Source organism: Priestia sp. 10L35 (genome assembly GCF_056395685.1).
In genome coordinates this window covers 1-115,343 of sequence record NZ_JBFTKA010000007.1, presented here as the reverse complement: position 1 = coordinate 115,343, position 115,343 = coordinate 1, and the positions used below count along the sequence as shown (strand labels likewise).

Below are 115,343 nucleotides of genomic sequence, written 5' to 3'. Positions count from 1 at the left end.
CCTCCAACAAATGGGGTTGTTAACCAAGTCTTCACAATTTCGCGGGCTAAACCTGGCCCAATTACTCGTTCCCCCATGGCTAAAATGTTCGTATCGTTGTGTTCACGCGTCATTTTAGCTGAAAAAACGTCATGAACAAGTGCGCAACGAATTCCTTTTACTTTGTTAGCGGCAATACTCATGCCAATTCCCGTACCGCAGATTAAAATTCCAAAATCCGCTTCTTCATTTGCTACTCGTTGGGCAACTGGAATCGCATAGTCCGGATAATCGACTGAACTGCTGCATTCACAGCCTAGATCTTCATATATTATGGACATTTCATCTAATAGATTTATAATCTCTTTACGAATATTTATCCCACCATGATCTGAAGCAATTATAACTTTCATAAGATTACTCTCCTTGTTCAGCTATAGTCTTAATTAAAATTCTAATGATTTTGGGAGTCTCTTTTTACCGATACGTTATTTCCTAGAACAATCTTCAGAACACTTCCCGTACCATGTTTTAACCCCTTCAGAGTTGTCTACATTCTCAATAACTTTCCCACATACTTGACAAACGATAGTTCCCTGTTTAAAACAAATCATTTTTGAAGGGAACAGATGAATTCATCTGTTGTTTTCTCTAAGATTTTTAGGCAAAAAATAAGTACTGCTCCTATTTTAGAAGCAGTACTTATTTTTTATTGATTGATTAGTAAATTGTGTATATAAACAAAAGCTTTATCAAAAAACAACTATGCTTTTGCACTAGAATTATTGCTGCTTATTACATCTTGGCTACTAGATTTAATGCTTCTAGCTACTAGTATACCTACTATCCCCGATATCCCTAAAATAATGAAGATGTAGTTATAACTTGTAACAAGAGCAATAAGCGTGGACGAAATAATACTTCCAAAATAACGAAACGTTGAATAAATGCCAGAGGCTGTACCAGACTGTTCTTTGCTTACGGAGTCCAACGAGGCAACCTGCATGCTTGTTAAACCTATTCCGGTCGAAAAACCTCCAATAATTAAAGCCACTATAAGAAAAAGAATAGATCCAATGTTCTCTAGAGATAGAAAAAGAATATTAGAGACAATAATCATAGCAAAAGAAAAACCAATCACTTTTTTAGAACTAAACTTATTGTTTAATAATCCACCTATCCAGCCGCTTAAAGACATTGAAATCGAAAAAACTGATAAAACAAGCCCTGTTTGCGCTGTAGATAAATGAAATTGAGACTTCATTAACAGAGGCATAATTAATAAAATCACATACATAACAAAGTTGCTAAGCATAATAGATAAATTAGCGCTTGTAAAGGTGGAATTTTTAAATAAAGAAAAATCGATAATCGGGTTTTCTGCCGTATTTTCTCTTTTGATAAACAAAATTGTAGATAAAATAAATAGTATTCCCATTATTAAAGCCTTGGTAAATTCCATACCGTGTGTCAACAAGATCAATAAAGAAATGCTAATTGCTAAATAAATGGAACCTTGAATATCTAAAGTACTTGTTTGCTTTTTAACATTAAATTTAGGAATCATAACTATTCCGCTGATTAAAGCTAAGAAAAGAAAAGGAACGTTGACCCAGAATATAGCTTCCAAATTGAAGTTTTCAAGCAGGACAGACCCTAATAAAGGTCCAATTGCAGCACCCAAACCCATCCCCATTCCAAATATACCTAGAACTTTAGGAAGCCGTTCTTTTGGCACCACATATCTAATGATTGCTATAGTGTTTGGAGTAAGTAAAGCTCCTCCTACTGCCTGCAGTGATCGAAAGATAATAAGGGAAATGAGATTAGTTGAAAATATACAGCCTAAAGATGCTATCAGAAAGAACACCACGCCCCATAAATAGATATTTCTGTTTCCATATAGATCTCCTAGCTTTCCAGCGATAGGCTGAGTGACAGCCATTACAATTAAATAAATAGTTACTACCCAAGAAATACTTGCAAGTGGTTCATTAAAATGAGCCGATATGGTTGTTAGAGCAACGGCAATCATTGTCGAATTTATTGGCACAAGAAATGTCCCAATTAGTAATGAAATAATCAAGATAAGCTCTTTATGTTTACCCAAACATTATTGCCTCCTTTTAATGGAGAGAAATTCCTTTTATAAACGTTTTTATACTGTTTTTTATCATATCTTGATAATCTGCGTGTAAGGCTTTGTCTCCAAAATTTAGTTTATACATAAAATATCCCCAATACGTACTTAGGAAAATCTCCGCTTGTGTACAGCAATCTAATTCTTTGATATATCCTTTCCTTTGCATTTCTTCAAAGTATTCTTTTAGTATTTCTTTCGTATCATTAATTTTTTTCAAAATTTCTTCGTGCGCCTGTGAGAAAATTAAAGGATCTTTTAAAGCAATTGAAATCATGTCTCGGTTATTATCAAAGTCTTTTAGTAACAGGTAACCGAAATTCGTCAAATCTTTTTCAAGCTCCCATTCAATTGATTTATCAAAAATTTCAAGCGAAAAGCTTGTTGTTTTGACAATAGCTTGAATAATGCCTTCTTTATTGCCAAAGTGGCGAAAAACAGTTAATTCATTAACGCCAGCTTGTTCTGCAATTTCTCTAGTGGTAGTACCTTTGTAGCCTTTTTCTTTAAGCAGTTCTATTGTAGCTTTTGTTATCTTCTTTTTTGTTTCATCTTTTTTCATGTTAATCATCCTTTATGCTTCCTGAATGTAAGTATTTACTTTCCATTAGGCAGTATATAAAGGAAAAAGAGCTGTTGTCAAATGGAAGCGAAGAGAACTATTTATTCATTTAGAAGCGTGACAATTCCATTCGTACCATCGACCATGACCATATCGCCATCTTTTAGCTTATCCGTACTTATTTTCGTACCAACCACTGCAGGAATTTCATATTCACGTGCAATTATTGCCGAATGAGAAAGAATACCTCCAGCGTCAGTAATAACAGCCCCCGCAGTTTGAAATAAAGTAGTCCAAAGTGGAGTAGTGGTCTTACATACCAAAACATCACCTTTTTCCAGCTTGGAAAATTCCTTCGTATTTAAAATGACCTTTACTTTTCCGGTATATGTTCCCGAGGAAGAGGCTAACCCTTTAATAGAATGTTCGCTGTTAGCGTCATTTTCCTCAATAGCTCCCATATATTTCTCAGCTTCTTTCAACTGAGCTGGCTCAGGGACTCCGAAGTATCTAGGCAAATTAGACATTTGCTCATGTTCTGCGTGTTCTTTTTTACGCTTCTCAATTAATTCTGTCACGTCTACCGGATTTTCTAAAAGAGACTCTAGCTCATCAAGATATAAAAAGAAAATATCTTCTTTCACTAGAAAAACATGATGATGTACTAGTAAATCACCTAGCTTGATTAGGAATAAACGAGCTTTTGCATCCAACATTGCATCGATATAAAAATGATGGTCATCTCTTATAACAGATGCATCTAATGCCCACTGATAATATTTTTTAAACTCTTCTTTGTGTGTGCTATCCGCTATCTGTTCCAGAAATTCATTATAGTTCTGTTCACGTTTTTTGACCGTCTGTTTGAAATTCTCATCAAAGTTGTAACCGTCATTAACATACCCTTGAATAATCAATAACGCGTGAAGAGGATTCTCTAGCCAAGTTTCCCCTACAAAATCGTGACTTACGACGCTTCGATATCCATACTGTTTTAGAAAAGTATCTACTTCAGCCATAAAGCTTTTTGCTGCTTTATTTTCCTCTAATTTCTTTAATAAAGTTTCTGTACATTCTTCTTCAAAGATCTTAGTAAGTTCCGCATCGTCTTTAACTGTTAAAGCAAGTCTAGAAAGCTGTTGATCCGTTTCCAACGATTTGTTCATTTTCCCGGTCAATAGCTCATAAACATCATGTCCGGATTTTTTATTTGTAAGGTTTTTATAGTATTCTTCAGCCTTAGTATTTAAAGACATTTGAGGCATAACAATGTCAAAATGCAAGTCATATGCCGTTTTATAAAAATCAGTCAAACTTTGAAGAATCTCTTTTCCTCTCTGAAGATTGAGATTTCCTCCGGTAAAGCTATCTAACTTGTTATAGTAAGGCAGGAATTGTTCTTTAATCATTTGATTCATTCGTTTTGTTAGGATTGGATAAATACTTTCCATCAATTCTTTATTTTCTTGGAATCTTTTCTTGGAATCTCCTTTAAAAGGCTCCATTTTTGTATAGATATGACCTTTATAAAGTTTTAAATTAAGTCTATTAAACATAAACTTTAACTTTTTAAAACTAGCAGCTGTTCCTTCAGAAAATGCCGGAATAATAAATGAAGCGTACAAAGGACTAACAGCATGAGAAAAACTTGTGTCATTTAAAATCCAAAACTCTTCCATATCCTCGAAACTTAAAGATATATCTTTTTGGAAGGAAGTTAATTCTTTAGTTTCTGTTAATGTGGTAATCGCTCTTGCCTGTAATAGATATACTTGATTGTCTTGAATACCAAACTCTATGTCTACGGGATGCTGGTAAAGAGCTTCTACTTCTTTTGATATTTCAGCCAGTTCAATAATTGTTTCGTTTGTTAAACAAAACCTTTGCTGCTCATCTTCCGTTGTTTCGATTTCTTCAACGCCTTCATCAAGTGGAATTATTTTTACTTCCTTTAGCCCTTTCTCTTTCTCTATCTCAAAGGTTTGTTTATTAACCAGATAAACATCAGGTGTTACTATGCCCGATACGATTGCTTCTCCTAGTCCATAGCTGGCATTAATCATCATTTCTTTTGTATTATGAGTAACGGGGTTTTGACTGAATATGACTCCCGATACTTCGGACTCAATTAATCCTTGAACAACAACTGCCATTGAAATTTCATCAAAATCAGCATACATATTTTGAGTATATTGTTCGACTCTTTCAGTAAAAAATGAAGCCCAGCACGCTTTTACTTTATTTAAAAAATCCTCAGGGCTTTTCACATTAAGATAGGTTTCATACTGGCCAGCAAACGATGCACCTTCTAAATCTTCAGCACTGGATGATGATCGAACAGCTACTGATGTATAAGAGCACTTTAGATTTCGAAATGCCTCTATGAGATCCGATTCAATTTCAATAGGAATTTCCCCTTGCAAAATTCTCTCGTGGATATTATCCGTTTGACGATTAATCCCATTCCATTCGATATATCGCTTTAAAGCTTCTGTTTGAATAACAAAGCCATCCGGAATCGGTAAATTTTCTTTTTTCATTTTTATAAGGTTTAAAGCTTTTGCTCCAACTTTTTCATTCGCCTCGTCCACCTTTTGAAAACTTAAACTATACATTAAAAATATTCATCCTCCTACAAATTAGTTTTAAAATGTAAGTAACTACTTACTTTATATTTATTTTAATTCTTTTAAATTTTTATGGTCAATAAAAAGTGGTAAAACATTTAAAAAATGCATATTTAGTTGTGCTTTATTTTAATTTCACTTAAATAATATTCCTCTTTTTTATTCCATTTTTTAACTTTTATTAGTCTTTTTTATTATAAAGTCTAAATAGTTAACCAATTAAAACGTTAATAAAAGAAATGCAAAAAACCCCACCTAAATTAAGGTGGAGGTTTCCTTTTTTATAGTTGGGTTAACCATTCATTATCTCTGAGTGCTTACAAGCTTCCACTGGCTGAGTGTCAATTTTATCTTATATCCTCTAATATATAACTGAGCGCTATCAGATTTACGAATCATATGCGAAGTCATAATCAAAAATCTCCTTTCTCATAGAATTATTTTTAATATAAAACTATTTTGGAAATCTTAACCTAAGCATAGCTCAGTATTGTAAACCATTTATTAATGACAAGAAAAGATTATGTAAACATTGGAGAGTTGTAGGGGAACCACTCATTAGTTATGTTTCAACTTCAATAGATTGAGATTTCTATATGTATGAATTCATTGACGAAGCAGAAACTGCAGTGAAGATTCAAAATCAAGTGGATGCCAATGCTGTAAGGTAAATCAAAAGGATAGGCCTTTAAAGACCTATCCTTTTACATAGCATATAAAAAATTTATTCTCTTAATAAAATTGAGACATTAACCATCTATAACGGTTACGTACAAAGATCAGTCTATTAGTCAGTCTATTAGATTGACAAGCTACTATTTATGTTAGATACAATCCTTTTTAACTCCTTCAAATCATCTATTACCACATCAGCCTGCACAAGCTCAGCTTCTTGAGCAAAATCAAAATTACACCCCACTGCCATTAAACCATTATCTCTTGCAGCATTTATATCAGATAGGCGGTCTCCTACTACTGCAGCATGTTTGATACCATATTTCTTTATAATTGTTTTGACTAACTCTCCTTTATCGAGGGTTTGGATTTGTTGAATACTAAATGTCTCTGTCACCCAATTATTCAAATCGTAATGGTCTACAATTGCTTCTAAATATTCTTTTAAACCGTTACTTGCTATGTAAATGGAAAAATTATTTTCTTTTAAATAGCTAAAGACCTCTTTTACATTGGGATATAAAGCACCTTTCCCTTTTTTTATATTCTCCACTAAGCTTTTTAAAAAATAGTCATCTGTATATTTTCTTATTTCATCTGATTGATTAGGTAATAAAGCTTCCCATACTTTTGGTAAAGGTACACCCATAATCTCACGATACTTATCAATAGGAGTGCCAGTATCCCATTGATTGAGTGCACGTAAATGGTTAAAGGTATCGTCAAGCGATAATTCTAAAATTTTATCTGTTTGAAACAGCGTTCCATCCATATCAAAAATCAGTGATTGCAACATTAAGTATCTCCCTCTTTCAACAGTACTGAATACGTATCTACATATAATACCATAAAAAGGAAAATTAGCAGTTATTAAAAACCATAATGAATATTTTTAACTTTACATACTTTGTTTGAAATACTAAATGAAAAAGTCGCTGCTATAATAGAACTTAAAAATGGATAATTAAAAGAAAAAATACTGAGCGTTGAGCTACTCAAATGCTGTGAAGTCTCAGGTACATATGTAAGTGTAAGAAATAGCCCAGAAACAATTTGAAAAGCAAACAGTAACACTATAAAACTACCAATAAACACTGCATAATTTTTCAAAATGAGTCCTCCAGTACTCTTAATTTATAAACCTCACATTATTTTAAAAATAGGGACACAACGATAAAGCCTATAATCAGTACAGTAATAAGTATACCTAGCCCCTTCCATCCTAAGCTGCCTGCTAAACCAGATAGGTTTCCAGCTTCATTTCTGTTAAATGCATCGTTCATATTCCCTGTGGGGTTTCTCTTTACCTCTTCGTGTTTTAATCTCTCTCTTCTTCTTTCAGGTGTTTCTTTATCTTCGCTCATCATCACACCACCATTTTCGAAATATTATAACATATTATGGTTAAAATATAAATTAATGGTTTCTGTTAGATCCCTTTTCTTACACTAAACTGTACACATTTCTTTTTTTAATAAGTATGGAACACTGCTTTGTAATGAAGAAGTATACAGAGCTAGTTAATATAATTACTATTACAAACACCTACACCAAAGAGATCCTCTTTATTTAAGGGGATCTCTTTAATAACCTTATACTAGATACACATTCTTCAAGTTTTTTTGTGTAAGCTTATTTATGTAAAACATCTTCTTTTGTGATTGCTTTTTCATAAATTAATGGTTTAGTTCCTGCTTCTGGCAAAAGATAAATAAAGACAGTAAACGTAAGTTGGAGGGTTGAAACTACAGCCAAAAATAGAAAAAGACGTTCCCTGTCCTTAAACCATATTACTAAACATAAAACTAGAGGTATTAACGACAAAAATAAAAAAAGAAAAAAGCTATATGAATAAGGAACACCATAATGATAAGAAATATCTAAAAAGAAAAATACTATATAGAGAAGTATAAAAGCTGACGGTACTACTTTAGTAAACGTACTCAATAGGAAAAAACCCTTTCTGATTATTTGTTTTAGATTTATAGCTCAAACATACTCAATTTACATAAATAAGTACATATTAAAAGCTGCAGCAAAAATGATTATTACTCATCTTAATTATTTATTTTTTGAACCAAAATGCCTCCAACTTTATCCTTGTCATCTAAAGAAAACTCAATATTGAGTTTATGATTTTTATCAAAATACCCTATTATTGTTGCTCCGGTACCTTCTCTTTCGTGATAATTTTCTCCATACGCCCTAATAACATCTTTTTTGCTGTCACCAGTATGTATTCCCTTTTCCGTACTATACTTGCTGCTAATAAAGTCATACCTGCTGACTTTATTATCTACTATTTCAAATTCAACATCATACTTTTCTGTACTTTTTCCATAAATGTAGGTAGTATACGGAGGCTGCTCAGTAACCTCTATAAATTTTGGTTTCTTCCTCAAACAACTTGCTACGTCATATTTAGAACTTCCTATTGATACTGACTTAACGTTTTCTAATTCAAGATTTGTGGTTTTGGTGCTTGAATAGTATTTTTCTTTAGGTGTAGAAGATGGATCGCAGCTTGCTAATAATAGTAAAATGAGTGGGAAAATAAACAAAAAATAGCTCTTAATGCGCACTGTTGGACTCCTTTATATCGTTTGTTTTTACTCTGACTCTCAGCATTTTCTAATCTATTAACTATTTTTCTTTTGCATATACAAGTCAATCGAATAGAAAATACTAGCTGCAAAGTAATACATGGCAAGTATAGCTAACGTCTCATAGACAGATTCCGCAGCGCTATTTTTCACAAAAGAAAAAACAGTACGCACTACAAAGAAAACGATAGGATAGACTATAAATAGAGAATTAAATTTACGATTCATAACAACATAATGTTCCTTTATTTGGATATTTATGATTATTATAACATATAATTTTCTTTTTTATTTCTTTACTACATATTCTTTAGGTTTTCATTTACATAATTATCAAAGGTACAACATCAAAAGAAATTCTTATTAGTAGGTCTTCTTTTGATTATCCTTTGTTTTCGATTTCTTATCTAAGATGAATTTTAAATGGCTACTAAAGATGAATAAACTGCAGATGACCATCAACCAGCGCGTAACCCCTTGATGTATAGGATCAAAAAGGTTTAATAAAACGATTCCTAATCCTGATAACATAGCTAGATAACGAAAAATCAAGCCCAATCCCCCATTCCAGAAATGAAGAGGATCTCCCCTTCATACTTAAGTTAAAGCTTCTTACCACACCATGGGCAAAATGAAATTCCAATGATGGATGAACCACCATCCTGGATAATTAAACCGTATTCCTTATTTGTTTTATCAAATAAGATAAGATTATCTGGACAATTAAACGGATCACTGTGAATATCACACGTAAAGTTCGCATGATAATTCATATAATCGCAGCAATGCTTTTTCATTCGTTTTCTCCTTAACTATATGGTCACTATTACTTTTCTCGGTAAACTGAACAGTGTTCATCGGAAATACGATAATTTTCCTTACCGGTTGGGGCCGCTACCTCAACTAATTTATGTCCTAGCCGGTCCCATACCGCTACTGTATGCAAAGATACCCATTTCAGATCTCCTCTAGCAAGACGAAAAGAATAGTACCAGTTTTCAGTCCTTACTAATAAACTTCTATAAGAAAGTTCCTTTTTCTTTAAATTTTTGATTTCTAGAATAAAATTTAACATATTTTCTTCCTTAGGCACTTGAATAATTCGCGCTATAAATGTTCCATTAGGATTTTTTTTCGTTTTATAAACTTTTTCCCTTTCTATTTCTAACTCTGGCCGCCCCCTCATATTCCTTCCCCCTGTGTATTAACAAATAATCTCAGTGCTAAGTAGAAATCTATAATTGGTTGAGTAATTCTTCTAACTTTTCTTCAATATCAGCTTCTAAATGATTTTTTGACAAATCATACAAAGTGCCTGTCCCTTTAAAATACCCACTAAAGGAATACCATAATTGGATGTAATGAACGTATGCATCTTCTTCATCTGTAAACCCTTCAAAGTTTATTGCCACTTGGGAACGATATTCTTTTTCTAAACACTGCTCCGAACTTAGATTTGGCAGTTGGTCGCCATCAATATCCCGACACACCCATATTTTTAAGTTCTGCTTATCCTCACGTTCAAATTTATTTCTATATTTGTGCTGAAGACTTTTGCAGTATGCCTCTCCTACTTCTTCCAACTTCACTATATCTCTTTTTAAATTCTCATTTATTTCACTCTCAGGGACTAAAATATATTTGTCATCTGTTTCCTGATCCTGTTTATCCATAAATAGCTTTTTTAATTTATCAAACAAGCTTTTCCCACCTATCTAAAAAAATAATACAAGCATGTTAAATTCGACTAAAGAAACCTCATTTCCTTCTCTGAGCTCTAGTTGTCATAACTAATAGGATATCAGCTACTTCCTTACAAGTAGATTCTTTTACTGGAGTGCTGATTTTCTGACATACTTGTAATTCAATATTTTTTACAGCGAACACATGTGTTAAAGTGTAAGGTAGTGAAGCGAAAGGAGTAAAAACAACATGGCTCAACGAATCGTCAATATGTTTTTATCTGTCTTAGCTGCTTATGGAACGTTGATTTTAACCAAAAACATGAGCATTGCAGATAATATCTTTGTGACACAGATTGTTCGTCTGATCATTTGTGTTGTGGCTGTTATCATTGTGACAGGAATTACTACATATATTTTCAGAAACAAACCTTCTAACAAATAAAAGGGCTGCTATTTAGATAGCTGCCCTTTTTATTTTCCTTAATTCCTATTTTATTTCACCCTAAAGAAAATAGGGATGTCTCAAACAATCATGAGACATCCCTATTAAGGTCATACATACTTTTACGCGTTTAAAGCACGCACAAATTCTTTTGCGAGACTGATTGTAGACTGTGGATTTTGCCCGGTTAAAAGTTTTCCGTCTACTTCAATATGATCGCTCCAATTATCTTTTGCAATAAACTCAGCGCCTAGCTCACGAAGCTTTGTTTCAAGAAGAAACGGCATGTATTTATCTAACGTTGTATCTTTCTCTTCTGAATCAGTAAACGCTGTAATACGTTTACCCTTTACAATCGGCTCACCGTTTTTAAGCTTTCCGCCTACAAGAGCTGCCGGTCCATGGCATACTGCTGCAATCAGCTTGTCGTCTTCAGCAAATTCTGTTAACAAACGGTGTAAGTGCGTATCATCTGGAAAGTCAAACATTGTTCCGTGCCCTCCAGGTACAAACATGCCTGCAAAGTCTTGTGAACTTACTTCAGCTAATGATTTTGTATTCTCTAAAAGTTTTCCTGCTTTTTTGTCTTCGTCCGTCACATCATCTGTTAAGCTGTTAGGATCCACAGGTGATTTTCCGCCTTTTGGACTTGCTACGACTACTTCGTATCCTTCTTTCTTAAATGCTAAATATGCTTCAGAGAATTCTGTAAGCCAAATGCCAGCAAGTTCTCCGTTTTCCATTGTATGTCCATTTGTAACAACCATTAAAATTTTTGAATTTCCTGTCATGATTTACTCATTCCTTTTTCATTTATTATTTATTATTTATTATTTACATACATGTATCTTTAATAATTCATTTATCTCTTTGAATATGTTCCCCGGTATTATTTGATGAAAACATGGTAACTTTTTCTTAATAATAAAAAGAACAGGTAAAAACAATGGTTAAATTATACGAAGAAATAGACGCTTTTTTTATAGTTTGAAGACTATACAGGGCAGATTTTTTTATACGCAGTGTGAAAAGTGATCACTTTAAATATTTTTACTTTTTTGACATATACATCTAATTCGATTATTATCTAATTAGATGTATATCGAATTAGGGAAAGAAGGTAGTACGCTATGCAATTAGATAAGTTGGTGAATTATCATAAAGCCATTGGTGACCCTACCAGGATTAGAATTATTTCACTATTAAAAAAAGGGCCTCTTCACGGGCAAGCCATTGCTTATAAGCTGGGGTTACAGCCTTCAACTATTACTCATCACATTTCAAAGCTAAGAGATGTAGGAATTATTTATCAAAGAAGACAAGGGAACATTATTTATTTTTATCTAGACCTTGAAAGACTCGAATATAACTCGAAGGCTATTTTGAATATTGGAGAGGATTCGATGGAAAATCAAGAAAACCATTTACAGGATAAAGACAAATTATCAATTGTTAAAAACTTTATAAACAGTGACGGAACTTTAAAAATTATTCCAAGTCAAAGAAAGAAAAAGAACGTGATATTAGCTTATTTAATACGTGATTTACAGCATGGAAAAATGTATCAAGAAAAAGAACTGAATGAACATATAAAAAAATATCATGAAGATTACGCAACGATTCGCAGAGAGTTAATTATGCAGCATTTTATGTATAGGCAAAATGGAGAATACGAGTTAAATCCGAAAGAGATGTGGCCCGTTATCTTTTAAAATGGACGTAAAAACGTTCATTTTTTAAGCTTTCTAATTCGATATATATCTAATTAGTCTATGTTATTTCAAATAGAATTAAAGTAAATTGGTAAGCATGTGACATTAATTTCATTCTCCTATATGCTGGCACAGCAGTCATATTAGTTTGCTTACTGCTTACCCTAAAAGCATCTGCTTTGAAAAAAAGCATAAAATCTCTGTATGCAATAAGGATTATCCTCTACCAGTTAAATTAGTGAATAATCCTTATCGTACTTTATTTATCTTTTAAAAAACTATAAAAGTGTTTTAACCATAATGAAGTCTATTTGTTCTTCGTCTCCCATATAAAACGAGTGAGATCCAGTTTGAACAAATCCCTGTTTCTTGTAAAAAGCAATCGCATTTTTATTTCTTCCCCATACACCTAACCAAATTTTCTTTTTATTAAGTGTCGTTGCTATCTCTACTGCTTTATTAAATAAATGTTTACCAAGCCCTTGTTTTTGAAAGCTGTTACCTATATAAATTCTTTCAATTTCAAGCGCTTCTTTCCCCATCTCTTCAGACTGAGCATCATCCGTATTAACCTTTAAATAACCTGCAATTTCATGATTAACATACATAAAAAAGAATTGCGAGGACGTATTTGATAGTTCTTTTTCTAGCTGTTCCACTGTAAATGCTTTTTCTAAATAAGCTTTCATGTTTTCAGGTGAATTTTGATCTTTAAATGTTTCATTAAATGTTTTGTAACTAATATCTTGAAGGTGATTTACATCTTCAAGAGTACACTTTTTTATATCCATCATCACTGACATACGCCTCTCCTTTATATCCTCAATAATTTCTCTTGTTTCCTTTTTTGACAAACTCCCAGTCTGCTTCTATATTTTTTCTTACTCTTTGAACCAGCTTAAGAATGGTATCTGTTTCTTCCTGGGTAAAACCTTCTAATGCCACTTTATCCGAATAATCATTTTCTCTTTTTATAAACGGATATACGTTCTTCCCTTTTTCAGTTGGAAAAAGATTTTTATTTTTTTTATTGTGGGGATCGTCTTTCTTCTCAATAAAACCATTCATTTCAAGCTTTTTTATAGCCCGAGCCGCTGTTGTTCGATCTACTTTTATCATCTCAGCTAACTTTTCTTGAATGATTCCCGGATTTTCACATATTCGCACTAAATACAAATACTGCCCCTTAGTCAGGTCATACTCTTTAAATTCTATATTACTAATCGAATCCAATGCTCTTGCTATCATCCCAATTTCACGCAGAATTTCACTCATAAATATCTCCTTTGCACATATTTTTGTTGCAAATACAATAAAAATAATATACGTTTAATGTATCTTAAAATAGTTGCATTTGCAACAAAAAATAATAAGTAAAGGAGCTGATTACAGTGAAATATGTTGTTTATGTAGGAGGAATTTTACTATTAACTCTGGGAATTTCTTTAACGATCCAATCCAACCTAGGAGCTTCACCTTTTGATGCACTTTTAGTTGGACTCTCCCTAAACGTAGGCCTTAGCGTTGGAAGCTGGGAAATGATACTTGCATGTGTATTAATTTGTGGTAATGCCCTTTTAAGCAAACAAAAGCCGGAAGTACTGGGACTGTTAACCGCGTTCATAACGGGTCTTGGTATTGATGTATGGCTTTTTTTATTACAGAAGTGGGCTCCCTTTGAAATGTGGTACAGTAAATTATGTTGTTTTGGAATTGGTTTAATCATTATAGGTGTAGGAACCTCAGCCTATTTACATACAAATTTTGCACCCATTCCAATTGACCGCTTAACATTAATCATACAAAAACTAGCTAAAACAAACTTATTACTTTCAAGAACATTGATTTACTTCACATTTTTACTATCTGCGATGCTTTTAAACGGACCAGTTGGTGTTGGAACGCTATTAACCGTGTTTTTAGGCGGCGTGCTGCTTAATTTTTTTATGCCCATTACAAAAAAAGCAGTAGACTGCATATTACAAAAATCTCATATCTCACAAAATCATATTCAAGACAACAAGCGTTCCATATAGATACATTTTTATTACTCAACTATCATAATAGATTTGCACCATAGTACTAGATATAATAAGAGCAATGAGGAGGAAACATTTAATGAAGGAAAGGAGTTATTATTAATCAATGATTGTATTGTATGAAGATAAGTATAAAGAAGCAGTTATTCAACTAATATTGCATGTACAAAATGTAGAAGCTGGTGTAGGTATTAGTGTTGAAGAACAGCCGGATATTTTAGACATTAAGTCAAACTATCTCCATACCGGCGGTAACTTTTGGATAGCTTTGAATGATAAGCAAGAAGTAGTAGGATGTATTGGGTTGCAAAAGAAAACCAGTGAAATAGGCATATTAAAGAAATTTTTTGTCTACAAGCACTATAGAGGAAAAGAGTTTGGAATAGGAAAAAATCTTTATGCTTCTTTACTTCTTTTTGTGCAGAAGCACGGGTTTTCTAAAATTATTTTAGATACTCCATCTCAAGCTACTCGATCACATAATTTCTATAAAAAAGCTGGGTTTAAACAAGTGACCAAAAAGGATCTGACCGTTCAATATGATTATCCAGATCGAAATTCTCTTCTTTTTGAGCTAGATTTATCTAGCAAACAATTACATAATTAAACCAGAGAAAGCAGGTCTCCAGTTAGAGATCGGCTTTCTCTGGTTGATTACCTATTTATTTGCCTCAGCTTTAATAATAAAACGATGTTGTTCTACGTCGAAAAAACCTTCAGACTCTATAATTTGATGTATGTTATACAATCCGCCGATATGTGTTTCGATATCAAAATTAGAAACTTGCCAAGGAATTGCCTTTAAATAAAAGACGAGCGCTCCGATATCATAAAATCTCTGTACAGGAAACTCTTCTTTGCAAGAAATGATGTTAAAAGAACTTTGGTTAAGCTCTTCTATTGCTTTCTTTAAGTTCCAATTACAAAACTCTTTATTTATTGGAACCCCTATACATTCATTGATTCGTGAACAGTCTAACCCCCCCACTTGCTGCGTAAAAAACGTGCCTTCCTTTGACAAAATCCTGCTTACTTCTGAAGCACAAAAAGATTCGTGCTGGTTCAAAATCAAATCAAATGTATCATCTTTAAACGGTAAATTTGCGTCTTCAGTTCGTTCAACAACTGTGATACCAAGCGGTTCTAAACGTTTTTTAGCGATTGGAACGTTAGGTTTGTATCCTTCTGTAGCGTACATAACATGAGGAAAAGGCTGTAACAAAGATAAAAATTCTCCTCCTCCTGTTCCCATATCTAAAGCGGCATTAGAGTTTTGAATAAGACGAAAAGCTTCACTTCCGTACGACCACGAAAGCATGTCGCTATCCATACGACCAGTACGAGTAATAATAGAAAAATCCCATCCAGTAAAATCAACATTTGTATTGTCTACAGCGTTTAAAAAATGTTTGTCCGTTATCATATTAAACTCCTCCTTTTTATAGCTAGCATTAATCATCTATCCTAAACTAGTAAAAGGCGGACCACGGACATATAGACAGCGTTGTTATGTTTCATGTGCTAACGTATTCATACTAACCGCTCCTTTATTAAAATTACGTATGCTTCATTTGTTTGTCCATTCATATGTAATATCGGGTAGTTTCTCTTCGTTTTCACATCCTCTTTTTATAATACTGAAGCCGTGTTTCTCGTAAAACCTCTGGGCATTTTTATTTCGTTCAAATGTACGTAATATTAATTTTCCATTTGATTCTGTCTTGGCTCTTTCAAGTAAAAGCTGTCCGATTCCTCCACCTTGATAATCTACATGAACGTACAGTTGGCTAATTTCGTCAGCATGATAAGCAATCATTCCTACTATTTGTTCATCCATTAACGCTAATTCAATTTTATAGTGTGCTGACAATATATGATTTAAAAAATAGACATGACGGTCAAAACTGTGCATTTCCTTTTGTTCAATCGCTTTTTCTTTACTATCTCTCCACATTTTTACCGTTTGCTCGGCAAATTGAGGAAGATAGTGAACAATATCAACATTAAAATGGTCCATACATTTTCCCCTTATCTGTCATTGTGCTATTCGTATTCTTAATAACGATGTCTAGATATTCCCTTCATGTGGTTGAAGCCTGTCAAAATCTTGTTTTAATAAAGAATACATATATAAATCATCAAATTTTCCACACGTAAATTCATAGCTTCTTAATAAGCCTTCTTTTATAAAGCCATGCTTTTTTATTAATTTTTGTGAAGCAGTATTAGCAGGCTCTATTAATGCTTCAATTCTCCGCAAATTAAAATGTGTAAAACCATATTTTATAACAGCGCCCAATGCCTCATTAGCAATCCCATTCCCCCAGTAATCTTTGCTTAGCTCATATCCAATTTCTGCACGGTAATGGTTATGAACTCTATTAAGAAACCCGCAGCTGCCAATAATGTCGTCTTGTTCTTTAAGAGTAATACCCCATCTTATTCCAGATTTTTCGTTTAAGATCGATTTATACCACGCAATCTCATTTGAAGCATCTTCAACCGTTGTAAAAGGCTCTAGACCGTAGTGTTTCATTACTTCTTTATCGGATAGGTATTTTAAAATACTGCCTGCGTCTTCTGCTGTAATCTCCCTTAGGGTAAGCCTTTTTGTTTTAATTATGGGAAAATAATTTGACACCTGTACCTTCCCTCCTCTTATCCATTCACTAAACGGAGCTTTTCTCACAGCTTTATCTAATTTAAATAAGCGTTAGTAAGAAATTTCTTTTATTATTACTGAATTCCTTTTTAATTCTAAATATTTGTCGAGAAATGAGCAAAAAAAGCACGCATAACTTCATTTTTAAATCAGCACTGTCATTTCTTTTATATTTGTTAGTTCTAAAAATTAAAGGAATGAAAGCTAGTAATGAAGAATTCTTTTCTAACTAGTCTAAATGAGAAAATAAGGAGAAAAAGATGAAGCTGTATGGCGATTTTGAAAAAGAAGATTGGCTAAACGTATTAAAGCTACCAGAAAAAGAGCTGCCTAATGCATTTATTATTCATGGTGAGTGGGAATTTCAAGATAATATAAATTTATGGAAGGAGATCTTATCCACTGATGTTCATATGCCTAAATGGAACACGGTAATAGGTAAGTTAAATAACAGAAACATAGGATTTGCGAATGTGTACGGCAGTCCGATGGCGTCAAACATCGTACATCAATTTGCCGGCAGCGGAACCGACTTATTTATTCAAACGGGATATTTTGGAGGCTTATCTTCTACTATACAATATGGAGATATCTTAATCGTATCTGCAGCAAAAATGCAAGATGGCGTATCACACTGGTATTTACCAGAAAAAACGCTTGTAGAAGCTGACCAAGAGTTAGTGGAAGCCGCCTGTAGATATTGTGAACAAAAAGGCTACAGCTATATAAAAGGACACGTGGTCAGTATGGGTGCCATGCTGATCGAGACACTTGACATGGTAAAGGAATGGTCGCTTGCAGGTTTTCTCGGTGTGGATATGGAGACAGCTACCACTTTGGCCATTGCTCATAAATTCAACAAGCGGGCTGTCGGCTTATTAAATTTATCAGACCACCTTCTTCACGGCGATACTCTTTATTCGTATACAAAGGACAGAGAGTTAATAGAAAGTGCAACTGATAAAGCAATTCGCGATGTAGCTCTTTATTTAAGCAGTACATACTAGAATAGAACAAACAAAACAAGATAACTGTGCAGTTATCTTGTTTTGTTTGTTTCGCAGTTTTTAACACCTGTATAGTTTGGGTATGAACAGGATTCTCTGTTATCAGCATTTAAATTTTTATTTGTTTATTGTTTAAACCAGCTTCCAACGTATCGTACAGCGCAAGTTTATAATTAATTCGTTCTAGATGTAGGTAGGTTTGCGACATGTCTGCTTCCACTTTCTTTTTATGCTGAAGCATCATCTTTCTACGTTCGCTGATGGTACTTTCTCCTTTTTTATATGACTCTACATACTGTTTAATCTCGACAAGCGGCATCCCTGTTGCACGTAAGGCTAAAATAAACTTGACCCACTCGATATTCTGGTCATTGTATAGACGGTGATCATGTTCATTTCGTTCCACAAATGGTAAAATGCCTTCCTTTTCGTAGTATCGCAGAGTGGGCGTAGACAGCCCCGTTTTTTCTTGCATGTCTCTCATTGTATAAGACATTAAGAAGCATTCAGCACCTTTTGCTCCTTTTTTCCTTTTTCTTTAATTAGTAAGACACCTAACAACCCCATCATTGAAAACAAAATGGGAATCATAAAAGCATAATGATAACCAACATGCAGCGAACGCTCGGGGAATAAATCCAGGACATTTCCGAAAATACTAGGTAATAATACTGCGCTTAAAAAGCCTCCCATATTGGCAAAACCTGATACAACTCCTACTTCTTTTACTGAGAAGGATTGACGTACTACGGCAAATGTCAAAGCGCTTGCGCCGTTTCCAAAGCCGATGATAAAAAGCAAAATAACGACTAGCATGAATGAAGGTTTCACGCCGGAAAGTAATAACCCAGTCCAGCTAAGCACCACAATAAGATGAATAAGTGAATAAATTTTTTTAATGGAATTTAACCTGCTTGATATCCAGCTGATTAAAGGTCCGCCAATCATAGCGCCAAACAGACCATACATAATAAGCTGACTTGCATCAGCGCGAGATAAATGGAACACATTCATTCCATAAGGAACTCCCCAAGAACCAATAAAACCGATATATGTACCAACTACACCAAAATGACAAAGAAATGTTGCCCAGGCTTGGCGAGTCGTCATCACTCTCCTTAGGATCGCCCATACACTTTCCGGAGTCTTAACAGAGGATTTATTTGCTTTAGCATCATCTTGAAATAATCGTTTAGGTTTTACCACCAAAACGACATAAAGCAGGTAGGATACCGCCATTAAAACTAGACCTATGCTAAGAAAGGGAACCCTCCAGCCTGAAAATGAAATCCACATAGACAAAGGCACGGTAGCTGATAATGAACCTACACTTCCTACCAGCCCAATTAAACCTAATAGCTTTACAAACTCATTTCCCTTAAACCACTGACTTAAAATTAACACTAAATTGACAAAAATCATGGAGTCTCCCGTACCGACTAGTAAACGAGAGAAAATTAACACATATTCGTTAGGAGACGTGCTGTAGATAAGACTTCCTATTCCTGTTAAAAGCGACCCTATAATCAAAAATCGATTGGGACCGTATCGGTCAGAAAGTAAACCAATAGGAATCTGAAGACCTGCATATGCTAAAAATTGTATACTAGTCATTAATCCTATAACAGACGCTGAAACGTGAAAATCTTTCATTAACTGTTCTGTAATAAGTCCAGGGGCTGTTCGTTGACTGACAATCAAATAATACGCTAATAAAGCGGTTCCAAAAACAACCCATCTGTAGCTACTTTCCTGTTTGTTCATTTTGACAGATCCTCTCATGTATAGTTTTTCTGCGTAGAAATGCTGGTGGAAAATGTTTAAGAGATGAAGATATTGATAGAATGAAGGTCTGTTTGATAAATAAGTCGCTATTGCGGACAGCTCTTCTTTTTATCCTTGTTTTTCCTTTCTATTATAATTTTAAGTTTTTAAAGGTGATTTTTCAATGAGGGATGTAATCTTGTAATATACCTTTTGCAATTTCTTTTCACTATTAGATATCCAAGTTAGAGTCGTTCTCGCCATTTTTCGGGTGTAAAAAACCTTAATAATGACCCATAAATAACCTATATTACACATAGAGCTTTTAAAAAAAGCCTTCTTTCACTATTTTGCCGGTGTTCAATAAGTTGGTATAAAACTTGCATGTTCATTTATGAACACTTATTAAAGGAGGAGAACTTTATGAAAAAAGCTGAACGTAAGAAAAGTATTAAAAAGCAGGTCATTACTTGTGCTGTTCTCGCGGCATCTCTTTTACTTCCAATCTCCACTTCCGCTGCTTCTGCACCTTATACGCTTTATCAAATCGGAAGTACTGCAGACAAAGCTACTAGTACAAGCTTCGGACAAGTCTATATGGGCGGAAGCATCGATGTAGATGAAGCATTCAAATGGATGATTCAAAAGGCAAATGGCGGAGATTTCTTGGTTATAAGAGCGACGGGTACTGACGCCTATAATTCATATATCTATGACCTCGCCAAAAGCATAGGTAAGCCCCTTAACTCTGTTAGCACAATTGTTGTTGATGATTTAATAAGAGCAGGTTCAGACTCTTCTTTAATTGACAAAATTAACAAAGCAGAAGGCATCTTTTTTGCTGGAGGCAATCAAGCTGATTACGTAGATTTCTTAGAAGGATCCCCAGCTCTTACAGCCTTAAATAATCGTATTAATCAAGGCATTCCTTTTGGAGGAACAAGTGCCGGCACCATGATTCAAGGTGATCACGTTTATGACTCTATCTCAGCAGGCTCTACAACTTTAGATTCGAAAACAGCGCTAAACAATCCCTATAGTTCTCTTATTTCTTTTACAGATTATTTGATTCAAACCCCGCATAATAATAACATTCAAACAGACACTCATTTTGAACAACGAGATAGAATGGGACGTTTTTTAACATTTCTTGCACGTAATATCCAAGACGGAGAAGAAACTGGAACAAGCGCCAAGGGAATTGCTGTTAATGAACAGTCAGCGCTTCTGGTAGAAAAAGATGGTTCAGCTAAAGTAGTAACACAGCCAGGCTCTACAAATGCAGCTGTTTATCTAGCTAAAACGAATAAGGCGCCTGCTACTTGTATAAGTGGTCAGCCGCTGACGTTTAATAATATTTCTATCTATAAACTATTTAATGGCAGCACTTTTAATCTTTCCACTTGGACGGGTTCTGGAGGGTTAGCTTATACTTTAAACGTAAACGGCGGTGTTATTACTTCCTCTACAGGAAAAGTATACGGAGGAAATCAGCCGTAAACGCCCAGTCTATGACGACACTATTTTATAGAAAAGGGAAACTTGATTAGTGAAGTTTCCCTTTCTTCCGTATATTAAGGATTGATTAAGTGCTGTTTTGTTTTTAAATGATATAGATAATGCAGTCCTTTTTCTGTTATTTTCGTTCCTGCTCTGCCTCTGCGTTTTATAATATACTCTCTTTCTTCTAGTACATCCAAACGATTTCTCACCTGCTGTTCTGTAAGAGTAAAGCCTTTTAAATGCTGTGTAATCCACTTTCTGCTTGCTGCTTTTCCTGTATCATTACACTGCTTTATCGTTTCTAACAGAGCGTGATTTTCTTGAAGTTCGATCAAGTCAACCGATTCATTTTCAATTTCATGTAAAGTATGCTCCTCCTTTTGACTACTAAGCCTATACTCTACGTCTTTTGCTTTCACTTCGTTTTCATCGCAGACAGTAAGCAAATACTCGATGACTCCTTTTAATTCTCTTATGTTTCCTAGCCATTCATATTCGATAAGCAGCTTCATCGCTTCTGGATGGATATGCGTCCACGTTTTTGATTTAGAAATAAAATGATGAATCAGTAAAGGAATATCGGTTCTTCTATATCTTAAAGGAGGAATCGTTAAAGATAATACGTGTAAACGATAGTACAAATCTTCTCGAAACAACCCTTCTTTCATTTTATGTAGTAAATTGTTGTGAGTAGCTGCTATTATTCTTACATTGATCGGAATAACTCTTGTCCCTCCTACCCGTCTAATTTCTTTTTCTTGAAGCACTCTTAAAAGCTGAGTTTGTAAACGCGGACTGATATCACCAATTTCATCCAGGAAGATCGTACCTTTATCAGCGCTCTCAAACAGCCCTTTTTTGCCGCCTTTTTGGGCTCCTGTAAAACTGGCTTCTTCATACCCAAACAGCTCACTTTCTAGCAATGTATCGGTCATGGCACTGCAATTCACGGCAAGAAACGGTCCGTTTTTACGTGTAGAATGATTATGGATAGCCTGAGCAAACAGCTCTTTTCCTGTACCGGTTTCTCCTTGAATTAAAATAGGGTACTCAGTAACCGCCATTTTCCGGGAAATTTCAATCGTTTTAAGCAAAGCTGGGTGTTCTCCGATAATATCTTGATAATTATACTTAGCAGAAAAGCCGTTTTTTCTAAGTTCTGACTGCGCTTTTCCTTCTATTTCAACAGCTTGATTCACACTTTTAAACGTTGCTACCGTAGTATTGCTTTCCTGAATCATAGACTTATAGATAACCATTTCGTATCCGTTTACGTTAAAGTACTGACTTTTCTCGTCGGACGATGTAATAAACTCCACAAGGCCTTCGTTAGAAATGACATGTTGAATTTCACGATTTACAACATCAGAAGAAGATAGCTGAAACAATGATTCTAACCTTTTATTAAATAACGTAATTCTTTTATTGAAATCCACGGCCAGGATCCCATCTTCTACTACATTTACAACACTCTTTACATGGAGGTGAAGTTCTTTCATTTGCCCTTCTGCTTCTATTAGCTTTTTTTGCAGCTCAATAATATTTCGTAAATAGCGATCCCAAATAATTGAATGATTAGACTGATTAAAACCAAATGATTTTATAAGTTCAAAAATGGTCGCCATATCAAAAAGCCTAACGCCTATATCAATTACATGTTTTACATATGGCGGACATAAGTGAATCTCACCTGGAGAAACAGCAACTTCCACACCTTCGTAATAGGTCTTTTGCTTTTTAAAAGGAATAAACTGAACATGATTAATACCTACTTGATAGAGAGATTCTATTAATTTAAGGGTTTCTTTATCGTCATCGTTTACAATTAATACTTTTGTATGGGCGGGGATTTGCAGCAATTCATTTATATGTTTATGGTGAATCGTTCTATTTCCTACAATTTCATGTGCATGCTGAACGTCTAATCTGTCCTTCAGTTCGTGCTTTATACTCTCTGATGAGTAGAGTACAACATCGCCATCAATTTCACCCGGTAATTCTTCGTCAATCGCAAAGCATTCAATAAAAATGTAATCGTCTAGCAGCTCTTTTAATTGATTGTGCAAAATGATTCTAGTTTGCTTGCTTCCTGTTATTAAAACTAATTTCTTTTTCATCGTATGAACACCTTTCTACAGGCCTTTAAATTTGCTTGCCTTCAGAGATTAGTCTTGGAATACTGTACCTATCATTTTATACGTTGCCCTGCATTTCATCTAGCGGACGTTTGTCCCTATTGCAAATAAAAATAAGTAGAAAAAAGTGCCTCCGCTTTAATAGGTGGAGGCACAATATGCTAAAGTGCTAGATGCATTGAATTACTGTCTGTTCTCTTTTTATTTAATAGCTACTTTTATTGGTTTGATATCTAACGCAACTTTCACAATGGAATAATCGTCTTTTTGACCGTCTGTATAAGCCCAATAACCATTGCTTTCAGCACTTTTTCGGAAGGTAAGCTCAAAACCTTTGTTTTGGTTAAATGCATAGCTCTTTATTTCTTTACTCTGAGCGTTATCAACAAGATCGTAAGCTAAGAACTTGCTTAGTACACCGTGCGGAGAGAAAAGACCTGTATTTGGTCCAACTTTTTCACTGTAGTATTCATTTTTTCTAGTAGATGTTTTAGCTGGGTTTATGACGATTTCTTTTGTTGTGAGATTTACTTTGTCGCCTGGAGTGATACAAGAGATAAGAATATTTTTGTAATCACTCGGAAATTTGTCATTTCCCTGTACCTTCGCTAAGTCAACTAGCGTAATACCGCCTCTTCCCACAACTTCTATTTGTTTTGCTTTATTATTTACCACCATAGCAGTATCTTCATCAATTCCGTATGAAAGCTGATTTTTATTTCCTTTTTCATATGCTGTTGCAATAAGACGTCCGAGTCTTGCTTTGTTGTCAAAATGCTGATCAACAAGACCGTATTGGAAAAAGCCAAGACCTTTTTCCAAATAAGCAGGCCCGCCTTCTTGCTGAGTCATATCATTATATGTGTTTGTAAATCCGTAAGAAAGAGCTCCGTAGCTATCTCCGCCTGCGAGCATAGTATTACTCATAATTGCAGCGCCGGCGCTCGTACCGCCAAGTACTGCCCCGTTTTTATACGTATGCCATATAGCTTGTAAAACTTTTGAGTCCGAACCATTTTCATTACGCAAGGAGCCCGTAATCAAGGTTTGATCTCCTCCTACAAACCAAATGCCCGTTAGCCCTTTGACTTTTTGCGCTAGTTTATCACTGTTCATATTTGTTTTCCAAGTCGACTCATTTTCAGAAGTCCCTTTAAAGTCATGGTTCGAAATAGGTAAAATCTCTATATTTTCCGCTTTCACTCCGTATTTAATTAAATCACTTTTAAACTGATTAGAAGAGTCGAACTTAGTACTCGCTGCAGGCACAATTCCTATTTTGGCTTGTTTTCCTCCTGCAAGATTAATAAACTTGTTATACACGCTTGAATTGCTGCTGCCAAGCGCTCCTCCTGCAATTAAGAGATTACCTTTAATCGAATCGTATGCAGAACTTTCAGATGAAGAAAAAGTAGGTTTTTTATACGTTAAACTAGTTTTTCTATCCGATTGGAATTTGAAGGTTTTAGGCGTAATATCCATTCTGACATTTACAATGGAATAGTCGTCTTTTTGTCCGTCAGTATATCTCCAGTAGCCGTTTGTATCATTGTCCTTTTGAAAAGCAATTTCATATCCCGACCCTTTACTGTCATAAACATAGCTTTTCGCAGATTTCATCGATTCATTGTCAACAAGAGAATAGGATAAATAAGCCTTTAATCTTCCATATGGCGTAAAAACACCCGTAGCAGGCAGTGCGTTAAACGAGTAATATTCAAATCTCTTCGTTTCTACTTTCTCTTTTGGAAATTCAAATGACTTTAAATGATAGTTAATTTTATCTCCAGAAGATAAGTAACTAACCTTCATATTCTCTAATCCCGAACGAGCTTTCTGCTTAGATACAAGCTTAGCTTTACTCATATCCAAGACGGCTACTCCGCTTCGTCCAACAACTTCAATCTTTTGATCTTTATTGTTAACGACCATAGCCGTATCTTCGTCCACACCGTATGCAAAGTTTTTTTCTTTGTCACGTTCAGAAATATATGCAGCTACTGCAAGTCGCCCAAGTCGTGCTCGTTCATCCATGTGCTGATCAATTATGCCGTGTTGGAAAAAACCCAGCCCTTTTTGAGTTGATAGAGGCTTGTACTCTTTTTGACTGCGTTTGTTTTTGCTTACATGTTTATTTTCCTTGTTTTCTAAACTGTCTTTTAACGCTCCTAGACTGTCTCCTCCTGTAATCATGACGTCACTCATAATTGCAGCTCCTGCACTTGTGCCTCCGATTACTGCTCCTTTACGATATATATCCCAAATAGCTTTTAACGCTTCAGAATCACTTCCATTATTTTGACGAAGAGAATCCACAATTTTGGTTTGATCTCCTCCAACAAACCAAACTGCCGTTAGTCCTTTAATCTTATGGGATAACTTCTTATCATTTACTTGATTCTTCCAGGTTGATTCGTCCTTTTGTGTATCAGAAAAATCGTGATTTGAAACGGGAAGAATTTTAATAGAATCTGAGTTTGCTCCGTATTTTACGAGGTCTTCCTTAAACTTTTTAGAAGACTGCAGCGTTGTGCTAGCAGCTGGAATAATCCCTACTTTTGCTTTTTCTTTTCCTCCAGCAAGCGAGAGAAACTTTTCATAGATTTCGTGATTAGATGTCCCTATACCTCCGCCTGCAATAACAAGGCTGCCTTTAATGTCTTCAGTATTTTCTTGTGCTTTTGCAAGCAGCGGTGTACTCAAAGAAGAAAGTAATGTAAAGCTGATAAGACATGAAACAAGTTTCTTTTTCATTTGAAAGATCCTTTCCACGCAAATTTTAATATCTTTCTCTGACTAGCTCGTATCCTTCCTCGATACTTTCGTTAAAGGATGTTTAAAACCTGTTATTCAAACGTTCCTTTCACAACAGGGACACCGTCTTTTACCATTACTTTACCTTGAGCAAAAACTGTTTTAATTGTTAGTGTCTCTTTGTCTAAAAGGACTAAATCTGCATCTTTTCCAGGTTGAATATGCCCTTTATTGGACAGTTTTAATACTTTGGCAGGATTAGAAGTAATGACTTGAAGAGCTGTTTCTAACGGCACTGATTCTTCTAATACTGCATCTCGTACTTCTTGAAATAAAGAAGACACTTTTCCAACTTGAAGCCCTTTATAGTCTCCGTTATCATCAAAAAACGGCAGGCTCGCTTGTCCATCGGATGAGAACGTAATGCTCGAGATTGGAACTTCTTCTTCAAGCATGATACGTAACCCTTTGCTGCACTTAACTTCGCCTTCTTCTAAAAAATATGGAATGGTGCTAGTTGTAAAATCTACATAGCCACCTCGTTTTGCAAATTGAATTCCTTCTTTAAACAGTTCTTCATTTCGATTAATATGTGTAGGATGAAACTGACGAATTGGCAGATCTGTTTCATCTGCGATTTGATTTAATAAAGATAATTTCCGTTTTCCATCCCCTACATGAACTTCTAATATTCCGGCTTTCCCTGATAAAATCCCTCCATTGCGGGCAGCAGAAGCCGCCTTTACCAGTTCTTCAAATGTCGGTTCAGAGGAACGGTGGTCAGAAATGGCAATTTCACCTACTCCGATAATTTTATCAATTAAAATAAGATCTTCTTCGATGCTGGTAGTTAACGTTTTTACTGGTATTTGATAAGAACCTGTGTGAATAAAGCAGCTAATTCCTTCTTCTTCTAATCCTCTTGCTTTAGCAAGAAGACTTTCCATTCTTCTTGTTGTACCGTCTGTTCCAAGTACACCTACAATAGTTGTAACACCGGCAGTCGTTGCATCGGTTAACATTAGTTCAGGCGTGCGTGTTTTATATCCGCCTTCTCCTCCTCCGCCAATAATATGAACATGTGAGTCAATAAAGCCTGGAGCTATAACATCATTAGCAGCGTCTACAACATGAATAGGAATGGACGTATTTACATAATCAATACAATCCTCTATAAGGATGATTTTGCTGTCTGCAAGCAATACGTCTTTTTTTCCTAAATACTCTGGTGCATATACTTCTGCGTTTTTGATTAAGGTTAACAACTTCTATTCCTCCTACTAGTAAGCTCAACTTACGAATAACATTTTTCTATATAATTTTAATGCTTAAAATGGTCCGTAATTGATAAAATAAGCAATCACAACGGCAATTAAACCAATCACATATTGAATAAGGACTAACGGCAACACCCATTTGGCCCACTTTGTCCATGAAATTCCCGCAATCGCTAAACCAGCCATTAATGTTCCAGCTGTCGGGAAGATAATATTTCCAATGCCATCTGCAAAAGAAAAAGATAATACTGCTGTTTGCCTTGTAATATCAAGTAAATCTGCAAGAGGCGTCATGATTGGCATCGTCAGCATCGCATGACCTGTTCCAGATGCTAAAATAAGATGAATCAGCGCTTGGAAGTTATAGATTCCGATGACGCTTAAATATCCCGGAATATGCTGAATAGCTCCAGATACTTGATGAAGCATAGGGTCTACAATATGTCCTTCATTTAAAACAACAAGAACAGCACGAGAAACTCCGATAACAAGCGCTCCTCCAACTAGTGCTGCTGCCCCGTTTGTAAATGACTTAACTGTATTTTCAACAGAGAGCCTTCCAATAATCCCAATCACAACAGTCAAAATGACAAATAAAGAGGCAATTTCAGTAATGTACCACTTATACTTAATAACGCCAAAAGCAAGAATTACGTAGTTAACAAGAAATGCTGCCATAATCCATTTATGCTTTCTAGTTAACTTGGCATCCGAGTTTAAAAGTTTATTTGCGCTGGTTATGCTGTATTTTCCGTACGTCCCAATAGAAGGACTTTTTTTCACTTTCATCGCATATCGGTAGACAAACCAAACTGAAACAGCGTAAACAACTACAAACAAGATGAGTCGAAAGCCCATTCCAGAAAACATAGGAAGCTCTGCTACTCCTTGCGCAACACCAACTGTAAATGGATTCATAACTGCCGTAGTAAAACCAGCCGATGCGCCAATTAACACAATAGCAGTCCCTGTTAATGCATCGAATCCAAGAGCAAGTGCCAAGGGAATTAAAAGAGGAATATAGGCTAGCGTTTCTTCCGCCATCCCCATTAAAGAACCGCCTACTGCAAAAAATAACATCATAACAGGAATTAATAATTTTTCTCGGGTAGCAAGTTTTTTAGCCATCGTTGTAATTAATACATCTACTGTCCCCGTAGCGCTTAGTACACCAAAGAAACCGCCGATAATTAATACAAAAAAGATAATGTCGGCTCCTTCTACCATTCCTGTATGTATTGCTTTGACCATTTCAAAGAATCCAACAGGTGTAGAATCAATCCATTTAAACGATTGAGGATCTACCGTTGTTCTCCCGTCTACTTCTACACGCGCATATTCTCCAGCTGGCAAGATATACGTTAAAATGGTAGCAATCACAAGAAAGCCTAACAATAAAGCAAAAACGTTTATTTTCCTCTCTTTTTTCCGTACCTGATTTAATGAACTCATTTCCTTTTGCGGTTCACTCATTCTTCTTCTCCCCTTCATTGTGAAATAATAGCTTTAGACAAACATCTCTTTCTTTAAAAGCAGCTTCCTTATCTGCGACTACATATTGCTCCTTTCTTTTGTATTCCTCATATACAGTACAAGCAATTTTCGTGCCAACGTAGAACCGTTTAATTTTCTGAATTATGATATAATTAAATCGTGTTTTAGGTGTTAATTGGGTGTTTTTAAAAAATTAACAGCGCCAATTAAGATGTTGGTTGATAGAAAATCTGGAGCACGAAGCATTAGCTAGTTCTTTTTTTAAAAAGCTGCAAAAAGAAAGATAAAAGAATTTAATCTATAAACATAAAAAATACTATTTTATTATTGTCTTTTCTTTAAGTAGATTAATACTATAAACCTTCAATCTATTTATAAAAGCATTGCGCATAATGAAAGGGTGTTCAAAACAATGACTGTTTATCGTATCGGGGTATTGGGGGGTGATGGCATCGGGCCGGAGATTGTCGATGCCGCAGTTAAGGTAGTTAAAAATGCTTCTTGCAAAGCAGGAGTAAAAATGGAATGGATTTATCTGCCTATGGGATGGGAAGGAATTAAACAATATAACAATCCTCTTCCAGAAGTAACGATAGATGCTTTAAAACATACGCATGGATGGATACTTGGCCCGCATGATTCTGCGGCTTACCCTCTTGAACACAAAGAAAAGCGTAACCCTAGCGGAGAGCTTCGTCACAGTTTAGATCTTTACGCAAATATTCGCCCTGCTAAAACAATGCCAGGTATTAAAAGCGTCGTGAAAGAAGCTGATTTAGTGATCGTCCGAGAAAATACAGAAGGATTTTATGCCGATCGTAATATGTATTCTGGACATGGGGAATGGCAGATTACAAAAGACGTTGTGGTAACATCGGGCGTATTTACGCGAAAAGCCGTAGAAAGAATTGCGCGTGAAGCTTTTGCATTGGCTATGCAGCGTCGTAAAAAAGTAACAATCGTACATAAAGCAAATGTTTTAAGATTAAGTACCGGACTATTTCTAAATGTTTGTCGAGAAATAGCTGAGCAATATCCTGAAGTAAAAGTGGACGACCACCATATCGATGCCATGGCTGCTCATCTCGTACGTCGTGCAGCCGATTTTGATGTCATTGTGACAGAAAACATGTACGGTGATATTCTTTCAGATTTAGCCGGCGAGCTTGTAGGAAGCTTAGGATTAGCCCCTTCTCTTAATGCAAATGAACATATCGCTATGGCACAAGCAGCTCATGGTTCTGCGCCAGATATCGCAGGTTTGAACATAGCAAACCCAACCGGTATTATTTCTTCAGCAGCCATGCTACTGAAATGGTTGGCTGAAAAACATGCGGATCACAAACTTACAGAAGTGGCTGCTACAGTAGAACACGCACTTTATCAAACGCTCCAAGCTGAAGTGAAAACGAAAGATTTAGGCGGACATGCCTCTACGTCGGAGTTTACAGAAGCTATTTTAGAAAAAATAAAATCCATGTAAAATTAACAGCAATTTATCCATTCTATAGAGGTGATCATAATGAAAAAAAGAAAGATTATTATGGACTGTGATCCAGGTCATGATGATGCTATTGCTATTATTTTGGCTGCCGCACGACCGGAATTAGATATTTTAGCGATTACAACTGTTTCAGGAAATGCAGAAATTGAAAAAACGACGATGAATGCTTTGAAAGTGTGTGATTTAGTATCGTTACATAACGTGATTGTTTCAAAAGGAGCAAGCGAACCAATGATGCGCAGACGTGAAAACGCGCCTAGTATACACGGGGATTCAGGATTAGACGGCCCTGAGTTCCCGGCTCTCTCTCGCAGCTGGAGCGAAGAACACGGAGTAGATACTATTATACGAATGGTCAAAGAGTCAGAAGATCCCGTTACGCTTTTGCCTACCGGTCCTTTAACGAACATTGCTTTAGCTTTAATAAAAGCTCCAGAAATTAAAGAAAACATTGAAGAGATTATCCTTATGGGCGGTGGAACCTTCGGGAACTGGACGCCAACGGCTGAGTTTAACATTTGGGCAGATCCAGAAGCGGCTAAAAAAGTGTTTGATAGCGGTATTCCACTAGTAGTAATGGGGTTAGATATTACGCATCAAGCCGTTGCAACAGATAACGTTATTAACCAAGTGATGAACATTGATAATAACGTAGCAAAAAAGGTGGGTGAATTATTAGCGTTTTTTAAATCTGCCTATAAAGAAACGTTTGGCTTTGATGGTCCGCCTGTTCACGATGTATTAACCGTTGCTTATTGCATAGCTCCAGAACTATTTACGCTCAAAGAAGTTAATATTGTAGTAGAAACACGCGGAGAATACACGGCTGGAACGACTTCAGTTGATTTGCTTGGAGTTACAGGAAGGAAAGCAAATGCGAAGTTTGGTTTAACCCTTGATGTAGATGGTTTTTGGGATTTAATGATTGAGGCTCTTAACACATATTCGGCTTCGTAATGTTCATCTAGAAGATAGGTTTTATAAGATCAGCACCAGAACGTCGAGTTCGCAACTTGCTGGTGCTGACTTACTTTTATTCATACTATCTAGCTGTTTTTTTCGCTTTTTGATTGAGCATTACAGTAATGATTGAAGCAACAATAACACCTGTAATTAAACAGTTTGATATATCTTTATAAATTACTCCCATTACTGTCCCGCCTATAACGCCTACACTAATAAGTGAAATTCGCTCTCTTTGATTCATGATTTATCCCTCCATCTTTTTTAATAAAACATTTAATTTATGAAGAGCGAAGTGCAGGTCTAATTGCTCTTCTTCATTTAACTTCGCAAGATTTGCATGAAAGTTACTATAAATTCCTCTCCATTTTTCCTCTTGAATACTTTTTCCTTTAGACGTTAATGAGACTAAAACCGCACGCTTATCTCGCGGATCAGGCATTTTGATTAAATATCCTTCATTTTCTAATTCACTGATAACATTCGTTAACTGTTGTTTGGCAATATTTAACCCTTGGCTAATTTCCTTAATATTCAAATCTTTTTTTTGCATATACATAAATTCAACTACGTGATTTTGTAAATGTGTTAATTTCACTTCATTTTTATTTAAGTTCTTGAAATTTTCAAATAAAATCGGTATTAAAGCGATATATTCCTTAGCCAGCTTTTCCTTCATGAGATATCCACCTTCTTTAGTAAATATATTATTACTAAATTTGAATAAAAACAATAAAAATAGTTTATTTTAGTAAAAATATATTTACTAAAATCCATACATACTTCTAAAGTTATTTTATCCCAATCTCAACAATCGTTTCTTAATCTTATAAAAAGAGCCATAAAAAAAGTAAGGAAGCACACTTCCTTACTTTCTGTTTGCAACGCCCGTTAAAAAATTCAAAAACACGTGTACGCCTGCTTTCACGGTAATTTCTCCTACATCACGCAGCGGATCTAGACATACAATGTCCATTGCTTGAACAAGCGGATGACTCCCGGCGGTGTATACTGCTTCAAACAACTCATCTGTCCTCATTCCGCCTGTCGTTCCTGCTGGAACTCCCGGTGCGTAAGCGATATCTAACACGTCCATATCAACTGTTAAATAGATCATGTCTACCTCTTTGCTCAGCTGTTTTAATGCTTCTTTCACCGTATGAGTTATTCCTGCTTTTCTTGCTTGCAGTAATGTTACATAATGGACGCCTTTGCTATCTGCATATTCCTTTAACGATTTTGAATTATAAAACCCGTGAAGTCCGATATTCCATACATGAGCTGCATCAATCGTGTTGCTTTCGATTAAATTACGTATAGGGGTTCCGTTAGAAGGACCGTTATCTTCTAAGCTGCGTAAGTCAAAGTGCGTATCAAACTGTAAAATCCCTATTTTCTGTTCGGGATATGACTCTTTCCACCCTTTTACTAACATAGCTGTAATAGAATGATCTCCTCCAAGCATAATAGGAAGCGCATGCGGATGGCATTTCCGCATAGACATCATCGCTTCTTTTATATACTGATGAGACTTCCCTATATCCGTGACGTGCTGCTTGGCGTCTCCTAAATCCAGCACTGACAAGGAAGTCAAATCCGTATCATACTCAATATGATACGGGTTAAAGGATTTCCAGAGCTTCCTCATGGCCATTGGCGTCTCACTGGCTCCAGAAGCGCTAATGGAAGATCTTGAAAGAGGCACGCCTAAGACCGTAATATCTATCGATGTAAAGTCGACGTTGCTCCCATCTTCAACTGTCTGAATCCAATCACTTACTTTTGGGTCAGAAGTACTTTGACGCTGCCAGCAAAAAGGCGGTCGATCAAGCTGTGGGTACGGATAGTTCATGTAAAACACCGCCTTCAACCACAACTTTTCCATCTTTTAATACCGTGTCTACAAGATTTACGGCATAGTTATACTGCAGCGTTTGGTAATTGGGAGCGTCAAATAGCACTAAATCGGCTTTTTTATCTACTTCGATACTTCCGATTTGATCCCCTTTGCAAATGGCATGAGCCGCGTTAATCGTACAGGCGGTTAAAACTTCTGCTGGCGTCATCTTCATCGTTAAACAAGCTAAATTCATAATAAACGGCAGCGATTCCGTAGGAGAAGACCCTGGGTTTCGATCTGTAGACAAAGCAACAGGCACTCCTGCTTCGATCATTTTTCTAGCACGCGCCGGCTCTTCCATTAAAAAGAATGCAGTACCCGGCAATAGGACGGCTATAACTCCGCTTTCAGCCATTTGCTTAATTCCTTGATCCGATGCCTTTAACAAATGATCCGCTGACACAGCTCCCACTTTAGCCGCTAATTCTGCCCCTCCAAAAGACACAATTTCATCGGCGTGGATTTTAGGTTTTAGTCCGTATGCTTTTCCAGCTTGTAAAATACGATCTGACTGTTCAACTGTAAACACGCCTTCTTCACAAAATACATCACAAAACTCCGCTAGCTCTTCTTTTGCAACGATTGGTATCATTTCTTCGATAACGAAACGAACAAACTCATCTTCATTTCCTTTGTACTCAACTGGCACCGCATGAGCTCCCATAAAGGTTGAAACAACATCTACCGGATGCTGTTCATTCAGTTTCTTCGCTACTTTTAATTGTTTGATTTCATCTTTAAGATTTAAACCGTACCCGCTTTTGGCTTCGACAGTTGTAACTCCGTACTGCAGAAATTTATTTAAACGTTTTGTAGATTGCTTGATTAGCTCCTCTTCTGTTGCTTGTCGTGTACTAACGGTTGTTTGTAAAATTCCTCCTCCCGCTTTTAAAATATCAATATACTTTGCCCCGTTTAAGCGCATTTCTAATTCTTTTTCACGACTGCCGCCAAACACAAGGTGAGTGTGTGGATCAATTAACCCAGGCGTTACGATTTTTCCTTCGGCATCAATTATATTAATAGGTTCATGAATATGCTCAAGGTATTCCTGCGCTTTGACGTCAGGCCCAACAAATACAATTCTTCCATTTTTCACGAGTACGCTGCCATTTTCAATGATTCCCAGATCTGACATTTCCTCCGATCGTCTAGGCTGACTTCCTCCCTTAACCGTAATGACTTGTGCAGCGCATTTGATATACGTAATAGTCATACGTATCCCTCCTTTTTTATTCATTTAACCCCGGAATTTGTATTCCTTTTTCTTTTGCAGTTTGAATGGCCTTATCATAGCCGGCATCTACATGACGAACTACACCCATGCCTGGGTCTGTTGTTAAAACACGTTCTAGACGTTTGGCGGCTTCTTCCGTCCCGTCTGCTACTACAACCATTCCAGCGTGAAGAGAATACCCCATGCCTACTCCTCCTCCGTGGTGAACAGATACCCAGCTTGCGCCTGCTGCCGTATTAACTAATGCATTTAAAATCGGCCAGTCTGCTACTGCATCACTGCCGTCTTTCATTGCTTCAGTTTCACGATTTGGCGACGCCACAGAACCGGCATCTAGATGATCTCTGCCAATAACGATAGGTGCTGACAGTTCTCCGTTTGCTACCATATCATTAATAATTTTTCCAAAGCGCGCTCTTTCTCCGTATCCTAGCCAGCAAATGCGAGCCGGCAATCCTTGAAACTCAATTTTTTCTCTCGCCATTTTAATCCAGTTGCAAAGATGCGTATTATCCGAAAACTCACGTAAAATGACTTCATCTGTTTTATAAATATCCTCTGGGTTTCCTGACAAAGCGACCCATCGAAACGGTCCTTTTCCTTCACAGAACTGCGGACGGATATACGCTGGGACAAATCCTGGGAAATCAAATGCATTCTTGATGCCTTCATCAAGCGCCACTTGGCGAATATTATTGCCATAGTCAAAAGCAACCGTGCCTTTTCTTTGCATCTCTAACATGGCTTGAACGTGGATAGCCATACTTGCTTTTGATTGTTTTATATATTCATTTGGATTTGTATTCCGCAATCTTTCTCCTTCTGCTAAGCTGACTCCAATCGGCAAATATCCGTTAAGTGGATCATGTGCCGATGTTTGATCCGTCACAATATCTGGGATAAATCCTCGCTCTATCATTTCAGGAAGAATCTCGGCTGCATTTCCAACTAATCCAATGGAAAGCGCTTTGCCCAATCTTTTTGCATCTTCAGCTAACGTGATTGCATCAGCTACACTTTCGACTACCGTATCGCAATATTTTGTTTCGATACGTTTTTCAATACGCGTGCGATCAACATCAATTCCAATTACAACGCCGCCTGCCATCGTAACGGCTAGCGGCTGTGCACCTCCCATTCCTCCTAATCCGGCTGTTACCGTAATCGTTCCTTTCAAAGTTCCGTTAAAATGCTGGTTGGCACACTCAGCAAATGTTTCATACGTTCCTTGAACAATGCCTTGGCTTCCGATATAAATCCAGCTTCCTGCAGTCATTTGTCCGTACATCATTAACCCTTTTTTATCAAGCTCATGGAACGTCTCCCAATTTGCAAAAGCAGGAACAAGATTCGAATTCGCTAATAAAACACGCGGTGCATCACTGTGGGTTTTAAAAACCGCAACAGGCTTACCGGACTGTATGAGAAGCGTTTCATCTTCTTCTAACTCTTTTAACGCTGCGACAATACGATCGAACGCCTCCCAGTTACGGGCTGCTTTTCCGATTCCTCCGTATACGACTAACTTTTCCGGATGCTCCGCTACTTCAGAATCTAAATTGTTTAGAAGCATGCGAAGAGCAGCTTCTTGTACCCAGCCTTTTGTCGTTAGTTCCGTCCCACGAGGCGCTTTCATTCCACTTTGTTTTGTCTCCATTTTGTTTTCCTCCTCTATAAAAATGAAAAACTGTTAAACGAACATTTTTATTACAGCGCTAGTTCATAATTAGTATCTTGCACAAAGGTTTTGAAATCAGCTGCTAACGCTTCAATATCACGTGAGAAAATTCGATCTTTAGTAATGGTTGGTACGGTTTTTCTAATTCTTGAATAAATTTTTCTTGTTTCCGAAGCAAGTTTATCGACTCCTTGAATATCGGCTGCTTGAGCCGCACAAATTGCTTCAATCGATAGAACTCTTCGTGTATTTTGGATAATTTGATAAGCATGACGTGCAGCAGTCGTTCCCATGCTGACATGATCTTCTTGATTCGCTGAAGATGGGATAGAATCGACACTTGATGGATGCGCCAATACTTTATTTTCGGAAACTAATGAAGCAGCAGCGTATTGAGTAATCATGAGCCCAGACTCTAAACCAGGATCTGCACTTAAAAATGCCGGAAGCCCGCTAAGCTGAGGGTTTACTATTCGTTCAATGCGCCGTTCAGAAATATTCCCAAGCTCCGCCAGTGCAATTCCTAGAAAATCCATAGCAAACGCAATGGGCTGCCCGTGAAAGTTCCCTCCAGAAATTACTTTGCCGCTGTCGGCAAAGATGAGCGGGTTATCGGTTGCTGAATTAATTTCAATTAATATCTTTTCTTTTACATAATTTAAAACTTGATAAATAGCACCATGAACTTGAGGAATGCAGCGCAGTGAATAAGCATCTTGCACTCTTATTTGACCTTGAGAAGTAGTTAATTGACTGCCTTCTAAATACGAAAGAATTCGGGCAGCTGCCTGCTGTTGTTCCGGATAAGGTCTTACTGCATGAGACTCGGGCATAAATGCATCTAAAATGCCTTGCAGACCTTCTAACGTCAGTGCTGCAATCCCGTCAGCAAGATCAGCTAGCTTTTGAGCTTCAAGGTACGAAACTACTCCTACAGCTGTCATTGCCTGAGTGCCGTTGATTAAAGCTAGCCCTTCTTTTGCTTGTAATTGGATAGGCTCAAGCCCCGCTAGCTTTAAAGCTTCTTCTCCCTGCATTCGCTGACCATTATATACAGCTTCTCCTTCTCCAACTAACAGCAGCGCTAGATGTGATAATGGAGCTAAGTCACCGCTAGCTCCAAGTGAACCTTGACTTGGGATAACCGGCACTACATTTTGGTTTAAGCAATCGATAAGCAGCTGCAAGGTTTCCAGTCGTATGCCTGAATACCCTTTAGCTAATGCATTCGCTCGTAACAGCAGCATCACTCTGCTTACCTCTAAAGAGAATGGTTCTCCTAGTCCACAGGCATGACTGCGAATCAAGTTAATCTGCAGATCAGCTAAGTCCGTTTTTGAAATAACCGTATCGCTAAACTTTCCGAATCCAGTATTTACTCCGTAAATTACGTTGTTGTTCGTAATACTTTCTTCAACTAACGTTCTGCTTTTTTGTATATGTTCAACTGCTTGATCGCTAATTTTCACGGAGTATCCTTGGTAAATAACTTTGTAGATTTGGTCAAACGTCAGTGAATTTCCGTCGATTTGAATAAACATCATACCCGCTCCCTTGTTAAACTGTAGACTACCTTTTTTGAACACAAAAAGGGGCTATATCAAAGAGGAAACAAGCTCCTTTTGATATAGCCCCCTATAAACTAACCTACTTACACTATGGGCTTTTATTAATAGTCGGCATTTCAACTTATACATACAAACAATCGCTAAATGACTAAATCACTATACACTTTAAGCTGTACAACTTAAAGCAACTAGAGTACCTACACTAAGTATTACGCTGAATTAATCATTTGTCAATTATTATTTAAGAAAATTTTAAATAATCTGAAATAAACTCATTATTTCTTATAGCAGCAATGGTTCACAGCTGCACATTCTTATTTCTTTAAACGTTATCGGACGTTCATGTCACTTGGGTGAGGACCTTTGCGGCGGTTGCTGTTTAACCCATTAATCTCTGCCATATCATCGGCAGTGAGTTCAAAATCAAACACGTTAAAGTTTTCTTCTATTCTAGACGGTGTAACTGATTTAGGGATGACAATTGTGTTGTTTTGTAAGTGCCAGCGCAATACAACTTGAGCCGGAGTTTTGCTATGTACTTCAGCAATTTTTTGAATGACCTCGTCTTGTAACACTTCTCCTCCTTGATCAAGAGGGCTCCATGCTTCCACAAAAATATTATGTTTGGCGCAAAACTCTTTTAATTCGTTTTGAGCAAGATACGGATGACACTCAATTTGGTTTAAAACCGGTGTTACATCACATTCGTTTAACAAGCGCTCTAAATGCTCAATCTCAAAGTTGCAGACGCCAATTGCTTTTACTTTTCCATCGTGATAAAGCTTTTCTAATGCTTTATACGTCTCCACATACTCATCATATTGAGGCGTAGGCCAGTGAATTAAATATAAATCGACATAATCAAGTCCTAATCGTTCTAAGCTTTCATCAAATGCACGTAATGCATTTTCATAGCCTTGGTCGCTGTTCCAAACTTTTGTTGTAATAAACAGCTGTTCTCGAGGAACAGAAGATTCTTTAATCGCCTGACCTACTCCTTCTTCATTTTTATAAATCATGGCTGTGTCAATAGAGGTATACCCAACCTCAATTGCTTTTGATACTGCAGCTGCTGCTTGGTTATCTTCTACTTGCCATACGCCAAATCCAAGCTGAGGCATTTTTAAACCGTTGTTTAATGTAACAAGATTCATTTTACACGTCTCCTTTTTTGTTAAAAAGTTCAAAGTTTTAATGATGGTGCCAGCCGATCAGCATAGCAACCTGTCCCATTATAATGCCGACTGGGATTCCTATAATCATGGCTCCAAATCGAAATTTAAAAGACCATGCACGCGGCACAAGGGAAAACAAATAAATCATACTCATCGTTGTCATACATGTACTGCTAAAAAAACTGACGACAGTGTGTAAATTTGGCATTACTTCTCCTCATTTCACTAGAACGTTTGCGCCTTTTCAATTTCATCATTTATCTTTCGTTCTAATGCCTATGTTTTCGCAGCCGACATAGTTACATTCGTCAAAGGGTTCCGTAATCCTGCTTTAATCAGTTAAAAATACTTTACCTACGTAACTTTTTTAATTAAAACGAATATGTGCTTTTAACTTCAAAGTTGTGTATAATTTCTGTATATTAAAATAATAAGATTTTTTCACTGTAAAGAACAACTGCACATTCTCTGTAAGGCAATCACACATATTTGCAAGAGTTAACGAAAGGAATGGATATAAAAAATGGCGATTGAAAAAGTAAAAGCATATTTTAAACAATACGGTATGGAGAATCGAATTATCGAAATGGATGAGTCCAGTGCTACTGTAGAACTAGCAGCGCAAGCTTTAAAATGCGAGCCGAAACGGATCGCAAAAAGTCTTTCTTTTAACGCCGAAGGAACTGTTCTATTGATTGTGGCAGCAGGAGATGCGAAAATTGATAACCGAAAATATAAAGAAGAGTTCGGAACCAAAGCAAAAATGCTTGGAGCAAGTGAAGTAGAAACGCTGATTGGTCATGCTGTAGGCGGAGTATGCCCGTTTGCCGTTAATGAAGGTGTTCACGTGTATCTAGATGAATCTCTGAAACGTTTTGTCACCGTTTTTCCTGCCTGTGGAAGTGGAAATAGTGCAATCGAATTAACAATACCCGAACTAGAAGAATTTTCGAAATGCTTAAAGTGGGTTGATGTATGCAAAGGGTGGAATGAATAATTTAGGTAAATTACGGTACAGCTATACATAAAATAAATCAATCAGCACGCCAACAAGCTGAAACAGTTTTTGTTTCAGCTTGTTGGTGTATTTAAACGAATTTATGAAACAGCTTAACCCAACCTAGGTAAGAAACCCCTAAGAGAAATACAAAAAGAAATAGTAAAGGAATGTTCCTAGGGATAAAAAGCCAGCCGTCTAACGTATTCCACAGAAATTCACTTTTATTTGCTTTTCTCATCATTTTCACCTCAAGCAGATTTACTATTTTGTCTTCAAAAATTCTTTTACATAGTTATATACAGTATCTTCAACTTATGACCTTTTTTCAAGAAAAACGTGCACAGAACATTGATTGAATGTGAATCTTTTGAATTCATACCCGCTATGTACTCATTCGTCATCTTAGTTTCATCTGTAAAAAAGAAGAAGCCTACATTTTTAGATGCAGGCTTCTTCTCGTTGATTCAGTCTTTCCTTTGTTTGCCTATTCAGGCCCTTTCGTTACGTATATCGGTTCATAACCAAAGTGCCTTGTGTCAGATACGAATATCTGCTTTCAATTTGCGGTAATACATTTGCTGAAGTCGCTGTTAAGCCTTTCAAAACTAATCAGTCCCTTCATACGCTAAGTATTTAACCTTTGACAACAACCATTTGCATGATAGCTGCTGTACTATATGTGTACCCCGTATTTATATAGTAAAACCTAAAAAAACAATTTTTTATTATATAATTTTCTAGATTTTAAAGCAAAGAAAATTTAGATAGTATAGATGAAAGACACCCGTCACCTATTAGCGCTTCTACTGCTCGTACTCAAGCGTTCAAAGAAAAGTATCCGCAGTGAAATTCATCAAATTTATTTAATGTATGATTTCATCAATTTTTTGAAATGCATCTTCAAGTGAAGCATGTCCATTTGTTTCTCCTTCGTTACCTTGAACAGTCCATTCTTGCTTTTCTACTGCTAGTTTCCCGTCTTTATCTTTTAGATAAGGTCTGTTTAGCATAAACACCTGATCATTCTTTTTTACTGTGTAGCCAAGATAATAGTGATTACCTTCTCCTTCTTCTTCATATACGGAGACGCCTTGAAGGTTATATTTGTTTAAAATGTCATCCATATGATGCGTCAGTTCACTTATAGCCGTTTCTCTTTTTACATATTCCACATTTTATACCCCTTTTCATTTTGATTTATGTTTAGCATTCCCTTGAGCATATTCAATTACACTATCTTTCAAACGTTATCTGAACAAAGCAAATCAATATGATCATCATTGATTGCATAATAAATCAAAAAAGCCACCTCACTATAACACAATAAAAAAACATTGCTAAGTGAAGTAGCTTTTTATTAATTAATGGAATCTATAAAAATAAGAAGACGTGCGAAACTTGATTATAGTTCAGTTAAAATAATCGGTTCACCGTTTGTTACCACAATCGTATGTTCACATTGTGCTACAAGACTATTATCAGGTGTAACAAACGTCCAGCCGTCGTCTCCGCGTTCAATGATATGATCAGCTTTCATAGAGATAAACGGCTCTACAGCAATAACAAGGCCTTTTTTCAAAAGTGCTTTATCCATTGGATCATAATAGTTTAAAATATGGTTAGGAGCGTCATGCAAGCTGCGGCCCACACCGTGACCCGTCAAGTTTTCAATAACAGCATATCCGTTTTGATGTGCAAAGTTAGAGACAGCACGACCAATTTGGTTTTGTTTTGAACCGGCTTTTACTTTTTTCATGGCTGCCCAAAATGCATCTACTGCAGCTTGGCACAGCTTTTCTTTTTCTTCGTCTTGCCCAATAACAAATGAAATACCGGTATCTGAATAATAGCCGTCAAGTACGGCAGATACATCCACATTTACTAAATCGCCATCTTTTAATACTCGATCTCCCGGAATACCGTGAGCCACTTCTTCGTTTACACTAATGCACGTTACACCTGGGAAATTATATTCTTTTTCAGGTGCAGAAATAGCACCGTGTTCATCCAATATTTTTTTACCGATCATATCAAGCTCTTTTGTTGTCATGCCTGCTTTTGCTTGGTTTTTCATCTCTTCGCGCGCAAGTGCAACGATGCGTCCAATTTTGCGTAAACTTTCTAAATCTTGTTCGTTACCAATAATCATAAAAAACACTTTCCTTCCTCGAAATATATATCCTATCCGATTTTATCATATTTTTATGAGGATTTTTCAAAAGACCTTTTAAGAACTAAAATGTACGATTAATTAGACTAGTAAGATATTTATCATATGTCAAAATCCTCTTCATTAACCTATGAAATTCAAAAAAGCATGCTACTTTACCGCAGCATGCTTTTTTATGTTATATAAAAGCTCCCTCAAACAAGCAGAAGCTTTCACAATTCCTTAATCCACTGTTTCAAACTTCACTTCATTAAACAAACTAGTAGAATTCCACACATTCAACCCCGCATAGCCTTCTGAAAAGGTATGGTCCACTGCATCAATCACAAGCTTATCATCGAGATAAACTTGAATGTGTTCTCCTTCAGCCGTTACTTTCAAGCGATAATCCGTATTTGTCTTTAAATCCAGCTTTCCCCCATCATCGTAAATAATGAGATCCTTGCCTATTCCGTCTCTAAACGCAATGAGTTTTACTTGATTATTAAGCACATCTACATTCGCAGCGTAAGCGTTATTTGCCTGTTCATCCGAACGGAATACTAGCGCTCCTGCTCCTGTAGAATTTAAAACAGAATCGTCTAACACCTTTATCTTTGCCTCATATATAAAATTCTTTGCTTTTTCTGATGATAAAGCAAAGGCATCTTCTTTGCTTCGTCCTTGTTTTCCATTAACCGTATCGGCCCATAGTCCGCTAATGCTTTTCCACCCTGATAAGTTTGTCTCAACAGGACTTTTATTCCAAATAGATTTTAATGGATACATCTTCAGGGAATTCAATTTCACAGCTCCTCCTTTGCTATAAAGCCTTATTTTATTGCTTGAAAGCGTTGGAAAGAGCTGATCTGTTATTACTTCCGTGCCGTCATTGCCAAATACTTCTACAGATGACTGGTCTACAAACATATGAAGCTTAACCTTTCCGTCTTTTGGAAGCATGGAAGCAGAGTGTTTGCCTTTCACATTTTCACCAAAATCAAAATTTCCAGAGTTTGTTCGGTCAACAAATAATCGCTGCTTGTTTACGTTATAGCTGACTTTTGTATTTTCACTGCCTTCTTTTTGAATTTGAAAACCAAATTCTTGTGCATCTGTATTAGAAACATCGAATTCTGCCATAATTTCATATTTGTTTTCCTGTATGCCCGAAAGAAGATTTTTATTTTCAACGACCATCAGATTCTTCAACACCTTTTTTTCTTGCTTATTGCGAATTGAATCAATTGAAACAGGTATTTGTTTTAAACGAAGTCCTTTTGCTGTGTTGGTGAGTTCTATTTTTCTTGGAATCGACATAGAGCTTCTCCAAGTAGTAGTTGGGGTATTGTTTGCATATTGCCAGTTGCTCATCCAGCCTAGCCAATACTTTTCTCCGTTATCTCCTTCAACTCCGCTCCAATCTACAGCAGCATAAAAGTCGGCACCATAATCTGTCCAAAGCACTTCCTCTGGCGGGTTTTCATTTTTAAATGTTTTTCCGTCAAAATCACCAACAAAGTACTGCATACCTGAACCTCCAGCTGCCGCTCCATCATTGATGCTTACCTGCAGCACCCATTTTTTCTTTGTGCTGTCTCCATCAACCGGCAGTTCGAGTAAAGTAGGACACTCCCAAATCCCTCCGTTGCTTCCATGAGTTGATTTCACCCATTCTCCTGACACAGTATTCCAATCTGAAAGCTCTCCACTTTCCCTTTGTTTAACTTCCTCCGGTTCTTTTGCTACACTGTCTACTTTATCCGGCATTTTTTCTGTATTAAATACATTAACATCATCTAGATTAATATGCCCCCATCCGCCTACAGCTTGATCAACGGCTTTAATATACAATACTTCTCCTATATACTTAGAAGCATCCCATACGTAGCGCTGATACTTTTCATCTGCAAACTTTGTATTCGCTTGACGAATCAATTCTTTATCGTCAGAGGCCCTGACTAAGGAGACATAGCGGTTTGTGGGATCGTTTCCGCCTCCCATTAACAAATTGATTTCACCTGAGCCGCTCAATTTAAAATAAGATGAATGTAATTCTCCAGTGGCATTATCGCCATCTTGCTTATCGGAAAACCCCCATAAATGATACTTTCCTTTTTGTTCAAAGAGACCGCTCCAATTTGCGGTTGCATCCGTTACATGATCGTTTGTGAATGCATTTCCTTTTATCGTTTTCCAGCCGGTGAGATCGCCTGTTTCAAAACTTTTATTTTTAATTTCCTTTTCATCTGTATCAATAAACTTGGTCATGTTAACATCTTGAAACTGGACTGAAGATTGATGAACATGTAATCCAAACAATCCTTTTGAAAAAGTTTCATCTTTTGCAGTAAGGGTGAAGTTATCGTCTATATACAAATCAAGTTTATTTCCCGATGCAGTTACTTTTACTTGATGTGATTTGCTCGTATCAATTTTTTCGTTTGTTTCGGCAAGGACAGTTGAAATGCCATTTTGAAGCTTTACTAGTTTGATTGTATCTTTAGAAGCGTCCACGCTAGCTATATATCCGTTTTTGGCTTCCGCGTCTGCCCGAAAGAGTAGTGCACCTGAACCAGGATTTTCATCTAAAAATGTCATATTTGACTTAAAAATGAACTGATCTCCCTGTTCTTCACTCATAATATATCCATCGCTGTCAGATTTACCGATTTTTCCATCAGCAGTATCATTCCACGTTCCCGTAACAGGTTTCCAGTTAGATAGATTGGTTATAAAATTAGATTGATTCGTAAATTTAACATGACGAAAGACAGCTGTGGAATTCCATGCTGTTAATCCAAACTGACCATTTTCAAAAGATGCATCACTGCCTTCTAGAACTTGTTTTCCATTTAACAGTACCTTAAAGTAGTGACTGTTTGTTTCTACTTTTACATGATATGCTTGTGATGTATCAAGCCTCATCGACTTTGAAACAACGGCCGTTACGTTTCCTTTCTCTACTTTGTTAAGTGTTAAGAGGTTCTTTTCTGCATCTAAATTGACGGTATATGCGTTTGTTGCGTCTTTATTAGAACGAAAAACAAGACCGCCTGCGCCTGCGCGTCCATTCTTTTCTACAAGCGTAATTTCTCCCTCCAGAGTAAAGGATTGACCTTTTTGTTCGGATAAAGTATATGTGTAGGCACCACTTTGACCGTTTGCTTGGATGCCTCCATCAGGTCCAAACTCACTTGCGTATTTCCAATTTTTTAAGTCAGGTGATGTATAAAACATAATTTTATCTTTAGCAGCTAAAGACATCACCCACTGCTTGGTTTGGTCATGCCAAAACACTTTTGGGTCGCGCCAGTCTGGAACTGGGGGATTGGGCATAACAGGATTTCCTTCATACTTGGTCCACGTTCTTCCGCTGTCCTTGCTGTATGCTAGACTTTGCACTTGTCCTTTTCTGCCCGAGTGTGTAAAGATAGCTACCATTGCTTCTTTTCCAAACCCTGCGGTATTATTCCAATCGATAACGGCACTTCCGGAAAAAATCTCTCCGTTCTCATCTGGAGAAAGAGCAATCGGCAGGTGTTTCCATTTCACTAAATCTGTACTAACTGCATGCCCCCAGTGCATAGGTCCCCAAGTGGTACCGTAAGGATAATACTGATAAAAAAGGTGATACTCTCCGTTATAATAGACCATTCCATTTGGATCGTTCATCCAGTTCGCTTCTGGAGAAAAATGAAATTGATTCCGGTATTTTTCTTGATAATACCCTGTATTATCAGCTAATACAGGGCATGCAGAAAACAAGCTTATGGAACAAGCGACTCCAATCATCAATAACTTTTTAACGGTTCTTTTCATCTTCATTTCCTCCTTTATTTGCATACTGGTTATGTAAAACATTTTCACCAGCAGATGCTAGAAGAATAGATGACTCCTGTTATTTATCATCCTAAAAAGCCTATCCAATAACCCCCTATACCAATTAAGAAAATACCGAAAATAATAAGCAGCGGATTTGTACCTTTTCGAAGCATCCATGCTACTAATAAAGTTAGCGCTAAAGGAAGAAGCCCCGGTAGAATACTATCAAGTACATCTTGCACAGTTTTTACCACAACTTTACCAGAATCATCTTTGATCCTAGAAACAACCACTGGTATATTAATAGTAGTCCATTTCGAAACCAACGCTCCCATTACGAAGAGTCCTAAAATGGATGCACCTTCCGTCAGTTTTTGAATTCGATTCCCTACTAAATCTTTTAAAATTTCTGTTCCTTTTAAGTAGCCATATTTTAATCCATAATATTTTGTGCTTAATCGAATTGCATTAATTAAGATGAAAAACAGCAGTGGTCCGGCAATGTTACCGCCTAACGCAAGCGAGGCGCCTAGGGCTGCGAGAACTGGTCGAAGCGTTCCCCAGAAAATAGGGTCTCCTACACCAGCAAGTGGGCCCATTAATCCAATTTTCATTCCGCTGATAGCTTTTTCATCAAAATCTTTTTTGTTTGCCATTTCTTCTTCCATTGCTGCCGTGACGCCGAATATAGGTGCGGAAATCCATGGGTGTGTATTGAACCATTCTAAATGACGCTTTAATGCTGCATTTCGCTGAGCTCCTGGTCCATATAAGCGTTTGATTGCTGGAATCATAACATAACAGTAGCCCATTGCTTGAACACGCTCAAAGTTAAATGAACCGAGTAAAAAATTCGAACGAATGAACATGCTAAAGATATCTTTTTTCGTTAATCTTTTTTCATTTTCCATCTCTATCCCTCCCTTAAGTTCGCCGTTTAGGCATCTAAATCATCGTCATCATCATATACTTGTTCGCTCCCTGTAGCTGCGGGAACGCCTGCCGGCTGCATTTGATTTCGCTGCTGCATTACTTGCTGATAAAGAAGTGCTAAACAAAGACCCAGCGCTCCAAATCCTACCAGGTTAAACCCTGTAAATGCCGCCAATAAGAACCCGATATAGAAAAAGGGCTTTAAATGAGGAATGTTCATCATATTGATAACCATGGCATATCCTACGACCACGATAATGCCTCCTCCAATTTGCAGGCCTTTTGTAATAACTTCCGGAATATTTCCGAGGAAAGTTTGCACGGCGCTTACGCTGATTAATGTAACAATTAAAGTTGGAATCATAACGCGGAGAGCCTGAAAACCCATAGCAGTAATATGCATAATTTCAATTCCTTTAAAGTTTCCTTCTTCCGCGTACTTATCAGCTCGATGAATTAAAAATACTGTGATGGTACGAACAAAAATGGTGAGTACTTGCCCTGCAGCTGCTAAAGCTATGGCTACCGCAATGCCTTCACCAATCCCCTGACCAGCTGTGATAACTAAAATAGTTGAAATAACAGAAGCAATAGCCGTATCAGGTGCCATCGCCAATCCAACATTCATCCATCCAAGAGCCATTAACTCCAGTGTTCCACCTAAAATAATGCCGGTTTTTAAATCTCCAAGCACCAAGCCTACTAACGTGCAGGCAATGAGAGGACGATGGGATTGCCCTTCGTCCAACACGCTTGCGATGCCAGTTATTGCTGCAATGACTAATAATAAAATAATTTGTATGGAAGACATAAACTCATCTCCTTATTTGATTTTTGTTTCGTTTCTCAGTAGTTGAATAAAATTTTCACTAGAATCTGAAGGTAATTGGCGCAGCTCAAGCTTTACGCCTAGTTCCTGCAGTTTCTCAAAAGCATCGATATCTTTTTCGGTAACGCTTACAGATTTAGTGATTTGTTTTCGGTCATTAGCAAAACGCATGCCCCCTACGTTTACTGTCTCAATAGGTACGCCCGCTTGAACAAGAGCGACAATGTCTGCGGGGTTTTCAAACAGCAGCATGGCTGTTGTATCCTGATAGCGAGGGCTGTGAAATGCTTTTGTCATTTTAGAAATCGAGACAGCGCTCGCTTTTACATTCGAAGGAGCCACAGAAAGAATAAGCGTTTTTCGCATTTCATCCGCTGCCACCTCATCTGAAACAATGATAATTCGATCTGCTGCATTTGTTTTGATCCATCTTGTTAATACCTGCCCGTGAATAAAGCGGTCATCAATTCTTGCTAAAACGATTTTCATAATAATCCATCCTCTCCGATTTGGTTTGCTTGCTGGATTTTCTCCAAATGTTCACTGCACACTTGAAAACTTTCTTCATTCACCTGCTTTAATCTTCCTAGCATCTCTTTTAATGTAACGTGTTCCCTCATGGCTAACACTTCTAATAACATAGGCAAGTTAACTCCGGATACCATATCCGCTGTTTTATTTTTAAGGATATATGGAGTAGCCGCATTGTAGGGTGTACCTCCGAAAATATCTACTAAAAAAAGCACTTCATTTTCTAAAGGCATCTCCTCTAGTGCCTGCTTATATTTTTCTTCAAGGGTTTGGATACCCTCGCCTTTTAGAAAAGGTACGGCTACTACGTGATTCTCTTCACCAAATATCATTTTGGAAGACCCCTCTAACGCTGGCGCGAAATCACCATGTCCACTAATAATGACTGAAATCATGTACACTTGCTCCTCTCTTTTACGTTCTACACTTATTTATTGCAAGTATCGTGCCAACAAAGAGTATTAAGCGCTTTCATTTATTTTTCAATACCTTTTTCTGCGTTGTTGATACAGGTTCCTTAAAATAAACAAACCTGTATCAAAACGTCATGCGTTTTAATACAGGTTTTTCTGTTATTTAAAAAATGGGATAAAAAAAGAAACTAGTGGCATATAAATCAAACTAGTTTCTCAGAATTATAATATGATTTCTACATTTCATCCGCAAAAATGGTGGCAATAAATAATTTTTCATCTCTTGTTAAGGTAAGTTTCAGCTTTTTTTCGACGGCTTGTAATGTTTTTTCCGTTTTTTGATAAATGTTTTCTAACTGGTGAGTGATTTCTTCATCCTCGGGAAAAGTAAGAGGTTCATTTTTTATCATTCTTTCTAAAGCAAAGGCTGTATGCATCACAATTCGAATCATAACAGTGTTGCTTAATTCCATTTCTAACTCATCTTGTACATGACTTAACCATTCTAACAGAATTTCACTTATGAGGTACGGATTAATAAATAGAAGGTACTTTCGCAAGTTTTCTTCGCAAAGTTCACGTACCACAATATTCGCTTCGGTTTTCTCATCATCATAGCTTATCGTTTCTTTTGTAATTGCCTGTTGAAGTATTCGCTCTCCCTGCCCTTCAATGAGGACTTCTAATGATACATGAGGCGCATCAATCCTTGGATTTTTAGTACCTGCCGTTGCAACAATTTCATATTCTTTTTGAATTTCTCGAATGTTTGCTGCTAATTTAATAGAAGAAACGGTTAGAATTTTAATAGGTTCTTGAGATACTTTGCGTGAAATAATCGTTAAGATTTTTTCTAATTGTTTTGCTGTACCGCTTCCTGTTGTACAAATAGAAACAAGTGCTTTCTTTTTTCCAAACACGTGCTGCTGCTTATCTATAAATTCCATAAAGTCTTTTTGCACTGAATCAAATATGGCATATAAATTTAAATCTAAATAATTTACTTTTCTAACGGTGTCTAATACCATAGACGTCGTCACATTGCTGATGGTTTTAATTTTAGTCCCTGTTTTTTGTTCCAACTTGCTTTCTAACATGGCAAGCGAACCCATGTCCACGAGCATTAATACGCCTTCTCCTTCATCTACTTTCTTAATTCCTTGGATTAACCTGTCTACAATTTCAACCGGAGATACCGTCAAAGGCACATCAATAGCTATAATAGGAGTGCTTCCTAAAAGCTCCGTAGCAACTTCAACCATAGAAGTTGCCGTGCTGTTTCCATGGGCAGCAACTACAATCCCTACTCGTTTATTTTCTTCTAACGTTCGAATTGATTGAATAACCATTGTGAGATAAATGACTTCTATTTCTGGCACGCTAATGTTAAACCACTTTTCAATTCGATTTTTAAAAAGCAGTGCTACCGCATATTCTTTTGGATATGTTTCGCGAATTTCATCTATCTCTTTTGTATTTAATACGTCTACTTGTTTTTTTCGTTTTAAAAAGGATTCCATATGCATACTTAAAAAATGAATAAATCTACGATCAAATTTACAGTTCAATTCTTTTTCAGCCAACTGTTTTAATTCTTTTGTAAGCTGAATCACATCGTCTTCTACGAATTTCATTAAATTAGAGCTCTGGCCATTTTTTTGATTAAAAAAGCTTCGAACATTCAAATGAATGTCGGTAAGAATATACTGATTGATGTCTTCTTGAGATAAACCTTCTTTTGTTAAAACATCTACTTTTTCTTCTATTAACTGATATAAATTAAATGATACGTCTTCCTCCATTTTTATTTCTTGGCTCTCCATAGCCGGGGAGATAATCGTTTTAAGGTTTACATATTCAGAAATTTTTTTGCTACGCTCCATATTTTTACTATTTGAAATCCAATCTCGTTTAATATCGTCAGGCAGATCTCGCACTGTAAGTTCCACCATATGTTTACTATCAAGGTTATTTAAAAATCCGTGTGCGCAAACGAGCTGCACATTCGACTTTAACTGCCCTACATTTCCGAATTTTTCAGTGTGGATTAAAGCATTTAATACATCAATGTGAACACTTAGCTTTTTATTAATTCGTTTAGCCTCTTGTTCTAAAAGAAACGTGGTGAGGCGAATTTTTTCTTTTAAAGACCTCTCTTCTAATGAGGGAATATGGATAGTCATCGGAATTCTTCTTAAGAAAGTTTGCAGTAAGGCTGAACCGGGATTTTCAGTTGTAGCACAAATAATTAATACCTTAGACGTTCGCTTATGATCTGTTTCCCCTAGGCGATTGTACGTACCTTGATCAATGAGGTAAAAAAGCATTTCTTGGCCTTCGGGAGGAAGCCGGTGTACTTCATCCATAAAGAGAATCCCTTCATTTGCTTGTTCTACTAAACCTACTTTACTCTCAGTTGCTCCGGTGAAACTCCCTTGCTTATGACCAAATAACTGAGAAAGAAGTAATTGAGGATTATGGTAATAATCAGCGCAGTTAAAGGTAATGAACGGGGCATCTGTTTTTAGCCGCTCTGAATATAAGGCAAATTGATAGATTCGTTTTGCAAAAAGAGATTTTCCCGATCCCGTGGGACCTAATAGCAGCATATGTAATCCATTAGGCGGGTAAAGAACAGCAGCTTTTGCTTGAGAAATCGATTTTTTCAAACTTCCGGTAGCTCCAATCATTAATTCAAAAGGATTAGCAGGAAGAGCTTCTTCTTTTCCTCCATTAGATAGCTGCTCTAGTTTTTCTACTTCCATCTTATTCGTATCCCACTTTTGATGGCAAATGGTTTCAACAACCTCTAGCGGAACGTAGCGAACGGGGAACATTTTAATTTTGATTACTTTTTGCATGCGGACAAGTTTGTTAAGTTCAAGACTTACATTAGATCTCTCTAAATCTAACTGTCCAGCAATTTCAATCGCTGAGCTTCCTTGTTTATGTAAAAGTTCCACTTCTGTAAACTCTTGAAAATTACTCAACAGCTGATTGTATACCTTATCAATTCGTTTCATTAGAAGCACCTTCTTTATTTTCAGTTCACGATTGGAATTTTCTCTTTCAAAGAAATGATCATTCCCTACTACTACAAGCTATTTCATCTACAAGTACCCTCATGTCATACTAATCTATGAAAACGTTTCAAACCATTATATGTAAATATATTAAGTTAGTCAAACCTGCATGTCAACCGGTTTCATTCTTAAAGTTATAGTCTGTCTGAATGTTTCATTTTCTTTAAATAACTATCAATGTATACACTGCTTTTTTATTTTAATCAGCACTGCGTTTACAGCACATTTTTGATTAAATAATAAAACGAAAGAAAACAGCAGCAGTTACCGCCATCTTCTTTCGTTTTTAAAAATTATTTGTCCGTACTCAATTGCCCTTGTGGTAAAATACTGTTTTTCACAACAGCTGTTTTTGATCCTTTAATATTTAACAAGAAGCTAGGAGCAAAAGTAGAATGTTCCTCTGAATAGAAGCCTCTATTTGTCATGTAACTTGTGATTACGACATTGTCTCCTTTCACTTGTGGAACTGCAAAATGTGAATACGTAAACGTTTTGTCATTAGGATCGAGGTCCATATGTAAAACAAGTCCTGTATCATTTAGCGGCTTGTATTTTCCTGTCAGCGTATTTGATACGTACCCTAGCATATATACGTCATCTTGGCCGATACCATCAATAGTCATTTTAGATCCGCGAGAATCTGTGAATAAGTACCATTTCCCATCTTTTTTAAATACATTTGCGCGTTCAATTTCATCTGTCACCGTGTTTGAAGTAATCAGTGGATCCATTACTTTTTTCAAGGTATAATCGTTATTTAGTTCAACAATGCCTAATGCACCGTTTGCTAAAGAGGCTTTCTTTTTATTAGAGCTCTGAAGTAATTTCTCTTTTTCTGATTGGAAAAATGGATTATTTCCACCGTAGTAAGCTCGATTGTAAAGGGAATCTTCACCTTGATAACCATCTTCAGTTCCTGTGTTTGCTTCAAATACAAGGTATTTATGCCCTTTATCCTCTACATAGTGAGGATCTCTCAACGTATGATTATCTCCTGAACCATATGCGCCTTCGTCAATAAACTGCTGAATATTTTGATACTTTTTACCATCACCATCAAAAATGGATTTATGATCTTCAACACCTTCAATTTTTAACGTATCTCCACTTGGCTGGGATACATTTACTTGAGCCGTTGTTAAGGTTTGTTTTCCATAGTTTGTACCTGAAAAGTTAGTATAGAATAAGCGTATTTTTCCGTCTGATGTTAAAGTAGCAGATCCTGACCATTCTTGTGTTTGCTTTTTCAAATGAGCATCATTCGGTACAAACTTGTCACTGTCTTTGAACACTCTTCCTGCATTTTTCCAACTGTCAATCGAATCTTCACCGATTTTTTGATAAAACACATAAATAGATGTATCATCAGCATCTTTCGGATCACCTGCTAGTGCAAATACAACTTGGTAACCATGATAGTTGGCTACTGTTCCGTCAGCATTTTGCAGAGGCCAGCTGTCCCATACGTCTAAATCAATTAAATTGCCCGATTTATCGTACCCTTTTGCAGAGGCAATATTTTTGATTGTTGATTTATCAAAAGCTGGAACTTTAAACTGTTCGCTTTTTTGCTGCTGAGGAATTTTCAGCATGTTATCACGCGTAATATGGGAAACTCCATAATTATTGTTGGTATCTTTATGATTGCTTTCAGCAGCCCATGTTTGAGATCCAGCACCTACTAACAGAGCTGTAGCAAAAGATAAAGCTGTAGTTTGCTTTGCGATTTTCTTAATATTCATCTGTTTTTCTCCCTTTTGTATAATACCTTTTCTTGTGTCACTCACAAGCAATTCATTTTCTATGTATCGAGAAGTCATATCAATCTGGTGAAATAACAGAACCGGTTCCATTACCTTTCCAAGATTACTTGCATAATATTGAAAAGTCAAATAGGCAAAATGGAGTAATCATCTCATTTTTTCTCCCCTTATATTTTTCATTTGGTTATAAAGTCTTAAACCTTCAACTTTTTGATTAAATGGGCAAATTCATCATCATATTTAACCTGATATTTTTTATAAGCTCTTCTACAGCTGTTTAAGTAAGCCATTTTCAAAAAAATATCGTTAATGTATTTTTTGTGAAATAGTGGAATAATTTATTATATAATAGTTCCTATTGGCAATAATAAGAGACAAAAGAATTAGATAATTACTTTTCAATTTGATTCTTTTATCCTGTTAAATTTTATGTAGCTTTTCACGAGAAATCGCTATCATTTTAATGAATCAATAATACATTTTTCAGGAAATCAAAAAGAGCTCTTTATAAAGAGCTCTTTTTGACGTCATTTATGCTGTTTTTAAATAGCAGTTCTTATTTAAGAATCAAGTTCCGCAGTACGTTTGATAAGGCTGATTAGACGGAGCAGACGGTGTACAATACTCTGGCTGAACCGGAGATTCATATGGGCTGGAAAGCACTTCAAGAAGGGTTTCCATGACGCTGTAGTCTTCTTTTTGTGCTGCGTCTAACGCTTCTTCCACTCGGTGATTTCGAGGAATGACAGCCGGATTATTATTTTTCATAAGCTCTTGTGACTCCGCTTTAGATTGTTTTTGTCTACCTAATCTTTTCTGCCATAGCTCATGCCACTGTGCAAATTCTTTGCTTTCAAACAAGTCACTATTTTCTAGCTTATCGAAAGTTAATGCACGAAACGTATTTGTATAGTCAGCTTTATAGGTTTTCATTATTGTAAGAAGGTCTTGGAATAATGCTTCATCTTCTTTTTCTTCGTTAAAAAGCCCAAGTTTAGCCTGCATACCTGCCAGCCAGTTTTCCCGATAGAATTTTGGAAATTCGGTCACAGCGCTTTGCGCTATTTCAACTGCTTTTTCTATATCTTGATCCAATAGCGGTAATAAAGCCTCAGCAAACCTCGCAAGATTCCACCCTGTAATGCCTGGTTGATTTTGATAAGCGTAGCGCCCTTGTACATCAATTGAACTAAATACAGTTTCTGGATCATAGGTATCCATAAATGCACATGGTCCGTAATCAATTGTTTCTCCACTAATTGTCATATTATCCGTATTCATGACGCCGTGAATAAAACCAATAAGCTGCCATTTAGCAACTAGGGTAGCGTGACGCTTAATCACTTCTTGAAGCAATGATAAATATTTTTTTTCGTTCTTTTCTATGTGGGGAAAGTGACGTTCTAATGCATAGTCAGCTAAAGCTTGAAGGTTTTCGACCGTTCCCCATTTTGCAGCGAACTGAAATGTGCCAAAACGAAGGTGACTGGAAGCTGCACGCGTCAAAATCGCCCCCGGCAGTTCTTTTTCACGAACAATGGATTCACCTGTTGTTACGACTGCTAGGCTCCGAGTAGTCGGAATACCAAGAGCATGCATGGCTTCACTAATAATATACTCACGCAGCATAGGTCCTAGAGCTGCCCGGCCGTCTCCTCCTCGGGAATACGGTGTTCGGCCTGAGCCTTTAAGCTGAAGGTCTACTTTCTCACCCGAAGGCGTAACTTGCTCCCCTATCAGCATAGCCCGGCCGTCTCCTAGCATGTTAAAGTGGCCAAATTGATGCCCCCCATAAGCTTGTGCAAGCGGGAAAGCACCTTTTGGAAAACTGTTTCCAGCCAAAATGCTAACTCCTTCTGGGCTTTGCAGCTGTTCTTTTTGTAACCCTAGAGATGCGGCTAAAGAGTCGTTAAATTTAACTATTTTAGGTGAACTCACTGGATTAGGATCAAGAGGGGTAAAAAAGATGTTTGGTAACTCCGCATAGCTATTACGTAAATTCCATCCTGTTTCTTTTTGATTAGTCATCGTATCTCCTTTTCTTTTTGTGTCTTAAAACATAATTCTTTCTTTACTGATCTTTGTTTTATAAGCGCAGTAAGCCTTGCTCTACCCTGCTTTCTTTTGGGCGTCTTAGAGCAGGACAGTTTCTCTTTTATTTATTTTCTCTTTTACTATTATATCGTATTTGCTCGTACTTTTAATCTAAAGTGCCTTATCCATTTATATACCTCCGCTTTGTTGACGAGCTATTAAATGCTCAAAAAAGAAGAAGTATTAATATACTTCTTCCTCTGTATTTTACCCCCAAATATCTTTTAAATTCCAATACGTTAACTCTTTTACGATTACGTTTCCTCCTTCAGTAAATAATTCAATTCCGAGCCTGCTTTCTTTTGGATAAATACGGCTCGTCATGGTCGCTTGTCCTTCGTTTGCAAATACTTCAACGGAAGAACGGTCCACAAATATTCGTAAAGCTAGTGTCTCACCTGCTTGTAACGCTACTTTCCTCACCCCATCTTCTTTTCCCGAGTGAGTACAGTCAAGCAATAGCTTTTGCTCATTAAGGTTGTAACACATAAGCGTTTCTTCGTTGTTTATTCCACGAATTTTTATTCCTACCGATGAAGCTTGGCAGTCTGCTAAATCAAATACAGCTTGTATCTCTAGCAAGTCTTCATTTACTTCTACTACATAACTGTTAGAAAGAGCCTTATTGGTTAGCATATTATACCGAGTTTTCCGAAGTGATGTAAGCTCTTGGACGGGGTTCATTAACACTTTATCCCCTCTTAAAGTTAGTTCTCTCGGAAGCGTTAGCGCACCGCACCATCCATCCTCTTTCGTTGGCATATTAGCTTCCCACATGTCCATCCAGCCAATTGCAATTCGCCGCCCTTTATCATCTAAAAGCGTTTGAACAGCATAAAAATCGTGGCCGTAATCTAATTCAGTAAATGACCCATGATGAAATGTATTGGTTTCATAATTATATTCTCCAACTAAATATCCCGTTTGGAAAAGGTTGTGATAGGAATCACCTTTTGCTTCTATCCCTTGAGGAGAAATCATTAACACATGCTTTCCGTCTAACTCAAAGAAGTCTGGACACTCCCACATGTACCCTAGATCTCCATCGCTTTTAGCAAGGACACCAACATATTCCCATTTTCGTAAATTTGAAGATCGGTATAAGATAACACAGCCCTCTTGTTTCTTTGTTGAGTTTCCTAGAATCATATACCAGAAATCTTCGTGCTTCCATACTTTAGGATCCCGAAAATGATGAGAGCTATCTGCTGGCGGCTCAGCAATAACTGGGTTGGCCTCTGCTTTTTCAAAGGTAATGCCGTCTTTACTAACAGCTATATTTTGGTTTTGAAAAAAAGTATCCAGCTCTTTGTCTATATAATTATGTCCTGTATAAATTAGCGTAAGCTCTCCTTCGTTATCCACGGCACTTCCAGAAAAACATCCATCTTTATCAAATGGATCTCCAGGAGCTAAAGCAATCGGCAAGTGCTGCCAATGAACAAGATCTTTGCTTTTCACATGTCCCCAATGCATCGGTCCCCAGTTCTCGTCATAAGGATGATGTTGATAAAAAACATGATATTCTCCTTTATACTGAACCAACCCATTGGGATCATTAATCCAGTTCGCTGGCGCCATAATATGATACCCTAACCGATATTGATGATTCACCTTTTTCTCTGCTTCATTTAATGAATGTTGAGCTTGCTCGATTTTATTTACCGTTAACATCATCATATCCCCCTATATAATCTGCGTGTTTTCTTGTACATCTTTTCTTATAAATCTATGTTTTTTAGAGTTTAGTAGTGTAAACATTGAAATAACGTTAAATACCAAAACCATACCTCCCATAATTAAATAGGTACGGGAAAAACCTACGCTATCATATAATCCTCCCGCTATGGGTGAAAGAACTGAAGCACCTATTTGTGAAGCGAATTGGAATCCAACCAAATAAAGGATAGAAGATAGGCGCGTGTCAAAGTTAGCTGCCAAATATTTGAAGATGGCAATGAGCATAATAGGAAGTTCTAATGCATGAATAAGCTTCATCGAAGATATTCCAATTGGACCAACAACAAGCCCTGACCCAATAATACGAAATCCCATTAGAAACCCTGCTAAAATTAAACTATTTTTTGCACCGATCTTATTTACAATAAACGGTGCTGCGAACATCATTCCAGCTTCTAAAAATACTTGAAACGAATTTAAGTAGCCAAATACTTGGTTACCTATCGATTCAGTAGGAAACAAAGATGCATAATAGATAGGAAATTGCTGATCATATACCCCATATACGCATGTAACACCAACAACATAAATCATAAAAAACCAAAATTCCTTCAATAAAAATAAACTGCCTACATCTCTTAGCGTGACGGATTCAGCTTTTTCCATTTCATAACTGCTCATTTCTACTTTTACAGAAAAAATAATAGCCACTAGGATAACTGCTGAAACAGATGCCACCCAAAAATTAATGTGAGGATTAATATTAAACAATTGTCCTGCAAAAAACGTAGCTGCAGCCCAGCCTAATGACCCCCACATTCTAGATTTTCCGTACTCAAATTTATATTTCCGGCTGACTTTCTCTATGTATGTTTCAATCGCTCCGATGCCCGCCAAAAACGCTACTCCTAAATATAGGCCTCCAATAATAGCCCCTATCAACACATTGTATTGAAGCAAAGGTCCATAAACAAAAATATAAAATGGTCCTACAAACACTAAAAGACAGCTAATAAAAAATAAAACGTGTTTCTTTAAACCTATCCTGTCAGATATATATCCGTACAAAGGCTGCATACACAAAGCAAAGATAGCGTTTACAGAAAAGATTAAGCCTGTTGCTGATCCATTCAACTTAATCTCTTGCCCTAACCAGATAGAAAATAAAGAGTAGCTTGACGACCACGTAAAAAAGAAGAAGAAAAAATATGCACTCAGCTTCCAATATAAACTTTTTGAACTTTTCATTTTAGTTACCCCTTTAGCTTAAGATATAAAATCTTTTATCTAACAAAATGAAAGCACTTTCAATTTGATTTTATGTCAACCGGTTTCATATGTCAACCGGTTTCATATTTTATATTTAAAAAAAGATTGTATTAGGTGTAAAAGTGGGCTTTGTGGTATGTTTAAATTGTTTAATAAACCGTTTACAATCCTTACATAGATTTTTATCACTCAAAAGAAAACGTAACGACTGAAAGCTATTTGCTTGATTGCAATTTATTTTAAGGCTTTTACATGTCTGATATATACTATAAAAGCAATGTTTTGGAGAAATTAGGAGGAAACTAGATGAAAGCCAAGATTAGTGATGTAGCAAAAATTGCAGGTGTTTCACCGACTACCGTTTCTCGTGTATTAAATAACCGTGGTTACATAAGCAAAGAAACGCGAGAAAATGTTTATAAAGCAATGAAAGAAATTAATTATTTCCCAAATGATATTGCACGTTCATTATTTAATAAGCGAACAAATTTAATCGGTATGATTGTCCCGCAAACGAGCAACCCTTTTTTCGGAGAGTTAGCCTTTCACATTGAAAGTATATGTGCTTCTCTTAACTACAAAGTACTTCTTTGCAACAGTCTTAATCGAATTGATAAAGAAAAAAAATATGTAGAGATGCTTATCAGAAATCAGGTAGATGGTGTGATTGCCGTCACTTATAATAGAGGTATTTTTGATTCAGAAAGTCAAAGTCTTCCTGTGGTAGCAGTGGATCATTATTTATCAACAGATATTCCTACCGTATCTTCTGATAACTATGCTGGAGGAAAACAAGCCACGGAATTGCTCATTTCAAAAGGTTGTAAGCATATTATTCATATTAACGGCCCCCTTAAACTCGAAACTCCAGCTAACTTAAGAAGGAAAGCTTATGAAAACGTGATGAAAAAGTACGAAAAACAGCCTATCACGTATGAAATTTCAAATACCTTCGACCGCAACATCCAGAGAGAAACTATTTCTAAGGTTTTTGAAGAAAATCCGGAAGTAGATGGTATTTTTGCAAGTGATGACTTACTTGCAGCTTTAGTAGTTGCAGAAGCACAAAAAAGAGGAAAAAACATCCCAAGAGATTTAAAAATCGTGGGCTATGACGGAACGGAGGCCAGTCAGACTTTGTTACCTGGTCTAACTACAGTTCAACAGCCCATTGAATCGATTGCTCAAACAGCCATTGATATTTTACTAAAAGAAATTGAAGGAGAATTCACCAATATACCTCGTGAAATCTGCCTTCCCGTTAAGCTTCTAGAAGGACAAACAACGTAAAAATACATTTTTTATAAAATAAATATCAGTTTGTTGCATATTCTTCTTCCTTTATTCACACCTTAACGTTACAGAAAGGAGTTGAATACAATGGCAAACAACAAAAGCAGCAATAATAATGAATTATTAGTATACGGAGCTGAACAAGCAATCGATCAAATGAAATATGAAATCGCTAGCGAGTTCGGAGTAAATTTAGGAGCTGACACTACTGCACGTGCAAACGGATCAGTAGGCGGCGAAATCACAAAACGTCTTGTACAATTAGCTGAGCAACAACTTGGCGGCGGACGTTTCTAAGACAATTTCATACACACCATGACTTAAGGAAGAATGGATATCCATTCTTCCTTTTCATATATTTACTTTCCATTTTTATATAAAAATTATTATTCTTCCTCCTCTTTACTGACTGATTTTGTTTTTCCTTTCTTTAGTACAGCGCTGATTCCTAAACAACAGACGGCTGCTATCCATCCGGAGATGAGAAAATAAACGGAAGTATTTGCAAAGAGTGTGCCTATTAAAATAAACAGGCCTCCAAGAATAATAAAAAAGACGTGACCCTCACCATTTCTTTTCACCTTCATCACCTCTCCTTACCTATACAAACGAATGTTCAGATACAAAAGAAACTTCTTGATAAACAAGAAGTTTTCTTCGTGCGTTCCTTTTTTAATAAAAATTAAAGGTGTTTTCTTTTTATTTATTCAACGAAACCCCTCAATATTCTTCTCAATTACATGCTATTCAATAATTTCTGCGGTTTTATACTCTTTCATAAATACATCAATAACATCTCCTGCTTCTTCGTTCTCCTCCTCCATTTGAACGAGTATTTGGTTTTGTGCATTTACCGAAAGGATTCTGACATCCGACATTCGGTTTATGTCCAGCTGCAATTCCAAATCTCTAGCAACTTCATCAGCTTTTAGTGAATCTTTGATAATATATCTGTGGCTTCTCATAACATTCGCTCCTTTACGTTATATGAACGAATATAGTTTATCCAAACTATCAGCGCACAATAACATTTTTCTTGTATCTTTCATTTAAACAAAACAAAAAAACGGCTGAGAAAAGCCGTTTTTTTGTTTTGCTTTTCATTTATGAAAAAGCATAGTTATTTCTTTAGTTGACCGTTCTCTGTATCAGGTATCATGCGCTTATTTATTCCGAATGCGTAAAAACTGATGACAACAAGAGCGAGGAAAATAACCCCTACAATAAGTGAAATACGCGTTTCATCATTAAACCACATGCCTACAAGCACCATAAGTAAAAAAGCAATAGTTATATAGTTTGTTACAGGCGCAAAAGGCATTTTGAAAGGATGACTGTCCATTTCAGCCCCTTTAGCTTTACGGAAACGAATTTGGCTGATAAGAATAATGAACCAAGGAATCATTCCTGGAAGCACGCTAGCGCTGTATACATAAACAAATACATTCGGTGGAGCGATGTAGTTTAAAATAACTCCAATTACTAACCCAATCATAACAGCGAGTGTGCTGTAAATCGGAACACCGTTACGAGAAATTTTTGTGAAGAATTTAGGTGCTTGACCGTTTACACCAAGCGTATAAAGCATGCGTCCTGCACTAAAAATTCCGCTGTTACAGCCTGACATCGCTGCTGTAATAACTACAAAGTTAATGATACCTGCAGCTGCTGTAACGCCAACTTTAGCAAATGTAGATACGAACGGACTTCCCAAGGAATCCAACTCATTCCACGGATATACCGTCACGATGACAAAAATTGCTCCAATATAAAAAATTAAAATTCGCCAGATGATGCTTTGAATTGCGCTTGTTAACGTTTTTTTAGGATCCTTTGCTTCACCAGCTGTAATACCAATTAGCTCGACTCCTTGATAAGCTGCAATAACAAGAGATAGCGCAAAGAAAAAGCCTGACCATCCGCCTGCAAAGAAACCGCCGTGTGCCCAAAGGTTTGATATCCCAATTGCGTCTCCGCCATTTCCAAATCCAAAGAAAATCAACCCAAGTCCTGCGATAATCATTAAAATAATTGTTACAATCTTAATCATCGCAAACCAAAATTCAAACTCTCCAAATGATTTTACTGAAATTAAGTTTGCTGTGCCTAAAATCAACATGGCGATAATACCAGGCACCCAAGCTGGTAAATGTGGGAACCAATAATGCATATATGCTCCTACCGCTATAATTTCAGACATCCCTACGATTACAAATTGAAACCAGTTGCTCCACGCAGCCATATAACCTGCCAATGGATGAATATATTTGTGGCCAAATGTAGCGAATGAACCTGTGCTTGGTTCCATGTACAGCATTTCGCCCATGGCACGCATAATAAAGAAAATAAACATTCCGCAGATTGCGTAAGCAAGCAATACCGATGGACCTGTCCATTGGATGGTGCTTGCTGATCCCATAAATAATCCAACGCCAATTGTTCCGCCTAGCGCGATCATTTGAATGTGACGGGATTCTAGGCCTCTTTTTAGCTCTTTGTCTGCCATTCCATTTCCTCCTCCTAAACTTGTTATAGCTCTGTTAGGAAAGATACTTTTTGTGTCTGATGGAACAGCTATCGTTTTTAAAACCTTCCATTTTTACCTAGTACCTTTACAACTAAACTACTTTTTCTATTTTTAGCTATCCGACTGTATAATTACTTATTTTATAATAATAAATTTCCCTCAGAAATACAATTGTTTTTTTCAGAAAAACACTCAATTAAACCTTTAACCTTTATTAAATCAATCATTTGAGTGAAATAGTTTTTTATTTCAGTATAATTTAAATTTTATGAACATTCAAAATAAATATAGACGCAGGGTACGGGAACACTCTATTTCTTAAGGCTAACGAAATGAAACCACTACTTAATCGAAAAAATTCCTTTCTTCTCCTTTTACGTTTCTTCTTTCTCTTCTTAGGGAAAGTATCCATAGAAAATAGAGATGAGGAGGGATTTTTCATGTGGCAAGCTGCGATGTGGGGCGGAATTTCAGGATCAGCTGTCCTTCTTGGTGCTTTGGCAGCAGTTTTTTTGCCTATCGGCAAAAAGATAATTGGTTATATTATGGCTTTTGGGACAGGTGTATTAATCGGAGCATCTACCTATGAGCTGCTTGGAGACTCGGTTCATAACGGCGGGTTAAAAGCTACTTCTCTTGGTTTTCTTGCCGGGGCTGTCGTTTTTACTTTTTTAGACTATCTAATTTCACGTCAAGGAGCGAGTAAAAGAAAGAGGTCTACCAAACAAATGGCTGCGAGTAGTTCTGGAATTGCTATATTTATAGGAACCGTAATGGATGCCATCCCAGAGTCCATTATGATTGGGGCTAGCTTAATTGAAAATGCAACCGTTAGCTGGCTTCTTGTTATCGCTATTTTTATAAGTAATATTCCTGAAGGACTGTCCAGTACGACCGGTCTAGTAAAAAGCAGATTCTCTAAAAAGAAAATTTTTTTACTATGGGCAGCTGTTTTGTTCATTTCAGCTTTTAGCTCATGGACAGGTTTTGTTTTTTTAGACCATGCATCTGAGACACTTATGGCTGCTATTGCTGCTTTTGCCGGCGGTGGTATCATTGCTATGGTAGGTTCTACAATGATGCCAGAGGCCTATGAAGAAGGAGGTTCTATTACGGGATTAATTGCTGCACTTGGATTACTTGCTTCGCTGATATTAGATCATTTTTCTTAATTGTCTTCATACTATTTCTATCGTTTCCAAGTAGAAAGCACAAAGCCTTCTACTTGGAGACGTGTTTCCTTATCACATTATTATGAATGTGTCTTCTTAATAAGTAAAATCGTAGTTTTCTTTTATTTCCCGAGTAAAAGCTTTCCAATCCGTAGCTTCAAATTCTGCATTGCGTGCTTTTAACTCTTTTTCCATTCCTTGAATCTCTTGAACAGCTTCTATAGTTCTTTCACTTCCTGGTCCTACTCTCCAAATTAAGTTTTTGTATTCTTTAATCTTATCCATTAGATAACCCGTCTCTAATTCTTTATATTTAGACATATTAGCTGACTCCTTTTACTTCATTCTTTCTTCTAAGATATCATATTTCTCCTTTATGGATAAGCCTCTCGTCTGACGCTTCTTTAACGCTCAAAGATAGAGAATACAACAATAAAAAAGCAAGCACAAGTGCTTGCTTCCGCCTTATTAAGGCAATGGTTCAACCGCTACGTTCCCTACCGTCACAGCTTCTGTATATGCATTCGTACCGCTTTGGCGTAAGCGAAGATTGGCACTCCCCACTGCGCTTGGATTTAATTGGACATTCAAAACCTTTTCTCCATTTCCAGATGCGTCTGTTGTAATTGAAAAATTGCTGCTGTATCCATACGATGACGGCCAGCTTCCATCTGCGTTTTGAACTTTAGCAATTTGAGTTCCCGATCCGTTATATGCACCTAGATTAAACGTGCTGTACGTAGTGTTAGCTGAAAGCCCGCTTACCTTTACGCGTATTTGGAATATGCCGCTCGTTGGTAAAATGGCTTGATGTTCCAACACGTAAGCACTAGCAGCTGGGGGCTGTGTGGTTCCACCTTTATAACCATATGAACCAGATGCAAAAGTTGACGTATCGTACCATTTATAGCCTGCTGTAGGTGCTGACCATGGCTCTGGCTGAGGCTCAGTGGACTGACTTGGCGTTTCCGACGAAAGTAATGCTGTAGCCTGATCTAATTGAAGTCCTGAGACTTGATTCAAAGAGGTATAGCTTTCTTGCTTCGCTAACCAGTTGACCATATTTACAAGCAGTGTAGAATCGTCTTGTTCCTTAAATCCGTCATATGTGGTTTTAGAAGATCCTGTATCTTCTCGTTTATATTTTGGTGTAGCATCTTCAACCGGTGAAGAATCCCCAATAAAAGCAGCTTTACCTGTCCCTACTTTTGAAACAGCAGCAAAAGGTCCTTCGGCTCTTCCTCCTCCATTGTACACTCCTTGATCTACAGCATTTGACCATTTTGTCGTTGTCTTAGGAAGATACACAATTCCTTTTGCTTTGTTTGGGTCCGTAATAGCAACCGTAGAACCTGCATGCATAGCAACGGTGGAAACACCTAGCGTAATACCGAATGCCTGAGAAGGAGCTACAATATCATTGGCTGTCACATCACCAATGGCATTATAGCGAAAGCGAACACCAAAGTTACTCGCTAACCAATCAGAGCTTGTTACGTTTTGCATTGCATCGGAGGTTGTTTCTTCCGTTGTCATGCCTTTTGCGGGGTTTGTCCATGCTCCGCGACGGTATCCGTTAAAAACTTCTGAAGAGTCCCACCGGTTTTTGTTTCGGTCTGCATTGTAATGATCAGCAATAAAAAAGACGCTTCCCCCGTTCTGAACATATTGTAAAAGGGCGGCTTGTTCAGAAGATTTATACGGAATATTCGCTTCTGGCACAACAAACACGCTATAGCCACTGAGGTCACTGTATGTAATCGGCGTAGATTTTCGCAGCTCTTTTACATCAAACCCACTACCTGCCAGTCCTTTCCCAAAATCAGAAAAACCTCCGTCAATAACCCAATCTGCTGTACCCGCAGTTTGACCATGCGTATTATCAAACAAGATTTTTTTACCGTTATTTTCATTTACGACAGAGGCTTTAATTTCTGGTGCAGGGTCAGCAGCGCTTTCTGCTGATGCTGAATGAGTGGTAAAAGGCAGTGAGATAGATAAAGCTGTACACATTGTTAAAACGGCATAACCTACGCGATTATATTTTTTTCGCATATAAAATGCTCCTCTCAAATTTTTGCAATGCTTGTCTTTTCAAGAGGATTATAGCAGGTTCATTTATGATTTTTTTAAATTTATTGTAAATAATATATATTTTTTCAAAAAAGGTTCTTTATACCTTATATTTGTCGATAGGAGCCCTTTGAAATATGCCCATGATTATATGTAAAATTTGTTAACGATAACGACTTGAATATTCAAGAATACTGCGCAGCATTTGACGTGTACTTTTTGATTCGTTCGCGCGTTCTTTATATTCAAGAGGACGACTAGGAGTTGACATATTTTCTTCTTTATATTGAGAACTTTTGTTTTCTGACACGTTTTTTCACTTCCCTATCTCTATTTTATCAAGAGCAGCTCAAAGCTGCTCTTTTGGTTGTCATTCTTTTATTTGCTAGGACGGCTTACTTTTGCTTTTTGAAGCTCATCTGTATGAATATCGTTTGATAAAATACTTTTATTCACATTATCGACAGCAGCTTCACTGCTGCTGAATCCTTGGTTTTTGCTTTTATTTTGTTTACTCACTCCATCCACCTCCACGTGTAACGTCTATATTTTATGGAGTTATAAAAAGAAAATAAGAGGTAGTATTAGGAAAATGACCTTCTTTTCTTTTTGCTTGTATTCCTCCTATTTAAATAAAAATAAAATCTCCATATTTAACAGAATGCACCAGAAATAAATGTTCATACTAAGAGTAGAAATTCTGCATATTCATTTTGAAAATATAGGAGGAAATAAGCGTGAGTACAAATAGCAATACACTATCCATTTTTGCTTTAGGCGGCATTAATGAAATAGGAAAAAATATGTATGCCGTTCAATATGACGATGACATCATTGTGATTGACTGCGGGTCTAAATTTCCTGATGAAAGTTTATTAGGAATTGATTTGATCATACCTGATATTACATACTTACAAGAGAATCGAGAAAAAGTTCGCGCACTGGTTGTGACTCATGGTCATGAAGACCATATTGGAGGTATTCCTTATCTTTTAAAACAGTTAAATCTCCCTATTTATGCAACAAGCCTTACCCTTGGATTAATTGATATTAAACTTCAAGAGCATCAATTATCTGCTGAGACGGAGCTTATTGAAATCAACGAAGAGTCCGAAATTATATTAGGCAATATTCCGCTTTCGTTTTTTAAAACGAATCACAGCATTCCAGATTGTCTCGGCATTGTCTTTCATACCCCTGAAGGAGCTGTTGTGCATACGGGAGATTTTAAGTTTGATTTAACTCCTGTTAACAACCAATATCCAGATCTTCATAAAATGGCGAAAATCGGCAGTGAAGGTGTACTGGCTTTAATATCCGAAAGCACAAATGCTGAACGCCCTGGATTTACGCCTTCAGAAAAGCTAGTTGGCAAACATGTAGAAGAAGCTTTTCGTAAAGCAAAGCGAAAAGTGATTATTTCTACTTTCGCCTCCAACGTTAACCGCGTACAGCAAATTGTAGATGCAGCGATTAAAACGAATAGAAAGCTTGCGCTTCTTGGAAGAAGCATGGTTAACGTTGTATCAGTTGCGTTAGAGAAAGGGTATTTAACTATTCCTGAAGGGATGCTAATTGAACCTTATGAAGTACATTCACTTGCGCCTGAACAAGTCGCTATTCTCTGCACTGGAAGCCAAGGCGAGCCGATGGCCGCTCTATCTAGATTAGCCAGTGGAAATCACCGACAAGTAGAAATTCTTCCTGAAGACACGGTTATTTTATCAGCAGGGCCTATTCCTGGCAATGAACGTAATATCTCTCGTATTGTCGACAGTCTTTTCACACTCGGGGCTCATGTGATTTACGGTTCAGGAAGCGCAACAGGTATGCACGTATCAGGACATGGCTATCAAGAAGAGCTAAAATTAATGGCTACATTGATGAAGCCAAAGTATTTTATTCCCATTCACGGCGAGTTTCGAATGCTTCATCACCACAGCTTATTAGCAGAATCCGTCGGGGTGGAAAAAGAGAACATTTTCATTATAAATAACGGTGATATTGTTGATATCAAGGGCGGAACAGCTGTTCAAACAAGAAAAATCCCTGCAGGCAATGTATATGTAGATGGGTTTGGCATTGGGGATGTTGGAAACGCGGTTTTACGTGACCGCAAACAGCTTTCAGAAGATGGTATGCTGGTTATTGTTATTACTCTGAATAAGGCGGAAGGGAAAATTGTGTCTGGTCCAGATACCATTTCACGAGGATTTGTTTATACAAGAGACTCAGAGCAGTTATTAAAAGATGTTAACCGACAAGTGACTAAAATTGTAAACCAATTACAAAAAGCTCATGTTCACCAATGGAGCATTATGAAAAAAGAAATCAAGACAACGCTTGGCCAATTTTTATATAACCAAACCAAAAGAAGACCTATGATCCTTCCTGTCATTATTGAAGTTTGATTACTCCACTAAAAAACTGCCTTAGTCCCCACTAAGGCAGTTTTTGCTTTATAAATCCGAAGCTTAACCTAAAGTTAGAAGTGGCCTTCTGTAGTTTATGAATAGGCACTGCTTTTATATGTATGGTTAAAAGTGTTAGGTGTATTTCTTCTTTTTTACCCCATTCTATAAGAGAGATATTTCACCGCAAATATCTTGTGAAAGTATCCTATCCTTGAGGTGATTATGATGAATGATAAAAATCATGTAGATCAGCATTCAGAACTATTCCGCCACAACTGGACGAGACCGAAGCGTTCAAAGTCCCAAGTAAATGGACATACAGAGATGTCTCAAACGAACATCATCCTGCGAAGTAATGCAAAAGCTCATCGTTGGTAAGGATACACTTCAACAAAAAAAGACGCGAACGCGTCTTTTTTTGTTATTGGCCGTCTGCCCCGCTTTGAGTTATCTTGCGAATATGACCATCTTCATAATTATTTTCTCGTAGCGCTTTTGCTTTGTCATCTACTACTTGTTTTTGATCTACTTGTGAAGAAGGAGTCTGCTTGTTTTTTGGCATGATCATAACCACCTTTTATTTTTGTAATTGTACAACGTGCATAGTGTCCCTCATAAAGATTAAATATATGTTAGCTAGCGGCTTCTTCTTCTTTCCACTTATGGCGCAATTTCAAAATAACAAGACTTATAACAATTAAAAAGCCTAAGCTTGCAAAGAAACCTGGCCTGCTTGCAGATTCTAACAGCGTACCGCTTACCGCTAGCAGTATTAATAAGAGGCCAACAGCTTGTTTTACTTTATCCCAAACTGTTTGTTTGATTAAGCGATGAAAAGAAATTAAAATAAAGAACCAGTTATAAATCAGCATCAGTCCAGCTGCTGTTGTAATATACTCATAAATTTTCCCGGGCAATAGCAAGGAAAGAACAATAGAAACAACTAATCCCGCTGTTGTTAAAAGTAAAGCCGGTATAGGAAATTGCAGCTTTTTCTTTTTTTGCTTTGAAAACAATGCAGGAGCATCTCCATCTTCTGAAAGAGTGACAATCATCGTTGTTACAGAAAAGAAAGAAGCCGACATTGTTGAAAATCCAGCGATAATCATTGCTCCATTAAAAACATGAGGAAAAAATGGAAGATGGTATGTTTCTAAAGCCGTTATAAATGGACTTTGATTTCCATGAAAATCATGAAATGGCACAATTAAAATAGCTAAACTCAGTGAAGCGATATAAATAATTCCAAGGAGAATAAGCATACTTCTACCTGCTTTCGGTGCGTCTTCTTTTTTTTCCAAACGAACCGTCATGATCCCCATGACTTCGATTCCGCCGAAAGCATAAAAGGCATAAAGCAAAGCGCCCCATAAACCTAAAAACCCGTGGGGAAATACTTCACTTATCGTTCGCGGCATCCCTTGTTTGGCACCTTCGTCTAAAAATCCAAATAAAGCGAGACTAGCTAATACAATAAACATTAAAATGGCAGCCACTTTTGTGACAGCAAATACATTTTCCATTCGTTCAAAGCCTTTTGTTCCTATTAATACAACAGCAATGCCTAAAACAGCGTAAATAGAGGCAAAGACCCACAGTGGAATACCATCAAACCAAAAACGTGTAAAAAGAGATAAAGCAGTGAGCTGACTCCCCATGATCAACATCTCTGAACTCCAGTATACCCATCCGCTGCTAAAGCCTGCCCATCTTCCATAAGCCTTTTTAGCATAAGAGCGAAACGAACCTTTTTGAGGATCTTGAGCACTCATTTTAGCAAGAGCGTCAAATACAATAAATGTACATACTGCTGCTAGTAAAAAAGCAATTAATACAGAGGGACCCGTGGCTTTTATTGCAATACTTGATCCTAAAAAATAGCCTGTACCGATGATGCACCCTACTCCGATTAAAGACAGCTGCCACCATTTTAATTTCCCTTCAACCTGACTTCCGCAGCCTATTTTCTTTTTCATACTATCACTCCTTACACCTCGATGTAGTGTGTGATAGTTTGAAAAATTTATGCGCAAAAAGAGGCAGCTTTCTACTATTTTTCAGCAGATAGAAAACGCTTTAAATTCAATTCTGCTTTCTCTCCTTTTAAATAATGAATTGCTGTACGGCTTGCCAGCCGAAATATATACCAAATCCTATTAGAGAAAGGCCGGATATAACGGAAACTGCAGTCAAAAACGTCGCTGCTAAATACCTGCGAAAAGTGCTTGCTAAAGCTGCCATAGCAATATCCCAGCATAAAATCCCTGTAAAAATAGCACAGCTGTATAAAATAAGCTGTTCTGTTTCGTATGTATTAGCTGTTTTGGCTAAAACAGAGCCATAAATACCGAGCCAAAAAAGAATAGTAAGCGGGTTTGTTAATGAAATTAAAAAACCTGAAAAAAAACACTTTACGACCGAATCTCCTTTTGCGTTCCGATGCTGTGTAATTTTCCCTGCGCTCATTAACCCTTCAATACCGGTATAAATTAATACGAAGCATCCAAACGAAAAAAGAAACGTTTTCATAAAATCGCTGCTTAAAAAATGAACGGACCCAAAATAAACTACAAGCATATAAAGAGCGTCAACCGATGTTGCTCCTATCCCTAAGAACCAAGCATGTAAAAAGCCATTTTTGATTCCTTTATCAAGCTGAGCGGCGTTGATAGGACCGATTGGTGCGGCTAACGATAGCCCTAATAACATATAGCTGAAAAAAGCTCCCACATGCATCCCTCCCTGCTTCTGAGGTTTTATAAATTGAACTATGATAAATGTATGCAGCCTGCTTAGCTTGTACTACGTAATTTTTATTTTTTTCTAAATCCGTTTGTATACCTGCGAAAAACCAGCGCATGTTAACTGTAAATACTATACAGAAGGATGAGAGGCATGAATTCATACACTCATATTAAAGAAGCACTACAATTAGCTGAACAAGCTGTTTATCAAGGACAGATGAATTTGAATGGAGCTAATTTTCAAAATGCTCAAATGCATTTGAACATCGTTCAGCAGCAAATTAATGAACAAAAAGAAGCAACGTCTGACGATAAAGAATTAAGACGAATAGAAGAGCATTTAAGACATTTACGCGAAGCCCAGCAGGCTATTCAGCAAAATTTTTAATGAAAGTTAAAAATAGCTCTTTCTTACTTTTATAAGAAAAAACTAAAAAAGCTCTACGAACTCAGTGAGTTCGTAGAGCTTTTGATCTTCATCTGCAACTTTTAAGACCTGGGTAAAGATTAGAGTTATTTCTTTATTCTTATACATACTTTCCGTAATCCGGACGGGCAATTTTATCAAAGTTTTTAACAAGCTTCAATAAATTAGTTGAAAGCCATTCTCCGGAAACCGGTTTTCCATGTCCGGTCACCGCCACAGACGGATGAAGTGACTGAAGCACTTCAACTGATCTTTTGGCAGATGCCCAGTCCGTAGTTAAATAACGAGGAGGACCGCTAATCTCCAATTCTTGCTCTAGTACATCCAGTAAATATTCTTGCTTAGTGGTAACAAAAGCATCTCCTGCGATAAGTGCAAGATCCTGCTTTCTAAAAAGAGAAATATGTCCTGGAGAATGGCCCGGGGTGTGAATCCATTCCCATTCCGGCATATGAGGTACAGAGCCGTCGGCTGGTAAAGCTTGCACATGAGAGCCTAAATCAATGGCTTCCGTTGGAAATAGCGGAGAAAGCTTTGCCACGAGTCCGCCTTCCACTGTGCCATCTGGTGTAGGATAATTTTTTTCACCCGTCACATATGGAAGTTCAAGTGGATGTGCATATACCGGTATGTTCCACTTCTCCACTAGTTCAATAATAGATCCAATATGATCAAAATGTGCATGTGTCAGAATAATTGCTTTTGGTGTTTTTTCTTTTCCAAACCTTTCTTCTGCCTCTTTGATAATCATAGAAGCCGAATTAGGCATTCCCGCATCCACAAGTACAAAACTATTTTCTTTGTCTGGATTTCCTATAAAACATATGTTAACAATCTGCGTAGTGTAGCTGTAGATATCCGGTGCCACTTCGACTCCTTTTCCACTGGCTATAGAGCTCATGGGAATGAAACTTTCCGTTGATGAACTTCCGTGCATCTCTCTATTCAATTTATAATTCCCTCCTTTAACGTGTCACTTCATATATGTGATACACGTTTATGCTATCCACCTTTGCTTTGGTTATTCTTTTTTAACTGGCTCTATTTTAGGTATCCATAAAAAAAGAAAGGAGAAAAACTCCTTTCTTTTTTTACACCAATTATACTTTTGCCGGAACTTTAACGCCCATGATTGCTTTTGGCTCTAGATATTCTTCAATACCAAATGCTCCCCACTCGCGTCCAATACCAGATTGCTTAAATCCACCGAATGGTGCAGCTCTGTCTTGCTCGGCATCGTTGACGATAATTTGACCAGCTCTAATATTTTTAGCAACATAGTCAAGTGTTTCTTGGTCTTTTCCGACCGCATAGCCTGCAAGTCCATAAATTGTATCATTCGCAATTTCAAGAGCTTGCTCTAAATCCTCATACGTAATAATAGTTGTTACAGGTCCAAAGATTTCTTCTTGTGCAATAACCATATCATTTGAAACGTCGGTAAAGACTGTCGGTTTAACAAAGTATCCTGTCTCTAAGCCGTCTGGTTTACCCGTTCCGCCAGTAAGAAGTGTTGCACCTTCGTCCATTCCTTTTTTAATATAATCCTGTACGCGATCCCACTGTTTTTCTGCTACGAGCGGTCCAGTTACGTTGTCTTTATTTAATGGGTCACCAACTGGGAATGATGGTAGAACCTTCTTCACTGCTTCTTCAAATTTTTCTTTCATAGAGGCAGGAATGATAATGCGCGTTGCTGCCGTACATACTTGCCCTGTATTCATTGCAATGTGTGAAACTGCTATTTTAGCCGCTTCTTCTACATCTGCATCCTCTAATACAACTAGCGGCGATTTCCCGCCTAGCTCAAGCGCTACTTTTTTGATTGTTTTAGCCGCGTTTTGCATAATTTTCTCGCCTACAGCACCTGATCCTGTAAATGATACAAAATCAATGTCCGGGTGAGAACTAATACCGTCACCGATTGTGCTTCCTGTTCCGTTTACAAGGTTAAAGGCACCTTTTGGTACACCAGCTTCATCAATGATCTCTGCTAATATCATCGCTGCATACGGTGTAAGTTCTGATGGTTTTAATACCATTGGACTTCCTGCTGCGATAGCTCCTGCAATTTTAGTAGAGGTCTGATTTGTTGGGAAGTTCCATGGTGTAATAAGTCCGCTTACTCCAATAGACTCTTTCACGACCTTGTAGCTTCCATGATCTTTTTCAAATGTGTAATCTTCAAGTGCATTAGCTGCTTCTTTAAAGTGGCTAAGTCCCATTTCATAGTGAACTTCTTCTGAAATCTTTAAAGGAGCGCCAAGCTCTTCAGTCATAACTTCAATAAGCTCCTGTTTACGCTTTTCATATCCTTTTGCAATATTGCGAAGCATTTTAATTCGCTCTTCTTTTGTTGTTCTTGAAAATGTGGGAAGAGCTGCTTTAGCTGCTGCCACGGCTTTATCTAGATCTTCTTTTGTACCTAAGCTAATTTTACCAATTGATTTTTCAGTAGCAGGATTGATCACATCTGACGTTTCGTTTCCTGTTGATTCAATCCATTCGCCGTTAATAAAGTGTTTTAAATTTGTACGCATTGATTTGATCTCTCCTTTTAGTTTGTTAATTGTTGAACTATGTCATCTAGTTTTTATCTACCCGCCTGTCTGCTTCTCAAACACCGCTTCTATTATTTTTTGTTTCCTTCACTGCCTTACCTCTTTTCCAATCGGCGTTTCGCAGCTGACATTATTTTTCCTCATCGCTTACGCTTCTGCGTGATCTCACTAAATGAAACCTACGTTCACCATAACCACAAAAAAATCCGAACGAGTTTGATTCTCCATCAAGAATCTCGGTTCCTCGTTCGGATCTTCCTTCAACTAAAACACTTTTGTTCCCCTTCTTTTTGTATTAACGTACTTCTTGTAAACGATGTACCGCTCTGCTTTCAATTAACGGTTCTGTTTGCTGTCTGTATTGTTGATAGTGAGGTGTTTCAATGTGAGCTTCAACATCTTCTTGGCTTTTCCATTTCTCATAAAAAACAAATGTGCCTGCTTTGTCTGTATCCTGGTGGAGAGTGTATTGAATACATCCTTTTTCTTCTCTTGATGGTTTAATAACTTTTACTAACTCTGATCGAAGCTCTTCTTCTTTTCCTGGCTTGGCTTGCAAAATGGCGTTAATAATAATTTCTGACATCGTTTTTCCTCATTTCTTTAAAAATATTCTCCATAAAAAGCTTCCCTCTTTTTGAATTTATTACACTGACCATCATATTTTTTGTATGATGATTGATTTCTCTAGTTCAAGACGGCACAACATACATGTTATCCACATCGGTCTTTCTTGATACTGTTCATAAAAAAGCCTGTAGGCTATAAGCCTACAGGCTTTTTTACATCTTATTTCAATAAGTGTTTCACGACTGCTTTAGCTACACTGATTGTTGACTGAGGATTTTGACCTGTTATTAGGTTGCCATCTGCTTGTACATTATCTGCCCAGTTTGGAGCAGTTACTACATTTGCCCCAAGTTCACGCAGACGTGTTTCCAAAAGAAACGGCATGAAGCGGTCCAATGTTGTTTCACGTTCTTCATCATCTGTAAACGCAGCGACATCTTTTCCTTCGACCAACGGCTTTTCATCTGATAATGTAACACCTACTAAGCCTGCGGGTCCGTGGCATACAGCGGCTACTACTTTGTCTCCTTCGTATAGTTCACGAATTAAAGCGTGGAGCGTTTGATTATCTGGCAGATCAAACATTGTGCCGTGACCGCCTGGTAAGAAAACAGCATCGAATTTAGCACTGTCTGTAATGGTATCAAGTTTTTGAGTATTCTCTAGATGCTTAGCTGTATTTAAGATTTCTTGAGAAGTCTCCCCTTCAAGGCTGCGAGCATCCACCGGCGCTTTTCCTCCTACAGGACTTGCTACAGTAATCGTAAATCCAGCTTTTTCGAACTCTACGTACGCTTCACCAAATTCTGAAAGCCAAAGGCCTGTTGGATGATTTTCTTTCATTTTGTCAGCCGTTGTTACGACCATTAATATATGTTTAGACATAGTAACGTCCTCCTGTAAATAAAGATAGTATTTTCTGTTTCTGCCTTACACACCCTATTGTAAGAGAGGAATTACTATAATACAAATTAGAAAATATCTACTTATCCATAAATATTTTTATAGATAATGTGTCTTTGTTAATAAAGCATCTGCGAAAAAACAACCGTATATCTGAATTTATTTTTTATACACTCAAAAAAACCGCCCTTTTGAATAAGCGCGGTTTTTTCCAGAAAAGCATAGAATCTATCTTTTATTTTAAAGAGCAGATTGAGCGTTCATTTGTTTCACTTTCTTTTCTCCCGTTCTTTTAAGACTTACCATAAAAATAAACGAAATACAGTACAGCCCCGCTAAGTACGTCATCGCTACTGTCATATCATAGCTTTGCAAAAGATAGCCGACAAGAATGGGGGATAACCCTCCGAGCGCTCGCCCAAAGTTAAAAATGGTGTTCGTTGCAGTGCTGCGCACTTCTACTGAATAGTGGCTGCTGATCAATGCTCCGTATCCCGCGAACATTCCGTTTGAGAAAAATCCGACCACAGCTCCTCCTATAAGCAGCCCTGCACCTCCTTCGGCATACGAGTATAAAAATACCGCACAAGCTGAAGCAAGAAGAAAGATTCCAAAAGTACGTTTCGATCCAAAACGGTCCATAAATTGACCAAATGTTAGCATGCCTATAATCATTCCAACGGCTGTACTGATTGTCCAAAGAGCTGAACTTGAAACAGAGAGGCCTTGTGATTGCTGAAGCATAGATGGAAGCCATATCATAAGTCCGTTATAGCCTGCAATTTGGACTGTAGCCATCACTGCCAGCGAAATAGTCGTCATCGCCGTCCTAGGCGTAGCGAATAATTGACGAAGCTTACCATTATTTTTAACAACCGCTGTTTTCTCTTTTTGAGCTTGTAGCCACTCAGGAGATTCGTTTAAATTTTTTCGTACGATAAAAGCAAAAATGACGGGGATGATTCCCACAAAAAACAGCGCTCTCCATCCGAAAATCGGCAGGATCAGAGAACTTAAAAGCGCCGCAAGGATCACTCCAAATTGTGCGCCAATACTAACATAGGATGAAGCTCGTCCTTGCTTATGTTTCGGCCACGCTTCTGCTACAAGAGCCATACCGATCCCGTACTCTCCTCCAGCCCCAATTCCGGCAATAAATCGCGAAGCATACACTTGTTCAACATTTGCTGCAAAACCTGTTAATGCCGTTCCGACTGCAAATAGAAGAACCGTGTAGGTAAAAACCCGCACTCTTCCAAATTTATCTGCTAAAATTCCGAAGATGACTCCACCTATCAGCATTCCTATATTCGTAATAGAAGAAATAAGTCCACCTGTTGCTAAATCAATGTGAAATTCAGCAATAATCATTGACATAGCAAACGAGATAAACATAATGTCCATCCCTTCTAACGTCAAACCTGCTACTGATGCTACAACTGTCTTGTTACGATAATTCATGTTGTCCCACCCTCCAGTGTATTCTTTCCGTATCAACGCTCTTTCTTTTTTGAAGGAATGGATAAATAACATATCTCCATTCTCTTTTGAAGCCTCTCTGGACTTCGTTTAAAAGAGGTAAGTAACACATAAAAGCCCTTTTGTCGCAGAGGGCAAAAGGGCACAGATAGGCATAGAAGCAGTAAATGAGTGATCCGTCCTTTTCGGCCTCTCTGGACCGTCTTAAAGGCAGTTATTATATTAATTATTATGTTAACACGCCGCACAGAACCTTTCAATAAGAAAAATATCTTCTTTAAAGCAGCTATGTACATCTTTCACTTTTTACATACACACTATTTCGTTCATTATTTTTTCAAATATGGTTAAAACCAAAGCCTAATGTATCATGTTCAAAGCCTTTTTTAGGCGCACCTATCGTTCCATACACACAAACGCTAATCCATTCGTCGCTTGATCCTGAAAACTCAATTTTTCCGCGCACGATTGAAAATGTGAGTCCTACCGTCCGTAAAATATCACCCAGCTGCAGCGTTCCTCGACTAACTCCTTGAATGGCTTCAAGTATAGCATGATAAAGAGCGTGAACTTCCCGGTACGACTGGGCATTAATAATTTTGTTTGTCTTGGCGCTCGTTTCAATTGCCGCCACGACTTTAGACAGCTCCATCGCTCCGACTTTTCCTACTGTGTAGCTGTATCCTCTCTCATTAATTTCCTTTTCAATACCTTCAGCTAGTTCCGTATTATGTAAAAGAACGAGTAAAGATGTTAATCTTCCCATTGAAAAATCATTAACTTGTTGAAATTTATTGCTCAACTGTCATTCCCTCCCTTCTATCCCCTTATTATTTTAACAGACGGTACCTAAAAAGGTGCTGATTATTCAACGAACGAGCGCTCACTTAAAGGATTAGGAGATCTATGTGTATTGTCCAACACTGTTACGAAGTAGAACTTGCATAAACAAGGAACCCACCTTTTAGTAAGCGCTTACTTTATTTTCAAAGAAGAAATCATTTTTCTCTACTTACGTTAAGACAAGCTGTGATTCAACTTTTAACTTTCCCAGCATCTCTCTCGTCATTTTTTCTAGGTTATATTCTGTTTTAAATCCCCACTCTTCTATCGCACAGCTGGAATCTATATGGTTAGGCCAGCTTTCAGCAATTGCTTGTCGAACAGGATCTACTTGGTAATTCAGAACAAATTCCGGAATCGTTTTTCTGATTTCAGTCGCCATTTGTTCTGGATCAAAACTCATGGCAGAAACGTTAAATGAATTTCGGTGCTTAAGCTTAGAACCATCTGCTTCCATTAGTTGGATAACAGCATTTAATGCATCAGGCATATACATCATATCCATATATGTTCCTTTGTCAATATAGGACGTATATCGCTTATGCTTAACGGCTTCATAATAAATTTCAACAGCGTAGTCCGTTGTTCCTCCACCTGGAGGCGTTACGTATGAAATTAAGCCTGGAAAACGCAGCCCTCGTGTATCTACTCCGAATTTATGGTGGTAGTAATCGCAAAGTAATTCACCCGCTACTTTATTAACACCATACATCGTGGTAGGACGTTGAATTGTATCCTGCGGCGTCCAGTCTTTTGGAGTCGTTGGACCAAATGCACCAATTGAACTTGGAGTGAAAAATTGACACTGCAGCTCGCGTGCTACTTCGAGCGCGTTTACTAATCCGCCCATATTTAGATTCCAAGCTAGAAGCGGTTTTTGCTCGGCTGTCGCTGATAACAGCGCAGCCAAGTGAATAATCGTATCAACTTTATGCTTTTTAGCGATCGTAAATAACGCAGTCTGATCCGTTACATCTAAAATCTCGAATGGACCTGAAGTCACGACATCGCTCGTCGTTTTGCGAATATCGGTGGCAATAATATTTTCTGAACCATATATCTCTCTCATTTTCGTCGTTAACTCAGAACCGATTTGCCCTAAAGAACCCGTTATTAATACTTTTTTCATGTCAATATCCTCCTCGTGTACTGCCTAGATTAAACGTTTAGATTAATTTCATTTCCTTGCCTACTTGTTTGTAGATACGAAGTGCTTCATCTAACATTTCTTTCGTATGAACAGCCGTCGGCATATTGCGAACGCGTCCTGTCCCTCTTGGAACGGTTGGGAAAACAATTGATTTAGCGTATACCCCTTCTTCTATTAATCTCTCACTAAAAATCTGCGTTTGGTTTTCATCTCCTATGATGCACGGAGTGATAGGTGTTTCACTTTCTCCAATGTTAAAGCCTAGTTCTTTTAGTCCTTGCTTTAAATACCGACTGTTTTCCCACATTTGCTGCTGCAGCTCTGTACTTGTGCTTAGGATTTCAATTGCTTTTATACAGGCAGCAGCCGTGCCTGGTGTAATAGCAGTCGAAAACAAAAACGGACGGCTTCTTACTTTTAACCAGTCGATTAAGTCTTTTTTTCCGGCTACGTACCCACCTACAGCTCCAATCGCTTTTGATAATGTTCCAATCTGGAAGTCTACTTTTTCAGATAAGCCAAAATGTTTGACTGTGCCCATGCCGTTCCCTAATACGCCCGACCCGTGAGCATCATCTACGTATGTGATTAAGTCAAATTCCTCTGCGATTTCTACAATTTCCGGAAGCTTAGCAATGTCTCCATCCATTGAGAATACACCATCGGTAATTACCATTATTTTATTATATAAACCGGATTTTTGTGCTTCGCCCGCTTTTGCACGAAGATCTTCCATATCTGAATGCTTAAAAGGAATAATTTTTGCTTTTGATAGCCGGCATCCGTCAATAATTGAAGCGTGATTCAGCTCATCTGATAAAATCGCATCATGTTTATCCATAACCGCGGAGATGGCTGCCATATTACAGTTAAAGCCAGACTGATAAGCTATAGCTGCTTCTGTATGCTTAAACTCGGCTAGCTTTTCCTCCAGCTTAATATGAATATTTAGAGTTCCATTAATCGTTCGGACAGCTCCAGCCCCCACTCCGTATTTTTCAGTGGCTTCGTTGCACGCGTTAATAAGCCTCTCGTCTGTAGCAAGACCCAAATAATTGTTGGATGATAAATTAATTAATTGCTTTCCCTCAATTTGAATCACAGGTCCGTTTGGCCCCTCTACCGGATTAATGACATTGTATAATCCTTTATCTTTTAAATCTTCTAAATTATTATTCAAGAATTCTTTTAAACGTCTGCTTGTCATCTTCCATACCCCCTCATTGTTGTTCAACACGTCTTATAAATTTCTCTTTTCCCCATTAAAAGATTAATCTAAGCACTTACAGTATATGAGTTAAAAATCAAGTGTATTCCTGAGAAAGACAAATGTTTCTTTTGAAAGCGCTTAAAATTCAATGCTTATAGAATTCATAATAATAAACAACTAGGTAAATGTCCATACTAAAAAAACAAAAAATAAAAAATTTTCTGCATTGATAAGAATCCTTCTTATTATGAATGAGTTTACGGGAACGTTATCAGACAATATCTTTTTTATTTTCTTTCTTTGATAATTCTTCTAAGGAAGAGACTGATATATAACGAAATCAATCCACTCAATAGCTAAATATGTGAAAGCTACATTCACCATACCTATAAAAAATCCGAACGAGTTTGATTCATAATCAAACTCGTTCGGATTATCCTTCAACTAAACTGGTTTTGCAACAGCCTCTTTCGTTACTTTTGCATAGATATAGTCTTTATTTTTTTATGTTCGTTTTTTACTAATAAGCATGAAACAGCAAAGCTTAGTAATGCAGCTAAAAACGTTCCACTGTAAATAATGTGCACACCTGATGCAAGAATTTCATGCAGCTTTGACAGTTCTTCTGCTGGTACTCCGCCTGTCTCAAACGAAGCATTTAAATTCTCTTGCCCTAATTTCTTTGCTTGTGAAAGTGTCACTAAATTAAAGATTGTACCAAACACCGCAGAACCTAGCGTTTGACTAAATGTATTTGTAAACGTATTAAGAGCCACCGCTACTCCTCTTTTGCTAGCCGGGACCGATGATTGAATAACTAGCATAAAAATAGGCGTAATAATACCCATTCCTAACCCAAGGACCCCAACGGCTACATAAATTAAAAATACGGGTGAGTGAGTGGAAACTAAAAACAGCATAAAACAAGCCGTACTTACAATTGCCGTGCCCAGCGTAAGGATGGAGTGCGTTTTAAGACGCCCTACTAAATTCCCTGAAAGCAGTGAACCAATCGTCCAGCATACTGGCATAGGCATTAATACAAAACCAGCAGCGGTTGCACTTTTCCCCAGCACTCCTTGACTCCAAATTGGAAGGTAGACCGTAATACTAATAACTACTGATCCCACAAGAAGTGTTAATAAGTTTATAACAGATACACTTCGAATGGAAAACAGTTCAAGCGGGATAAGAGGTTCGGGAGATTTCTTTTCTATATAAATAAAGCCAATGAATGTTAGAACAGCTAGAACAAATAACCCTATAATGGTCGGATCTCCCCAGTTTTGATGCTGACTTCCGGTTAAAAGCGCGTATAAAAACGCAATTGTTCCCACTGAAAACGTCACCGCTCCAATATAATCGATATAGCGTTTTTCTTTTACCACTTCTTCTTTATAGTTTACTAAAAGAACAAAAAAAGCCATTAGTCCAAACGGTATATTTAAAAAGAAAATATAGCGCCAAGACAGCGTATCCACTAAGAATCCTCCAAGAAGAGGCCCGAGAACTCCCGCAACTCCCCAAACTGCGCTAATCCACCCTTGCGCTTTGGCTCTTTCTTTTGCTTCTTCATACAAGTCGCCAATAATAATCATTGTAAGCGGCATAACGACCCCGGCGCCCAGCCCTTGGATCGCTCTATAGACAATTAATTGCTGCATCGAAAAGCTAAGTCCGCAAAGTATCGATCCGATTAAGAAAATAATGATTCCAACAAGCATAACTTTTTTGCGGCCGAATAGATCCGCTAACTTTCCGTATATAGGTGTAGATACAGCAGTTGTCAGCATATAAATGGCATATACCCAGCTAACTAGCTCAATGCCCGACAAATCACTTGTAATTCTTGGAACAGCCGTACTGACAATGGTTCCTTCCATTGCAGCTAAAACAGTGACAAGCAGCAGCGCTGTCATGATTCGTTTCCTCATCTTTCTCTCTCCTTGCAACTGCGGGCATACCATGGTTTTTCTTATAGAAGATAAAAGCGGTTTCAATATACGGATACCCTTTTAGCCTTTATATGTATGTGATGCCCCGCATATAGTTGCTGCCATATGCAGCCAAATAATTATTTTACTATAAATTTTTCCAAAGCGATAGATAATTTCAAAAATATGACTTTCCTCTCATTGATAGAAACATGCGTACATGATGTTTTATTTCCTTTTTAAATTGCAAAAAAGCACCCCGTAACACCTGGTATGGGATGCTTTTATATATTTTGTATGATCAACTTAAGCGGGGATCTTTTAATAAACGTTCCATTTCTTCCATATGATTTGTTTCATCTGCAATCATATCTTCAAGCTTTACAACAAGCTCTGTTAACCCTAACTCTTCCGCTTGTTTTTTACGCTCTTCGTAGCGCTGGATAGTTTCTTTTTCAGCCTTGCTCGCTTCTTTAAGCATTTCCGTTACGTTTGAGACGTGCTTCACCTCAGCTGGCTTTGTTGTTGGCTCACCGCCAAGGTTTTTGATTTTTTCTGATAAATAAAGAGCATGTCCTTGCTCATCAGGAATTTCTCCTTCAAAGAAAGGTTTTAAAATTTGATATTCTAGGCCGGTTACTGTAGACGCATAGTAAGTGTACTGAATAACCGCCGAATATTCACCCGCTAAATCGGTATTAAGTCCCTCTATTAGTTGTCTCATTTTCTCTTCCATTTGAATAAACACCCTTTCATTTGCTGTTAGTAGACATGTACCCTTTCTATCTAGTCCTAAACCACAATAAGGCGATATTCTGCTCCTTCTTTTTAAAATTAGGGAAATTACTGAAGAGGGCGAAGATGTTTGATTTCTATATTTTTAAAGAGAGACGTTCCTCCTTGAGAGAAAAGCGTAATTCCTTGGTCGTTGTGACGCGGAAACACCTCGCTAGAATGCACGGTTTTTCCATCATCAACAAAGACTTCAATGCTTGATTTATCTACCAATATCTTCAAATGAACATTTTTCTTGCCTGCATCAAAGTAATCACGGCTTTCCACATACTTTTTGCTTTGATCAGGCTGATTGCTATAGCTTCTGTTCACATATGAGACGTTATCTTTTGCAAAAATGCCCACATCAATGTGCCGCTTTTGATCTGCGGACTCTCGAAGTCGTAAGCCTACATTTTCTGCATCTGACCATGAAATATCTGTATCAAGCTGATAAGCTTCACCTTTTACCTTTAACTTTTTCTCTCCGTTTACTTCTACTTGTTCAACAGAGTTTGTTGAATCAGTTAGCTGATTTAATTCTTCGACAGGCTTTGATAACAGGCTGTACTGATCGTCTTCTTGTTTTGAAAGCTTAATTTCCCGGGTTACTGAATCGAAGCCGTTAAACCCTTCTTTCATCGTTGGCGTCTTATCTGGATAATCCCAGTTGTTCATCCATGCAAAAGCGTAGCGTTTTTCTAAGGAACCTTTATTTTTACCGTCTTCAAACGTTACTGCTCCGTACCAATCGAAACCATGATCGAGCCATTGCGGCTCGTCCATATCGGGAGTGAATGTTGTTCCATCGTAATTTCCTGTCCAATAAGCATAGGTGTTTGGCTTTCCGCTTTCTTTTCCATTTGCACTTGTCCCGAGAACCCACTTAACTGTCCCGTCATCTGCCTTCATTTGAAAAAGATCTGGACATTCGGTAATGCCAATGTCTTTAGTTACAAATCCTCCCGTATACGTCCAATCCTTTAGATTAGAAGATTCATAAAATCCGATTTTTTCACCTTCTGACATGACGAGAACCCACTTGTCATGTTCATTATCCCATATGACTTTGGGATCTCTAAAATCTTTGGTGCCTGGATTAGGCATGATAGGATTTTTGCTATATGATTTAAAGGTTTTTCCTCTATCGGTACTATACCATAGATACTGTTCTTGCTTTTGTCCATCGGCAGAAGGCTGGGTCATAATGGCTACAATTGCGTCTTTACCAAAGCCTGCTGTGTTATCTTTATCCTCTACAACGGATCCGGACCATATATCGCCATTTTTATTTGTATACTTTGGAATAGCTACTCCTTCATCTTTCCAATGAACCAAATCTTTAGACGTTGCATGTCGCCATTCCGTCCCGTTCCCTTTAGGATAATCATGATTGTATAAGTAATAGTAATGATATTTCCCGTCAAAATAAATGGGCTTTTGAGGATCATTTTTCCATTTATCAGGCGTACTAAAGTGATACACCGGGCGATAAGTGGATTCACTTTTATTCTCTTTTTCTTTTCCTTGGTCTTTTGTATCCTCTTTTTTGGATACGGCTGTTATAATAAGTCCGGCTATTATAACTAAAAGAACGGCAAGCGTTATCCATTTATAAGCACCTTTTTTCTTCAAACAAACCCCAACCTTTCTCTTTTTTGTCTACATCGAATAAAACAAAAGAAAATGGTGATTACAATCACCATTTCCTTTTATTGCTATTGCAAAGCGCTCAGTCTTCATCTACTGTTAACTGACCTTGCTCAAGAACACGATCTTTTACAACAGATGTTTTTGAACCGTCAATGTTCACTAAGAAGCTTGGTGCAAATGTAGAGTGGTTGTCTTCATAAAAGCCTCTATTTGTCATGTAGCTTGTAATAACGACATTATCGCCTTTTGTTTGAGGTACAGCAAAGTGAGAATACGTGAATGTTTTATCATTAGGATCTAAATCCATATGAAGAACTAATCCTGTATCATTTAAAGGCTTATATTTTCCTGTTAACGTATTTGAAACATAGCCTAGCATATACACATCATCTTGTCCGATTCCATCAATCGTCATTTTAGATCCGCGAGAATCGGTGAACAAGTACCATTTTCCATCTTTTTTGAAAATGTTTGCACGTTCAATTTCGTCTGTAACTGTGTTTGATGTAATAAGCGGCTTCATTACTTTTTTGAGCGTATAGTCATCATTTAACTCAATAATGCCCAAAGCCCCGTTTGCTAAAGAAGCTTTTTCTTTATTAGATCCTTCAAGAAGCTTTTTCTTTTCAGATTGGAAGAAAGGATTGTTCCCTCCGTAGTATGCTCTGTTATATAGAGAGTCTTCGCCTTGATAGCCATCTTCTGTTCCTGTGTTAGCTTCGAAAACAAGGTACTTATGTCCGTTGTCTTCTATGTAATGAGGATCTCTTAGCGTATGGTTATCCCCTGTGTCATAACCGCCTTCATCAATAAACTGCTGAACCGTTTGATAAATCTTTCCGTCACCGTCAAAGATTGACTTGTAATCTTCTACTCCATCAACTTTTAACGTATTATCGTTTGGCTGAGACATGTTCACTTGAGCTGTCGTTAACGTTTGTTTTCCGTATTGTTTACCTGAATAATCCGTGTAGAACAAACGAACTTTACCATCTTTTGTTAACGTGGCAGAACCAGACCATTCTTGTGTTTGATTTTTAAGATGCGGGTCATTTGGAACGAATTTATCGCTGTCTTTAAACACTCTTCCAGCGTTTTTCCAGCTATCAATTGATTTGTCTCCAGCTTTTTTATAGAAAAGATAAACAGACGTGTCATTCGAATCTTTTGGATCACCTGCTAGGGCAAAAACAATTTGATATCCATGATAAGTCGCTACTGTTCCATCAGCATTTTGTAATGGCCAGCTGTCCCATACATCTAAGTCAATTGTATTTCCTGATGCATTTTTTCCTTTAGCAGAAGCAATGTTTTTAATAGTTGATTCATCAAAAGCAGGAACTTTAAACTGATCACTGTTTTGCTGCTGTGGAATTTTCACCATATTATCGCGAGTAATATGCGAAATTCCGTAGCTATTATTAAAGTCTTTGCTGTCGTTTCCTTTAGCAAATGTTTGATATCCCCCGCCTACTAGTAGGGCTGCAGCCAATGTAGCAGCAGTTGTATGCTTAGCAACTCGTTTCATTTTCATATGTTTTCTCCTTTTGTGTTAGTAAAGAATATAAATTTATTAATTCAATTAGCTATCAAAAATCCGAAAACAGAACCGGTTCCGTTCAACCAAAAGATTACTTGGATAAATGACGAAAGTCAAACATGCCAAATGTAGCTATTTCTCATTTTTATCTTTTTCCTTGAGCTGTAACTAGGACCAAAGTTTACGTGTAAGGGCCTTTTTTATGTAACCGTTTTTCCAACAAAAGTGTAAGGCTTTTTTTATATTTCAAACCACGATTTCCAGCCGTTGCGTTTTATACTTTCTACATGATTAAACACTTTATCTTTCCAGCATTGAAAGCGCTATTCCGTTTTCTATACTTTCCGACCATTCTGTTTTCATCAATCTCTTGAAAAATCAGTACTTTTTTTTATTAGTCGGACATGAAAACGTTCTATTCTTTTTCCTTTCTAAAGATTAGAATGATAATAATAAAGGTCTAAAGTATGTTTTCAGAAAAAAATATTCCTTCTTTTTACCTACTCATTTTTATCTTTTTTAATGCATTATACGCTCTCCCTTTTGTAAAAAGGGAGAGCGTATAATGCATTTTTTGAATATTAAGAGTCTAAGCCAGTTGCTTTTCCTTCACGGCTGGAATCAGCTGCTCCAAATAAACGGCCGGTTTCTTTATCAATTTGAATACCTTGAACATTTCCGATTGGAAATGGCTCATCTCCAAAATTAAATCCCATGGCTTCTAGCTCTCCTTTGGCATTCATATCCACTCCGGCTTCCCAACCGATAAGTGATCCTGTACTATTAAAAATTCTTGGTTCTTCAATCGCTTCTTTTATATCCATTCCATAGTCTAAGACATTCATAAGCGTTTGAAACACAGAGCCTACAATCGTTGGTCCGCCTGGAGACCCTAAAGTGAGTACCGGTTCGCTGTCTTTAAAAACGATGGTTGGGCTTTTACAGCTAACCGGACGCTTTCCTGCATCCGCTTGATTTAACCCTCCAGGAATAGCATCAAAATCAGTAAGCTCGTTATTGAGTAAAAACCCATGGTCTTTAACCATAATTCCTGTACCAAAAGGATGTTCCACAGTTGATGTACAAGCGACAATATTACCCCAGCGGTCAACTACCGTGAAGTGAGTTGTTTCACTAAGCTCACGTTCAGGTTCATAAGGCTGACGTACAACGTTCAATTTTTGGCCTTTCTCGTAATCCCACGGGTTGCCAAAATCAACTTTTTCATTTTTATGCTTCCAATTAATCAATTTTTGACGTTCCTTTATATATTCATCATTTAAAAGCCCTTTTAATGGAATATCACTGTAGGCTGGATCTCCAGAGAATGCAATTTTATCTGAAAATGCAATACGCATAGCTTCTGCAAACAAATAATACTTTTCCCAAGATTTCACATCGTACTGAGACACATCAAAGTCCTCTAATAGCTTTAAGATTTGCAGCACGGTAGTTCCTCCTGCACTAGGCATGTTGGAAGAAGCAATCCGGTATCCTTTATAATCTCCCCACACGGGCTCATCGATCTTAATCTGGTATTCTTTCAAATCCGACAGTTCCATAAAACCGCCGTGCTCTTTGATCGTTGAAATAATGGCTTCTGCAATTTCACCTTCATAAAAAGCCTCAATACCTTTTTCTTGAAGAATGCGGAAGGTTTTAGCCAGATCTTTTTTATTAATCATATCTCCTTCTTGCATAGGCTTGCCGTTTGGAGAATATAGCTGCTTAGCATGTTCTCCTAGTCGATAGGCATATGTTTTTAAAATATCTCCAAGAACCCAGTTTGTTTCCACACCTGCTTCTGCTGCTTTGGCAGCAGGTTCAATCAATTCAGCAAGGGGTTTTGTTCCATACTCTTTACGAGCTGCTTCCATCGCCTTTAAAATCCCTGGAATTCCAATTGCCGTTGCATGAGTAGAACGCTTTCTAAACGGAATAACTTCTTTATTTTCATCAAGAAACATTTCAGGATAGGCTGCTTTAGGAGCCTGAGAATGCCCGTCAAAAATTTTAGTTGTTTTGCTTTCATTGTGGTATACCATAAAAAAGCCGCTGCCTCCAATACCCGTCATCATCGGCTCTCCAACGTTGAGTCCAAACTGAACGGCAATTGCTGCATCAATTGCATTGCCTCCGGCTTTTAGCACTTGTTCTCCGGCGTCTGTTGCAATTGGATGAGCACTGGCTACCATTCCTGTTTTTCCAACCGCTGTTTCTCTTCTATATGAACTCTTTCCTGAACGAGATAAACTTTTGCCATTAATCATCTTTTACGACCTCCTAGTTACTTACTTTATCTGGGGTATTGGTAAAATACCCTATTGCTTTTGGGATAAAACTGTTTAAATTTGTATTGATTACTTTAACCATCCTATTTATAGACCAATATCCCTAGCGTATTTTAAGCCTTTGAAAGCCGTAAAATAGAAAAAGTGCCAATCCTTTTTGTTCTAAAAAAAGGTTAGCACTTTTTGCGTTTTCTAACGTTTATACACTTTTACACTTGTACCGAAGCTACTTCATTATTTACGTTCAGCAGGTCATAAAGCTCTAGAAGTCTTCCTATTTCATAGGTTGAATTCCAATTTGTATCATTCTTTTTTTTCTGAGGATTAAGCCAGCACGTGTCAATACCCGCCAGCTGCCCGCCTTGAATGTCTGCACTCAAAGAATCTCCAATAATTAATGTTTCATGTACGGACAACTCTGTTATACGTGAAAAAACATAATCAAAATATTCCTTCATAGGCTTTTGAAAGCCCGTACCTTCTGAAACAAATACTTCTTTAAAATAAGGATATAGACCTGAGTCCTGAAGGCGCTTATATTGCGTAGCCGATACGCCATTTGTAACAACATATAACTCATAGTGACAGCTCAGGTTTTTAATTACCTCAAACGCTCCGTCAATGAGCTGATGGCCATTGTTCAAATATGTTCGGTACTCTGTTTCAAGTAGCTTTCCGTCTTTTTCTATTCCATATTCTTTACATAGAGTAGAAAAGCGGGTATTTACAACTTGCTCACGGCTTATTTTATTTTCTTCAAAAGCTGTCCATAATCCCTGGTTGATCAAACTATAACGTTTTTTGCTTTCCTCAGTCAGCGGAATATCGTGGTTAGCAAAAAGAAGCTGTAAAGCCTGCTCTTCGGCTGCGTTAAAATCCAAAAGCGTATTATCAATGTCAAATAGCAGCGTTCGGTATGTTTTCATTCTTCTCTCTCCCCTTCAACTAATCTATTGCTTTTTCTATTCGTATATATTGTCGTTTGCTAGACAGCTCAGTTTTTCCTTATCTTTGAGAATAATGGAGCCTTTCTTTTTTTCAATAACTCCTTGCGCTACAAATTTCTGAAGAACACGATTTAAATGCCGGTAAGTCGTTCCGATTAAATTAGCTATATCTTTTAAGCTTTCTGTTTTTTGATTCATAACCAAATGCGATTCTTCACAAAAAATAGAGAGTAAGTAACTAGCCAGCCGCACTTCAACTGGGTACATTAAATTAAAGCTTAGCGAGTTCGATTTTGCGCAAAACTTTTTTGTGAGCATTTCCAATAAAAACGTCAGCAGCTGTGGATCCTTGCTCGCATGCTGTTTTAATCGTTTGTATGGTATACCAATAACAACTAAAGGTGAAACGGCTTCAACCGTATTCATAATATCAACATCTTGTACGTACTCAATATCACCTATTACTTCCAGGGGCTGTTTAAAAGAAAGAACAAGCGTCTTGCCTTCGGGCGATATGGTATAAACTTTAACCTTGCCTTTCATCAATATGTACAAACAGTGGGACGCATCTCCTTGAGAACAAAGACGTTCCCCTGCGTCGACATCATACAGTGACAAATGCGGTAGTAACTCTTTTTTGAAAACCGACTCTAATTTATAAGTATTTATATACTCCATCAGCTGTTTCTCACTTGTAATTTCCCTCATGTTTTCCTCTCCATCATAACGGTTTCTTTTATTAAACAATAACATTTCCTAAAATAAAAAGGACATATGTCTCAAATAAATTTTTAATTTTTACGTTATGTTCATAGCTCACTTTCAAGATAAATATATACACAAAAAAGACTCCAGCTTGTTCGCTTAGAGTCTTTTTTTGCTAAACGCTCTTTTTATTTCTACCGTATCCAACGTAAATAAAGACGCCAATCAGCATCCAGCCGATTGAATACATCCACGTTTTCATTGATAAGTTGAACATGAGAAAGATACAGCAAAGAATAGCAATAATCGGAATAAATGGTACAAAAGGTACTTTGAAACCGCGCTTTAGGTTAGGCTGAGTTTTTCGCAGAACCAAAATCGAAAATGAAACGGCAGCAAACGTGACAATCGCTAGCATATTCGCTAAATCTGCCAGCTGTTTTAAATCAACAAAACCAGCTACAACAGCGCCTAACGCGCCCACAAGCCATGTGGATATGACAGGTTCGCTGTTTTTTCGGTTTACTTTCGCAAAAAGAGACGGCAATAATCCATCATGGCTCATTGACATCAGTATGCGAGGCACGACAAACAAATAAGCAAATACGACGGCCATAATACCAATAACCGCTCCTATAGATACAATGAGCGCTGCCCATTCTTGTCCTACGCTATTGAGCGCATATGACAACGCATCACCTACGTTTAGCTCTTTATAAGAAACCATTCCTGTTAATACTAATGCAATTACTACGTAAATGACTGCACAAACACTTAGTGCAATCAAAATGCCTAGCGGCAAGTTTCTTTGCGGATTTTTCACTTCTTCTGCCGAAGTAGAAATGGCATCAAATCCGTTATAAGCAAAAAAGACGGAAGCTGCGCCTGCAAAGATTCCTTTCACACCAAAAGGAGTAAATGGGTGCCAGTTATTTGTATGAATAAAAAAGACGCCGACGGCTACAAATAAAAGAACAATACCTATCTTGATTAAAACCATTAAGTTATTTATTTTTTTACTTTCTTTTACCCCTCTTGTTAATAAAAACGACATGCACAGCACAATAAATACCGCAGGAAGATTAATAATACCTCCACCGCTTGGTATGGCCGTGAACGATTCAGGAAGTCTAATACCAAATTCAGTAAGCACATTATTCACATAAGATGACCATCCGCCCGCTACGGAAGCTAAAGATACCGTATAGCATCCCACGATGGACCACCCTATCAAATGCGCTACAAATTTTCCTAGTGAAACATATATGTATGTATATGCGCCTCCTGAACTTGGAATAGCTGAACCAAATTCTGCATAACACAGCGCAACAAGAATACAGGCTACTGCAGAAATAACAAAGGAAATGGAGACCGAGGGCCCTGCATCCCTCGCGGCAACTAACCCTGCTATAACCAGAACTCCTGTCCCAATAGTTGCTCCTACTCCCATCAAAATCACATCAAATAACCCTAGTGTCTTAGTTGATTCTTTTGCCGCATTTTCCTCTAACAGCTTGTTAACATCTTTTTTTGCAAACAGATTACTCATGATGACTAACCTCTCTTCATCTCATTACGAATGACTACTTTTTAGTGGTAGATCTTTCTATATATGTAACAGTGAATCATTTTACTACATTTAATTTTCTGTGTAAAATAATTTAGTTTTTGAACTTTTTAATGATTAAAATAAATTTGCTAGTGATGTTTTTTATAACATCATTATGATGTACCCGAACAGACTAAAAATATGTGTTAATAACTTTCTCAAAATTGGCTTCATTCACGATTGCTTTTGTACTATACTAAAGAAAAACTTCTTAGGAGCTACTTAAAAGATGAACTTATTTTATTTTCTAAAGGGGTTAGTGATCGGCTTTTCCGTTGCTGCACCCGTCGGTCCCATTGGTATTTTATGTATTAATCGCACGTTATCTAAAGGGCGATTACACGGATTTGTATCTGGTCTGGGAGCAGCTACAGCAGATGCTCTTTATGGATGCATCGCTGCGTTTGGCCTAACGTTCATTACAACCTTTTTACTAACCCAAAAGATTTGGCTTCAGCTGATTGGGGGATTATTTTTATGTTATTTAGGTGTACAAACTTTTCGTTCTCGACCTGCAGAGCACGCTGCCGCTGCTAAAGGAGAAGGTTTGCTTCGTTCTTATACATCCGTTCTTTTTTTAACGGGTACGAATCCAATGACGATCTTATTTTTTATTGGCGTATTTTCTGGTGTAGGCATTAGTAAATCAGCATTTGATGCTGCTTCTGCTTTGACAATGGTTGCAGGCGTATTTTTAGGATCGGCCTGCTGGTGGCTTTCGCTCAGTTTTGCTATTAGTCTTGCCCGTTCGAAGTTTACGAATAACAGCTTAATCTGGGTAAATCGTATTTCGGGAGCGGTTGTACTGACTTTCGGGATATTTGCGTTATACAAATTGCTATAAAAAGTCATTTGTCTCCTTTTCTGGGGACGAATGACTTTTTTAATAGAAAAGAATAATCTTAAAAAATACCCTAAACGCTGTCTTTTCTGTATAATAGATAAATAGAAAAACAGAAAAAGTATAAAAATGCTTGAAAACTACATATTCAATCATTAGTCTTCAAACATAATAAGGGGAAATAAAGCATGACCATTCTTCTAGTAGATGACAATCAAGTCAATCTATTTGTGATTGAAAAAATTTTAAAAGGCGCTGGCTACGATAACTGTGTGTCTCTTACGTCTGCCCATGCCCTTTTCGACTATCTTAACCTGGACGATGAGAACTCAAAAACGAATTCGGTCGATTTGATTTTACTTGATATTATGATGCCCGAAATTGATGGAATCGAAGCCTGCAGGCGAATTCAACAGGTAGAACGCTTAAAACATATTCCAATTATCTTTGTCACAGCTCTAGAAGACAGCAGCAAATTAGTAGAAGCTCTAGACGCCGGTGGAACAGATTACGTCACAAAGCCGATCAATAAAGTGGAACTGCTGGCTCGTATGCGGGTAGCTTTACGCCTTAAGGCAGAAATTGACTGGCACACGGAACATGAAAAGAAAATTCAAACTGAGTTAGATTTAGCTACGCACGTACAGCAAAACTTACTCAGTCCCCCTCTACGAGAGAAAGATATTCAAATGGAAGTTTCATATTATCCTTCTTTTAAATTAGCGGGTGATATGTACTATTGGCACAAAATTGACGAGCACCGGTACGGAATTATCCTTTTTGATATGATGGGGCACGGCATCTCTGCCTCGCTTGTTTGTATGTTTATTTCGTCTGTGCTCAGAGAAGCTATCAAGTCTCTCGTAGACCCTGAGCAGGTTATTACAGAGTTGAATCGCTACATGGAATTATTGCACAGCGAAAAAGATGAAATCCCTTACTATTTCACTGCTATTTATTTAGTGATTGATACGGAAGCTAAGACAGTAGAATATGTGAATGCCGGGCATCCAGAAGGTTATATGTTAGTGGATGAACATACGCTTGTTCCTCTTCAACGAGGAAGCTGCCCTGTAGGGTTTTTTGAAGAAATGGACGTTCAGAAATCTGTTGTCAGCTTTGAGAACGATGTGCAAATTTTGCTATTTACAGACGGAGCTCTTGAATCAATGGGCCCTTGCGAAAATGAATCTGCCCTTCGTCTTCAAAAGCTTACTGAACAAAAATGGACAAATCCGCAGACATTTATGAATGAAATTTTTTCAGAAGAACAAAAGTTAAATCAGCCTGATGATATGTGCGTGCTTATGATTCAAGCACAAGCACAATAAAAAAAGACCTCATAAATGAGGTCTTTTTTTATTGCTTTTGATAAATGCGCTCGTTCCCTGCAAACTCGATATAAGAAGCTGCTCCTTCAGCAAAGCGAAGCGTTTCTTTATCACCAAGCCCAAGAAATCCTTTTGCACAAAGGCTTTCTGAAAATAAATTATACACTTGATTTTGCAGCTGAGCTGTAAAATAAATAAGGACGTTTCGGCAAATGATGACGTGAAATTCATTAAATGACTGATCCGTGACTAAATTATGCTGAGCAAAGATAATATTTTTTAACAGCGACGGATGAAAATATGCATAGTGATGATCCGTCTGATAATATTCTGAGAAGGCGTTCTTTCCACCGGCTTGAATATAATTTTTTGTATATGACTTCATTTTACGTAAAGAAAAGGCACCTTGTTTTGCTTTTTCTAATACATCTTCGTTCATATCGGTTGCGTAAATGACCGTTTTATCCATTAACCCTTCTTCTTCTAAAAGAATCGCCATAGAAAATACCTCTTCGCCCGTTGCACAGCCAGCGTGCCAAATGCGAATTTCCGGATAATCCTTTAATACCGGAATCACTTTTGTGCGAAATGCTTTAAAAAAGCTTGGATCGCGAAACATTTCTGTCACATTTATCGAAAAATCATTTAAAAGCTGATTCATAAATTCTTCTTCGTGAATCGCTTTTTCTAGCAATCGAGACACAGTTGGAATACGTTCAATTTTCATTCGATTATAGACCCGGCGACAGATAGAAGATTTAGCGTACTGTCTGAAATCGAATCCTGTTAATCGATAAATAGCCGTCAGCAGTAAATCAATCTCCAAATCTGTTTTTTTATTCATAACTAAGTCTTCACTTAAATCTAGGTGCTTCATATCCATTTATGTTTCATACCCCGCTTAATTTACTAGCCATACACGCATAACGGAGAACAGCTGATTTAAATCTAAAGGTTTGCTGATATAATCTGATGCTCCAGCTTCCAAGCATTTTTCACGATCATTTTTCATCGCTTTAGCGGTTAATGCAATAATAGGCAAATCAACAAGCTTTAGCTCTCCTCTAATTTTCTGCATCGCTTCATATCCGTCCATTTGCGGCATCATAATATCCATTAAAATGAGATCAAATGGTTCACTATTCTTCATCATTTCAAGACACTCTATTCCGTTATGAGCTGTCATAATGGTCATACCTTGTTTAGCTAGCGCAGTTTTTAAGGCAAAGATGTTGCGCTGGTCATCATCTACGATGAGCACTCGCTTATCCTGAAACACATTTTCATCATCTTGCAATGAAGGTTCAACTGGTTGTACAGGATGGTCAATTTCAGTTATTTCTGCTTCAGGTTCAGCTTCTTCTACAGATACTGCTACTTCTTCATATGCAAAATTTACTTTTTCATAGTCAACAAGACCGTTAGAGAGACTAGGAAGATAGAGTGTAAACGTACTTCCTTTTCCTACTTCACTGCTTAGGGAAATCCAGCCGCCCAATAATTTTGCAAACTCACTGCAAATAGATAAGCCAAGTCCCGTTCCTCCGTACTTGCGAACCGTAGCTCCATCCGCCTGCTGAAACGCTTCAAAGATAAGCTGATGCTTTTCTTTTGGTATACCAATTCCCGTATCAGCTACAGCTATTTCTAGCCAGCAATCCGTATCCACTGTACGCATAGCTGTTGTAAGACGATGGTCAGCTACTCGTTGAATGGATACTGTGACAGATCCCGATTCCGTAAATTTAAATGCATTTGATAAAAGATTTTTCACAATTTGCTGGAATCTCTTTTCATCTGTGTGAATGATGTCCGGTACATCTTGTGCTTTATTAATTTTTAATTGTACTTTTTTCTGTTCAGCAACGTGGCCAAAATTACGTTCAATTTGATCTGGAAGCTCACTCATATTCATCTCAGCAAGCAAGACATCTAGTTTTCCAGACTCTACTTTTGATAAATCCAAGATGTCGTTGATTAATGCCAACAAGTCTTTTCCTGAAGAATGAATAATACGAGCATATTCTTCTTCATCTTCAGATAGCGTTTTAGCCGCGTTTTCCTCAAGCATTTCAGACAGAATAAGAATGCTGTTAAGCGGTGTTCGAAGCTCGTGCGACATATTAGCAAGGAATTCGGATTTGTATTGAGAATTCAATTCCAGCTGATGCGCTTTTTCTTCTAAATCTTCTTTTGCAGCCTCTAATTCAAACGATTTTTCTTCTGCATCTTTTGTTCTTTCTTCTAGCTGCTCATTAATCATACGCAGCTCTTCAGACTGCATTTGCAGTTCTTCTGACTGTGTTTGAAGTTCTTCAGACTGAGCCTGGAGCTCTTCTGTCATCGCCTGAGATTCTTTTAATAGACGGGCAATTTCCATACGTCTGATTACACCATTGATAGTGAGACCAAACGTTTCAATCACTTGACTAATAAGTTCTTGCTCTAAAACTGTAAATTCGTGCAGCGATGCCAGCTCGATAACTGCAATTACTTCATCTTCAAACAAGACGGGTACAATAAAAATACTCTTAGGTTTTACGTCTCCTAATCCTGAAGCAATGAGCTGGTACGTGTCAGGTACATCGTTTATGACAAGAGTTCTTTTTTCTAAAGCAGCTTGTCCAATGAGCCCTTCGCCTATCAAAAAGCTCTCTCTTCCCACGTCGCCTTTTCTATCTGCAAAAGCAGCTTGTTTGACGAATAGATCTCCTTTATCATTTTCCTCTCGAACATAAAATGCTCCGAAAGAAGCTCCTGTCATTTCTGAAACCGTAAAGAGAAATTTTTCCGCAAGCTTGTCTACAGATGCTATGCCTTGGTACATCGTTACAGCATGAGCAATGTTCGTTTGCAGCCAGTTTCGCTCTTCAATATTTTCTAACAACGCGTTCGTGGCTATCCCTAAATCTTTAATTTCATCATTAGATCGAACTTTAATTCTTCCTTTTAACTCGCCTTTTGAAGCCGTAATTCGTTTGATCGTTTGCGTAACTTCTTTAATCGTATTCACAATGGAATTGGATAAAACAATAGCGATAGCAAGTGAAATAAGCGTAACAAATAACAGCAAACCGTAAAGTCCAATTTTAATTTTTTGATTTTTCTCGTCTAACTCTGTTGCTCTTGTTTCAGTCGATTTTTTCTCTACATTTCTAAAAGAAGTAAACTGGCTGCGTATATCATCCATATACTGGCGCCCAGGATCTTTCTCAAAAAACTGCTGAAGCTCTTTTGTATTATTTTCTTTTTTTAATGCAATGGTCGGTTCACCAGCGGCTTCAATCCAGTCTTGAATGCTTCCTTTAATCTTCTCCAGTTTCTCCTGCTGATTTGGATTATTATTTAGAAGCTGATACAGTGCATTATAATCTTTTTCCCAACTTGATGCTGCGCTGTTATAAGGTTCTAAGTAACTCGCTTCTCCTGTAATAATATAGCCTCTTTGTCCGGTTTCCATATCGAGCAGGTGTTTTTCAATTCGATTGGTCAGATCATGCACTTCAATATCATGATCAATGATAAAATTTCGTTCTTTTTGCAAAGATGAAATTTGACTGTTTAAAACAATAAATGCAATAAATAAACAGACAATAACAATTAAATATCCAATAATAATTTTGGATTTGATGCCAAACCTCATTTTCTTTTCCATAATGTTCCTACTTTCATTCTAGATATTCTTCTAGAAGCATTCGAAAAACATGTTTATTTTTGCCGCTGGACAATTTTACTTTCAGTACACACTCTCCACTCCATCTTCCTTTGCTTGATAGGGCTTCTCTCTTTTTTCTATCAATTCAACATTCCTATTATACACTCTATTTTTGTACAGAAGAATATTTATTGTACAAGAGGGAAAGATTAATTTTCCAGTTTGGAAATATCTATTTTCAAGCTGTCTATAAAAATAGGCCCATGCTGTTAAAAGCATGAGCCTATCTTACACTATTTTTGTACACAATAAGGTAATGAAAAGTAATTTATGCTTTGGGGAATCACATAAATTATGCCAACATAGGTATAAATAAATACTTACATGCGAAACGTAAAGCATTCATTATTTAAATTGTACTTGGATAGTAGAAAGCAATGCTACTTTTTTTAATTTAAATATATTTTTTCAATTTACATATCAGGTTAAAAAACTTTCATTTATTGAACTTTTACCGACCTTACTCCGTTAGAAAAGCTGCAGATAAAAAGTTCTCCCACAAAAAAACCGTCTCTAAGTTAATAGCTTCACTTATGAGACAGCCTTTTCTTTTCCTTCTATTATTTTGCCCAGCTTTCCGTCACTTTTTTATTTTTAGAAATCCAGTTTTTCACACCTTTTGTTTCGTCTTTTGCACTGTTAATTTCTGATTCTAAAGATGCTAGTTGATCGGCACTAATAGAAAAATCTTTCAGCCACTTTGCTACTTCTGGATAATCTTCTTTAAATGCCTTTTTGCTAATCGACTGTATTTTTTCAGGTCCAGTTGGATTCATCGTATTTTTGGGATCTTTTAAGTATCTGAGATTATACTTTTCAAAAGCCCAGTGCGGGCGCCATAACGTAACAACAATGGGTTCTTTATTAGCAATGGCTTTATCTAATTCCGATAACATGGCGGCTGTGCTGCTTTCTACTAAATTCCAGTCTTTTAACCCATAGCTTGGCATCGCATGATCTTTAGTAAGACCGTTTATTCCAGATCCTGGTTCAATACTAATAATCTTTCCGTTAAACTCATCTTTCTTATTTTTTAAATCAGCTAGTGACTGCGCGTCTACGTAGTCGGGAACGGCCAATCCGCTATCTGCTTGATCATACCAAGTACCGAGCACGTCAACTTGTTTTCCAAATCTTTTCATATAAGAACTATGGGTGGTCGGCATCCATACATCCAAAAATAAATCAATGTTTCCTTGAGCAACTCCTGAGAAAAGCGGAGCTACGTCGCTTTGAACTGCTTTAACTTTATAACCTTTTTCCTCTAATAATTCCTTCCATAGAAACGTAACAGCTACGGCTTCGTCCCATGGTATGTATCCAATTGTAATTTCTTTTTTAGTCGTCGTGCTGCTTGCCGTATTGCTATTGCCACATGCGGAGACAAGCAGCATAATGACGATTGTTAGCATAATTAAAGAAAATTTTTTTGATTGTTTCATATACTCCCACCTTTATTCATTTTATTTACTTGATTGAATACCTTTTCTTTTTTGAGCAGAAAGGTGCGTCAGACGATCTAAAATAACGGCAATAATGACAACTGCAATCCCGCCGATAAATCCTAAGCCTACATCCAACATACTGATGCTTCTTAATACCTCAGCACCCAAGCCCCCTGCACCGACCATTGAAGAAATAACAACCATCGAAAGAGATAGCATAATTACCTGGTTTACACCCGACATAATCATAGGCAAAGCGAGCGGCAGCTGGACTTTAATTAATTTTTGCCATTCCGTCGCTCCAAAAGCTTCTGCTGCTTCTAAAGTGGTTTGGGGAACTTGCTGAAGTCCAAGCAGCGTCAGACGAACGGCAGGCGGCATTGCGAAAATAAAAGTAGCAATAAGAGCTGTAACATTCCCTAATCCAAATAAAAGTACGGACGGAATTAAGTAAACAAAAGCAGGCATTGTTTGCATAATATCAAGAATGGGCTTTATTACTGCTCCAACTTTGTTAAAGCGGTGTGATAATATGCCTAAAGGAACGCCAAATAGAAGTGAGATAATAGTAGAAGCTAAAACGAGAGATAAGGTCAGCATCGATGCTTCCCATAAATTCAAGCTAATAATAAGAAGTAAACCAAAACACGTAAATACAGCTATCTTCCAATCTGTTAACCATAGCGCTAATAGAACAAAAACAATGACCGTTACTAGCGGAGGAGAAGCGGTCAATACCCATTCGAGACTGCTTATTAGGCTGGTCATTATTTGGTTGATTCCAGTAAATACACCTGAAAAACTATCAATCATGTAATCAACAAATGAGTTTGCCCATTTATCTAAAGGAATACGAGGAATCGTCGCGGAATTTACCATCATATTTATCGGACCTCCATTTGATATGACTTAACTTCTTGTTGCTCGGTCACTGCAGTACGTTCAGTGAGATTTGCAATAAGAGTGCTTGGGGAAATCATACCTTGTAGGCGATGATGATTATCAACAATGACTACAGGCGAATGACTGTCTGTAAATAAAGGAATCATTTCTTGTAAAGACATACCGGGATTAACACAATGCGGCTGTGTCATTTCTTTTCCTTTTAAATCATGCTTATGAGCTTCTATCAGCTCCATCACCGTATAAATGCTCATTAAGCCCAATAAGCGGTCAGCACTATCAAGAACAAAAATAGTAGATAAATGATTGGTTCTCATTCTTCTTAATACGACTTGCGGTGATTCATACTCATAGGCAGCCGTTTCTACCGGAACCACCGCGTCTTTAGCAAGGCGAATTTTGCCGTAATTAACGTCTTGAACAAGCAGCTTTACATAACCGGTTGCCGGTTGACTTAAAATATCTTCAGCGGTTCCAAGCTGTACAATTTCCCCGTCTTTCATCACGGCAGCCCGGTGGCCTAAAGTTAATGCTTCATCTAAATCATGCGTCACAAAAATAACTGTTTTTTGTACTTCTCCCTGAATATCAAGAAATAACTTTTGCATATCTCTTCGAATAAGAGGATCTAAAGCTGAAAAAGGCTCATCCATCAGCAAAATCTCCTGTTCAGAAGCAAGAGCTCTCGCTAGTCCAACCCGCTGCTGCATACCTCCTGATAGTTCATAAATTCTTTTATAAGCTTGTCCATTTAAGCCCACCATTTCAAGGGCCTTTTTCCCTCGCTTTTCTCTTTCGTTTGCTGATACACCTTGTATCTCTAGACCGAACGTAATGTTGTCAATCACGGTGCGGTTTGGAAGGAGGCCCACATTTTGAAAGACCATCCCAATTTTATTTCTCCGGACTTCCTGAAGTTGTCTTTTTGGCATATGAGAAATATCTTTGTTTTCTAGATATACCGTCCCTTCTGTCGGTTCTACAAGCCCGTTCAAGCATCGAAGTAAAGTAGATTTCCCGCTTCCTGATAATCCAATTAACACAAAGGTTTCTCCCTTTTTCACTTCGAAATGAGCATTGTAAATAGCAACGGTGGTCTTAGTAGCTTGTTCGACTTCATATTTACTTTCTCCAGCTTCTCGTAGCTTAAGAGCCTGTTCTTTTTGGCGACCAAATACTTTTGAAACATCGGTAACGCGGATAATGGGTTCTGTTAGTTTAGAGCTTGTACTCAATTTATTTCCCCCTTATTTTAAAGTAGATTGTTAGAGGTGGTCTGATACCTCAAGGTAACGTGTCAGACCACCTCCACTTACTATTCGACCTTCATACCGATTGCTTCCAATACATAATTGTAAAAATGAGAAACGTGCTGTTCGATAGGTACTAAAATACCTCCTTCTTTATAAGATTTTGAGCTCATATTTTCTTGACACCACTCACACGCTTCAAAGTCTTGTAAATTAACGCGGTGAAATAATTCCACGGCATCTTTTGGGTCAAAATCAGACTTAGCCATTTCTTCCGGGTCGAATAACCATTCACAAATCACTTTAGACTTTTCCGCACTAATTGGAATAATACGATGAATAATAACGTGATCCGGTGTTAAATTGATAAATACAAGCGGCAGAACGGTAATGCCAAAATACGTGCGGTCATCTTCCGGAAGCAATCCTTTTAGCATAGGACGGCTTCCTTTCCCGCTGATTGAAAAAGCTTCTAATTCATTCCCAAACTTAGCTCCGCCTCCCACGGAACTTTGAGTGCCCACTCCCGAACGAAATTCAGGCAGCGTGGCCGTAAGTTCAGGATGAATAGAGGAACAGTGATAGCACTCTTGAAAGTTTTCTACAATAAGCTTCCAGTTTGCCTCGACTTCATATTCTTCACGATGAGCGGATTTCAAGTTTTGAATTTCATATCTAGCAAACGTATAAAGTTCTCCAAAACGATCAAAAATTTGTGCGTCTAGCTGATATTCAACAGACATAGGATTGTCAGATAAATTAACCCAAACCATACCGTGCCACACTTCAATGTGAACGGATGTTAGTCCGTAATTTTCATTATGCACGAGTTCTTCTCGACAGTGGCTTGTGTTAGGAACACCTACTAAATCACCATCTAAGCTATAACTCCACGAATGATATGGACAGCGAATAACACCTGCTTTACCGGATGCTTGGCTGCACAGCTTAGCTCCTCGATGCCGACATACGTTCAAGAATCCACGCAGCACGTGATCTTTTCCCCTAGTAATTAAAATATTTTCGCCTTCAACTCTCGTCGTAATATATTGTCCTGGCTCTGCTATTTCGTATTCAAATGCAACTAAACTCCATGATCTAGAAAATATATGATCTTTTTCTAACTTAAAAATGTCCGAAGATGTATACAGCTCTCCTTTCAACGTGGGCTCAAGTCTCCCATTATCATTCACTAAACCATGTTCCATAACCATCTACTATTCCTCCTTCGCTTCTTTAGAAACATTTAAATAGAACCATTCGCAAGAGCTGACGACGATTTATACTATTTTATTCGCCGCAAATCGCTGCGGAGTAAACAAATCAATTGGGTGATTGGTTTTTCCCTCTATCACTAAATCTGCTAAAATCTCTCCTACTACGCTTGCAAACTTAAAACCATGTCCAGAAAATCCAGCTGCAATCGCTACTTGAGGATATTCAGGATGCAGTGAAATGACAAAATGCTCATCTGGTGTATTGGTATACATGCACGTTTTCCCTTGTAAAAATCGACCGTTAAGCTGTGGAATACCTTGAGATAGATAGTGCCGCATCATGTTCACTTCGTCTTCATATATATTTCGATCAATCGTTTCCGGCGTACACGCTGTTCCTTTTCGAAAAAACGCCACTTTTGCTCCTTCAGCCTTTAATCCAAAAGAAGGGAAACCATACAACTGTACATAATCATCTGCTTCCCAAATATAAATCGGCTGTTTTCCCACTGAAAAAACATCTATTCCTTGTGTTGGTTCAAAAAACATTTGCACATGACGCTCTACTTGTAAGCTAACACCTAAATCCCGTAATAAATCGGGTGCCCAAGCGCCTGCAGAAATAATGATTTTTCCAGCTTCATATATTCCATTAGCTGTTACAACGCGCACGCCTTCACCAGAAGGATGAGCTTCCCACGACACCACTTCCTCAAAAAAATGAAGCTCAGCTCCGTATTTTTCTGCTTGAAGAAGGTGAGTATATACGCTCGCTTCCGGCCTAACGAATCCAGCTTTTTCTTCATATAGAGCAACCGTAGCAGGTGAAGGTGTAAACGCCGGAAACCGTTTGTAAATATCCTTTGCTTCTAGAATCTCATACGCAAGATTCCACTGTTTAGAGCTTTCGATGCTTCCAGAAACCGTCAAGCTATCAGGAGGTCCCATCATAAGTCCACCGGTAACCGTAAGAATTTCTTGACCGCTTTCTCTTTCAATTTCATTCCATAATTCGTAGGCGCGAAGCAATAATGGAACGTAAGCAGGGTCTTCAAAATACGACTGTCGAATGATTCTAGAACCGCCGTGACTCGATCCTAGGTCATGAGCGGGACCGTATTGTTCTAACCCCAATACCCGCTGACCTTTTTTGGCGAGCTGATAAGCAGCCGTACTCCCCATAGCTCCTAATCCGATAATAATGACATCATAATGTGTTGACATCTGCATTCCTCCTGTCTTTCGATTGATCAATTAAACTACCGCTGGGGAGTGTGTCATCATTGTTGCTTTATAACGCTGACCAAAGTATTCGACTTCTAAAACCATTTCTTCATGTACAGCTCGAGATAATAAAGTGTGTACAATTCCTTTTCCTAAGCTGTATGAATAGCCAGCACTTGTCACAAATCCGAGGGCTGTTTCTCCATAAAAGACCGGTTCATATCCCATTACTAGCGCTGAAGGATCATCTAATATGAGCGTCGCTAATACTGTTTCAGAATCTTTTCGCTGACGATCAAGCAATGCCTCTTTTCCAATAAAAAATGGTTTTGTTAAATCAACCATTTTATGAAGGTTGACTTCATATGGATGATGCTCGCTCCAAAAGTCTTTCCCGCTTTTTAACGAAAAAGATTCAATTCGAAGATTTTCAAGAGCACGGTCTCCCGCGGCAATCAGCTGATAAGGCTGTCCTTGTTCAATTAATAAATCCCATAAATTCAGGCCTTGATCAGAAGTAATAATCAACTCCCAGCTCTCCATTCCCCCGTAGGAATCACGCAGAGCAAGAACTGAACTATTTTCAATAAACAGGGTTTTCGCTTGCCCTTGAATCCAAGCGCTGCTAAGTTCTGAACTTTGAACCATGGACTTCATTACTCCTGTAGCTTTAGGACCAATTAATGCTATACTGCATGTCCCTGACGTTACATCTTGAAAAACAACTTGACCGTTTTGAGGCACGTGTTTTTGAATCCAGCTTGCTTCTACAGCTCCCGTACAAACAATCAAGAAAGTGGATATATTTTTGCGAATAACCGTTATTTGATCTTTTATGCCGCCTCGCTCATGCAACATACACGTACGTATGCTTTGACCTACTGTAATGTCTATATTTCCTGTCGTTAGCTTCTGTAAAAACTGGAGAGCTCCTTCCCCTTTAATTTCCAACCTTTTCTTTGCTGCCGTTGTATCGTAAATCGCTGCGTACTGACGAGTATGCAACTGTTCAGCCTCGATAATCGGTGACCAATATTCAGCGGACCACCCCTTTCTTATTACCATCTTCTTTTCATATGTGGATATAAGCGGATAGTTAGCTTCATACCACTGCGGCTGCTCCCACCCTGCTTTTTCGTTAAAATACGCTTTTAGTTCTTGCTGACGCATATAAAATGGACTTACGCGCATGTTTCGCGATACTTTTCGCTGCATAAATGGATGATGAATGCTATAAACCTCTTCATATTCTTCAATAGACCGCTGTTTGTAATAAACAGGGCTGCATGCATACGTATCGAAACGATTGATATCGCATAGCTCCAAATCCACAGTCGGTGCACCATTCATCAGCCATTCAGCCATTTGCCTAGCGACACCTGCAGAGTGCGTTACCCATATGGCTTCGGCTACCCAAAATCCCCCTACTGCTTGGGATTCGCCAAGCAGCGGCATCCCATCAGGTGTGAAGGAAAAAATGCCGTTCATTCCTTTTTTTATTCCTGCTCGTTTTAAAGCCGGAATTAATTCCATTGCATCTTCCCACGGTTTTTCAAAATCTTTTGGTGTAAAAGGTTTAACAGAAGGCATTTCTTTTGTTTCTCCGTATTTTGTAATGTCACTGAGTTCGACTGGAAATGGCTTATGCTGATATGATCCAATCCCAAGCCCTTTCTCTACCTGACGAAAATAAATTGCATTATCCTGATCTCGAATAAGAGGAGTCGCGGCTTCTTCCGTTTCTCCGTTTAATTCAAGTAAATCATTTGTAAACACATATTGATGAGCCATCGGCTGAAGAGGAATCGTTACACCAACCATTTCTCCGATGCGAGGTCCCCAAAATCCGGCACAGCACACGATTACATCTGCTTCAAATTTTCCAGCGCTCGTGTACACTGCTTTTACTTGACCATTTGTCACTTCGATATTCTTCACTTCTGTATGACCGTAAAATTCTACTCCGCACTCTTTAGAAAAACGAGTCATTTTATCAACGGCATGCAAAGGTTTGGCAATACCGTCTGACGGAACATAGAGACCTCCGCAAATACGCTCAGGACAAATTAGCGAATTTTTTTCCGCGCATTCCTGCGGTGAAAGAAGAAAAGCTTCGATTCCCCATGAGCTGGCAACACCAGCCTTTCTCTTTAGGTCTTCTAATCGCTCTGGTGTACGGGCAACTTCTAAACTGCCGACAGGATAAAACGAGCGCTGTTCATCTGTACTCAACTCTTTAAAGGTCTCGACTGTTTGAGAAGCTAGTGTTGTCAGGATTTTTGAAAAGCTAAGCTGAAATACAAGCCCCGGAGCGTGAGAAGTAGATCCTCCCGTTTCGAACAAAGGGCCTTGCTCAATCACTGTTATGTTTCGTTGCCCCATTTTACTTAAATAATAGGCAATGCTGCACCCGACAATTCCAGCTCCTATCACTACTATCCTCTTATGTTCCATCACTTTATATCTCCCTCCTTTTTTGGTTTGAAGATGTTAAATATTGTCGATAGTTAATTATATTTTTAATATTCATAATTTTCAAAGTGTTTTGTCATAAAGTGTGACATAGATTTTTTCAGACTTTCTTCCGCTAATGTTCGGATAACGCTTTCTTAACTTTAAAATACCAGAAAAACTGCCGTCTTTTTCTTTCGAATAACGAATTTTAAAGAAACTATCTATCTGTCAAAATGACACTTATCAATGAATGGTTATACCAAAAATGACGGAAAGAAGATAGCTAAAATAACTTAGCTATCTTCTTTTTCAACCATTTACCGATTAATTAATTTTGAAGGCTTAAATACTTTTGCTTCTTTTTAGACCAAAGTTGCTTGTTTGACTACTTTTTTCATTTCTTCTGCAACGTTTCTTTTGTCTTTTTCACTTGTAATCCCCCCGCCTACAATCACAAGATCCGGCTGTGACTGCACGACTTCAGGAAGTGTATTCAGTTTAATACCTCCTGCCACCGCTGTTTTTGCATGTTTCACAACTCGTTTAATCGTTTGAAGCTGCTCGAACGGGGTTTCTCCTTCAGCTTGAAGATCATACCCTGTGTGTACACAAATATAGTCAACACCGAGTGCATCGACTTCTTTTGCACGTTGCTCAAGGTTTTTTACATTAATCATATCAACAAGAATTTGTGTTCCTTGTTTTTTGGCCTCTTCTACAGCGCCTTTTATAGTCGAATCATCAGTAGCGCCAAGAATCGTAATAATACTAGCACCCGCTTCAGAAGCTTTCATTACTTCGTAAGCACCTGCATCCATAATTTTTAAATCAGCTAATACCTTTAAAGACGGAAAGGCTTCCTTGATTTCTTTGACTGCTTTTAGCCCTTCGTTAATTACAACTGGAGTTCCAATTTCTACAATATCGATATACTCTTGAACCTCCTGCACTACTTCTTTTGCCTCTGAAATATTTACAAGATCCAATGCTAATTGAAGTTCCATACTTACTTCACTCCTTCATTAAATGGGGTTGTCTAGCATGAATTCATTGTAAAACCGTTACTTTCAAAAAAAAAGTAGGCACTTTTAAAACATATAGTCACTAAAAATATACTATGGACGCTTCAATGCAGCGTATCATTTGTATTTATTTTAGAAAATTCCGAATAATAAGAGTGGATTTATCCTTCTCACCAAAAGATTTTAACCCATATGGCTGGAATTATTCATTTCAGGCTCTATAACGGTTTCCATATAATTTTTTCCCCACTCATCCATGGTCTCAAGGATGGGCATCAAGCTTCTCCCGTGTTCAGTCAAGGAATATTCAACTTTTGGAGGGACAACCGGATAGACTTTTCGGTGAACGATTTGATCTTCTTCCAATTCTCGCAGCTGACTTACTAACATTCGCTGAGTAATTCCCGGCATCATGGACTTTAACTCCCCAAATCGTTTCGTCCCTTCTTTTCCTAGGTGCCACATAATCAGCATTTTCCACTTGCCTCCAATAATCGTTAACGTTAATTCCTTTTCACAGTTAAACGTTTTGCTAAAAAGTCTGCTCAATCCTTTTTCCTCCCTTTTTATGCGTAATAGTATAGTTTTAGACACTATATGAAAATAAAGTGTCTACTTATAAAGGAAAATTGTACCTGCTATACTGTAATCTGTAAAGACGGTAAAAGACTATATTCACTGTAATAGACCGTTAAAATAAAGGAGGAGATCAATTGGGCAGTGTAGCTCGTTCACGTGATAATTGTCTCAAGTCTCATTCACCACAAGCGTTAGAAGTGGATTCCATGACCTTTATCTTATTTGGAGCAACAGGAGATTTAGCTAAAAGAAAAATTTTTCCTGCGTTATATAATTTATTTTTAGATAAAAAACTGCCTTCTTCCTTTTCTATTGTTGGTACGGGTAGAAGCAACTGGTCTAATGATGCCTTTCAAATATATGTAGAAGAATCAGTAAAGACTTTTTCAAGGCGCTTTAGCCAAGGTGAATCCAAGATAAAAGAATTTCTTAAGACAGTTGGCTATCATAAAATGGATGTTACCAATAGTGATGGATATGACCAGTTGCTGCAGGCTATTCAAGAAGGCGAAGCAGAATTAAATATTCCTGAAAATCGTCTTTTCTATTTATCAGTGGCTCCTGAATTTGTAGACGTTATTGCTTCAAATATAAATAGCGGCGGATTGGGATCTACAAAAGGCTGGAAACGTCTTATTATCGAAAAGCCTTTCGGACACGATTTACAATCTGCTCAAGTCTTAAATCAAAAGCTTACTGAAACGTTCAATGAAGAAGAGATTTATCGTATCGACCACTATCTAGGAAAACCAATGATTCAAAATTTGGAGGCTCTAGCATCTGCAAACCCTATTTTACAAGCACTATGGAATCATCACTACGTTGCAAATGTCCAAATTACAGCTAGTGAAACAGTTGGTGTAGAAGAAAGAGCGCCTTACTATGATCAGTCCGGTGCAATTAGGGATATGTTCCAAAACCATATGCTTCAAATGCTGATGATGACTGCCATGCAGCTGCCAAAGACACTTAACATCGCAAAAACTCGCCAACAAAAGATAAAAATTATGAAAAGCCTTCGTCCTCTACAAAAAGAGTTTATTCATTCGAACGTCATAAGAGGTCAATACGAAAAAGGAAAAATCCAAAATCGTTCCGTTATAGGATATAAAGATGAGCCCGGCATCAATGCAGCTTCCGTTAATGACACATTTATAGCAGTCCGGGTATGGATTGATCATGAGCTTTGGAAAGGAGTGCCCTTCTATCTTCGCACAGGAAAACGAATGAGTAAAAAATGCACCCGTATCGTCATTGAATTTAAACATCCTTTAAAAGATGTTTATAAAGATGAAGAAGTTATTCCTAACCTTTTGGTTGTCGAAATCAGCCCAAATGAAGGTATCTCACTGCAATTAAACAGCAAAAATCCTTTGAATGACAATAAAATCGAACCTATTTTTATCAATTTCTCAACAAATCAAAAAGAAGTACCCGAGGCTTATGAACTGCTGTTATCTGATGCTTTACAGGGAGACTCCACATTTTTTGCTCATTGGGAAGAGGTTGAATTATCTTGGAAATGGGTGCAACCTATTTTAGAAGTTTTTAATAATGAACGCTTTCCTCTTCATTTTTATCCTGCGGGTACGATGGGCCCAGCAGCTTCAAATCATTTGTTAGAAGACGACGGGTTTAAGTGGTGGTGATTACTTTTAATCTCGTTAAAAAGAGGCTGGGGTAAAAGCATTTTATTTGAAGAAAGATCCGAACGATGAAGCGAGATTCTTGATGGAGAATCCAACTCGTTCGGATGTTTTCATTGTGGTTGTAAACGCAGGTTTAATGTATGTAGTTGCTTCTACTTGTTGATAGGGCAAGACGAAGACTCCTGCCGCCTGCGGAAAGCGAAGTCTTGTAGGGAAATCAGCTGCCGTATCACAAGCTGTTCAGCTCATGTATATTAGTTGTTCGTATCTTCTTTATTTAATATCAGCCATTTGATTTTTCGATCTCGCTCTTTTCTTTCTTGTTCATCAACCAAATCATATTTCTTCAGCAAATGAAACATCTCGTTTAATATTGTTTGCGAAGGATTTCCTACGAGAAACTCATGAAATAACGAGCGAATATCTTCTGGCAGCCATTGTGACTGCGCGTTAAACTTCTGCTGTACATCTTCTACCGAGTGGTCTAAATTACATTTACCCATACCTTTTCCTCCCTTTTTATGTAACTGTTTTTCATTTTTTAGTCTTCTTTTCGTTTAAACGTACTTGGCATAACAACTGCCACAACTTCTCCGGTCGCAACAATGATGTCGCTTGCGTATACTTCTGTTTTAACTCTCCATTTCTTCGGGTGAATTTCTTCAACCGTTCCTATTGCTTTTAGTACTTCACCCTGCGGCGTTGGTTTTTTAAAATCCACGTGGAGAGAACCGGTAACAAACCGCGGCGGCTCTGCTGAATCTCCTATTTCGTAGCCATTTTTACGGTATAGAGCAAGAGATGCAGAGCCTGTTCCATGGCAATCAATCAGTGAGGCAAGAAGTCCGCCATAAACAAATCCTGGTATAGCTGTATGTTCAGGCTTAGGTGTATAAAGGGTAATGGTTTTTTCTCCTAGCCATCCTGTCCGAAAATGATAGCCTTCTTGATTTAATCGGCCGCAGCCGTAACACCATGCAAAATCATCCGGATATTCGTCTTGAATCGCTTTTACTACTTTTTCCATGGTTCACCACTCCTTTTTCGGAATATTTTAACACATTTTCTCCTACAATCGTTAGAACTAAACGGACTATTTTCAAGCTTAAATAACTATAAATCATAATAGAAGAAAAGCCTCACTTAAAAAATAATCGATTAACTAGGTTTTTATTTATAAATAATGGTGACGAGAAAGCATCTTTCTAATTGAAAGGTGCTTTTTTGTTTCTTATAAAAATATAAAAAAGAGGAGAGTTTTTATGAAGAACATTTTTATGAAATCTTTTATGAAATCAATGACCGTTCTTACCTTATTAATGGTCGCATTATGTGGAGTGAATCAGGTGAAAACAGAAGCAGCAAGTAAGCCTACGAATCAAGATTTGATATTATTAACAAGTACTACAACAAGCTTGCCTATTTTCACAATGGCTATATTGAAATGTTTGATTCAGTAGCAATGGGAAAAACATGGGATAAAACATCTGTTGGCTTCTTTAAAGTGGTAAACAAAATTAAAAACCGCCCTTACTATACATGACATATTCCTGGGGGCGATCGCAACCCATTAGGAAAAAGGTGGTTAGGATTAAATGCAAACGGTACGTATGGGGATACATACGGTATTTACGGCAATAACAATGCTTGTTGTTTCATAATTATTTACTTCTATTACTGAGCGATAGAATGGAAATATCTTTCCATCCATATGCTTCATCTTCTACTATGCACTCTCCAAATTGGCTCTCTCGGTGAGTATAATACTTACCTCCCAAACATTTATAAAATCCACGTCCAGATTTGTTATTTTTCATCACCCATACCATCATAGAAGAAATACCTTCATTCATAAAATGTTCAGCAACAGTTGAAATTAGACTTCTTCCAGTACCTAGTCCTTGAGCAGCAGGTAACAGGTAAAGTGCGTATAATTCTCCTTTAAATTCCTTGTCATTATTAATTTGAGCTGCTGCAAATCCAATAATTTCTTCAGAGTCATTACTAGCAATGTAAATAAATGATTTATGTAGTGAATCACTAAAAAATTTCATCCATTTATTTTTAGCTTCTTCATACGATAGTTCGTTTAGAAAGTTGTCTGGAACTAAACCATTATAAGTTGTCTTCCACGTATCAACATAAATCTTTGATATCACCCTTATATCGTTTATGTTTGCTTTTCTAATTTTCACCTTAAGCACCCCTTCTACATTCTAAACATAATTAACTTTATATACTTACTATATATAAAAAAAGTTTTATTATCTAATATTGAATGCATGTGATATACAGAGGTAGTTACCATAATATAAATTCCTGGAAATTATAGTTCTTCCAGCGTCTTCTCTAAATTTCAGCTTGATACTTAAGGGTGGGAATTCTATAATATAAATTATTAAAATAACTAAAAGCTGTAAAAGTCTGTTTACAGCAGGTGGATTTTTCGTTTGAATTTATTATTTTACTTTTCGCCACCCATCTCATATTTGAGATGGGTGGCTTTATTGTGTTGTATGGAGGATTTAATAATGAAAATTTTAAACTATGCTTTACTTGTTTTTCTGGGTGGTTGTTCTTATGGAGTGGTATCAACGTTTGTTAAATTAGGGTATAGTGAGGGATTTAGACTAAGTGAAGTAACAGGAAGTCAATATTTTTTTGGTGCTATCATGTTGTGGGCTATTGCAATCTTTGTTCCAAAAGACCGTTTGAAATGTAAACAGTGGGTTACTTTGGCCATAGGAGGCATACCGATGGGGCTAACAGGTATTTTTTATAATCAAGCGCTTGGTTATATTAATGCATCATTTGCCATCATTCTTCTACTGCAATTCACATGGATAAGTATGGTTTTGCAATATGTATTTACTAAAGAAGCACCCAGTCGAAAAAGCTTCATCTCAACGATAATTATTCTTCTCGGTTCTGTCCTTGCTTCTGGATTTTTGCAAACTGGCATCATTTTTTCTTTTGCTGGAATCAGTTGGGGTATACTTGCTGCTTGCTCCTTTGCTTTCTTTATTTTTATAAGTGGGAACACAAATATATCTGTGCATCCTATTTATAAAAGCGCTATTATGACAACCGGAGCGTCATTGCTTATATTTATTTCATTACCACCAGTATTTCTTATAAACAGTGCGCTTACAGATGGACTATTCATGTATGGTCTTCTTACTGGATTCTTCGGTTCACTTGTTCCACCTATTTTATTTAATATTGGCATGCCTAAAGTAGGTGGAAGCTTAGGGACCATTCTAAGTGCATCAGAGTTACCAACGGCCGTAATTATGTCTACACTTGTTCTACACGAAACCGTCACCTTCCTTCAATGGATCGGTGTGATCATCATTCTAGGTGGAATTGCGTATCCAAACGTTCAGAGTCATAAGACCACTCGTTTAATAAAGAAAAACGTATAACATTTGCACTCACTATTTCTATAATTGAAAAGTTACCCTGCCAAACAATCTATTTTGGCAAAGGGTAGTTTTTTACTTAATGATATATAATAGCCTATCTATGCCACAATAAGAACCCTCTCCATGTAAATAAGTTACTCCCCGACCTAATTGCTCTGTAATAGCCTCCGCAATCTCAGTATTATTATCACTTATGATATACACGGATTTCATACCTTCCAAACCTTTTTCTACAACGTCAATGGTCTTAAAGGCAATATAATAAGTAAGCATAGAAAATAAAGCATTTTCTAATCCGAACACAAAGACTGCAATTGAGAAGATAATTACATTAACAAACATGATGATCTCCCCAACAGAAAATGGTGCCCTCTTCTCAATTAAAATCGCTAATGTTTCTATACCATCTAAAACGCCACCATTTTTAATTGTCAAACCGACACCGAATCCTAATGCCAAACCTCCAAAAACAACCGCCAGCAACTTATCATGTACAATAGAGTCAACATCATGCATGAAAGAAGTAGCTATAGAAAGAGCGACTATTCCATATAACATACTAAAAGCAAAGATACGTCCAATTTGCTTATATCCCAGGAAAAAGAAAGGTAAGTTTAAAATTATTAGAAAGATACTAAGGTTGATGGGTGTTATATGACTTAATATCATGGACAAGCCCGTTACGCCACCATCAATAATTTGATTTGGAATTAAGATAGTCTCTAACCCGTAAGCCATAATAAGTGAACCAATAGTAATGAAAAAAGCTCTTTTGACAATATTTTTAACTGTTAATTTTTTACGGTTTATTTTCTTTTTTTCTTCCCATGTATTCATAATAATATAGTGGGTTCATGAAGCAATGAACTTTCCTCCCTGAATATATAATAGAGATAAAATTACTAGCAAGATTATAGTGTCATTATTCTCACTTTAACATTCTTCCATTCAACTGAGACGTTAGTTCCGTAAGAAAAAGACTACCACCATTTTTAGAAGTCTCTATTTAAAGAAGCACTGACTTATAAAACATACCTACTTAAGAGTAAATTTGTATTTTATCTCTAGTTTTAAAAGTATGACTAGATGGAAACCTGAGCAAATTACTCAAGATACTGATATGAGTATCAAAATAAAATAGAATCTCAAAAGAGAAAAGCCACTTATATACGCCCGTGGTTTTTCTCTTTTTAAGTTGTATAGAGTATACATATGTCGCTTAGATAAAATGAGGAAGGAATTGATATAAAAAATCACCCACCGAGCAAAATACCTGACGGGTAATTTTTATGAAAAATGATCTGTTAATCAAAGTGTTAAAATGGTTCGTTATCTGCTTCGCTTTATTCTCGCTAATTCTAATGTTTTGATTATAAAAACGACACGCCAGTAAGCTGTTCGCTCAATGTCTAGAGCCTTTTAGCCTCCTCTTTGTCTGCTGCCCATGGACAGACGCCCGGAGTACCCGGTTTGCCGCCATCTGGTGGCACTAGAGGCGCGATGTCAATGTTTTGACAGTATACCCCGCCTTAATCCCATCTAACTGGCTACTAACAGCGCTCCAAACGATTGTAGCGGCACCTTCTTGTGGTGTTTTGCGTTCGTCAGTTAATTCTGCGTATATCATTTCCCCATCGATCTTGACAGCACCAGATGCACTGATTTCTTCGGCAGACATGTGTCTGGATAGGTCTGTCAATATAGTGCCGGGGTGCACCGAATATGCTCTAGTATTATGCTCTTTTTCTTTATACATTTTACTCTTTCTTGACAAGCTGAACAGACTTTTATCGGTCTGTTTTTTTCTTTTTATGAACAAAGAGTTTAAAGTCAAAGCAAATTGGGGAGGTTATTAGGTGAATTGGACTAAAATTACAAATGACTACATATTAATATTTATTTAGAAAAATGAGGGGGTTCAACCAATGAAGACAAAAATAGATTGGATAGGAAAAATGGCATTTTCGACTACAACACCATCCGGGCATGAAATCAAAATGGATGCTGCCGAAGAAGTAGGAGGAACGAATAGTGGGGCAAGACCGACTGAATTACTCCTTAATGCGGTTGCGGGCTGCACGGGAATTGATATTATCTCTATTTTGACAAAAATGCGGTTGAATCCTACTAAATTCTACATAGATGTGCAAGGGCAGCGAGCAGACGACCATCCGAAAAAGTTTACAGAAATCCATATTCATTATGCATTAGAAGGAGATCTTCCTGAAGAGAAGGTCATTCGTGCCATCCAGCTTTCCATGGATAAATATTGTTCAGTATCCCATTCATTAAGCTCCTCCATCCATGCGAGTTATTCGATTAATGACGGAGAAATAAAAGGCATTTAAATGATTTGAAAAGGAAAATGACGTTCACATAGAAACCCAATCTATTCACAAAAAAAATCAAAATTATGTAAAGGTGCCTTCTTGAGAATGTCATAAATCTATTTTCTTTCCCTTGCAATACATTCTCTTATATATAGTTATTTTCCTTCAATCACTACCCTGCATTCATTTAACAAATAAAAACTATACATTTTTACATTAGAAAAAATATTCTTGTTTATTTAAAGAGCTTTTTTGTTCCTGTAAGAGTGATTATGGTAACTAACTTTGTATATTCTATACAACATAAAAACAGAAAAAACTACCTTGGAGTTGTGAACTGCACCCCAATTGTTAGACAAAAACTAATAATTGGAGGTGGACTTGTCAATATTTATTGGACACTAAGTTAAGATACTATGATGAATAGGCTTTTTCGTATTCAATAGGGGAAAGATAATGCAGAGAAGAATGCATTCTTTTGG

The 115,343-nt window shown here is 37.4% G+C and carries 105 protein-coding genes and 1 pseudogene (1 of these 106 running past the window's edge); 21 read left to right on the top strand and 85 right to left on the bottom strand.

The window, feature by feature from the left end; all coding sequences use genetic code 11:
* From rpiB to AC1DEF_RS22675, 13 genes are all read right to left on the bottom strand, one after another.
* Positions 1-392 carry the 5' portion of a ribose 5-phosphate isomerase B gene (rpiB, locus tag AC1DEF_RS22735; RefSeq protein ID WP_280559387.1) on the bottom strand. It extends 73 nt beyond the left edge of the window, so 392 of the gene's 465 nt are visible here — the first part of the coding sequence; its start codon is at positions 390-392; its stop codon lies off the left edge, out of view.
* 75 nt (positions 393-467) lie between these two features.
* On the bottom strand, positions 468-593 hold the full coding sequence (locus AC1DEF_RS22730; RefSeq protein ID WP_141425874.1) for a GapA-binding peptide SR1P: 126 nt from the start codon (positions 591-593) through the stop codon (positions 468-470).
* A gap of 149 nt (positions 594-742) precedes the next feature.
* The gene (locus tag AC1DEF_RS22725) at positions 743-2,089 is read right to left on the bottom strand and encodes an MFS transporter (RefSeq protein ID WP_097823820.1); all 1,347 of its coding nucleotides are present in this window, start codon (positions 2,087-2,089) and stop codon (positions 743-745) included.
* A 16-nt stretch (positions 2,090-2,105) separates the two neighbouring features.
* Entirely contained in the window at positions 2,106-2,690 is a 585-nt protein-coding gene (locus AC1DEF_RS22720; protein ID WP_043980698.1) for a TetR/AcrR family transcriptional regulator, read from the bottom strand.
* Positions 2,691-2,782: 92 nt separating this feature from the next.
* The gene (locus tag AC1DEF_RS22715; RefSeq protein WP_097823821.1) at positions 2,783-5,296 is read right to left on the bottom strand and encodes a PEP/pyruvate-binding domain-containing protein; all 2,514 of its coding nucleotides are present in this window, start codon (positions 5,294-5,296) and stop codon (positions 2,783-2,785) included.
* A gap of 811 nt (positions 5,297-6,107) precedes the next feature.
* Positions 6,108-6,779 (bottom strand): HAD family hydrolase, encoded by a 672-nt coding sequence (locus tag AC1DEF_RS22710; protein ID WP_477727554.1) that lies wholly within the window; start codon positions 6,777-6,779, stop codon positions 6,108-6,110.
* A gap of 74 nt (positions 6,780-6,853) precedes the next feature.
* Positions 6,854-7,093 (bottom strand): hypothetical protein, encoded by a 240-nt coding sequence (locus tag AC1DEF_RS22705; protein WP_097823822.1) that lies wholly within the window; start codon positions 7,091-7,093, stop codon positions 6,854-6,856.
* Between the two features lie 38 nt (positions 7,094-7,131).
* Positions 7,132-7,347, bottom strand: a complete 216-nt coding sequence (locus AC1DEF_RS22700; protein ID WP_097823823.1) for a DUF6366 family protein — start codon at positions 7,345-7,347, stop codon at positions 7,132-7,134.
* A 693-nt stretch (positions 7,348-8,040) separates the two neighbouring features.
* The gene (locus AC1DEF_RS22695) at positions 8,041-8,565 is read right to left on the bottom strand and encodes a hypothetical protein (RefSeq protein WP_097823825.1); all 525 of its coding nucleotides are present in this window, start codon (positions 8,563-8,565) and stop codon (positions 8,041-8,043) included.
* Between the two features lie 384 nt (positions 8,566-8,949).
* Entirely contained in the window at positions 8,950-9,138 is a 189-nt protein-coding gene (locus AC1DEF_RS22690; protein WP_377577060.1) for a hypothetical protein, read from the bottom strand.
* Between the two features lie 50 nt (positions 9,139-9,188).
* Entirely contained in the window at positions 9,189-9,383 is a 195-nt protein-coding gene (locus AC1DEF_RS22685) for a DUF6980 family protein (RefSeq protein WP_097823826.1), read from the bottom strand.
* Positions 9,384-9,412: 29 nt separating this feature from the next.
* Positions 9,413-9,772 (bottom strand): hypothetical protein, encoded by a 360-nt coding sequence (locus AC1DEF_RS22680; protein ID WP_097823827.1) that lies wholly within the window; start codon positions 9,770-9,772, stop codon positions 9,413-9,415.
* A 49-nt stretch (positions 9,773-9,821) separates the two neighbouring features.
* Positions 9,822-10,286 carry a hypothetical protein gene (locus tag AC1DEF_RS22675; protein ID WP_043980687.1) on the bottom strand — a complete coding sequence of 155 codons (465 nt, stop codon included), beginning with the start codon at positions 10,284-10,286 and terminating at the stop codon, positions 9,822-9,824.
* A gap of 232 nt (positions 10,287-10,518) precedes the next feature.
* Between AC1DEF_RS22675 and AC1DEF_RS22670 the strand changes: the two genes are divergently transcribed.
* The gene (locus AC1DEF_RS22670) at positions 10,519-10,713 is read left to right on the top strand and encodes a hypothetical protein (protein ID WP_025749210.1); all 195 of its coding nucleotides are present in this window, start codon (positions 10,519-10,521) and stop codon (positions 10,711-10,713) included.
* 122 nt (positions 10,714-10,835) lie between these two features.
* Here the strand turns inward: AC1DEF_RS22670 and AC1DEF_RS22665 are convergent, their stop codons facing one another.
* Positions 10,836-11,504, bottom strand: coding sequence for a type 1 glutamine amidotransferase domain-containing protein (locus tag AC1DEF_RS22665; RefSeq protein WP_097823828.1), 669 nt, complete (start codon positions 11,502-11,504; stop codon positions 10,836-10,838).
* 339 nt (positions 11,505-11,843) lie between these two features.
* Here AC1DEF_RS22665 and AC1DEF_RS22660 point away from each other — a divergent pair, with 339 nt between their 5' ends.
* Complete coding sequence (locus AC1DEF_RS22660) at positions 11,844-12,425, top strand: DUF2087 domain-containing protein (protein ID WP_097823829.1); 582 nt, start codon at positions 11,844-11,846, stop codon at positions 12,423-12,425.
* 278 nt (positions 12,426-12,703) lie between these two features.
* Here the strand turns inward: AC1DEF_RS22660 and paiA are convergent, their stop codons facing one another.
* Positions 12,704-13,228, bottom strand: coding sequence for a spermidine/spermine N(1)-acetyltransferase (paiA, locus tag AC1DEF_RS22655; RefSeq protein WP_477727553.1), 525 nt, complete (start codon positions 13,226-13,228; stop codon positions 12,704-12,706).
* Positions 13,229-13,247: 19 nt separating this feature from the next.
* Positions 13,248-13,700, bottom strand: a complete 453-nt coding sequence (locus AC1DEF_RS22650) for a MarR family winged helix-turn-helix transcriptional regulator (RefSeq protein ID WP_097823831.1) — start codon at positions 13,698-13,700, stop codon at positions 13,248-13,250.
* A gap of 116 nt (positions 13,701-13,816) precedes the next feature.
* On the opposite strand from AC1DEF_RS22650, the gene AC1DEF_RS22645 reads away from it, so the two are divergent.
* Positions 13,817-14,461, top strand: a complete 645-nt coding sequence (locus tag AC1DEF_RS22645) for a YczE/YyaS/YitT family protein (RefSeq protein ID WP_097823832.1) — start codon at positions 13,817-13,819, stop codon at positions 14,459-14,461.
* A 109-nt stretch (positions 14,462-14,570) separates the two neighbouring features.
* Positions 14,571-15,071, top strand: coding sequence for a GNAT family N-acetyltransferase (locus AC1DEF_RS22640; protein ID WP_097823833.1), 501 nt, complete (start codon positions 14,571-14,573; stop codon positions 15,069-15,071).
* A 51-nt stretch (positions 15,072-15,122) separates the two neighbouring features.
* On the opposite strand, the gene AC1DEF_RS22635 is transcribed toward AC1DEF_RS22640, so the two are convergent.
* The 3 genes from AC1DEF_RS22635 to AC1DEF_RS22625 form a co-directional block, all read right to left on the bottom strand.
* Entirely contained in the window at positions 15,123-15,887 is a 765-nt protein-coding gene (locus tag AC1DEF_RS22635) for a class I SAM-dependent methyltransferase (RefSeq protein WP_097823834.1), read from the bottom strand.
* 144 nt (positions 15,888-16,031) lie between these two features.
* Positions 16,032-16,481 (bottom strand): GNAT family N-acetyltransferase, encoded by a 450-nt coding sequence (locus tag AC1DEF_RS22630; protein ID WP_097823835.1) that lies wholly within the window; start codon positions 16,479-16,481, stop codon positions 16,032-16,034.
* 51 nt (positions 16,482-16,532) lie between these two features.
* Positions 16,533-17,105, bottom strand: coding sequence for a GNAT family N-acetyltransferase (locus AC1DEF_RS22625; protein WP_097823836.1), 573 nt, complete (start codon positions 17,103-17,105; stop codon positions 16,533-16,535).
* Positions 17,106-17,386: 281 nt separating this feature from the next.
* On the opposite strand from AC1DEF_RS22625, the gene AC1DEF_RS22620 reads away from it, so the two are divergent.
* The gene (locus AC1DEF_RS22620) at positions 17,387-18,133 is read left to right on the top strand and encodes a phosphorylase family protein (RefSeq protein WP_097823837.1); all 747 of its coding nucleotides are present in this window, start codon (positions 17,387-17,389) and stop codon (positions 18,131-18,133) included.
* A gap of 109 nt (positions 18,134-18,242) precedes the next feature.
* Here the strand turns inward: AC1DEF_RS22620 and AC1DEF_RS22615 are convergent, their stop codons facing one another.
* Positions 18,243-18,629, bottom strand: coding sequence for a MerR family transcriptional regulator (locus AC1DEF_RS22615; protein WP_097823838.1), 387 nt, complete (start codon positions 18,627-18,629; stop codon positions 18,243-18,245).
* A complete protein-coding gene (locus tag AC1DEF_RS22610) occupies positions 18,629-19,897 on the bottom strand; it encodes an MFS transporter (protein WP_043979070.1) in 1,269 nt (422 codons plus the stop codon). The genes AC1DEF_RS22615 and AC1DEF_RS22610 overlap by 1 nt, the downstream gene beginning before the upstream one ends.
* Before the next feature lie 423 nt (positions 19,898-20,320).
* On the opposite strand from AC1DEF_RS22610, the gene AC1DEF_RS22605 reads away from it, so the two are divergent.
* Positions 20,321-21,397, top strand: coding sequence for a cyanophycinase (locus AC1DEF_RS22605; protein ID WP_097823839.1), 1,077 nt, complete (start codon positions 20,321-20,323; stop codon positions 21,395-21,397).
* A gap of 74 nt (positions 21,398-21,471) precedes the next feature.
* On the opposite strand, the gene AC1DEF_RS22600 is transcribed toward AC1DEF_RS22605, so the two are convergent.
* The 4 genes from AC1DEF_RS22600 to AC1DEF_RS22585 form a co-directional block, all read right to left on the bottom strand.
* Positions 21,472-23,517 carry a sigma 54-interacting transcriptional regulator gene (locus AC1DEF_RS22600; RefSeq protein WP_097823840.1) on the bottom strand — a complete coding sequence of 682 codons (2,046 nt, stop codon included), beginning with the start codon at positions 23,515-23,517 and terminating at the stop codon, positions 21,472-21,474.
* A 219-nt stretch (positions 23,518-23,736) separates the two neighbouring features.
* Complete coding sequence (locus tag AC1DEF_RS22595) at positions 23,737-26,289, bottom strand: cyanophycinase (protein ID WP_097823841.1); 2,553 nt, start codon at positions 26,287-26,289, stop codon at positions 23,737-23,739.
* A 92-nt stretch (positions 26,290-26,381) separates the two neighbouring features.
* Positions 26,382-27,554 (bottom strand): beta-aspartyl-peptidase, encoded by a 1,173-nt coding sequence (gene iadA / locus AC1DEF_RS22590; RefSeq protein ID WP_097823842.1) that lies wholly within the window; start codon positions 27,552-27,554, stop codon positions 26,382-26,384.
* A gap of 63 nt (positions 27,555-27,617) precedes the next feature.
* The gene (locus AC1DEF_RS22585) at positions 27,618-29,039 is read right to left on the bottom strand and encodes a YfcC family protein (protein WP_097823843.1); all 1,422 of its coding nucleotides are present in this window, start codon (positions 29,037-29,039) and stop codon (positions 27,618-27,620) included.
* A 433-nt stretch (positions 29,040-29,472) separates the two neighbouring features.
* On the opposite strand from AC1DEF_RS22585, the gene AC1DEF_RS22580 reads away from it, so the two are divergent.
* Together AC1DEF_RS22580 and AC1DEF_RS22575 are read left to right on the top strand one after the other, a co-directional pair.
* On the top strand, positions 29,473-30,543 hold the full coding sequence (locus AC1DEF_RS22580) for an isocitrate/isopropylmalate dehydrogenase family protein (protein ID WP_427076702.1): 1,071 nt from the start codon (positions 29,473-29,475) through the stop codon (positions 30,541-30,543).
* 39 nt (positions 30,544-30,582) lie between these two features.
* Positions 30,583-31,521 carry a nucleoside hydrolase gene (locus AC1DEF_RS22575; protein WP_230184315.1) on the top strand — a complete coding sequence of 313 codons (939 nt, stop codon included), beginning with the start codon at positions 30,583-30,585 and terminating at the stop codon, positions 31,519-31,521.
* A gap of 85 nt (positions 31,522-31,606) precedes the next feature.
* Here AC1DEF_RS22575 and AC1DEF_RS22570 read toward each other — a convergent pair whose 3' ends face one another.
* The 8 genes from AC1DEF_RS22570 to AC1DEF_RS22535 form a co-directional block, all read right to left on the bottom strand.
* Positions 31,607-31,771: a hypothetical protein gene (locus AC1DEF_RS22570; RefSeq protein WP_164797590.1), complete on the bottom strand. Its 165-nt coding sequence runs from the start codon at positions 31,769-31,771 to the stop codon at positions 31,607-31,609.
* A gap of 3 nt (positions 31,772-31,774) precedes the next feature.
* Complete coding sequence (locus tag AC1DEF_RS22565) at positions 31,775-32,206, bottom strand: MarR family winged helix-turn-helix transcriptional regulator (RefSeq protein WP_477727552.1); 432 nt, start codon at positions 32,204-32,206, stop codon at positions 31,775-31,777.
* A 189-nt stretch (positions 32,207-32,395) separates the two neighbouring features.
* On the bottom strand, positions 32,396-33,379 hold the full coding sequence (locus AC1DEF_RS22560) for an agmatinase family protein (RefSeq protein WP_477727551.1): 984 nt from the start codon (positions 33,377-33,379) through the stop codon (positions 32,396-32,398).
* On the bottom strand, positions 33,354-34,643 hold the full coding sequence (gene hutI, locus AC1DEF_RS22555; RefSeq protein WP_427076700.1) for an imidazolonepropionase: 1,290 nt from the start codon (positions 34,641-34,643) through the stop codon (positions 33,354-33,356). Before hutI ends, AC1DEF_RS22560 begins: the two co-directional genes overlap by 26 nt.
* A 16-nt stretch (positions 34,644-34,659) precedes the next feature.
* Positions 34,660-36,321: a urocanate hydratase gene (gene hutU / locus AC1DEF_RS22550; RefSeq protein WP_043979099.1), complete on the bottom strand. Its 1,662-nt coding sequence runs from the start codon at positions 36,319-36,321 to the stop codon at positions 34,660-34,662.
* 50 nt (positions 36,322-36,371) lie between these two features.
* A complete protein-coding gene (gene hutH / locus AC1DEF_RS22545) occupies positions 36,372-37,883 on the bottom strand; it encodes a histidine ammonia-lyase (protein ID WP_477727563.1) in 1,512 nt (503 codons plus the stop codon).
* A gap of 356 nt (positions 37,884-38,239) precedes the next feature.
* Positions 38,240-39,064 carry an aldo/keto reductase gene (locus AC1DEF_RS22540; RefSeq protein ID WP_427076697.1) on the bottom strand — a complete coding sequence of 275 codons (825 nt, stop codon included), beginning with the start codon at positions 39,062-39,064 and terminating at the stop codon, positions 38,240-38,242.
* A 37-nt stretch (positions 39,065-39,101) separates the two neighbouring features.
* Positions 39,102-39,293, bottom strand: a complete 192-nt coding sequence (locus AC1DEF_RS22535; protein ID WP_097823850.1) for a hypothetical protein — start codon at positions 39,291-39,293, stop codon at positions 39,102-39,104.
* Between the two features lie 315 nt (positions 39,294-39,608).
* On the opposite strand from AC1DEF_RS22535, the gene AC1DEF_RS22530 reads away from it, so the two are divergent.
* Positions 39,609-40,082, top strand: coding sequence for a YbaK/EbsC family protein (locus tag AC1DEF_RS22530; RefSeq protein ID WP_013082511.1), 474 nt, complete (start codon positions 39,609-39,611; stop codon positions 40,080-40,082).
* A gap of 866 nt (positions 40,083-40,948) precedes the next feature.
* Here AC1DEF_RS22530 and AC1DEF_RS22525 read toward each other — a convergent pair.
* From AC1DEF_RS22525 to AC1DEF_RS22470, 12 genes and pseudogenes are all read right to left on the bottom strand, one after another.
* Complete coding sequence (locus AC1DEF_RS22525) at positions 40,949-41,257, bottom strand: DUF5634 family protein (RefSeq protein WP_052500311.1); 309 nt, start codon at positions 41,255-41,257, stop codon at positions 40,949-40,951.
* 230 nt (positions 41,258-41,487) lie between these two features.
* Positions 41,488-42,283: pseudogene (map, locus tag AC1DEF_RS22520) on the bottom strand (type I methionyl aminopeptidase).
* A gap of 194 nt (positions 42,284-42,477) precedes the next feature.
* Positions 42,478-46,056: a glycoside hydrolase family 32 protein gene (locus tag AC1DEF_RS22515; RefSeq protein WP_477727550.1), complete on the bottom strand. Its 3,579-nt coding sequence runs from the start codon at positions 46,054-46,056 to the stop codon at positions 42,478-42,480.
* Positions 46,057-46,142: 86 nt separating this feature from the next.
* On the bottom strand, positions 46,143-46,970 hold the full coding sequence (locus AC1DEF_RS22510; RefSeq protein ID WP_013056298.1) for a mannose/fructose/sorbose PTS transporter subunit IID: 828 nt from the start codon (positions 46,968-46,970) through the stop codon (positions 46,143-46,145).
* Between the two features lie 26 nt (positions 46,971-46,996).
* Entirely contained in the window at positions 46,997-47,803 is an 807-nt protein-coding gene (locus tag AC1DEF_RS22505) for a PTS mannose/fructose/sorbose transporter subunit IIC (protein ID WP_043979122.1), read from the bottom strand.
* A 12-nt stretch (positions 47,804-47,815) separates the two neighbouring features.
* Positions 47,816-48,310 (bottom strand): PTS sugar transporter subunit IIB, encoded by a 495-nt coding sequence (locus AC1DEF_RS22500; RefSeq protein ID WP_013056296.1) that lies wholly within the window; start codon positions 48,308-48,310, stop codon positions 47,816-47,818.
* Entirely contained in the window at positions 48,307-48,747 is a 441-nt protein-coding gene (locus AC1DEF_RS22495; RefSeq protein ID WP_014460796.1) for a mannose/fructose/sorbose PTS transporter subunit IIA, read from the bottom strand. The genes AC1DEF_RS22500 and AC1DEF_RS22495 overlap by 4 nt, the downstream gene beginning before the upstream one ends.
* Before the next feature lie 254 nt (positions 48,748-49,001).
* Positions 49,002-51,788 carry a sigma-54-dependent transcriptional regulator gene (locus AC1DEF_RS22490; RefSeq protein WP_477727549.1) on the bottom strand — a complete coding sequence of 929 codons (2,787 nt, stop codon included), beginning with the start codon at positions 51,786-51,788 and terminating at the stop codon, positions 49,002-49,004.
* Between the two features lie 353 nt (positions 51,789-52,141).
* Complete coding sequence (locus tag AC1DEF_RS22485) at positions 52,142-53,593, bottom strand: glycoside hydrolase family 68 protein (protein ID WP_427076692.1); 1,452 nt, start codon at positions 53,591-53,593, stop codon at positions 52,142-52,144.
* A 588-nt stretch (positions 53,594-54,181) separates the two neighbouring features.
* Entirely contained in the window at positions 54,182-55,642 is a 1,461-nt protein-coding gene (locus tag AC1DEF_RS22480; protein WP_427076691.1) for a protein adenylyltransferase SelO, read from the bottom strand.
* A gap of 273 nt (positions 55,643-55,915) precedes the next feature.
* Positions 55,916-57,382: a glycoside hydrolase family 32 protein gene (locus AC1DEF_RS22475; RefSeq protein ID WP_427076690.1), complete on the bottom strand. Its 1,467-nt coding sequence runs from the start codon at positions 57,380-57,382 to the stop codon at positions 55,916-55,918.
* Between the two features lie 12 nt (positions 57,383-57,394).
* The gene (locus tag AC1DEF_RS22470; RefSeq protein ID WP_043979132.1) at positions 57,395-58,636 is read right to left on the bottom strand and encodes an MFS transporter; all 1,242 of its coding nucleotides are present in this window, start codon (positions 58,634-58,636) and stop codon (positions 57,395-57,397) included.
* Between the two features lie 327 nt (positions 58,637-58,963).
* Here AC1DEF_RS22470 and AC1DEF_RS22465 point away from each other — a divergent pair, with 327 nt between their 5' ends.
* Together AC1DEF_RS22465 and AC1DEF_RS22460 are read left to right on the top strand one after the other, a co-directional pair.
* Entirely contained in the window at positions 58,964-59,947 is a 984-nt protein-coding gene (locus tag AC1DEF_RS22465; RefSeq protein ID WP_427076689.1) for a LacI family DNA-binding transcriptional regulator, read from the top strand.
* Between the two features lie 90 nt (positions 59,948-60,037).
* A complete protein-coding gene (locus tag AC1DEF_RS22460; RefSeq protein ID WP_013058452.1) occupies positions 60,038-60,247 on the top strand; it encodes an alpha/beta-type small acid-soluble spore protein in 210 nt (69 codons plus the stop codon).
* A gap of 89 nt (positions 60,248-60,336) precedes the next feature.
* On the opposite strand, the gene AC1DEF_RS22455 is transcribed toward AC1DEF_RS22460, so the two are convergent.
* The 3 genes from AC1DEF_RS22455 to AC1DEF_RS22445 all read right to left on the bottom strand — a co-directional run bounded on the left by AC1DEF_RS22455 (position 60,337) and on the right by AC1DEF_RS22445 (position 62,456).
* Positions 60,337-60,537, bottom strand: coding sequence for a hypothetical protein (locus AC1DEF_RS22455; protein ID WP_013056287.1), 201 nt, complete (start codon positions 60,535-60,537; stop codon positions 60,337-60,339).
* Positions 60,538-60,693: 156 nt separating this feature from the next.
* Positions 60,694-60,915: a hypothetical protein gene (locus tag AC1DEF_RS22450; RefSeq protein WP_043979137.1), complete on the bottom strand. Its 222-nt coding sequence runs from the start codon at positions 60,913-60,915 to the stop codon at positions 60,694-60,696.
* Positions 60,916-61,070: 155 nt separating this feature from the next.
* The gene (locus AC1DEF_RS22445) at positions 61,071-62,456 is read right to left on the bottom strand and encodes an amino acid permease (protein ID WP_427076688.1); all 1,386 of its coding nucleotides are present in this window, start codon (positions 62,454-62,456) and stop codon (positions 61,071-61,073) included.
* 461 nt (positions 62,457-62,917) lie between these two features.
* Here AC1DEF_RS22445 and AC1DEF_RS22440 point away from each other — a divergent pair, with 461 nt between their 5' ends.
* Complete coding sequence (locus AC1DEF_RS22440; RefSeq protein ID WP_427076687.1) at positions 62,918-63,649, top strand: ZIP family metal transporter; 732 nt, start codon at positions 62,918-62,920, stop codon at positions 63,647-63,649.
* A 96-nt stretch (positions 63,650-63,745) separates the two neighbouring features.
* Here the strand turns inward: AC1DEF_RS22440 and AC1DEF_RS22435 are convergent, their stop codons facing one another.
* From AC1DEF_RS22435 to AC1DEF_RS22420, 4 genes are all read right to left on the bottom strand, one after another.
* Positions 63,746-63,970 (bottom strand): hypothetical protein, encoded by a 225-nt coding sequence (locus AC1DEF_RS22435; RefSeq protein WP_028408120.1) that lies wholly within the window; start codon positions 63,968-63,970, stop codon positions 63,746-63,748.
* Positions 63,971-64,117: 147 nt separating this feature from the next.
* Positions 64,118-65,704, bottom strand: coding sequence for a type 1 glutamine amidotransferase family protein (locus AC1DEF_RS22430; protein ID WP_097823858.1), 1,587 nt, complete (start codon positions 65,702-65,704; stop codon positions 64,118-64,120).
* A gap of 181 nt (positions 65,705-65,885) precedes the next feature.
* Positions 65,886-66,032, bottom strand: coding sequence for a hypothetical protein (locus AC1DEF_RS22425; protein ID WP_157842256.1), 147 nt, complete (start codon positions 66,030-66,032; stop codon positions 65,886-65,888).
* Between the two features lie 68 nt (positions 66,033-66,100).
* A complete protein-coding gene (locus AC1DEF_RS22420; RefSeq protein ID WP_165575335.1) occupies positions 66,101-66,241 on the bottom strand; it encodes a hypothetical protein in 141 nt (46 codons plus the stop codon).
* Positions 66,242-66,459: 218 nt separating this feature from the next.
* Here AC1DEF_RS22420 and AC1DEF_RS22415 point away from each other — a divergent pair, with 218 nt between their 5' ends.
* Together AC1DEF_RS22415 and AC1DEF_RS22410 are read left to right on the top strand one after the other, a co-directional pair.
* Positions 66,460-68,133 (top strand): ribonuclease J, encoded by a 1,674-nt coding sequence (locus tag AC1DEF_RS22415; protein WP_427076686.1) that lies wholly within the window; start codon positions 66,460-66,462, stop codon positions 68,131-68,133.
* A gap of 228 nt (positions 68,134-68,361) precedes the next feature.
* Entirely contained in the window at positions 68,362-68,514 is a 153-nt protein-coding gene (locus tag AC1DEF_RS22410; RefSeq protein WP_014460817.1) for a YpzG family protein, read from the top strand.
* A 43-nt stretch (positions 68,515-68,557) separates the two neighbouring features.
* Here the strand turns inward: AC1DEF_RS22410 and AC1DEF_RS22405 are convergent, their stop codons facing one another.
* From AC1DEF_RS22405 to AC1DEF_RS22395, 3 genes are all read right to left on the bottom strand, one after another.
* Positions 68,558-68,698, bottom strand: coding sequence for a hypothetical protein (locus tag AC1DEF_RS22405; protein WP_013082476.1), 141 nt, complete (start codon positions 68,696-68,698; stop codon positions 68,558-68,560).
* A 70-nt stretch (positions 68,699-68,768) separates the two neighbouring features.
* Entirely contained in the window at positions 68,769-70,112 is a 1,344-nt protein-coding gene (locus tag AC1DEF_RS22400) for an amino acid permease (protein WP_097823860.1), read from the bottom strand.
* A 127-nt stretch (positions 70,113-70,239) separates the two neighbouring features.
* A complete protein-coding gene (locus tag AC1DEF_RS22395) occupies positions 70,240-70,866 on the bottom strand; it encodes a LysE family transporter (RefSeq protein WP_080781608.1) in 627 nt (208 codons plus the stop codon).
* Positions 70,867-71,031: 165 nt separating this feature from the next.
* Here AC1DEF_RS22395 and AC1DEF_RS22390 point away from each other — a divergent pair, with 165 nt between their 5' ends.
* Positions 71,032-71,268, top strand: coding sequence for a hypothetical protein (locus AC1DEF_RS22390; RefSeq protein WP_230184297.1), 237 nt, complete (start codon positions 71,032-71,034; stop codon positions 71,266-71,268).
* A gap of 139 nt (positions 71,269-71,407) precedes the next feature.
* Here AC1DEF_RS22390 and AC1DEF_RS22385 read toward each other — a convergent pair whose 3' ends face one another.
* The 16 genes from AC1DEF_RS22385 to AC1DEF_RS22310 all read right to left on the bottom strand — a co-directional run bounded on the left by AC1DEF_RS22385 (position 71,408) and on the right by AC1DEF_RS22310 (position 91,416).
* Entirely contained in the window at positions 71,408-72,256 is an 849-nt protein-coding gene (locus AC1DEF_RS22385) for an MBL fold metallo-hydrolase (RefSeq protein ID WP_427076685.1), read from the bottom strand.
* Positions 72,257-72,407: 151 nt separating this feature from the next.
* Positions 72,408-73,847 carry an aldehyde dehydrogenase family protein gene (locus AC1DEF_RS22380; RefSeq protein ID WP_097823863.1) on the bottom strand — a complete coding sequence of 480 codons (1,440 nt, stop codon included), beginning with the start codon at positions 73,845-73,847 and terminating at the stop codon, positions 72,408-72,410.
* Between the two features lie 316 nt (positions 73,848-74,163).
* Entirely contained in the window at positions 74,164-74,454 is a 291-nt protein-coding gene (locus AC1DEF_RS22375) for a putative quinol monooxygenase (protein WP_028408112.1), read from the bottom strand.
* A 203-nt stretch (positions 74,455-74,657) separates the two neighbouring features.
* Positions 74,658-75,323, bottom strand: coding sequence for a type 1 glutamine amidotransferase domain-containing protein (locus AC1DEF_RS22370; protein ID WP_097823864.1), 666 nt, complete (start codon positions 75,321-75,323; stop codon positions 74,658-74,660).
* A gap of 258 nt (positions 75,324-75,581) precedes the next feature.
* The gene (locus tag AC1DEF_RS22365) at positions 75,582-76,802 is read right to left on the bottom strand and encodes an MFS transporter (protein WP_028408110.1); all 1,221 of its coding nucleotides are present in this window, start codon (positions 76,800-76,802) and stop codon (positions 75,582-75,584) included.
* 355 nt (positions 76,803-77,157) lie between these two features.
* On the bottom strand, positions 77,158-77,622 hold the full coding sequence (gene hutP / locus AC1DEF_RS22360) for a hut operon transcriptional regulator HutP (protein ID WP_013056267.1): 465 nt from the start codon (positions 77,620-77,622) through the stop codon (positions 77,158-77,160).
* Positions 77,623-77,832: 210 nt separating this feature from the next.
* Positions 77,833-78,792 (bottom strand): L-threonine 3-dehydrogenase, encoded by a 960-nt coding sequence (locus AC1DEF_RS22355; protein ID WP_016763582.1) that lies wholly within the window; start codon positions 78,790-78,792, stop codon positions 77,833-77,835.
* A gap of 37 nt (positions 78,793-78,829) precedes the next feature.
* Positions 78,830-80,020, bottom strand: coding sequence for a glycine C-acetyltransferase (locus AC1DEF_RS22350; RefSeq protein WP_477727548.1), 1,191 nt, complete (start codon positions 80,018-80,020; stop codon positions 78,830-78,832).
* 476 nt (positions 80,021-80,496) lie between these two features.
* Positions 80,497-81,957 (bottom strand): MDR family MFS transporter, encoded by a 1,461-nt coding sequence (locus AC1DEF_RS22345; RefSeq protein ID WP_043979162.1) that lies wholly within the window; start codon positions 81,955-81,957, stop codon positions 80,497-80,499.
* Positions 81,958-82,258: 301 nt separating this feature from the next.
* On the bottom strand, positions 82,259-82,693 hold the full coding sequence (locus tag AC1DEF_RS22340) for a ferritin-like domain-containing protein (RefSeq protein WP_013056263.1): 435 nt from the start codon (positions 82,691-82,693) through the stop codon (positions 82,259-82,261).
* A 107-nt stretch (positions 82,694-82,800) separates the two neighbouring features.
* A complete protein-coding gene (locus tag AC1DEF_RS22335) occupies positions 82,801-84,366 on the bottom strand; it encodes a glycoside hydrolase family 32 protein (RefSeq protein WP_427076681.1) in 1,566 nt (521 codons plus the stop codon).
* A 97-nt stretch (positions 84,367-84,463) separates the two neighbouring features.
* On the bottom strand, positions 84,464-85,918 hold the full coding sequence (locus AC1DEF_RS22330; protein ID WP_097823867.1) for a glycoside hydrolase family 68 protein: 1,455 nt from the start codon (positions 85,916-85,918) through the stop codon (positions 84,464-84,466).
* A gap of 587 nt (positions 85,919-86,505) precedes the next feature.
* Entirely contained in the window at positions 86,506-88,194 is a 1,689-nt protein-coding gene (gene ggt, locus AC1DEF_RS22325) for a gamma-glutamyltransferase (protein WP_477727547.1), read from the bottom strand.
* Between the two features lie 230 nt (positions 88,195-88,424).
* On the bottom strand, positions 88,425-89,141 hold the full coding sequence (locus tag AC1DEF_RS22320) for a YjjG family noncanonical pyrimidine nucleotidase (protein WP_477727546.1): 717 nt from the start codon (positions 89,139-89,141) through the stop codon (positions 88,425-88,427).
* A 36-nt stretch (positions 89,142-89,177) separates the two neighbouring features.
* A complete protein-coding gene (locus AC1DEF_RS22315; protein ID WP_097824372.1) occupies positions 89,178-89,870 on the bottom strand; it encodes a Crp/Fnr family transcriptional regulator in 693 nt (230 codons plus the stop codon).
* 172 nt (positions 89,871-90,042) lie between these two features.
* Positions 90,043-91,416, bottom strand: a complete 1,374-nt coding sequence (locus tag AC1DEF_RS22310; RefSeq protein WP_043979177.1) for an amino acid permease — start codon at positions 91,414-91,416, stop codon at positions 90,043-90,045.
* Positions 91,417-91,705: 289 nt separating this feature from the next.
* On the opposite strand from AC1DEF_RS22310, the gene AC1DEF_RS22305 reads away from it, so the two are divergent.
* Positions 91,706-92,320: a LysE family translocator gene (locus AC1DEF_RS22305; protein WP_477727545.1), complete on the top strand. Its 615-nt coding sequence runs from the start codon at positions 91,706-91,708 to the stop codon at positions 92,318-92,320.
* 185 nt (positions 92,321-92,505) lie between these two features.
* The gene (locus tag AC1DEF_RS22300) at positions 92,506-93,648 is read left to right on the top strand and encodes a SpoIIE family protein phosphatase (protein ID WP_028408099.1); all 1,143 of its coding nucleotides are present in this window, start codon (positions 92,506-92,508) and stop codon (positions 93,646-93,648) included.
* Positions 93,649-93,676: 28 nt separating this feature from the next.
* Here AC1DEF_RS22300 and AC1DEF_RS22295 read toward each other — a convergent pair whose 3' ends face one another.
* The 10 genes from AC1DEF_RS22295 to hxlR all read right to left on the bottom strand — a co-directional run bounded on the left by AC1DEF_RS22295 (position 93,677) and on the right by hxlR (position 107,427).
* Positions 93,677-94,531: a CheR family methyltransferase gene (locus AC1DEF_RS22295; RefSeq protein ID WP_013056253.1), complete on the bottom strand. Its 855-nt coding sequence runs from the start codon at positions 94,529-94,531 to the stop codon at positions 93,677-93,679.
* An 18-nt stretch (positions 94,532-94,549) separates the two neighbouring features.
* Complete coding sequence (locus AC1DEF_RS22290) at positions 94,550-97,303, bottom strand: CHASE3 domain-containing protein (RefSeq protein ID WP_097823870.1); 2,754 nt, start codon at positions 97,301-97,303, stop codon at positions 94,550-94,552.
* A gap of 620 nt (positions 97,304-97,923) precedes the next feature.
* On the bottom strand, positions 97,924-98,805 hold the full coding sequence (locus tag AC1DEF_RS22285) for a glycine betaine ABC transporter substrate-binding protein (RefSeq protein ID WP_427076677.1): 882 nt from the start codon (positions 98,803-98,805) through the stop codon (positions 97,924-97,926).
* 21 nt (positions 98,806-98,826) lie between these two features.
* Positions 98,827-99,690: an ABC transporter permease gene (locus AC1DEF_RS22280; RefSeq protein ID WP_097823873.1), complete on the bottom strand. Its 864-nt coding sequence runs from the start codon at positions 99,688-99,690 to the stop codon at positions 98,827-98,829.
* A gap of 2 nt (positions 99,691-99,692) precedes the next feature.
* Positions 99,693-100,946 (bottom strand): quaternary amine ABC transporter ATP-binding protein, encoded by a 1,254-nt coding sequence (locus tag AC1DEF_RS22275; protein WP_427076676.1) that lies wholly within the window; start codon positions 100,944-100,946, stop codon positions 99,693-99,695.
* A gap of 80 nt (positions 100,947-101,026) precedes the next feature.
* Positions 101,027-102,175, bottom strand: a complete 1,149-nt coding sequence (locus AC1DEF_RS22270) for an aromatic ring-hydroxylating oxygenase subunit alpha (protein ID WP_427076675.1) — start codon at positions 102,173-102,175, stop codon at positions 101,027-101,029.
* A 66-nt stretch (positions 102,176-102,241) separates the two neighbouring features.
* Entirely contained in the window at positions 102,242-103,402 is a 1,161-nt protein-coding gene (gene solA, locus AC1DEF_RS22265; RefSeq protein ID WP_230184287.1) for an N-methyl-L-tryptophan oxidase, read from the bottom strand.
* Between the two features lie 30 nt (positions 103,403-103,432).
* Entirely contained in the window at positions 103,433-105,856 is a 2,424-nt protein-coding gene (locus AC1DEF_RS22260) for a GcvT family protein (protein WP_427076801.1), read from the bottom strand.
* A gap of 362 nt (positions 105,857-106,218) precedes the next feature.
* The gene (hxlA, locus tag AC1DEF_RS22255; protein WP_034653267.1) at positions 106,219-106,860 is read right to left on the bottom strand and encodes a 3-hexulose-6-phosphate synthase; all 642 of its coding nucleotides are present in this window, start codon (positions 106,858-106,860) and stop codon (positions 106,219-106,221) included.
* A 201-nt stretch (positions 106,861-107,061) separates the two neighbouring features.
* Positions 107,062-107,427, bottom strand: a complete 366-nt coding sequence (gene hxlR, locus AC1DEF_RS22250; protein WP_258357896.1) for a transcriptional activator HxlR — start codon at positions 107,425-107,427, stop codon at positions 107,062-107,064.
* A 164-nt stretch (positions 107,428-107,591) separates the two neighbouring features.
* On the opposite strand from hxlR, the gene zwf reads away from it, so the two are divergent.
* On the top strand, positions 107,592-109,106 hold the full coding sequence (gene zwf, locus AC1DEF_RS22245) for a glucose-6-phosphate dehydrogenase (RefSeq protein WP_477727544.1): 1,515 nt from the start codon (positions 107,592-107,594) through the stop codon (positions 109,104-109,106).
* 254 nt (positions 109,107-109,360) lie between these two features.
* Here zwf and AC1DEF_RS22240 read toward each other — a convergent pair whose 3' ends face one another.
* Complete coding sequence (locus AC1DEF_RS22240) at positions 109,361-109,609, bottom strand: hypothetical protein (RefSeq protein ID WP_427076673.1); 249 nt, start codon at positions 109,607-109,609, stop codon at positions 109,361-109,363.
* Positions 109,610-109,647: 38 nt separating this feature from the next.
* Positions 109,648-110,133, bottom strand: a complete 486-nt coding sequence (locus AC1DEF_RS22235) for a PaaI family thioesterase (protein ID WP_097823881.1) — start codon at positions 110,131-110,133, stop codon at positions 109,648-109,650.
* A 235-nt stretch (positions 110,134-110,368) separates the two neighbouring features.
* Here AC1DEF_RS22235 and AC1DEF_RS22230 point away from each other — a divergent pair, with 235 nt between their 5' ends.
* Positions 110,369-110,566, top strand: a complete 198-nt coding sequence (locus tag AC1DEF_RS22230; RefSeq protein ID WP_290368870.1) for a hypothetical protein — start codon at positions 110,369-110,371, stop codon at positions 110,564-110,566.
* 201 nt (positions 110,567-110,767) lie between these two features.
* On the opposite strand, the gene AC1DEF_RS22225 is transcribed toward AC1DEF_RS22230, so the two are convergent.
* Positions 110,768-111,301: a GNAT family N-acetyltransferase gene (locus AC1DEF_RS22225; RefSeq protein ID WP_427076672.1), complete on the bottom strand. Its 534-nt coding sequence runs from the start codon at positions 111,299-111,301 to the stop codon at positions 110,768-110,770.
* Between the two features lie 336 nt (positions 111,302-111,637).
* Here AC1DEF_RS22225 and AC1DEF_RS22220 point away from each other — a divergent pair, with 336 nt between their 5' ends.
* Positions 111,638-112,531, top strand: a complete 894-nt coding sequence (locus tag AC1DEF_RS22220; protein WP_318331410.1) for an EamA family transporter — start codon at positions 111,638-111,640, stop codon at positions 112,529-112,531.
* 72 nt (positions 112,532-112,603) lie between these two features.
* Here AC1DEF_RS22220 and AC1DEF_RS22215 read toward each other — a convergent pair whose 3' ends face one another.
* Complete coding sequence (locus AC1DEF_RS22215; protein WP_477727543.1) at positions 112,604-113,368, bottom strand: YitT family protein; 765 nt, start codon at positions 113,366-113,368, stop codon at positions 112,604-112,606.
* 1,088 nt (positions 113,369-114,456) lie between these two features.
* On the opposite strand from AC1DEF_RS22215, the gene AC1DEF_RS22210 reads away from it, so the two are divergent.
* Positions 114,457-114,879, top strand: coding sequence for an OsmC family protein (locus AC1DEF_RS22210; protein WP_097823885.1), 423 nt, complete (start codon positions 114,457-114,459; stop codon positions 114,877-114,879).
* Positions 114,880-115,343 lie beyond the last annotated feature (464 nt).

Bases quoted from the DNA above. Each gene is read 5' to 3' on its own strand.
- AC1DEF_RS22665 (WP_097823828.1), bottom strand. From the start codon at position 11,504: ATGACAGGAAATTCAAAAATTTTAATGGTTGTTACAAATGGACATACA.
- AC1DEF_RS22670 (WP_025749210.1), top strand. From the start codon at position 10,519: ATGGCTCAACGAATCGTCAATATGTTTTTATCTGTCTTAGCTGCTTAT.
- AC1DEF_RS22500 (WP_013056296.1), bottom strand. From the start codon at position 48,310: ATGAAAATCGTTTTAGCAAGAATTGATGACCGCTTTATTCACGGGCAG.
- AC1DEF_RS22480 (WP_427076691.1), bottom strand. From the start codon at position 55,642: ATGACTAATCAAAAAGAAACAGGATGGAATTTACGTAATAGCTATGCG.
- AC1DEF_RS22630 (WP_097823835.1), bottom strand. From the start codon at position 16,481: ATGGACCATTTTAATGTTGATATTGTTCACTATCTTCCTCAATTTGCC.
- AC1DEF_RS22365 (WP_028408110.1), bottom strand. From the start codon at position 76,802: ATGAATTATCGTAACAAGACAGTTGTAGCATCAGTAGCAGGTTTGACG.
- AC1DEF_RS22680 (WP_097823827.1), bottom strand. From the start codon at position 9,772: ATGAGGGGGCGGCCAGAGTTAGAAATAGAAAGGGAAAAAGTTTATAAA.
- AC1DEF_RS22460 (WP_013058452.1), top strand. From the start codon at position 60,038: ATGGCAAACAACAAAAGCAGCAATAATAATGAATTATTAGTATACGGA.
- AC1DEF_RS22260 (WP_427076801.1), bottom strand. From the start codon at position 105,856: ATGGAACATAAGAGGATAGTAGTGATAGGAGCTGGAATTGTCGGGTGC.
- AC1DEF_RS22430 (WP_097823858.1), bottom strand. From the start codon at position 65,704: ATGCGAAAAAAATATAATCGCGTAGGTTATGCCGTTTTAACAATGTGT.
- AC1DEF_RS22650 (WP_097823831.1), bottom strand. From the start codon at position 13,700: ATGAGTGAAATTCTGCGTGAAATTGGGATGATAGCAAGAGCATTGGAT.
- AC1DEF_RS22445 (WP_427076688.1), bottom strand. From the start codon at position 62,456: ATGGCAGACAAAGAGCTAAAAAGAGGCCTAGAATCCCGTCACATTCAA.
- AC1DEF_RS22620 (WP_097823837.1), top strand. From the start codon at position 17,387: ATGAAGCTGTATGGCGATTTTGAAAAAGAAGATTGGCTAAACGTATTA.
- AC1DEF_RS22440 (WP_427076687.1), top strand. From the start codon at position 62,918: ATGTGGCAAGCTGCGATGTGGGGCGGAATTTCAGGATCAGCTGTCCTT.
- AC1DEF_RS22435 (WP_028408120.1), bottom strand. From the start codon at position 63,970: ATGTCTAAATATAAAGAATTAGAGACGGGTTATCTAATGGATAAGATT.
- hutU (WP_043979099.1), bottom strand. From the start codon at position 36,321: ATGGAGACAAAACAAAGTGGAATGAAAGCGCCTCGTGGGACGGAACTA.
- AC1DEF_RS22295 (WP_013056253.1), bottom strand. From the start codon at position 94,531: ATGGATATGAAGCACCTAGATTTAAGTGAAGACTTAGTTATGAATAAA.
- AC1DEF_RS22290 (WP_097823870.1), bottom strand. From the start codon at position 97,303: ATGGAAAAGAAAATGAGGTTTGGCATCAAATCCAAAATTATTATTGGA.
- AC1DEF_RS22615 (WP_097823838.1), bottom strand. From the start codon at position 18,629: ATGTCTTATACAATGAGAGACATGCAAGAAAAAACGGGGCTGTCTACG.
- AC1DEF_RS22485 (WP_427076692.1), bottom strand. From the start codon at position 53,593: ATGAATATTAAGAAAATCGCAAAGCAAACTACAGCTTTATCTTTTGCT.
- AC1DEF_RS22380 (WP_097823863.1), bottom strand. From the start codon at position 73,847: ATGCGTACAAATTTAAAACACTTTATTAACGGCGAATGGATTGAATCA.
- AC1DEF_RS22310 (WP_043979177.1), bottom strand. From the start codon at position 91,416: ATGAGTAATCTGTTTGCAAAAAAAGATGTTAACAAGCTGTTAGAGGAA.
- AC1DEF_RS22595 (WP_097823841.1), bottom strand. From the start codon at position 26,289: ATGAAAAAGAAACTTGTTTCATGTCTTATCAGCTTTACATTACTTTCT.
- AC1DEF_RS22320 (WP_477727546.1), bottom strand. From the start codon at position 89,141: ATGAAAACATACCGAACGCTGCTATTTGACATTGATAATACGCTTTTG.
- AC1DEF_RS22285 (WP_427076677.1), bottom strand. From the start codon at position 98,805: ATGAAACAATCAAAAAAATTTTCTTTAATTATGCTAACAATCGTCATT.
- AC1DEF_RS22685 (WP_097823826.1), bottom strand. From the start codon at position 9,383: ATGAAAAAGCATTGCTGCGATTATATGAATTATCATGCGAACTTTACG.
- AC1DEF_RS22350 (WP_477727548.1), bottom strand. From the start codon at position 80,020: ATGACAAGCAGACGTTTAAAAGAATTCTTGAATAATAATTTAGAAGAT.
- AC1DEF_RS22330 (WP_097823867.1), bottom strand. From the start codon at position 85,918: ATGAAAATGAAACGAGTTGCTAAGCATACAACTGCTGCTACATTGGCT.
- AC1DEF_RS22580 (WP_427076702.1), top strand. From the start codon at position 29,473: ATGACTGTTTATCGTATCGGGGTATTGGGGGGTGATGGCATCGGGCCG.
- AC1DEF_RS22505 (WP_043979122.1), bottom strand. From the start codon at position 47,803: ATGTCTTCCATACAAATTATTTTATTATTAGTCATTGCAGCAATAACT.
- AC1DEF_RS22405 (WP_013082476.1), bottom strand. From the start codon at position 68,698: ATGCCAAAAAACAAGCAGACTCCTTCTTCACAAGTAGATCAAAAACAA.
- AC1DEF_RS22600 (WP_097823840.1), bottom strand. From the start codon at position 23,517: ATGAAAAAGAAATTAGTTTTAATAACAGGAAGCAAGCAAACTAGAATC.
- AC1DEF_RS22270 (WP_427076675.1), bottom strand. From the start codon at position 102,175: ATGGTTATGGAACATGGTTTAGTGAATGATAATGGGAGACTTGAGCCC.
- hutH (WP_477727563.1), bottom strand. From the start codon at position 37,883: ATGTTTATTCAAATCGACGGAAATTCACTGACGTTTGACCAAATCTAC.
- AC1DEF_RS22215 (WP_477727543.1), bottom strand. From the start codon at position 113,368: ATGAATACATGGGAAGAAAAAAAGAAAATAAACCGTAAAAAATTAACA.
- AC1DEF_RS22490 (WP_477727549.1), bottom strand. From the start codon at position 51,788: ATGAAACGAATTGATAAGGTATACAATCAGCTGTTGAGTAATTTTCAA.
- AC1DEF_RS22355 (WP_016763582.1), bottom strand. From the start codon at position 78,792: ATGAAAAAAGTATTAATAACGGGTTCTTTAGGGCAAATCGGTTCTGAG.
- AC1DEF_RS22510 (WP_013056298.1), bottom strand. From the start codon at position 46,970: ATGGAAAATGAAAAAAGATTAACGAAAAAAGATATCTTTAGCATGTTC.
- AC1DEF_RS22340 (WP_013056263.1), bottom strand. From the start codon at position 82,693: ATGGAAGAGAAAATGAGACAACTAATAGAGGGACTTAATACCGATTTA.
- ggt (WP_477727547.1), bottom strand. From the start codon at position 88,194: ATGATTAATGGCAAAAGTTTATCTCGTTCAGGAAAGAGTTCATATAGA.
- AC1DEF_RS22475 (WP_427076690.1), bottom strand. From the start codon at position 57,382: ATGTTAACGGTAAATAAAATCGAGCAAGCTCAACATTCATTAAATGAA.
- AC1DEF_RS22470 (WP_043979132.1), bottom strand. From the start codon at position 58,636: ATGAAAAGTTCAAAAAGTTTATATTGGAAGCTGAGTGCATATTTTTTC.
- AC1DEF_RS22305 (WP_477727545.1), top strand. From the start codon at position 91,706: ATGAACTTATTTTATTTTCTAAAGGGGTTAGTGATCGGCTTTTCCGTT.
- hutI (WP_427076700.1), bottom strand. From the start codon at position 34,643: ATGACTATTACGTATATCAAATGCGCTGCACAAGTCATTACGGTTAAG.
- AC1DEF_RS22375 (WP_028408112.1), bottom strand. From the start codon at position 74,454: ATGTCAGAAATTATTATTAACGCCATTTTGCAAGCCAAGCCAGGAAAA.
- AC1DEF_RS22410 (WP_014460817.1), top strand. From the start codon at position 68,362: ATGAATGATAAAAATCATGTAGATCAGCATTCAGAACTATTCCGCCAC.
- AC1DEF_RS22450 (WP_043979137.1), bottom strand. From the start codon at position 60,915: ATGAGAAGCCACAGATATATTATCAAAGATTCACTAAAAGCTGATGAA.
- AC1DEF_RS22345 (WP_043979162.1), bottom strand. From the start codon at position 81,957: ATGAGGAAACGAATCATGACAGCGCTGCTGCTTGTCACTGTTTTAGCT.
- AC1DEF_RS22710 (WP_477727554.1), bottom strand. From the start codon at position 6,779: ATGTTGCAATCACTGATTTTTGATATGGATGGAACGCTGTTTCAAACA.
- AC1DEF_RS22715 (WP_097823821.1), bottom strand. From the start codon at position 5,296: ATGTATAGTTTAAGTTTTCAAAAGGTGGACGAGGCGAATGAAAAAGTT.
- AC1DEF_RS22230 (WP_290368870.1), top strand. From the start codon at position 110,369: ATGAAGAACATTTTTATGAAATCTTTTATGAAATCAATGACCGTTCTT.
- AC1DEF_RS22565 (WP_477727552.1), bottom strand. From the start codon at position 32,206: ATGAAGGAAAAGCTGGCTAAGGAATATATCGCTTTAATACCGATTTTA.
- AC1DEF_RS22280 (WP_097823873.1), bottom strand. From the start codon at position 99,690: ATGATGGTAAATTCCGCGACGATTCCTCGTATTCCTTTAGATAAATGG.
- AC1DEF_RS22210 (WP_097823885.1), top strand. From the start codon at position 114,457: ATGAAGACAAAAATAGATTGGATAGGAAAAATGGCATTTTCGACTACA.
- AC1DEF_RS22390 (WP_230184297.1), top strand. From the start codon at position 71,032: ATGAATTCATACACTCATATTAAAGAAGCACTACAATTAGCTGAACAA.
- AC1DEF_RS22220 (WP_318331410.1), top strand. From the start codon at position 111,638: ATGAAAATTTTAAACTATGCTTTACTTGTTTTTCTGGGTGGTTGTTCT.
- AC1DEF_RS22235 (WP_097823881.1), bottom strand. From the start codon at position 110,133: ATGGAAAAAGTAGTAAAAGCGATTCAAGACGAATATCCGGATGATTTT.
- AC1DEF_RS22610 (WP_043979070.1), bottom strand. From the start codon at position 19,897: ATGAACAAACAGGAAAGTAGCTACAGATGGGTTGTTTTTGGAACCGCT.
- AC1DEF_RS22560 (WP_477727551.1), bottom strand. From the start codon at position 33,379: ATGAACTATCCGTACCCACAGCTTGATCGACCGCCTTTTTGCTGGCAG.
- AC1DEF_RS22720 (WP_043980698.1), bottom strand. From the start codon at position 2,690: ATGATTAACATGAAAAAAGATGAAACAAAAAAGAAGATAACAAAAGCT.
- AC1DEF_RS22455 (WP_013056287.1), bottom strand. From the start codon at position 60,537: ATGAAGGTGAAAAGAAATGGTGAGGGTCACGTCTTTTTTATTATTCTT.
- AC1DEF_RS22400 (WP_097823860.1), bottom strand. From the start codon at position 70,112: ATGAAAAAGAAAATAGGCTGCGGAAGTCAGGTTGAAGGGAAATTAAAA.
- AC1DEF_RS22240 (WP_427076673.1), bottom strand. From the start codon at position 109,609: ATGGGTAAATGTAATTTAGACCACTCGGTAGAAGATGTACAGCAGAAG.
- AC1DEF_RS22585 (WP_097823843.1), bottom strand. From the start codon at position 29,039: ATGAGTGAACCGCAAAAGGAAATGAGTTCATTAAATCAGGTACGGAAA.
- AC1DEF_RS22530 (WP_013082511.1), top strand. From the start codon at position 39,609: ATGGCGATTGAAAAAGTAAAAGCATATTTTAAACAATACGGTATGGAG.
- AC1DEF_RS22465 (WP_427076689.1), top strand. From the start codon at position 58,964: ATGAAAGCCAAGATTAGTGATGTAGCAAAAATTGCAGGTGTTTCACCG.
- AC1DEF_RS22575 (WP_230184315.1), top strand. From the start codon at position 30,583: ATGAAAAAAAGAAAGATTATTATGGACTGTGATCCAGGTCATGATGAT.
- AC1DEF_RS22635 (WP_097823834.1), bottom strand. From the start codon at position 15,887: ATGATAACGGACAAACATTTTTTAAACGCTGTAGACAATACAAATGTT.
- AC1DEF_RS22300 (WP_028408099.1), top strand. From the start codon at position 92,506: ATGACCATTCTTCTAGTAGATGACAATCAAGTCAATCTATTTGTGATT.
- hxlA (WP_034653267.1), bottom strand. From the start codon at position 106,860: ATGGAACTTCAATTAGCATTGGATCTTGTAAATATTTCAGAGGCAAAA.
- AC1DEF_RS22515 (WP_477727550.1), bottom strand. From the start codon at position 46,056: ATGAAAAGAACCGTTAAAAAGTTATTGATGATTGGAGTCGCTTGTTCC.
- AC1DEF_RS22315 (WP_097824372.1), bottom strand. From the start codon at position 89,870: ATGAGGGAAATTACAAGTGAGAAACAGCTGATGGAGTATATAAATACT.
- AC1DEF_RS22370 (WP_097823864.1), bottom strand. From the start codon at position 75,323: ATGTCTAAACATATATTAATGGTCGTAACAACGGCTGACAAAATGAAA.
- solA (WP_230184287.1), bottom strand. From the start codon at position 103,402: ATGTCAACACATTATGATGTCATTATTATCGGATTAGGAGCTATGGGG.
- AC1DEF_RS22605 (WP_097823839.1), top strand. From the start codon at position 20,321: ATGAAAAAAGCTGAACGTAAGAAAAGTATTAAAAAGCAGGTCATTACT.
- AC1DEF_RS22730 (WP_141425874.1), bottom strand. From the start codon at position 593: ATGATTTGTTTTAAACAGGGAACTATCGTTTGTCAAGTATGTGGGAAA.
- AC1DEF_RS22640 (WP_097823833.1), top strand. From the start codon at position 14,571: ATGATTGTATTGTATGAAGATAAGTATAAAGAAGCAGTTATTCAACTA.
- paiA (WP_477727553.1), bottom strand. From the start codon at position 13,228: ATGTCAGTGATGATGGATATAAAAAAGTGTACTCTTGAAGATGTAAAT.
- AC1DEF_RS22660 (WP_097823829.1), top strand. From the start codon at position 11,844: ATGCAATTAGATAAGTTGGTGAATTATCATAAAGCCATTGGTGACCCT.
- AC1DEF_RS22700 (WP_097823823.1), bottom strand. From the start codon at position 7,347: ATGAGCGAAGATAAAGAAACACCTGAAAGAAGAAGAGAGAGATTAAAA.
- AC1DEF_RS22495 (WP_014460796.1), bottom strand. From the start codon at position 48,747: ATGATTTCAGTCATTATTAGTGGACATGGTGATTTCGCGCCAGCGTTA.
- AC1DEF_RS22535 (WP_097823850.1), bottom strand. From the start codon at position 39,293: ATGCCAAATTTACACACTGTCGTCAGTTTTTTTAGCAGTACATGTATG.
- AC1DEF_RS22570 (WP_164797590.1), bottom strand. From the start codon at position 31,771: ATGAATCAAAGAGAGCGAATTTCACTTATTAGTGTAGGCGTTATAGGC.
- AC1DEF_RS22540 (WP_427076697.1), bottom strand. From the start codon at position 39,064: ATGAATCTTGTTACATTAAACAACGGTTTAAAAATGCCTCAGCTTGGA.